110 protein-coding genes, 2 tRNA genes and 1 pseudogene (2 of these 113 only partly in view) are annotated in these 111862 nt (G+C 66.0%); 75 read left to right on the plus strand and 38 right to left on the minus strand.

Going from position 1 to position 111862, the window contains the following annotated elements; genetic code table 11:
- From EV560_RS12115 to EV560_RS12145, 7 genes are all read left to right on the plus strand, one after another.
- A protein-coding gene (locus tag EV560_RS12115) for a type III PLP-dependent enzyme (RefSeq protein ID WP_131855989.1) crosses the window boundary here: on the plus strand, positions 1-880 show its 3' portion. It extends 266 nt beyond the left edge of the window; the window shows 880 of its 1146 coding nt (coding positions 267-1146); its start codon lies off the left edge, out of view; the stop codon is at positions 878-880.
- Positions 881-1110: 230 nt separating this feature from the next.
- Entirely contained in the window at positions 1111-1647 is a 537-nt protein-coding gene (locus tag EV560_RS12120; protein ID WP_131855990.1) for a GNAT family N-acetyltransferase, read from the plus strand.
- Between the two features lie 177 nt (positions 1648-1824).
- Positions 1825-2700: a carbohydrate ABC transporter permease gene (locus tag EV560_RS12125; RefSeq protein ID WP_248312005.1), complete on the plus strand. Its 876-nt coding sequence runs from the start codon at positions 1825-1827 to the stop codon at positions 2698-2700.
- Entirely contained in the window at positions 2697-3533 is an 837-nt protein-coding gene (locus tag EV560_RS12130; protein WP_131855992.1) for a carbohydrate ABC transporter permease, read from the plus strand. The genes EV560_RS12125 and EV560_RS12130 overlap by 4 nt, the downstream gene beginning before the upstream one ends.
- An 8-nt stretch (positions 3534-3541) precedes the next feature.
- Entirely contained in the window at positions 3542-4873 is a 1332-nt protein-coding gene (locus EV560_RS12135; protein ID WP_131855993.1) for an ABC transporter substrate-binding protein, read from the plus strand.
- 130 nt (positions 4874-5003) lie between these two features.
- Positions 5004-5834: a phosphodiesterase gene (locus EV560_RS12140; protein WP_131855994.1), complete on the plus strand. Its 831-nt coding sequence runs from the start codon at positions 5004-5006 to the stop codon at positions 5832-5834.
- A 141-nt stretch (positions 5835-5975) separates the two neighbouring features.
- On the plus strand, positions 5976-7406 hold the full coding sequence (locus tag EV560_RS12145) for a homospermidine synthase (RefSeq protein WP_131855995.1): 1431 nt from the start codon (positions 5976-5978) through the stop codon (positions 7404-7406).
- A gap of 99 nt (positions 7407-7505) precedes the next feature.
- Here the strand turns inward: EV560_RS12145 and EV560_RS12150 are convergent, their stop codons facing one another.
- The 9 genes from EV560_RS12150 to EV560_RS12190 form a co-directional block, all read right to left on the minus strand.
- Positions 7506-9845: a xanthine dehydrogenase family protein molybdopterin-binding subunit gene (locus EV560_RS12150; RefSeq protein WP_248312006.1), complete on the minus strand. Its 2340-nt coding sequence runs from the start codon at positions 9843-9845 to the stop codon at positions 7506-7508.
- Positions 9846-10179: 334 nt separating this feature from the next.
- A complete protein-coding gene (locus tag EV560_RS12155) occupies positions 10180-12336 on the minus strand; it encodes a tetratricopeptide repeat protein (RefSeq protein WP_131855996.1) in 2157 nt (718 codons plus the stop codon).
- Positions 12327-13352, minus strand: coding sequence for a family 8 glycosyl hydrolase (locus tag EV560_RS12160; RefSeq protein WP_131855997.1), 1026 nt, complete (start codon positions 13350-13352; stop codon positions 12327-12329). The genes EV560_RS12155 and EV560_RS12160 overlap by 10 nt, the downstream gene beginning before the upstream one ends.
- On the minus strand, positions 13349-15859 hold the full coding sequence (locus EV560_RS12165; protein WP_131855998.1) for a cellulose biosynthesis cyclic di-GMP-binding regulatory protein BcsB: 2511 nt from the start codon (positions 15857-15859) through the stop codon (positions 13349-13351). Before EV560_RS12165 ends, EV560_RS12160 begins: the two co-directional genes overlap by 4 nt.
- A complete protein-coding gene (gene bcsA, locus EV560_RS12170) occupies positions 15856-18051 on the minus strand; it encodes a UDP-forming cellulose synthase catalytic subunit (RefSeq protein ID WP_131855999.1) in 2196 nt (731 codons plus the stop codon). Before bcsA ends, EV560_RS12165 begins: the two co-directional genes overlap by 4 nt.
- Positions 18052-18078: 27 nt before the next feature.
- Positions 18079-18948: a cellulose biosynthesis protein BcsN gene (gene bcsN / locus EV560_RS12175; RefSeq protein WP_131856000.1), complete on the minus strand. Its 870-nt coding sequence runs from the start codon at positions 18946-18948 to the stop codon at positions 18079-18081.
- A gap of 461 nt (positions 18949-19409) precedes the next feature.
- Entirely contained in the window at positions 19410-19715 is a 306-nt protein-coding gene (locus tag EV560_RS12180; protein ID WP_131856001.1) for a hypothetical protein, read from the minus strand.
- A 191-nt stretch (positions 19716-19906) separates the two neighbouring features.
- Positions 19907-20704 (minus strand): hypothetical protein, encoded by a 798-nt coding sequence (locus EV560_RS12185; protein ID WP_131856002.1) that lies wholly within the window; start codon positions 20702-20704, stop codon positions 19907-19909.
- A gap of 2 nt (positions 20705-20706) precedes the next feature.
- A complete protein-coding gene (locus EV560_RS12190; protein WP_165923429.1) occupies positions 20707-21690 on the minus strand; it encodes a hypothetical protein in 984 nt (327 codons plus the stop codon).
- A 563-nt stretch (positions 21691-22253) separates the two neighbouring features.
- On the opposite strand from EV560_RS12190, the gene EV560_RS12195 reads away from it, so the two are divergent.
- Both EV560_RS12195 and EV560_RS12200 read left to right on the plus strand, forming a co-directional pair.
- Positions 22254-23288, plus strand: coding sequence for an aspartate-semialdehyde dehydrogenase (locus tag EV560_RS12195; protein WP_131856004.1), 1035 nt, complete (start codon positions 22254-22256; stop codon positions 23286-23288).
- Positions 23289-23493: 205 nt separating this feature from the next.
- A complete protein-coding gene (locus EV560_RS12200) occupies positions 23494-24420 on the plus strand; it encodes a DMT family transporter (protein WP_248312007.1) in 927 nt (308 codons plus the stop codon).
- Between the two features lie 24 nt (positions 24421-24444).
- Here EV560_RS12200 and EV560_RS12205 read toward each other — a convergent pair whose 3' ends face one another.
- Positions 24445-25080, minus strand: a complete 636-nt coding sequence (locus tag EV560_RS12205; RefSeq protein WP_131856227.1) for a TetR/AcrR family transcriptional regulator — start codon at positions 25078-25080, stop codon at positions 24445-24447.
- Positions 25081-25251: 171 nt separating this feature from the next.
- Here EV560_RS12205 and EV560_RS12210 point away from each other — a divergent pair, with 171 nt between their 5' ends.
- The 6 genes from EV560_RS12210 (at position 25252) to EV560_RS12235 (ending at position 30612) form a co-directional block, all read left to right on the plus strand.
- A complete protein-coding gene (locus EV560_RS12210) occupies positions 25252-26466 on the plus strand; it encodes an HlyD family secretion protein (RefSeq protein WP_131856006.1) in 1215 nt (404 codons plus the stop codon).
- 205 nt (positions 26467-26671) lie between these two features.
- Positions 26672-28261, plus strand: a complete 1590-nt coding sequence (locus EV560_RS12215; protein WP_207908003.1) for a DHA2 family efflux MFS transporter permease subunit — start codon at positions 26672-26674, stop codon at positions 28259-28261.
- Between the two features lie 274 nt (positions 28262-28535).
- Entirely contained in the window at positions 28536-29069 is a 534-nt protein-coding gene (gene irrA / locus EV560_RS12220) for an iron response transcriptional regulator IrrA (RefSeq protein WP_131856008.1), read from the plus strand.
- Positions 29066-29353, plus strand: coding sequence for a (2Fe-2S)-binding protein (locus EV560_RS12225; RefSeq protein ID WP_207908004.1), 288 nt, complete (start codon positions 29066-29068; stop codon positions 29351-29353). The genes irrA and EV560_RS12225 overlap by 4 nt, the downstream gene beginning before the upstream one ends.
- Before the next feature lie 97 nt (positions 29354-29450).
- Positions 29451-29936, plus strand: coding sequence for a bacterioferritin (gene bfr, locus EV560_RS12230; protein ID WP_131856009.1), 486 nt, complete (start codon positions 29451-29453; stop codon positions 29934-29936).
- Positions 29937-30069: 133 nt separating this feature from the next.
- A complete protein-coding gene (locus tag EV560_RS12235) occupies positions 30070-30612 on the plus strand; it encodes an MOSC domain-containing protein (RefSeq protein ID WP_131856010.1) in 543 nt (180 codons plus the stop codon).
- A gap of 128 nt (positions 30613-30740) precedes the next feature.
- On the opposite strand, the gene EV560_RS36690 is transcribed toward EV560_RS12235, so the two are convergent.
- The 4 genes from EV560_RS36690 to EV560_RS12255 all read right to left on the minus strand — a co-directional run bounded on the left by EV560_RS36690 (position 30741) and on the right by EV560_RS12255 (position 32889).
- Entirely contained in the window at positions 30741-31388 is a 648-nt protein-coding gene (locus EV560_RS36690) for a cold-shock protein (RefSeq protein ID WP_131856011.1), read from the minus strand.
- A gap of 124 nt (positions 31389-31512) precedes the next feature.
- A complete protein-coding gene (locus EV560_RS12245) occupies positions 31513-32214 on the minus strand; it encodes a carbonic anhydrase (RefSeq protein WP_131856228.1) in 702 nt (233 codons plus the stop codon).
- Positions 32215-32277: 63 nt separating this feature from the next.
- Positions 32278-32592: a DUF167 family protein gene (locus EV560_RS12250; protein WP_131856012.1), complete on the minus strand. Its 315-nt coding sequence runs from the start codon at positions 32590-32592 to the stop codon at positions 32278-32280.
- Positions 32593-32598: 6 nt separating this feature from the next.
- Entirely contained in the window at positions 32599-32889 is a 291-nt protein-coding gene (locus tag EV560_RS12255) for a YggT family protein (RefSeq protein WP_131856013.1), read from the minus strand.
- Positions 32890-33028: 139 nt separating this feature from the next.
- On the opposite strand from EV560_RS12255, the gene EV560_RS12260 reads away from it, so the two are divergent.
- Positions 33029-33104 (plus strand) — tRNA-Ala (locus EV560_RS12260).
- 467 nt (positions 33105-33571) lie between these two features.
- Positions 33572-34006, plus strand: a complete 435-nt coding sequence (locus EV560_RS12265) for a pyridoxamine 5'-phosphate oxidase family protein (RefSeq protein WP_131856014.1) — start codon at positions 33572-33574, stop codon at positions 34004-34006.
- Positions 34007-34168: 162 nt separating this feature from the next.
- On the opposite strand, the gene EV560_RS12270 is transcribed toward EV560_RS12265, so the two are convergent.
- From EV560_RS12270 to EV560_RS12280, 3 genes are all read right to left on the minus strand, one after another.
- Positions 34169-36373 carry an amylo-alpha-1,6-glucosidase gene (locus EV560_RS12270; protein WP_131856015.1) on the minus strand — a complete coding sequence of 735 codons (2205 nt, stop codon included), beginning with the start codon at positions 36371-36373 and terminating at the stop codon, positions 34169-34171.
- 15 nt (positions 36374-36388) lie between these two features.
- Positions 36389-37522, minus strand: coding sequence for a glycosyltransferase family 4 protein (locus tag EV560_RS12275; protein ID WP_131856016.1), 1134 nt, complete (start codon positions 37520-37522; stop codon positions 36389-36391).
- 179 nt (positions 37523-37701) lie between these two features.
- Positions 37702-38910, minus strand: a complete 1209-nt coding sequence (locus tag EV560_RS12280) for an MFS transporter (protein ID WP_248312009.1) — start codon at positions 38908-38910, stop codon at positions 37702-37704.
- Positions 38911-39005: 95 nt separating this feature from the next.
- Here EV560_RS12280 and EV560_RS12285 point away from each other — a divergent pair, with 95 nt between their 5' ends.
- Positions 39006-39920 carry a hypothetical protein gene (locus tag EV560_RS12285; protein ID WP_248312010.1) on the plus strand — a complete coding sequence of 305 codons (915 nt, stop codon included), beginning with the start codon at positions 39006-39008 and terminating at the stop codon, positions 39918-39920.
- Between the two features lie 341 nt (positions 39921-40261).
- A complete protein-coding gene (xth, locus tag EV560_RS12290) occupies positions 40262-41068 on the plus strand; it encodes an exodeoxyribonuclease III (RefSeq protein ID WP_131856018.1) in 807 nt (268 codons plus the stop codon).
- A gap of 160 nt (positions 41069-41228) precedes the next feature.
- On the opposite strand, the gene EV560_RS12295 is transcribed toward xth, so the two are convergent.
- On the minus strand, positions 41229-42296 hold the full coding sequence (locus tag EV560_RS12295; protein ID WP_248312011.1) for a YihY/virulence factor BrkB family protein: 1068 nt from the start codon (positions 42294-42296) through the stop codon (positions 41229-41231).
- 304 nt (positions 42297-42600) lie between these two features.
- Between EV560_RS12295 and EV560_RS12300 the strand changes: the two genes are divergently transcribed.
- From EV560_RS12300 to EV560_RS12320, 6 genes are all read left to right on the plus strand, one after another.
- Positions 42601-42882 (plus strand): DUF6894 family protein, encoded by a 282-nt coding sequence (locus EV560_RS12300; RefSeq protein ID WP_131856020.1) that lies wholly within the window; start codon positions 42601-42603, stop codon positions 42880-42882.
- 476 nt (positions 42883-43358) lie between these two features.
- Positions 43359-43613, plus strand: coding sequence for a GlsB/YeaQ/YmgE family stress response membrane protein (locus tag EV560_RS12305; protein WP_131856021.1), 255 nt, complete (start codon positions 43359-43361; stop codon positions 43611-43613).
- Positions 43614-43776: 163 nt separating this feature from the next.
- Complete coding sequence (locus tag EV560_RS12310) at positions 43777-44229, plus strand: YidB family protein (RefSeq protein ID WP_248312012.1); 453 nt, start codon at positions 43777-43779, stop codon at positions 44227-44229.
- 143 nt (positions 44230-44372) lie between these two features.
- The gene (locus tag EV560_RS36695) at positions 44373-44504 is read left to right on the plus strand and encodes a hypothetical protein (RefSeq protein WP_282568853.1); all 132 of its coding nucleotides are present in this window, start codon (positions 44373-44375) and stop codon (positions 44502-44504) included.
- A gap of 197 nt (positions 44505-44701) precedes the next feature.
- The gene (locus EV560_RS12315) at positions 44702-44962 is read left to right on the plus strand and encodes a hypothetical protein (protein WP_131856022.1); all 261 of its coding nucleotides are present in this window, start codon (positions 44702-44704) and stop codon (positions 44960-44962) included.
- Positions 44963-45056: 94 nt separating this feature from the next.
- Positions 45057-45296 carry a hypothetical protein gene (locus EV560_RS12320; RefSeq protein ID WP_131856023.1) on the plus strand — a complete coding sequence of 80 codons (240 nt, stop codon included), beginning with the start codon at positions 45057-45059 and terminating at the stop codon, positions 45294-45296.
- A gap of 464 nt (positions 45297-45760) precedes the next feature.
- On the opposite strand, the gene EV560_RS12325 is transcribed toward EV560_RS12320, so the two are convergent.
- Positions 45761-45952 (minus strand): hypothetical protein, encoded by a 192-nt coding sequence (locus EV560_RS12325; protein ID WP_131856024.1) that lies wholly within the window; start codon positions 45950-45952, stop codon positions 45761-45763.
- 142 nt (positions 45953-46094) lie between these two features.
- On the opposite strand from EV560_RS12325, the gene EV560_RS35750 reads away from it, so the two are divergent.
- Complete coding sequence (locus tag EV560_RS35750) at positions 46095-46265, plus strand: hypothetical protein (protein ID WP_165923430.1); 171 nt, start codon at positions 46095-46097, stop codon at positions 46263-46265.
- Positions 46266-46326: 61 nt separating this feature from the next.
- A complete protein-coding gene (locus EV560_RS12330; RefSeq protein WP_131856025.1) occupies positions 46327-47076 on the plus strand; it encodes a Crp/Fnr family transcriptional regulator in 750 nt (249 codons plus the stop codon).
- 52 nt (positions 47077-47128) lie between these two features.
- On the opposite strand, the gene EV560_RS12335 is transcribed toward EV560_RS12330, so the two are convergent.
- A complete protein-coding gene (locus tag EV560_RS12335) occupies positions 47129-48025 on the minus strand; it encodes a LysR family transcriptional regulator (protein ID WP_131856026.1) in 897 nt (298 codons plus the stop codon).
- A gap of 78 nt (positions 48026-48103) precedes the next feature.
- Between EV560_RS12335 and EV560_RS12340 the strand changes: the two genes are divergently transcribed.
- Both EV560_RS12340 and EV560_RS12345 read left to right on the plus strand, forming a co-directional pair.
- Positions 48104-48511 (plus strand): cupin domain-containing protein, encoded by a 408-nt coding sequence (locus EV560_RS12340; protein ID WP_131856027.1) that lies wholly within the window; start codon positions 48104-48106, stop codon positions 48509-48511.
- Between the two features lie 30 nt (positions 48512-48541).
- The gene (locus EV560_RS12345; protein WP_131856028.1) at positions 48542-48985 is read left to right on the plus strand and encodes a DoxX family protein; all 444 of its coding nucleotides are present in this window, start codon (positions 48542-48544) and stop codon (positions 48983-48985) included.
- 421 nt (positions 48986-49406) lie between these two features.
- On the opposite strand, the gene EV560_RS12350 is transcribed toward EV560_RS12345, so the two are convergent.
- Both EV560_RS12350 and EV560_RS12355 read right to left on the minus strand, forming a co-directional pair.
- On the minus strand, positions 49407-49664 hold the full coding sequence (locus EV560_RS12350) for a hypothetical protein (protein WP_131856029.1): 258 nt from the start codon (positions 49662-49664) through the stop codon (positions 49407-49409).
- Between the two features lie 21 nt (positions 49665-49685).
- Positions 49686-49943, minus strand: a complete 258-nt coding sequence (locus tag EV560_RS12355) for a hypothetical protein (protein ID WP_131856030.1) — start codon at positions 49941-49943, stop codon at positions 49686-49688.
- A gap of 118 nt (positions 49944-50061) precedes the next feature.
- On the opposite strand from EV560_RS12355, the gene EV560_RS12360 reads away from it, so the two are divergent.
- From EV560_RS12360 to EV560_RS12370, 3 genes are all read left to right on the plus strand, one after another.
- The gene (locus EV560_RS12360; RefSeq protein ID WP_248312013.1) at positions 50062-50478 is read left to right on the plus strand and encodes a DUF1236 domain-containing protein; all 417 of its coding nucleotides are present in this window, start codon (positions 50062-50064) and stop codon (positions 50476-50478) included.
- Positions 50479-50600: 122 nt separating this feature from the next.
- Complete coding sequence (locus EV560_RS12365) at positions 50601-50852, plus strand: hypothetical protein (protein ID WP_131856032.1); 252 nt, start codon at positions 50601-50603, stop codon at positions 50850-50852.
- Positions 50853-51117: 265 nt separating this feature from the next.
- Positions 51118-52569, plus strand: coding sequence for an NAD-dependent succinate-semialdehyde dehydrogenase (locus tag EV560_RS12370; RefSeq protein ID WP_131856231.1), 1452 nt, complete (start codon positions 51118-51120; stop codon positions 52567-52569).
- Positions 52570-52661: 92 nt separating this feature from the next.
- Here the strand turns inward: EV560_RS12370 and EV560_RS12375 are convergent, their stop codons facing one another.
- A complete protein-coding gene (locus EV560_RS12375; protein ID WP_131856033.1) occupies positions 52662-54236 on the minus strand; it encodes a winged helix-turn-helix domain-containing protein in 1575 nt (524 codons plus the stop codon).
- Positions 54237-54447: 211 nt separating this feature from the next.
- Here EV560_RS12375 and EV560_RS12380 point away from each other — a divergent pair, with 211 nt between their 5' ends.
- The 3 genes from EV560_RS12380 to EV560_RS12390 are packed head-to-tail and all read left to right on the plus strand — an operon-like array spanning position 54448 to position 56738.
- Positions 54448-55203, plus strand: a complete 756-nt coding sequence (locus EV560_RS12380; protein WP_131856034.1) for an SDR family oxidoreductase — start codon at positions 54448-54450, stop codon at positions 55201-55203.
- 53 nt (positions 55204-55256) lie between these two features.
- Positions 55257-55697, plus strand: a complete 441-nt coding sequence (locus tag EV560_RS12385) for a hypothetical protein (RefSeq protein WP_248312014.1) — start codon at positions 55257-55259, stop codon at positions 55695-55697.
- A 36-nt stretch (positions 55698-55733) separates the two neighbouring features.
- The gene (locus EV560_RS12390) at positions 55734-56738 is read left to right on the plus strand and encodes a bestrophin family protein (RefSeq protein WP_131856035.1); all 1005 of its coding nucleotides are present in this window, start codon (positions 55734-55736) and stop codon (positions 56736-56738) included.
- Positions 56739-56756: 18 nt separating this feature from the next.
- Here EV560_RS12390 and EV560_RS12395 read toward each other — a convergent pair whose 3' ends face one another.
- The 5 genes from EV560_RS12395 to EV560_RS12415 form a co-directional block, all read right to left on the minus strand.
- Positions 56757-57704, minus strand: coding sequence for an ROK family protein (locus tag EV560_RS12395; RefSeq protein ID WP_131856036.1), 948 nt, complete (start codon positions 57702-57704; stop codon positions 56757-56759).
- A complete protein-coding gene (locus EV560_RS12400; protein ID WP_165923431.1) occupies positions 57701-58756 on the minus strand; it encodes an SIS domain-containing protein in 1056 nt (351 codons plus the stop codon). The genes EV560_RS12395 and EV560_RS12400 overlap by 4 nt, the downstream gene beginning before the upstream one ends.
- Before the next feature lie 26 nt (positions 58757-58782).
- Positions 58783-59604 (minus strand): carbohydrate ABC transporter permease, encoded by an 822-nt coding sequence (locus EV560_RS12405; RefSeq protein ID WP_131856038.1) that lies wholly within the window; start codon positions 59602-59604, stop codon positions 58783-58785.
- Positions 59604-60503, minus strand: coding sequence for a carbohydrate ABC transporter permease (locus tag EV560_RS12410; RefSeq protein ID WP_131856039.1), 900 nt, complete (start codon positions 60501-60503; stop codon positions 59604-59606). The genes EV560_RS12405 and EV560_RS12410 overlap by 1 nt, the downstream gene beginning before the upstream one ends.
- 77 nt (positions 60504-60580) lie before the next feature.
- Positions 60581-61843 carry an extracellular solute-binding protein gene (locus tag EV560_RS12415; protein WP_131856040.1) on the minus strand — a complete coding sequence of 421 codons (1263 nt, stop codon included), beginning with the start codon at positions 61841-61843 and terminating at the stop codon, positions 60581-60583.
- 323 nt (positions 61844-62166) lie between these two features.
- Here EV560_RS12415 and EV560_RS12420 point away from each other — a divergent pair, with 323 nt between their 5' ends.
- Positions 62167-63378, plus strand: a complete 1212-nt coding sequence (locus EV560_RS12420; RefSeq protein WP_131856041.1) for an ROK family transcriptional regulator — start codon at positions 62167-62169, stop codon at positions 63376-63378.
- A 25-nt stretch (positions 63379-63403) separates the two neighbouring features.
- Here the strand turns inward: EV560_RS12420 and EV560_RS12425 are convergent, their stop codons facing one another.
- Genes EV560_RS12425 through EV560_RS12435 form a run of 3 tightly spaced genes read right to left on the minus strand, consistent with a single transcriptional unit; the run spans position 63404 to position 64814 of the window.
- Entirely contained in the window at positions 63404-64042 is a 639-nt protein-coding gene (locus EV560_RS12425; RefSeq protein ID WP_131856042.1) for a glutathione S-transferase family protein, read from the minus strand.
- Positions 64039-64479, minus strand: coding sequence for an SRPBCC family protein (locus tag EV560_RS12430; protein WP_131856043.1), 441 nt, complete (start codon positions 64477-64479; stop codon positions 64039-64041). Before EV560_RS12430 ends, EV560_RS12425 begins: the two co-directional genes overlap by 4 nt.
- Positions 64476-64814, minus strand: coding sequence for an ArsR/SmtB family transcription factor (locus tag EV560_RS12435; RefSeq protein ID WP_131856044.1), 339 nt, complete (start codon positions 64812-64814; stop codon positions 64476-64478). Before EV560_RS12435 ends, EV560_RS12430 begins: the two co-directional genes overlap by 4 nt.
- A gap of 123 nt (positions 64815-64937) precedes the next feature.
- Here EV560_RS12435 and EV560_RS12440 point away from each other — a divergent pair, with 123 nt between their 5' ends.
- The 4 genes and pseudogenes from EV560_RS12440 to EV560_RS12455 all read left to right on the plus strand — a co-directional run bounded on the left by EV560_RS12440 (position 64938) and on the right by EV560_RS12455 (position 68058).
- On the plus strand, positions 64938-65462 hold the full coding sequence (locus tag EV560_RS12440; protein ID WP_131856045.1) for a dihydrofolate reductase family protein: 525 nt from the start codon (positions 64938-64940) through the stop codon (positions 65460-65462).
- 102 nt (positions 65463-65564) lie between these two features.
- Positions 65565-65753, plus strand: a pseudogene (locus EV560_RS12445) (L-2-amino-thiazoline-4-carboxylic acid hydrolase); the annotation flags it as partial.
- Between the two features lie 480 nt (positions 65754-66233).
- Positions 66234-66962, plus strand: coding sequence for an outer membrane protein (locus EV560_RS12450; protein WP_131856046.1), 729 nt, complete (start codon positions 66234-66236; stop codon positions 66960-66962).
- A 301-nt stretch (positions 66963-67263) separates the two neighbouring features.
- Positions 67264-68058, plus strand: coding sequence for a hypothetical protein (locus EV560_RS12455; RefSeq protein ID WP_207908005.1), 795 nt, complete (start codon positions 67264-67266; stop codon positions 68056-68058).
- A gap of 94 nt (positions 68059-68152) precedes the next feature.
- Here the strand turns inward: EV560_RS12455 and gcvA are convergent, their stop codons facing one another.
- Complete coding sequence (gcvA, locus tag EV560_RS12460) at positions 68153-69058, minus strand: transcriptional regulator GcvA (protein ID WP_131856047.1); 906 nt, start codon at positions 69056-69058, stop codon at positions 68153-68155.
- 227 nt (positions 69059-69285) lie between these two features.
- Between gcvA and leuC the strand changes: the two genes are divergently transcribed.
- The 22 genes from leuC (at position 69286) to EV560_RS12570 (ending at position 92911) form a co-directional block, all read left to right on the plus strand.
- Positions 69286-70710 (plus strand): 3-isopropylmalate dehydratase large subunit, encoded by a 1425-nt coding sequence (gene leuC / locus EV560_RS12465; protein ID WP_131856048.1) that lies wholly within the window; start codon positions 69286-69288, stop codon positions 70708-70710.
- The gene (gene leuD / locus EV560_RS12470; RefSeq protein WP_131856049.1) at positions 70707-71348 is read left to right on the plus strand and encodes a 3-isopropylmalate dehydratase small subunit; all 642 of its coding nucleotides are present in this window, start codon (positions 70707-70709) and stop codon (positions 71346-71348) included. The genes leuC and leuD overlap by 4 nt, the downstream gene beginning before the upstream one ends.
- A complete protein-coding gene (locus EV560_RS12475) occupies positions 71345-72226 on the plus strand; it encodes an isocitrate lyase/PEP mutase family protein (protein WP_131856050.1) in 882 nt (293 codons plus the stop codon). Before leuD ends, EV560_RS12475 begins: the two co-directional genes overlap by 4 nt.
- A gap of 79 nt (positions 72227-72305) precedes the next feature.
- Positions 72306-73301, plus strand: a complete 996-nt coding sequence (locus EV560_RS12480; RefSeq protein WP_165923432.1) for an ABC transporter substrate-binding protein — start codon at positions 72306-72308, stop codon at positions 73299-73301.
- Positions 73302-73303: 2 nt separating this feature from the next.
- Positions 73304-74116: an ABC transporter ATP-binding protein gene (locus EV560_RS12485; protein WP_131856052.1), complete on the plus strand. Its 813-nt coding sequence runs from the start codon at positions 73304-73306 to the stop codon at positions 74114-74116.
- On the plus strand, positions 74113-74865 hold the full coding sequence (locus EV560_RS12490; RefSeq protein WP_131856053.1) for an ABC transporter permease: 753 nt from the start codon (positions 74113-74115) through the stop codon (positions 74863-74865). Before EV560_RS12485 ends, EV560_RS12490 begins: the two co-directional genes overlap by 4 nt.
- Positions 74862-75611 (plus strand): ABC transporter permease, encoded by a 750-nt coding sequence (locus EV560_RS12495; protein WP_131856054.1) that lies wholly within the window; start codon positions 74862-74864, stop codon positions 75609-75611. The genes EV560_RS12490 and EV560_RS12495 overlap by 4 nt, the downstream gene beginning before the upstream one ends.
- Before the next feature lie 241 nt (positions 75612-75852).
- A complete protein-coding gene (locus tag EV560_RS12500; RefSeq protein WP_131856055.1) occupies positions 75853-77574 on the plus strand; it encodes a gamma-glutamyltransferase family protein in 1722 nt (573 codons plus the stop codon).
- A 37-nt stretch (positions 77575-77611) separates the two neighbouring features.
- Complete coding sequence (locus tag EV560_RS12505; RefSeq protein ID WP_165923433.1) at positions 77612-78676, plus strand: ABC transporter substrate-binding protein; 1065 nt, start codon at positions 77612-77614, stop codon at positions 78674-78676.
- An 11-nt stretch (positions 78677-78687) separates the two neighbouring features.
- Complete coding sequence (locus EV560_RS12510; protein ID WP_131856057.1) at positions 78688-80139, plus strand: hypothetical protein; 1452 nt, start codon at positions 78688-78690, stop codon at positions 80137-80139.
- On the plus strand, positions 80132-81232 hold the full coding sequence (locus EV560_RS12515) for an ABC transporter ATP-binding protein (protein WP_131856058.1): 1101 nt from the start codon (positions 80132-80134) through the stop codon (positions 81230-81232). Before EV560_RS12510 ends, EV560_RS12515 begins: the two co-directional genes overlap by 8 nt.
- On the plus strand, positions 81225-82097 hold the full coding sequence (locus EV560_RS12520) for an ABC transporter permease (RefSeq protein ID WP_165923434.1): 873 nt from the start codon (positions 81225-81227) through the stop codon (positions 82095-82097). The genes EV560_RS12515 and EV560_RS12520 overlap by 8 nt, the downstream gene beginning before the upstream one ends.
- Positions 82098-82883, plus strand: a complete 786-nt coding sequence (locus EV560_RS12525) for an ABC transporter permease (RefSeq protein WP_131856060.1) — start codon at positions 82098-82100, stop codon at positions 82881-82883.
- 365 nt (positions 82884-83248) lie between these two features.
- Positions 83249-83527 carry an STAS domain-containing protein gene (locus EV560_RS12530; RefSeq protein WP_131856061.1) on the plus strand — a complete coding sequence of 93 codons (279 nt, stop codon included), beginning with the start codon at positions 83249-83251 and terminating at the stop codon, positions 83525-83527.
- A 25-nt stretch (positions 83528-83552) separates the two neighbouring features.
- Positions 83553-83918, plus strand: a complete 366-nt coding sequence (locus EV560_RS12535) for a response regulator (RefSeq protein ID WP_131856062.1) — start codon at positions 83553-83555, stop codon at positions 83916-83918.
- Positions 83915-85936, plus strand: coding sequence for a chemotaxis protein CheA (locus EV560_RS12540; protein WP_131856063.1), 2022 nt, complete (start codon positions 83915-83917; stop codon positions 85934-85936). The genes EV560_RS12535 and EV560_RS12540 overlap by 4 nt, the downstream gene beginning before the upstream one ends.
- A complete protein-coding gene (locus EV560_RS12545) occupies positions 85936-86400 on the plus strand; it encodes a chemotaxis protein CheW (RefSeq protein ID WP_131856064.1) in 465 nt (154 codons plus the stop codon). The genes EV560_RS12540 and EV560_RS12545 overlap by 1 nt, the downstream gene beginning before the upstream one ends.
- 52 nt (positions 86401-86452) lie before the next feature.
- The gene (locus EV560_RS12550; RefSeq protein ID WP_131856065.1) at positions 86453-88651 is read left to right on the plus strand and encodes a HAMP domain-containing methyl-accepting chemotaxis protein; all 2199 of its coding nucleotides are present in this window, start codon (positions 86453-86455) and stop codon (positions 88649-88651) included.
- Positions 88652-88733: 82 nt separating this feature from the next.
- The gene (locus EV560_RS12555) at positions 88734-89201 is read left to right on the plus strand and encodes a chemotaxis protein CheW (RefSeq protein WP_131856066.1); all 468 of its coding nucleotides are present in this window, start codon (positions 88734-88736) and stop codon (positions 89199-89201) included.
- 17 nt (positions 89202-89218) lie between these two features.
- The gene (locus EV560_RS12560) at positions 89219-90091 is read left to right on the plus strand and encodes a CheR family methyltransferase (protein ID WP_131856067.1); all 873 of its coding nucleotides are present in this window, start codon (positions 89219-89221) and stop codon (positions 90089-90091) included.
- Entirely contained in the window at positions 90088-91179 is a 1092-nt protein-coding gene (locus EV560_RS12565; protein ID WP_131856068.1) for a protein-glutamate methylesterase/protein-glutamine glutaminase, read from the plus strand. Before EV560_RS12560 ends, EV560_RS12565 begins: the two co-directional genes overlap by 4 nt.
- A gap of 10 nt (positions 91180-91189) precedes the next feature.
- Positions 91190-92911: a hypothetical protein gene (locus EV560_RS12570; RefSeq protein WP_131856069.1), complete on the plus strand. Its 1722-nt coding sequence runs from the start codon at positions 91190-91192 to the stop codon at positions 92909-92911.
- 100 nt (positions 92912-93011) lie between these two features.
- Here the strand turns inward: EV560_RS12570 and EV560_RS12575 are convergent, their stop codons facing one another.
- Positions 93012-94091, minus strand: coding sequence for a LacI family DNA-binding transcriptional regulator (locus EV560_RS12575; protein WP_131856070.1), 1080 nt, complete (start codon positions 94089-94091; stop codon positions 93012-93014).
- A gap of 106 nt (positions 94092-94197) precedes the next feature.
- Here EV560_RS12575 and EV560_RS12580 point away from each other — a divergent pair, with 106 nt between their 5' ends.
- The 5 genes from EV560_RS12580 to EV560_RS12600 all read left to right on the plus strand — a co-directional run bounded on the left by EV560_RS12580 (position 94198) and on the right by EV560_RS12600 (position 100436).
- Positions 94198-95214: a TRAP transporter substrate-binding protein gene (locus EV560_RS12580; RefSeq protein ID WP_131856071.1), complete on the plus strand. Its 1017-nt coding sequence runs from the start codon at positions 94198-94200 to the stop codon at positions 95212-95214.
- A gap of 40 nt (positions 95215-95254) precedes the next feature.
- Positions 95255-97138 (plus strand): TRAP transporter large permease, encoded by a 1884-nt coding sequence (locus tag EV560_RS12585; protein WP_131856072.1) that lies wholly within the window; start codon positions 95255-95257, stop codon positions 97136-97138.
- Positions 97139-97169: 31 nt separating this feature from the next.
- Positions 97170-97709: a VOC family protein gene (locus EV560_RS12590; protein ID WP_131856073.1), complete on the plus strand. Its 540-nt coding sequence runs from the start codon at positions 97170-97172 to the stop codon at positions 97707-97709.
- Between the two features lie 156 nt (positions 97710-97865).
- The gene (locus EV560_RS12595) at positions 97866-99140 is read left to right on the plus strand and encodes a ribulose-bisphosphate carboxylase large subunit family protein (protein ID WP_131856074.1); all 1275 of its coding nucleotides are present in this window, start codon (positions 97866-97868) and stop codon (positions 99138-99140) included.
- A gap of 6 nt (positions 99141-99146) precedes the next feature.
- The gene (locus tag EV560_RS12600) at positions 99147-100436 is read left to right on the plus strand and encodes a four-carbon acid sugar kinase family protein (protein WP_131856075.1); all 1290 of its coding nucleotides are present in this window, start codon (positions 99147-99149) and stop codon (positions 100434-100436) included.
- A 15-nt stretch (positions 100437-100451) separates the two neighbouring features.
- Here the strand turns inward: EV560_RS12600 and EV560_RS12605 are convergent, their stop codons facing one another.
- Complete coding sequence (locus tag EV560_RS12605) at positions 100452-100748, minus strand: hypothetical protein (protein ID WP_131856076.1); 297 nt, start codon at positions 100746-100748, stop codon at positions 100452-100454.
- Positions 100749-101082: 334 nt separating this feature from the next.
- Between EV560_RS12605 and EV560_RS12610 the strand changes: the two genes are divergently transcribed.
- Entirely contained in the window at positions 101083-101352 is a 270-nt protein-coding gene (locus EV560_RS12610) for a hypothetical protein (RefSeq protein WP_131856077.1), read from the plus strand.
- Between the two features lie 7 nt (positions 101353-101359).
- Here EV560_RS12610 and EV560_RS12615 read toward each other — a convergent pair whose 3' ends face one another.
- Entirely contained in the window at positions 101360-103306 is a 1947-nt protein-coding gene (locus EV560_RS12615; RefSeq protein ID WP_131856234.1) for a hybrid sensor histidine kinase/response regulator, read from the minus strand.
- Between the two features lie 420 nt (positions 103307-103726).
- Between EV560_RS12615 and EV560_RS12620 the strand changes: the two genes are divergently transcribed.
- Complete coding sequence (locus tag EV560_RS12620) at positions 103727-104245, plus strand: hypothetical protein (protein WP_131856078.1); 519 nt, start codon at positions 103727-103729, stop codon at positions 104243-104245.
- 21 nt (positions 104246-104266) lie between these two features.
- Here EV560_RS12620 and EV560_RS12625 read toward each other — a convergent pair whose 3' ends face one another.
- Entirely contained in the window at positions 104267-105304 is a 1038-nt protein-coding gene (locus EV560_RS12625; protein ID WP_131856079.1) for a DmpA family aminopeptidase, read from the minus strand.
- A 191-nt stretch (positions 105305-105495) separates the two neighbouring features.
- Here EV560_RS12625 and EV560_RS12630 point away from each other — a divergent pair, with 191 nt between their 5' ends.
- Positions 105496-106287 (plus strand): SDR family NAD(P)-dependent oxidoreductase, encoded by a 792-nt coding sequence (locus tag EV560_RS12630; RefSeq protein WP_131856080.1) that lies wholly within the window; start codon positions 105496-105498, stop codon positions 106285-106287.
- A gap of 91 nt (positions 106288-106378) precedes the next feature.
- Here EV560_RS12630 and EV560_RS12635 read toward each other — a convergent pair.
- Positions 106379-106453: transfer RNA gene (locus EV560_RS12635), tRNA-Gly, on the minus strand.
- A 195-nt stretch (positions 106454-106648) separates the two neighbouring features.
- Here EV560_RS12635 and EV560_RS12640 point away from each other — a divergent pair.
- From EV560_RS12640 to EV560_RS12660, 5 genes are all read left to right on the plus strand, one after another.
- A complete protein-coding gene (locus tag EV560_RS12640) occupies positions 106649-107359 on the plus strand; it encodes a TIGR02117 family protein (RefSeq protein WP_248312029.1) in 711 nt (236 codons plus the stop codon).
- Between the two features lie 23 nt (positions 107360-107382).
- A complete protein-coding gene (locus EV560_RS12645) occupies positions 107383-107922 on the plus strand; it encodes a prolyl-tRNA synthetase associated domain-containing protein (protein ID WP_131856082.1) in 540 nt (179 codons plus the stop codon).
- A 216-nt stretch (positions 107923-108138) separates the two neighbouring features.
- Entirely contained in the window at positions 108139-109038 is a 900-nt protein-coding gene (gene trxA / locus EV560_RS12650; RefSeq protein WP_131856083.1) for a thioredoxin, read from the plus strand.
- A gap of 40 nt (positions 109039-109078) precedes the next feature.
- Positions 109079-109750 carry an LON peptidase substrate-binding domain-containing protein gene (locus EV560_RS12655; RefSeq protein WP_131856084.1) on the plus strand — a complete coding sequence of 224 codons (672 nt, stop codon included), beginning with the start codon at positions 109079-109081 and terminating at the stop codon, positions 109748-109750.
- Positions 109747-111144: an MFS transporter gene (locus EV560_RS12660; RefSeq protein WP_131856085.1), complete on the plus strand. Its 1398-nt coding sequence runs from the start codon at positions 109747-109749 to the stop codon at positions 111142-111144. The genes EV560_RS12655 and EV560_RS12660 overlap by 4 nt, the downstream gene beginning before the upstream one ends.
- Positions 111145-111291: 147 nt before the next feature.
- Here EV560_RS12660 and EV560_RS12665 read toward each other — a convergent pair whose 3' ends face one another.
- On the minus strand, positions 111292-111862 hold the end of the coding sequence (locus tag EV560_RS12665; RefSeq protein WP_131856086.1) for a transketolase-like TK C-terminal-containing protein. It continues 1823 nt past the right edge of the window; the window shows 571 of its 2394 coding nt (coding positions 1824-2394); its start codon lies beyond the right edge, outside the window; the stop codon is at positions 111292-111294.

Here is a 111862-nt window from a genome sequence, read left to right on the forward strand (position 1 = left end):
CAACACGATCAAGAAGGAGCGCGACGTCGCCCGCTCGATGGAGCTCGGCGTGCGCCTCTTCGCGGTCGACTGCATCGCCGAGGTCGAGAAGGTCGCCCGCGCCGCCAAGGCGACCGGTGCCAAGGACGCGCGCATCTTCTGCCGCATCCTCTGCGACGGTGCCGGCGCCGACTGGCCGCTCTCGCGCAAGTTCGGCTGCGTGCCCGAGATGGCCGCGGACGTGCTCGAGCATGGCCATCGCCTCGGCCTGACCGCCTATGGCATCTCGTTCCATGTCGGCTCGCAGCAGGCCAATGTGAAGGCCTGGGATTCGGCGCTGGCCTCGGCCTCGGCCGTGTTCAAGGAATGCGCTGCCCGCGGCATCTCGCTGTCGATGGTCAATCTCGGCGGCGGTTTCCCGGCGCGCTACCTGCGTCCGATCCCGGGCGTCCCGGCCTATGGCGATGCGATCTTCCAGGCGCTGTCGAAGCATTTCGGCAACCGTCTGCCGGAGACGATCATCGAGCCGGGCCGCGGCATGGTCGGCGATGCCGGCCTGATCGAGGCCGAAGTCGTGCTCGTCTCGAAGAAGAGCGAGGATGACCAGGTGCGCTGGGTCTATCTCGACATCGGCAAGTTCAACGGTCTCGCCGAGACCATGGACGAGGCGATCCGCTACCCGATCCGCACCACGCGGGACGGCGACGCGACCGTGCCCTGCATCCTGGCCGGCCCGACCTGCGACTCGGTCGATGTGCTCTACGAGAAGACCCCGTACATGCTGCCCTTCTCGCTCGAGATCGGCGACCGGGTGCTGATCGAGGGCACGGGCGCCTATACGACGACCTACTCGGCCGTCGCCTTCAACGGCTTCCCGCCGCTGAAGCAGTACGTCATCTGACGTAAGAACGGGGGCTTTCCCGCCCCCTGTGTATCGGGTCCGGCGAAGCGCCCTGTCAGGAGTCGGCAGGCCGCCCGGGAAACTGGGCGGAGCGTTCGCGCCTCCAAGAATGGAGGGCGCGGACGTGGCTCCCGCCGGACCCCTCTTCCACACATCCCAGTCGTTTGTGGCCGCGTTCGCGCGGCGCCGGGAAGGTCCATGAGGATGGGCGCTCCGGCCGGAGGTGCGTCATGATCACGATTCGCGACGAAATTGCTGCCGATATCCCGGCCCGTGAAACCTTGCTCGACATTTGCCTGGGCGAGCGCCGCACCGCCAAGTCGAGCGAGCGCCTGCGCGAGGGCCGCCTGCCGGCCGAAGGCCTGGCGTTGATCGCCGAGCGCGACGGCAAGCTCGCGGCGACCGTACGCCTCTGGCCTGTCGAAGCGAACGGTGTGAAGGCGCTGCTGCTCGGCCCGCTCGCGGTCTCCCCCGAGCTGCAGGGCGAGGGCCTGGGCAAGGCGATGATGCGCGAGGCGATCTGGCGCGCCGCCTGCCACGGCCATGGCGCGATCATCCTCGTCGGCGACGCTCCCTACTATTCGCGCTTCGGCTTCTCGACCGAGCCGACCCGGTCGCTCGCCATGCCGGGCCCGGTCGAGCGCGAGCGCTTCCTGGCGCTCGAGCTGCGCGACGGCGCGCTCGATGGCGCCAAGGGCGTGCTGGTCGCGGCCGGCCGTGCCGACGCCACTGCGCCGGCTGCTGCGTCTTTGCGCCGCGCCGCCTGATATTCCGCCAGACGCGCCCGGCCTCGCGCCGGGCGCGTCACCGCTCCGTCATCGACCAGTCACCTAAACGTCGTTCGCTATCGCCATCACCCCCGGCACAGGCAGGGGTTCATGGCGAACGCGGTTCTCACAGGCGAAGCTGAGCTGGCTTCAGACGAGCGGAGGGCACCCTGGCGGGTGAACCGCCAGCTCCTGGTCGCGCTCGGCCTGCTCGCGCCTTCGCTGGTCTTCCTGGCGCTCTTCACCTACTGGCCCGTGCTCCAGGTCCTCTGGCAGGCGGCGCATAATCAGGTCCGTGCCGGCAGCCCGCAGGTCTTCGTCGGCTTCGACAATTTCACTGGCCTCTTCGCCGATTCGGCCTTCCGCAAGGCCTTCGCCAACAACCTGATCTACGCATTCGGCACGGTGATCCCCAGCCTCGTGCTGGCGCTCGGCTTCGCCATGGCGCTGGCGAAATCGAACCGCGTCAATTCGCTGTTCCGCGCCCTGTTCTTCCTGCCGGTGCTGGTGCCGCTGGTCGCGGCCGCCTCGATCTTCCTCTTCATCTTCCTGCCCAATGTCGGCCTGCTCGACTATTATCTCGGCAAGCTGGCGCTGAGCGGCCCGAACTGGCTCGGCGATCCCGATATCGCGCTCTACGCGATCATGGGCCTGACCATCTGGAAGAATGCCGGCTACTACATGCTGTTCTTCCTCGCCGGCCTTCAGGCCGTGCCGGCCGATGCCTATGAGGCGGCGATCCTCGACGGCGCGGGTCCATGGCAGCGCCTGCGCTATGTCACCTTGCCCTATCTGAAGCCGACCATCGGCTTCGTGCTGGTGGTCGGCCTGATCAACGTGGTGACGCAGGTCGACCATGTCTTCGTCCTGACCAAGGGCGGCCCGTCGGATTCGACCAATCTCCTGCTCTTCTACGTCTACCAGCAGGCGGTCGAGAATTACGATCACGGCCGCGCCGCCGCCGGAACGCTGGTGATGCTGGCGCTGCTCTTCGCCATCACCTTCTCGTCGCTGCGCACGCTCGAGCGCTCCTTCGGGGAGCGCGAAGCATGAGCGTCGCCACTCGCGAGATCACCCCGACGCTCGGCTATGGCGCGACGCTGCTGCTCGCCGCGCTCTGGGTCATCCCCTTCGTCTGGATGCTGGTCGCGGCCTTCAATCCGCAGACCTATGGCGGCGCGGCGATGGCCTCGCTGCTGCCCTCCTATGTGCCGACGCTGAACAATTTCGCTGAAGCCTGGGCCTCGGCCGACTTCCCGCGCTACACGCTCAATACCGCGATCATCAGCCTCGGCACGCTCGCGGTGCAGATCGTCACGATCACCTTGGCCGGCTATGCATTCGCCCGGATCGAGTTTCCCGGTCGCACCTTCGTCTTCTATCTCTTCCTGCTCCAGCTCATGCTGGCGCCGGTCGCGCTGATCATCCCCAATCTGGTGACGATCGCCTCGCTCGGGCTCTACGACACGCTGCTCGGCGTGATGGCGCCTTATTTCGCCTCGGCCTTCGGCACCTTCCTGATGCGGCAGGCCTTCAAGGCGATCCCGCGCGAGCTCGAGGACGCCGCGCTGATCGACGGCGCCAGCATCTGGCAGCGCATCGGCTACATCTACCTGCCGCTCGCCAAACCCTCGCTGATCGCCTTCTCGATCATCTCCCTCACCAGCCACTGGAACGAGTTCCTCTGGCCGCTGATGGTGATCAACTCGCCGGACCTGCGTCCGCTCACAGTCGGCCTCGCCACCTTCACCCGCGGCGCCGAGGGCGCGCAGGCCTGGGGCGTCATCGCCGCCGGCACCCTGATGGTCAGCGCGCCGCTGCTGATCGCCTTCGCGCTGTTCCAGCGCAGCTTCGTCAACTCCTTCGTTTCCTCCGGCATCAAATGAGGATTGCCATGACCAGCACACGCCGATCCATCCTCGGCGCCGCGGCCCTCGCCGCCGCCCTCGCCTTCTCGCCCGCCTTCGCGCAGGCCCCGACCGAGATCGAGCTCTTCTTCCCGGTTCCCGTCGACGGCCAGCTCGCCCGCGACATGGCGACCATGATCAAGCAGTTCAACGAGACCCATCCCGCGATCAAGGCGACGCCGGTCTATACCGGCTCCTATGACGAGACCCTGATCAAGACCCGCGCCGCGATGAAGGCCGGCAAGCCGCCCGCGGCCGCGATCATGTCCGCCAACTTCTTGCTCGACCTCAAGATCGAGGGCGAGATCCAGAAGCTCGACGACCTGATCAAGACCGACGGCAAGAGCAACGACGCCTTCATGGGCCAGTTCTTCCCGGCGCTCTACGGCAATGCCGTGATTGATCGCTCGGTCTATGGCGTGCCCTTCCACAACTCGACGCCGATCCTCTACATCAACGCCGAGCACTTCAAGGAAGCCGGCCTCGATCCCGAGAACCCGCCCAGGACCTGGGACGAGTTCGCCGCCGCCGCCAAGAAGCTGACCAAGCGTGAAGGCGACCGCGTCACCCGCTGGGGCGTCGCGATCCCCTCGCAATACGACACCGGCGGCTGGCTCCTGCAGGCGCTGACCTATTCGAATGGCGGCCGCTGGTTCAACCTCGATTACGCCGGCGAGGTCTATTACGACGCGCCCTCGACCCTCGGCGCCCTGACCTTCTGGAACGACCTCGTCGTCAAGCAGAAGGCGCTGCAGCCCGGCGTGCAGCAGGGCGGCGCGGTCACCACCGCCTTCCTGTCCGGCCAGGCCTCGATGATGCTGAACTCGACGGGCTCGCTGACCTTCGTCCGCAACAACGCCAAGTTCCCGTTCAAGGTCGCCTTCGTGCCGAAGAACCTGCAGAATCAGGTTCCGATCGGCGGCGCCTCGCTGGTGATCCCGACCGGTGTCGACGGCGAGCGCAAGAGGGCTGCCTGGACCCTGATCAACTGGATGACCTCGCCGGAGAAGTCCGGCTGGTGGAGCCGCGCCACCGGCTATTTCGCGCCGAACATGCGGGCCTATGACCTGCCGGACATGAGGGCCTTCCTCGAGAAGAACCCCGACGCCAAGGTCGCCGTCGACCAGCTCGCCTATGCCAAGCCCTGGTTCGCCACCTACAAGACCGTCGTCGTCCGCAAGGCGATCGAGGACGAGCTGCAGGCCGTGCTCTCCGGCAAGAAGCAGCCGAAGGAGGCGCTCGTCGCCGCCCAGAAGACCGCCGACGAGGTCATGAAGCCCTATGTCGAGCAGACCGCGCTGAAGCTGCCGACGCAGTAAGGCCCCGGCCTCATCCGTCATGGCCGGGCTTGTCCCGGCCATCCACGTCCCACTGGCATCCGCGTCGCAAGGCGTGGATACCAGGCACAAGCCCGGGCATGACGCTCGCGCCCGTCTACGGATCCCCGCCATGCTCATCGCCCAGATCACCGACCTGCATATCCGTCCGCTCGGCAAGCCGGCCTATCGCGTCTCGGAGACCAATGCGCTGACCGAGCGCGCGCTCGACGCCGTCGCCAATCTGCGCCCGCGCCCCGACGTCGTCGTCGTCACCGGCGACCTGACCGATTGCGGCCTCGCCGAGGAATATACGCTGCTGAAGCAGCTCTTGAGCCGGCTCGGAATTCCCACGCTGCTCCTGCCCGGCAACCATGATCGCAGGGAGACGCTGATCGATGGGCTCGATCTCGGCCCGCACGCCGTGCTCGAAGCCGGCTTCATCCAGTTCGTCGCCGATCTCGGCCCGATGCGCCTGATCGGCCTCGACACTCTGGTTCCCGGCCAGAGCTCCGGTGCGCTCTGCGAGGCCAGGCTCGCCCTTCTCGACAAGGCGCTCGATGGCGCCAACGGCAAGCCGGTCGCGATCTTCATGCATCACCCGCCGTTCAACTGCGGCATCCGCCATATGGACGCGATCCGCCTGCTCGACGGCGCCGAGGAATTCCGCGCCATCGTCGCCCGCCACCCCAACGTCGAACGCATCCTCTGCGGCCATCATCACCGGCCGATCCAGGCGCGCTATGCCGGCACCCTCGCGCAGATCGCGCCGAGCGTGACGCATCAGGTCACGCTCGACATCACCGATGACGGCGCCGCGACCTTCCACATGGAGCCGCCGGCCTATCTGCTGCATCACTACAGCGAGGGCGCCGGGCTCGTCAGCCACATGGCCTATGTCGAGCGCTATCCCGGCCCCTATCCTTTCGTGCTCGATGCCGACTATCCCGGCGCACATGCCTGAAGAGTGAAAGAAATTGACGGCGCCCGCCCTCAGCCATAGAGGCTAGCCGCCAGAAAGCCCTCATCCCGGGGAGCCGCTCAGGCGGCACCCCGGCATGGGGGCTGAACCGTTTCGGAAACGCGTGAAAAAAGGAGCGCGCCCATGACCAGCTGGCCCATGCACGGCAAGATCACCGGTCCGATCGTGATGATCGGTTTCGGCTCCATCGGGCGCGGGACGCTGCCGCTGATCGAGCGCCATTTCGAGTACGATCGCAGCCGCTTCGTCGTGATCGATCCGCATGACAGCAACCGCGCCCTGCTCGACGAGCGCGGCATCCGCTTCATCCAGGAAGGCCTGACCAAGGAGAATTATCGCGCCGTGCTCGAGCCGCTGCTCACCGAGGGCGGTGGCCAGGGCTTCTGCGTCAACCTCTCGGTCGATACCGGCTCGCTCGACATCATGCAGCTCTGCTCGGAGCTCGGCGCGCTTTATATCGACACGGTCAACGAGCCCTGGCTCGGCTTCTATTTCGACCACAGCAAGGGCGCGGCCGAGCGTTCCAACTACGCGCTGCGCGAGATGACGATCGGTGCGAAGCACGCCCGCCCGGCCGGCACCACCACGGCGGTCTCCTGCTGCGGCGCCAATCCCGGCATGGTCTCCTGGTTCGTCAAGCAGGCCCTGCTGAACCTTGCCGCCGATCTCGGTCTGCAGACGCCCGAACCCAAGACCCGCGCCGAATGGGGCGCCTTGATGCAGCAGGTCGGCGTCAAGGGCATCCATATCGCCGAGCGCGACACCCAGCGCGCCAAGCATCCCAAGCCGCGCGACGTCTTCGTCAACACCTGGTCGGTCGAGGGCTTCGTCTCAGAGGGCATGCAGCCGGCCGAGCTCGGCTGGGGCACGCACGAGAACTGGATGCCTGAGAACGGTCGCACCCACGAGGCCGGCTGCCAGGCCGCGATCTACCTGCTCCAGCCCGGCGCCAACACCCGCGTCCGCACCTGGTGCCCGACTCCGGGAGCGCAATACGGCTTCCTCGTCACCCATAACGAGGCGATCTCGATCTCGGATTATTTCACCGTGCGCGACGGCAAAGCCGTCTACCGGCCGACCTGCCACTACGCCTACCACCCGGCCAACGACGCCGTGCTCTCGCTGCACGAGATGTTCGGCAATGGCGGCAATGTCCAGGAGCAGCAGCACATCCTCGAGGAGAACGAGATCGTCGACGGCATCGACGAGCTCGGCGTCCTGCTCTACGGCCACGGCAAGAATGCCTACTGGTACGGCTCGCAGCTCTCGGTCGAGGAGACCCGCCGCATCGCCCCCTACCAGAACGCGACTGGCATGCAGGTGACCTCGGCCGTGCTCGCCGGCATGGTCTGGGCCCTCGAGAACCCGAATGCCGGCATCGTCGAGGCCGACGAGATCGATTTCCGCCGCTGTCTCGAAGTGCAGTTGCCCTATCTCGGCCCGGTCGTCGGTGTCTACACCGACTGGACTCCGCTCGATGGCCGCCCCGGCTTCTTCCCGGAGGACCTCGACACCAGCGATCCCTGGCAGTTCAGGAACATCCTGGTGCGCTGAGAGCGCGCGCGACTCCACGGATCGTCCATTATCGGAAAGGGAGGGTTTGGCGCGGCCAGACCCTCCCTTTCGTTATTTTGATCGATCGCCGGCGCCATCTCAGTCGCGCTGGTGAATCAGCCTCCAGATCGCCTGCGGGGTCGCCGGCATGTCGACATGCCGCACGCCATAGGGTGCGAGCGCATCGACGATCGCGTTCATCACCGAGGGCAGCGAGCCGGCGCAGCCGGCCTCGCCGCAGCCCTTGGCGCCGACCGGATTGGTCGCGGTCGGGATGCCCTGGCTCATGAACGAGAAGAACGGCACATCCGCAGCGCGCGGCATCGCGTAGTCCATGTAGGAGCCGGTCATGAGCTGGCCGGATTCGTCATAGGCCGTCATCTCATAGATCGCCTGGCCGATGCCCTGGACGACGCCGCCATGGAGCTGGCCCTCGACGATCATCGGGTTCACCAGCGTCCCGAAATCATTGACCATGAAGTAGCTGGCGATCTCGATCTGTCCGGTCTCCGGATCGATCTCGACCTCAGCGACATGGCAGCCATTGGGATAGGCCGATGGCGCCGCCTTGAAGACATGGTCGACATCCAGCGTCTGCGGCAGCCCCTCGGGCAGGGCCGGCCCCGTCCGCAGCCTCGCGGCGAGTTCCATGATGCCGATCGAGCGGTCGGTCCCGGCGATGGTGAAGCGGCCCCGCAGGAATTCGATATCGGCGACAGCCGCTTCGAGAAGATGCGCAGCCGCGGCCTTGCCCTTCTCGATGACGCGGTCACCCGCTTCCATGATCGCCGAGCCGCTCGCCATGATCGATTTCGAGCCACCCGTCCCGCCGCCGGCGATCAGCCGATCGCTATCGCCCTGCACGAGACGGATCTTGTCGAAGGGCACGCCGAGCTTGCTCGTCAGCACCTGCGCGAAGGGCGTCCAATGGCCCTGGCCATAATCGAGCGTGCCGGTGACGATGGTGACGCTGCCATCAGCCTCGAAATGCAGGCCGCCCATCTCGTTGCTCGGCGGCCCGGTCACCTCGAGATAGCAACCGATGCCGCGGCCGCGCAGCTTGCCGGCCTTCTGGCTGCCGCGAAGCCGCGTTCTGTAGCCGCCCCAATCGGCAACTTCGAGGGCCTGCGCGAGCAGCGCGGGGAAGTCGCCGCTGTCATATTTCGTGCCGACCGGGGTCGTCCAGGGCAGCTGCTTCGGCGCGATCAGGTTGCGCCGCCTGAGCGCCGCCTTGTCGATCCCCATTTCCGCGGCGGCGGTGTCGATCAGCCGCTCCATGAAGTAGTTCCCTTCCGGACGGCCGGCACCGCGATAGGCCGCGATCGGCACCGTATTGGTAACCACGCATTTGGTCTGCACCTCGACCAGCGGCGTGCGGTACATGCCGACGCTGTTCTTGCCGAGATTCATCGTCGCCATCATCGGCCCGAAGGGCGTGAGATAGCCGCCCATATTGCCGATGCCCGTAAAGCGTGTCGCCAGGAAGGTGCCGCGCGCGTCGAGCGCGAGCTCGGCCTCGAAGACCATGTCGCGACCGTGATAATCCGAAACGAAGCTCTCTGACCGCTGGTCGGTCCATTTCACCGGCTTCTTGAGAACACGCGCCGCATGCAGCAGCACGACATATTCGGGGAACACCGAAGACTTCATGCCGAAGGAGCCGCCGACATGGCCGGTGACCAGGCGCATCCGCTCCTGCTGGACACCCATCGCCGCCGCGAGGTTGTTGCGCATGCCGAAAGCGCCCTGGCTCGCCGCGTGCAGCGTGTAGCGCTTGCTCTTGCGATCGTACGCGCCGACGGCGGAACGCGGCTCCATCGCGTTCACCACGACGCGGTTATTGACGATGCGGAGCCTGGTGACATGGGCGGCGCCGGCAAAGGCGGCCGCGACCTTCCCGGCATCGCCATAGTGGAAGTCGAGGATGACGTTATCGGGAACATCGTCATAGAGCTGTGGCGCGCCGGGAGCGATCGCCTCCTCCCCCGTCGTGACGGCGGGCAGGACCTCGATATCGAGCGCCACGGCCTCGGCGGCGTCGCGCGCCTGAACGGCGGTCCGGGCCACGACGGCCGCCACCGGATCACCGACGAAACGGACCTTGTCGGTCGCCAGCGCCTGGCGGACAGGCTTCTTGATCGGCGTGCCGTCGCGGTTGGGAAAGTCGATCTGGCATTTCAGCAGCCCATAGCCCTGGCCCTCGAGATCGGACGCCGTATAGACCGCGACGACGCCCTTCATGGCTTTGGCGGCTGAGATATCGATGCCGCGGATCACGCCATGCGCATGCGGGCTGCGCACGAAGGCGGCGTAGAGCTGGCCCTCGAGTGACACGTCGTCGGTGTAGCGCCCCTCGCCGCGCACCAGGACCGGGTCCTCATTGCGCGGGACCGGCTGGCCGACACCGAATTTCATGATGGAGAGGTCGTCTGGGGACATGCGCATATTCATGACGAGGTACCGCGATCAAGGCCTGCACTGGTCGGCAGGCAATCACCCTATAGTGCCTCAAAAGGCTGGCGCCCCGCCTTGCGGATGTCGCATGGGCGATATCCTCATGGGGATCAGCGTCTACCGCATTTTCGAGCGAAATAGGCACCGGTTCGCGGAAGGAACGCGATAAATCAAAAGCCTGGAGAATTTTCGCGCTTCGAGGAAACGCGGAAGTTCTCTAGAGCATTTTCGAGCGAAGTGGATACCGGTTCGCGTGAAGAAAATGCGTCAAAACAAGTAGATAGAGAATTTTCGCGGTTCGAAGAAACGCGGAAATGCTCTAGTAGCGATTGATCCGCATCACGTCATCGATCGCCGCCAGGCCTGACTGCGCCTGCGCTGAGCCATTGGCGCGGTAGAGCGCGCGAAACACCTTGCGCGCGTCGCCATACCGCCCGAGGTTGAAGTAGGACCAGCCGCGCAGCATCATCAGGTCCGTGGTCTCAGGCGCGTAGCGTGCGCGCTCCTCCAATGTCACCAGGGCCGCGTTGTAGTTCTTGGCGTCGTAGAGCGCGTAGAAGCGCTCGGACAGAAGAAGTGCCGTCATGTCCTGGCGGCGCGCCGGGGCGATCGGCGCCAGTGTAGCCGAGGCGATGGCGTCTGCGGTGAGCCCCTGCTGCAGCTGCGCATAGACCTTCCCCGCCGCTGCATCCTGGACGACAGCGGCCGAGCCTGTGCGCAAGGCCGCCTCGAACGCTTCGGCCGCCGCGGCCGGGCGCTTGAGATTGAGCAGGCACCACCCTCGCGCCAGGGCGGCCGCGCCGGTGCCGCCGCCACCGCAGGTTCCGCCGGCCACGCGAACACGTGGCGACTGCGCGGCAGCTCGCTCCGGAGCCCTGTCCGCGCTGCGCTCGACCGGCCTTGTCTCCTCTGCTCTCGCAACTGCTTCCCGCCTCGTGAGCGGCAAGGGCTCACGGCTGGCGATCGCCGGCGGCTCGGCGTCAGGACGAGGCGTCTCCGGCCGGGACAACGGAGCCTGGCGGGCGCCAGGCCGGAGAATATCGGCGATGCGCCGCGAGCGCGGCCCCCATTCGGCGACCAGCTCGCGCAATCCTGCCTGGTCGCGCAGACGCTGGCGCGTGAGTGCGAGCCCATAGGCGGCCTGCTCCAGCCCGCGATCCCAGGCGAGCGCGGTCTCGAACCAGGTCTTGGCCGCGGCGGTCTGGCCGGAATTATAGGCGTACCAGCCGAGCCCGCTCGCCCCCGAGGCGTAGCGCTCGGCACTCACCGTCTTGGCGATACGGCCGAGGACAGTCGGGTCGAGACGGGGCGGCGGATCCTGCGCGATCAGGGACGTCGCCGCGTCGAGATAGGCCTTGCGATTGGCGGCCTCGGCCTGCAGCCATTGCGAGCCGAGCTCTTCCGCCTGTTGGTGATCCCTGGCCGCGCTGAGTGCGAGCACGGCGCCCTCTGCCGCCTTGGCCCCACCATTGCGGGCGAGCGACGTCTTGAACCAGGTCGTCGCCTTGGCCGGGTCATTATGCCGGAGCGCATAGAAACCAAGCAGCGTCGCATCGTCAGGCGTGCTCGCAGCTCCGGCAAGCGCCTCGATCCGGGCGATTTCCTCGGGCGTGGCGCTGAGGGAAGGCTCCTCGGCCGCCTTGCCGATATGCCGGCGCGCGAGATCGTCGCGAATGCTGGAGAATTCACCTGAGCGCTCCTGCCCAAGCAGCGCGATCGTCATCTCCTCCGGCAATGCCAGCAGGGCCTTCTGCATCGTCGCCAGCCGGTCGGCCGGGTTGGGGCAGTTGGTGAGGACATAGGAATAGGCGTCGCGGGCGCGATCGGCGCGCTTGGTCTGGACGAATGCATCGGCCACGCGCCAGAGCGCGTCGACATTGGCACATGTCAGCAGCGCCGGCGTCTCGGTGCCGATCCGGATCACCTGCTCCCATTGCCGCGCATTCGAGGCGTTGACGAGCCGCTGCGCCGCCTCGGCCGTGTCGAGCTGCTGGACGAGGTCGGGGGGCGGCTGCCAGTTCGGATCGGCGGTGCTGCGCTGGGCGATCGCCGCTCTCGCCTCGCTGAATTTGCCTTCGCCGAACAGGCTCCACATGCGTGCGAGCTCGGGATCGCCCGTCGACACGGGCGCGGTCAGGTCCGTCGGCGGCTTCCATTCCGGATAGAGCGCGCGCAGCCGCGCCATCTCCGCCTCAAGCCGTCTGGTATCGCCCTGCGTCGCGAAATAGCGCAGGGCGCTTTCATCGACCACGGGAGGCGGCGAGGGCTGCCCTGGCGCGCCGGCAGGCGGGCGTGGCGTCTGGGCCAGCTCGACCTCGGGCTGCGGCTTTTCGGCAGGCGGCTTTCCCTGCGCGAAGGCTGTCCTGACAACCGCCTGGAATTCCGGCGAGACCAATTGCTCATGGCCATAGCGCCCGAGGGCGTAGAACAGGCCGCCCGAAGCTGCGGCAATGAGCAGGACCGCCTTCACATGCATCGTGGATACCTCTCGGTCAGCAGCGAGAGGGCGAGCAAATGCAGCGTCGATGGATAATAGGCCGTCGGCTCGAACGTCTTGAGCTCGGCCGGGATTGCCGTCCCGTCGAGCGCGCAGGCGATGCTCGCGGCCAGAATGCGGTAGCCCGGATCAGGCAATTGCTCCACCGCCCGGCCGCTGCGGACATCGATTGTGGCGGTACCGGAGGACCAGGCGCTGCGGATCGGCGCGAAACGCCCCGGCTCGGCGTGGCCCGCGCGCAGGAGATAGAGCGGAATCCTAATGGCGTTGTAGCTGAATTGCGCCGGAAAGCCCTCGGCTGGCTTGGGCTCCGCCTTGACCGAGAGCCAATCCGCCGGCGGCGTCTTGGTCTTCGCCACTGCATCGAGCAGCTTCAGGCCAGTGGCCTGGACCTGCAGCCAGCTGCCGTCTTCCGTGAGCTGCGCGAGGACGGGAAAGGCCTCGAAGATCCAGTAGGACGGGTTGACCACGGGGCCGTCGGCACGCTCCTTCTCGCCAAAGCCCTGCGCGCCGGGCATCAGCCAGGTCTCACCCTTGCGCTTCAGCAGCCCGACCTTGGCCAGCGAGCGCGCGAGCTGGCGGGCTGCGGCGGTGTAGCTCGGCATGTTCCAGCCGGAGCCAGCGCGGGCCAGCGCATAGGCGATCAGCAGGTCGCCGTCGCTCGCATTGTTGATGTCGGTGATATGGGGCGATGCGCCCGGATCCCAGCGCCAGGCCGCGAGCCCATCGTCGCGGATCAGCAATTCGGTTCGGGTGAAGGCGAGGATGCGGGCGAAGGTGGTCCGGTCGCCGGCGAGATAGGCCAGCAGCAGGCCGTAGCCCTGGCTTTCGCTATGGCTGATATTGCCGTTGGCGTCGTCGACGACGCGGCCATCCGGCATGACGAATTTCTCTCGGTAGAGCTGCCAGGCTTCGGCGGGAACCGTCGCCTGCGCTGGTAGCGCCATCGCAAGAGCCAACATCGCTGCGACGAAGGTTGCCAAAGCTCTGATCATCGCTGTTGTCCCAACCGGCGCAGCACCAGGGAGGTTCCGATGCCGAGACAGATGCAGGCCATCAGCAGGGCCAAGGCATAGACGGCGATATTGCTCGACATCCAGTTCGCCAGGACGAGGCGCATATTGGCCAGGCTGAACGGCCTGGTCATGACGAAGGAGGTCGTGTCCGCGGCCTGGACCTGGAAACCCTGCGAGCCCTGATAGGCGGTGAGCTTTCCGGAGAGCGCGGCCCAATTGCCGGGCATGGTGAGGCGCGCCACCGTGCTTTCGAGCGCAGCCTCATGGCGTACGACGAAGGCGGTCCAGACCTGTCTCGTATCGGGATCGGCGGCCTGCGCCACGATCATGTCGGTTCCCGAGGCCGGCTCATAGAGCGTGGTCGAGGTGATCGGAACGCGCAGCTGCGCGAAGGACAGGTCGAAGGTTCGCTGCAGCCATTGGTCGAGCGACACGAAATACCCGGCGAAGGGCCCGCCCAACGAGCCGCGCCAGCGGTCGCGAAGCTCGTCCGTCGTGCGCGGAGCGGTGTCGGCGGTGGTGGACTGCGGCCGGCCCTGCCGCCCCTGGAAGCCCTTGATGACCGCATCGAACACGGCAGAGCCCTCGCTGTCCGGGCCAACGACGACATCGTCGGATCGTGACGGCCAGGTCGTGCGGACATTTTCGGCGATGCCGACCCGCGGCAGGATGCCGGATGGCAGCTGGCCGGCGGCACCGATCACCAGGGCCGGCTGTCCCGAGACGGCGCTCGGACTGGCCAGGGCATCGATGGCGAGCGGGCGGCTGGCCTGCTGGGCGAGGCGCGCCAGAAGCGTCGCGGCTGCGCCATAGTTCGCAGCATCGTGCCGCCCCAGGATCAGGGCGGTCCGCGGAGCGACCGAATAGGGGAAGGCTGTGCCCGCCGTCGCGGCCAGGTTGGGTCTGAGCCCGATCTTGGCGAAATCGGGAAATGCCAGCGCACTGGTGTCGAACAGGGCGAAGCGGCTCCGTCCGGGCAGGGTCGCGCCAGGGCCGCAGGCGAGGTCCGAATTCGTCAGGGTCACGGCCTCCAGCCAGATCTCGTTGATGCCGGAGCGGAAATTGCGCAGCGGCACCTTGATCGGGAAATGCTGGAACAGGCTGCCGCCGGATTCATTCAACGGGACCGTGGCCGCGACATTGCCGTTGACGAAGACCTCGATATGGCTGTCGCCGGGCCGCACCTCGGCGGAATAGGCACCGTCGAGATAGAGCCTCGCCTCGCCATACGCCCTGGCATAGAAATCTCCGGGAAAGGCGACGACGGCGCGCACGCGCAACCTGCGGCCGGTCGATTCCTGGCTGGGTATGCCGAGCTCGGAAAAAGGCAGGACCTGCTCGTCCGAGATGAAGGGCGCATCGGGCAGGTGCCAGGTCGCCGTATCCATGACCTTGCGGCTGATATTGCTCGGCCGCGCCACGGTATTGGTCAGGTTGGTCTCGACGATGCTCTCGATGTCCTGCCAGCTGTTGCCGGTGATCAGCAATGTCGACGGACCGAGCTTGGAGCTGGAGATGAAGCCGAGGAAGCTGTTCCCTCTCGCTTGCTCGGGCACCTCACCAAGCAGGTCGGGTAGTTCCGCACTGGTCGCCAGCACGATGGTGAGCGTCCCTGGGCGAGCCGGGCCGACAGGGCGCTCGGAGACCTGAACGACCGGCTGGCTGAAGCGGCCGCGCAACGCAATGGCTTGGGCGACGGCGAAGATCGGATTGGCCGCAACGGTTCGGGGCACGCTCGGCGCGATGATCCTGAGCGTCGTCTGGCCGCTCTCGTCGGCGCCGACGGCCGGCAGGTCGTCGATGCTGCGCAGCCGCCGCAACGCAGCCGAAGGCGATTTGAACGAGAGCCCCGTGCCGGCGCCCTCGATCCGCGTCCAGAGCTCATAGGTCGACGCGACGCTGCAATCGGTCCGGTGCCGCTGGACGGCCTCGAAACGGATCGTGTTCTGGCCAGGCCGCAACAATCCCTTGCGAATCGTCGCGGACAGGCGGGCCTGCCGGACGGAGGAGGCGATCGGCGCTTCCAGCGCCCGTTCGCCATTGACGCGCACGGTTAGCCGGGACGCCTCGGGCATGACGACGAGAGCATTCTGATAGGCGACGTTGAGCTCGATATCGGCGCCGGCCTCGTCCTGGGTCAGATAGAACGCCCAGGTCCTGGCATCGGCCTCGCCTTCGAGGCTCACGCGTGCGGCCGGCAGCAAGGGCCTGAACGCGGAACCGGCTGCAGCCTCGCGTGGTGCGGCCGGTATCGGCTTGGCGAGCTCAGGCTTAGGCGGCTCAGGTTTGGGCGGCTGAGCCGGAGCCTGCACCGGCGGCGCGCCGAAAGGCGCGGCCCCGGAGGGACTGGGCTTTGGCGGCGCGATCGTGAATGGCGCGACCGGTTTGGGGGGGTCCTGCGCCGGCGCGGACGAGACCACTGCCGCAGCGGCCGGCAGCGCGACGGCGAACATCCTCAACACCCTGGACAGCGCCTGGCTCGTCATTCCGCGGGCTCCACCTTCGGCGGATTGGGCTGGGCGGGATGGCTGAAGCGGGTTAGCCCGAGGAAATAGGACAGGCCCCGGCTGGTCTGGAAGATCGCGATCCTGAGAAAGCGCAGCGTTCCGTAGATCACGCCCATATTCTGGCGCCGGCGCTCCTGGAAGCGGCGCCAGGTCTCCGAATTGGAGAAAACCAGATCCGCGATCATGCGGCTGTGCAGCGGCTCCGAGACCTCGTAGCGGCAGCCCAGCAGCACGCCCTTGTCGTCGCGCTGGACCCGCATGACCTTGATCGGCAATTCCCCGCGCGGCATGTCGATCGTGGTCTCGAAGGATATCAGCGCCTTGCTACCGACCGGCAGCCTGTCGAAGGCGGAGGACATCATCCTGATGCCGATACCGTCGACGGAGGCGTTCTCCGTCATCATCGGCGCGGTCTTGCCCTCGACCGTGATCTCTCCCGTCCGCTGGACTGCGAAGCGCCGCGCTGCCCGGCCCTCGGGCCGCTCCGAAACGACGCCGAGCGCGCAGCCCGCCATCAGCAGGTTGAGGATATTCCAATAGCCGACGACGAGCGTGGTGTCGGCATTGTAGGGCTGGACGATCGTGCGCCAGTAGGTGGCGATGAGCCCGAGCGTCAGCACGGCGAAGATGATGAAGAAGGGCTTGCCCAGCTCCGAGACGCGACGCGTGTCGAGCGACTCGTTCTTCGCCGTGACCTTGAAGGTCGGCTTGCTCGGATTGAGCATGACCGAGATCAGCGCAGGCAGCAGGTAGACCGACTGGATGAATTCGTAGAGCTCCGAGATCCACGGCCAGCGATAGCGGCCGTAGAGATAGTTCTGCATCATCAGGTTCACGACCATGTAGCTGAGGATGTAGGCGAGGAACTCCGCCCCTGAGGCGGTGAAGATCTCGAGCCCGAAGAACAGGTAGAACAGCGGCGAGATCAGGAAGATCAGCCGCGCGAACGGGAACATCCAGAACAGCGCCGAGGACGTGTAGCAAAGGCGTTGCGGCAGCGAGAGCCCGCGCTTGAACAGCGGCCGCTGGTAGAACAGGATCTGCAGCATCCCCTGCGCCCAGCGCGAGCGCTGGCCGATGAAGCTCGCGAAGGTAGCGGGCTGCAGCCCGGCGATCAGCGGCTTGTCGACATAGATGCTGTTCCAGCCCTTCGCATGCAACGTGATCGCCGTCTCGGCATCCTCGGTGATGCTCCGTCCGGCGAAGCCGCCGGCGGCATCGAGCGCCTCACGCCGGAGCACGGCGGCGGAGCCGCAGAAGAAGGCGGCGTTCCACTTGTCGAGGCCGCGCTGGATGATGCCGTAGAACATCTCGTTCTCGGACGGCATGTGTTTGAATGTCTTGAGGTTGCGCTCCAGCGGATCCGGATTGATGAAGAAATGCGGGGTCTGGACGAGGAAGAGCTTCGGGTCGCGGCCGAAATAGCCAATCGTCTCAGTGAGGAAGTCGCGCGCCGGCGCGTGATCGGCATCGAACACGACGATGAGGTCGCCGGTCGAGTTGGCGAGGCCGTTATTGAGATTGCCCGCCTTGGCGCTGAGATTGCGGGCCCGGGTGAGATAGGTCACGCCGAGCCCGGTGCAGAGCTCCTGCAATTGCGCCCTGCGCTCCCGCGCGGCCTTGGCGGAAAGGTAGTTGTCCGAGGCGCATTTCTCGTCGGTGCCGCCATCGTCCAGCAGATAGACCTGCATGCGCCCGGCCGGATAATCCATCGCCAGGGCGGCCGAAAGCGTGGTGGCGAGCAGTTCCGCATCCTCGTTATAGGACGGCACGAAGACGTCGACGGTCGGTGCGTTCTCCTGGTCGATCGGCGGAGCCTTGCGCGGCGGATGCGGCATCGCGACCACGAACAGGCTCAGGAAGAGCATGCCGATATTGTAGAGCTCGGCGAGATAGAGGATCAGGCCGGGAATGAAATCCTCGATCTGATTGACCGGCGGCAGGGTGCTCGTCGTGCGCCAGTAGAGGTAGCGCAGCACGACTGCCGTCCCGAGGCCGAGCGCGATCAGGCGCCAGACCCCGAGCGGGCGCAGGAACTTCAGCAGGATCATGGCGGAGACGACGATCGTCCCCGCGATCAGATGCGCCTGCAGGCTGATCGGCAAGGTGACGAGAGCGACGACGACGGCCGCAATGATGGCCCAGACGATGACGTAGATCGCTATTCGCATCGATTCATCCAGCGGCGATGGCTGTCCTCATGGGTTGGCCGGCGGCGGAACGGTCGGATACCCTTCAAGACGCCGCTCCGGGGCCAAGGTTTCAGCGGGTTCGACGCGGCTCGGCGCTGGTCGCGGCCTCGCAGCCCTGGCGCGCGCAGCAGCCCGCGGCGGGAGCTCGGACACCCCTCCGGCACCGGGCTGGACGAACGGGTAGATCGGCGCGCCGGCCTTGCCGAGATTGGCCGGCGGTGGTGGCGCATTGCCGATCGGGTTCCAGCCGGAGCGGGCGAGCGAGCCATTGATCGAATAGTCATAGGCGAGGCGCAGGAGCGAGGCCTCCGTCGCGCGAGGATCGCAAACCCTGATCCTGATCGAGACCGCGCCTGATTTGGACCGGAATACGCTGTCGCCGGGCGAGAGCCCCTGCCATGCATAGAGGCAGGCCTCGCCGCCCACGCCATGGCCGAACGCATAGCTGAAGGGCCCGTACTTGTTCTGGACGAAGACCGCGGACGGTGCCATCGCCACGCCCGGCAACCGCTCCTCCATCTCACGCGAGACTGCATAATCCTCGAGCGACGGCACCTTGAGCAGGTTGCCCTCGACGCCCTCGCTGTCGACGACATCGGCGGAGGTGAAGAAGGCGGCATAGATCGCGTTCTCGCCCGGCGTCGCGCCGCGCGTCGCGAGCCTGATCTCCTGTGAGACCGCATTGTCATAAGACCGCTGGGTGACGGCCACGATGGCGGGCCCGCCTGGCGGGGGCAGCACCAGGGAGCGGTCTGGTGGAACGGCTACGGCCCGTGTCGCCACCTCCACCTCCGAACGATCGAGCTTTTGCCCACCACATGCGGCGAGGATCGCGCACAGACCAGCGGTGGCGAGGACGCTGTTCGCTATAGTCATCGTTCGATCAGCCGGTCTCCTAGTCGGCGGCTGGTGCCACCGGTGAAGGATCAATCATCGTAAAACGAGCCGGCGCATTAGTGCGCAACGGCTTTGGGGCATCACTTAAAAGAGGTTAACAAACGCAGACCTTTGAACGGCACGATGGCCTCGGTGCCCCCCGGCCCGTGCACTGTCGATGATTCGCGCGACATGGCCAAGTCGAATGGTGATTTGATTGTGGGCGCAGCAAGCGGAGCGGTCCGATGCGGCAATCGCGCGGGGCGCATTCATGATCGACCCGGTAGCGCGTCTTCGTGGATTCGGCGCGATGGGATCAGAAAAGCAAAAGGGAGGGCTTGGTCGCGCCAAGCCCTCCCTCGATATGAAATCCACAAAAACTCGGCTGAGACCGACCGAGCTATCGGCCGATCCCGCGCCCGCTATGCACGGCCATCAAGCGCCCGTCGAACTGCCTGCCCTCAGCGCGGCAGCTCGATGATGTTGGCGAAGGGGTTGACGCCACCGCCGATGCGGGGCGGCAAGGTCGCGTCGCCATAAAACTCGGCCGTATTGCTATAGACCGGGCTCGCATAGAAGAACTGGCTGGCATAGCGGTTCATCGAATTGACCGGCACGACATTGCCCGGGTCGAGATAGCTGCGCTTCTGCACCGTGACGCGCAGCGGCTGCCGACGCGACTGCGCCGCCTCGGCCAGGGAGACCATGACGGTCGACGCCGCCATCGCGACGGCAATAACGGCTGCAAGACGCTTGAGCGAACGCATGACGGCAACTCCAAAAAGATGCGGCACTACATAGGATATGGGGACGAAAGGACCGAGCAGAAGTATACCCTGGCGCAGTTAACGTTTTTGTTAGCGCATCGGCCCGAAAACTGGATTGCGGCTTTCGGAAAAGCCGATGCGAGAACGGGAAAATGGATCATCGCATCGGATACGGTATCCGGTAAGAGGACCTAGCGCGGCCAGAGCGGAAACGCATCGCCGGCCTGGCCGCCGCGCAGGCGGACCACGCCGCCACTGCGATTGCGGACCGGATCGCGGGTTCCCGGCGGATAGAAGGTCGCGTTGCTGCAAAGCGGCGCAGCCCCGGCCCGCACCGTGAGGTAGGTCAGGGCGGGGGAGATCCGTTCCGTTTTCTGCAGCTGAAGCCGGTCGATCATGCAGGCCACCGGCCCGGCATCTGCGGTCTGCCGGCCGGCAGCGCAATAGAAGCCGCCAAGCGCGAATTCCGCCGTCTCGAACGCGTTGCGGAAGACGATGCAGGTCCGGTACTGCCCGTCATTCTCCCGATAGATCAGATCGCGTCCGGTGAAGCGGCCCCAGCGCGTCGTCATGTCGTAATGCGGCCCGCCAATCATCGGCCGGACGGCGCGGAGTGGCTCGAACTGCCAGAAGACCGGCGAATTCAGGCTGAACGGGCGGCCATCGTCGCTGCGCTCCGCCAGCACCATCGCCGCGAAAGCCTGTCCCGTACCCGGACCACCGAAGAGCCAGCCCTCTTCGCGCCCGCGCGCCGGATGCGTCGTGATCAACGGCGAAGCGCTGACCGACGCGAGCGCGTCGACGCTCCAGGCTATCGCCGGCTTGCCGATCCCGATCGTCGGGATGTGGCGGATCAGCCACCACGCGACGAGCAGGATCAGCAGGAAGACCAGTGTCCCGAGCGCCAGGAACATGAAGCGCGCCGTGCCCATGGCAGCGCGCCCGGTTGCGCTCAGAACCGAGAGAGTCTGCGACGGTGCCTCGGACATGGCTATTGCTTCGGATTGGCCTTGGGTCGCTCGGCGGAAGCACTGCGGGTGCGCAGGGCCGGCGCGGCGCCGTCACCGTCGAGCCAGGAGGTCTTGCGCCCCGTCGCGGACAGGCGCGGCGGCGAGCAGGCCGGCTGGCGCTTCAGTTCCGTGCGGGCGAAGACGGCATGCAAGGTGCGGTCGTCACCCGCGCTGAGCAGATCGACCCGGTCGAGCAGGCAGATCAGCTGCTGCCGGTCGGCTGGCCGGTTGGCCGCGCCGCACCACCAGCCGCTCAGTGAAAGCTGCGCCTCGCTCATGCGGTGCCGGAAGCCGATGCAGGAGCGGCTCGTCTCGCCGTCACCGAGCGTCGTATCGGCGGTCTCGACCAGCCCGAACTTGGTCTCGATCCCGGTCGGCGTGCCGCTGCGCTGGACCGACATGCCGCGCCCGGCCGCCTCGCGAACCAGTGCGATCACGAAGGGTTGCGAGAGCTGCTCCTCCTTCGGATCGAGCAGCATGCGCAGCACCAGATGCGGCTTTGCCTCGGTGAAGCTGCCGAAGGCGAGCACATCCTCGCGCTTGGTTCCGTCCTGGCTGCGGCGCGCCTCATAGGCCGGCGCCTGTCGGTCGAGCTCGGCGGAATCGAGGCCGAACATCGCGATCGGCTTGGCGATCCTGATCCAGCCCTCGTCGCCCAGCACAGGACGCGGCTCCTGGCGGACGTCCCGCACCAGCCGTGATCCGACAGCTGGAATCTCGGTCAAGGTGGCGAGCCGCGGCTCGCTATCGTCGGAGGAGAGCGCGGTGACGAGCGCGGCGCTGAGGCCGATCCCGGTCAGCGCCGCAAGGCCGCGCCAGGCCAGGGCGGCGCTCAGCCCCAGGCTCCAGCGGCTCGGCCCGGAGGCGAGCAAGCGCAGGAGCGTGCGGCAAGCCGCCTCGATGCGATCGGCTGCGCTGATCAGGGCGCCAACGCCATCGAAGGCTCCGAGCCTCGCCTTCGGCATGGCCGCCAATGACGGAGCGCGCTGCGCGACCGCCTCGCAAACCTGCCGCCAGGCAGGCAGTGCCTGCAGACGCTCCCTGAGAAGTGACGTGAACTGACCCGACACGACCGAACCCGACCTGCGCGCGGGCGCTCTTCGAGCCCGCGCTATCCAACCCGGCCGGCAGCCTCTCTCAAGCCCGGTCAGCGCCCGGTTACCAGGCGAAAGTGATCCTGTTTCAGCGTGAATGCCGGGTTAGGGAGCAAGGTTAACGCCGCGCCGCATGGAAGGCCCGACCGAAACGGATTGACTTTTGACGGGCGGAGGTGTTCTCACATCCCGTCGTGCGGTCTATGCGCATGACCGCGAATGCTTGCAGCCCTTGGGATTGGTTGACGTGACCTTCCGTCTGACGACGAAACGCACGACCAAACCGGCGACCGGGACCACCCGGACGCTGCGCTGACGCTTTCGCCTCGGTTCCGGGCCCCTCCCCCCCGGCGGGGGCTAAGTCCGACCCGCCTCGATCGGCGGGCCGGCATTCCCCGGGGAGACAGAACCGGTCACCCAAAAGGATCAAGATCATGAGCTTCAAGGTCGCGGTTGTCGGCGCCACAGGCAATGTGGGCCGCGAAATGCTGGATATCCTGGCCGAGCGCGCCTTCCCCGTAAGCGAGGTCGTCGCGCTCGCCTCCTCCCGCTCGGTCGGCACCGAAGTCTCCTTCGGCGACAAGACGCTGAAGGTGCGCGCGCTCGAGCATTACGATTTCTCTGACACCGATATCTGCCTGATGTCGGCCGGGGGCGAGATCTCCAAGCAGTGGTCGCCGAAGATCGGCCAGCAGGGCTGCGTCGTCATCGACAATTCCTCGGCCTGGCGCATGCATCCCGACGTGCCGCTGGTCGTGCCGGAGGTGAATGCCGCCGCCACCGCCGGTTTCACCAAGATGAACATCATCGCCAACCCGAACTGCTCGACCGCCCAGCTCGTCGTGGCGCTGAAGCCGCTGCATGAGCGCTTCAAGGTCAAGCGCGTCGTCGTCTCGACCTATCAATCGGTCTCCGGCGCCGGCAAGGAGGGCATGGACGAGCTCTTCAACCAGACCCGCGCCGTGTTCTCGGCCGGTGAGGTCGAGACCAAGAAGTTCCCCAAGCGCATCTCCTTCAACCTCATCCCCCACATCGACGTCTTCATGGAGGACGGCTTCACCAAGGAAGAGTGGAAGATGATGGCGGAGACCAAGAAGATCCTCGATCCGAAGATCAAGCTGACCGCGACCTGCGTGCGCGTGCCGGTCTTCATCGGCCATTCCGAGAGCGTCAACATCGAATGCGAGGAGCCGATCACCGCCGACGAGGCGCGCGAGGTGCTGCGCACCGCTCCAGGCGTGCTGGTCATCGATAAGCACGAGCCGGGTGGCTACATCACCCCGCACGAGGCTGCCGGCGAAGACGCGACCTATGTCTCGCGCATCCGCGAGGACAATACCGTCGAGAACGGCCTCGCCTTCTGGTGCGTCTCCGACAACCTGCGCAAGGGCGCGGCGCTGAACACGATCCAGATCGCCGAAGTGCTAGTCAACCGCAAGCTGATCCAGCCGCGCAAGCAGGCAGCCTGAGCCAATAGCCCGGGAATCTCAGGCAATAGCGAAGGCGGGCCGGGCGGCCCGCCTTTTCCTTAACGATTGGTGACTGGCCGGCTCGCGGAGATGCATGGGTCCCGTGTCGCCTTTGCGTGCGGGATTTGGCGCGAACACTGTTAGCGTCACGTCTCCTCACGCATTGCCAGCCCCGTTGACCCTACCGCTCACCCCCGACAGGCCTGTGCCCCTGCTCGCCGCCAAGGCAGAGCCGGTGTCGCTGCGCCATGACGCACCGCTGCGCGGTATCGGCCTCGTCCTGCTCGCGGCGATGTTCTTCTCGTCCTCGGACGTGATCTCGAAATATCTCGCCGCGAGCCTGCCGGCGCTTCAGATCACCTGGATCCGCTACGCCACCTTCGCCGGCCTGATGCTGGCGGTCGTGGCGCATGGCGGCCACGTGCATCTGCGCACCAGGCGGCCGGTCCTGCACATCCTGCGCGGCTGCGGCCTGGTCTGTTCCTCGATCGTCTTCGTCACGGGGCTGCACTACCTGCCGGTCGCCGACGCGACGGCGACCGGCTTCGTCACGCCGCTCTTCGTCACCGCCCTCTCGATTCCGCTGCTTGGCGAGCGCGTCGGCTGGCGGCGCTGGGCGGCGACACTGGTCGGCCTTGCCGGTGTGTTGATCGTGGTCCGGCCAGGCGGCCAAGGCTTCCAGCTCGCCTCGCTGCTGCCGATGGTCTCGGCGTTGAGCTGGGCCTTCGGCCTGATCTTCACCCGCATGATGAGCGGGACCGAGAACCCGATCTCGACCATGACCTATTCGGCGCTGGTCGGCCTCGCCGTGGTCAGCCTGTTCGCACCGTTCTACTGGCAGCCGATGACGGCCGAAGAACTTGTGCTCTGCCTGCTGGTCGGCCTCATCTCGACCACCGGCCACTGGTTCATGATCCTGGCCTTCCGCCATGCCGACGCCTCGGTCCTGGCGCCCTTCACCTATTCGCAGCTGTTCTGGGCTTCGCTCTTCGGCTTCTTCCTGTTCAGCGCCCTGCCGGATGTCTGGACGATCGTCGGCTCGGTCGTCATCGCCTGCTCGGGCCTCTACACCGCCCATCGCGAGCGCATCCGCGCCCGCGAGATCATGGCCGCGAGGACCGGCGCGCGCTGATCTCGTCGGCAGGGGCGGCTGAGCTCAGGAGCCGGACTTGACCGCGTAACGCGCCATGAACATCTCGACGGCGGCCTTGACCACCCGCGCGATCTCTTCTTCCGAGGGTCGCTCGCGCACGGCATTGAACAGCCGCGGCCGCAGCAGGGTCGACTGGCTGAGGTCGAGGAACTGCGAGGCGGCGAGCGCCGTATCGTCGATCGCGAGCTTGCCCGCCCTGACCTGCGCCTCGAGATAGCCGGCAAGGCGCTTCGTACCCTGCAACGGGCCGTTCTCGTAGAACTCGCGACCGAGGTCGGGCATGCGCTCGGCGACACCGATCACGATGCGATGCGCGCTCACCGCGAAATCGCAGGCCAGCAACCGGATCAGCCGCTCGCCGAAGGTCGCAAGCGCATGGGCCGGATCGGGATCATCCTCCAAGGCCTCATAAGCCCCGCGCTTCTGGCTTTCGCGCTCGCGCTCGATCAGGGCGAGGAAAAGGTGCTCCTTGTCCTCGAAATAGACATAGAGCGTGCCCTTCGAGACATTCGCCGCCGCGGCAATCTCGCTCATGCTTGCAATGTCGAAGCCGCGCGAAAGGAAAACTTCATGCGCTCCGTCCAATATCTGGCGGCGCTTCTCCGGGTCGGCCCCGGCAATCCGCCGCCGACGCGGCATCTCGATTGTGTCTGACACCGTGCTCGTTCCATCCGGCAGCGCAGTTCGCGCTGCGCCGCAAAAATAAATCGAACCGATCAGTTCGATTTCGCTTGATATGCATTATTGCCCGCGCTATTTCAACCGAAATCGAACCAGCTGGTTCGAATTATATCAGCGACAGGAATGTCCATGTCTGCCGAAACCCTTTCCGACAAGCCGCAGGGTCAGGCCGGGGAACCGCGCCGCGACCGGTTGAAGCTCGTCGAGACCGTCGCCGAGACGGCCAATCCGCAGCCGCAGGCCCGCCAGACCGGCGAGGCTGCCGCCAAGGCCGAGGCTCCCGCGGCGCAGAAGCCGAAGCGCAACACCGTGCGCAAGCTCGGCCTCACCCTGCTCGCCGGCGTGGCGCTGACGGCCGGCGCCTATTACGGCGTCGACTGGTGGCGCAACGGCCGCTTCATCGTCACCACCGACGATGCCTATGTCGGCGTCGAGATGGCGACGATCTCGGCCAAGCTCTCGGCCAACGTGACCAATGTCGCGGTCGCCCGCAACGAGCAGGTCAAGACGGGACAGCTGCTGGTCGCGCTCGATGATGGCGACCAGCGCATCGCGCTCGAGAGCGCCAAGGCCAAGAGCGCCACGGCCGTCGCGACCCTCTCGCGCATCGACAGCCAGATCGACGCCGGCAGGGCGAGCCTGCTGCAGGCTCAGGCCCAGGCCAATTCGGCCGAGGCCGATCTCGTGCGCGCCGATGCCGATTTCGCGCGCGCCAGCAAGCTCGCGGCCAATTCCTTCGGCTCGCAGGCGACGCTCGACGCCGCCACCGCGACCCGCGACAAGGCCCGCGCCGCGATCGCCAGCACGGCGGCCGGCGTCAGCGCCGCCGAGGCCAATATCAAGGTGCTGCAGGCGCAGCGCGTCGAGGCCGCCCGCCAGCTCGACGAGCTCAAGGTCGCCGAGGACAAGGCCGCGCGCGACCTTTCCTTCACCAAGATCTATGCGCCGATCGATGGGCTCGTCGCCAATACCGGCGTCCAGCTTGGCGACCTCGTCAGCCCCGGCAAGCGGCTGATGTCGATCGTCCCGCTCGACCAGATCTATGTCGATGCGAATTTCAAGGAGACGCAGGTTCGCGAGCTCAAGATCGGCGACAAGGCGACGATCAAGGTCGATGCCTTTGACGGCCACAGCTACACGGGCACGGTCAGCGGCATCGCCGGCGGCACCGGCTCTGTCTTCTCGCTGCTGCCGCCCGATAACGCCACCGGCAACTTCACCAAGATCGTGCAACGCCTGCCGATCCGCATCGCGCTCTCGCCCGAGACGGCCGCCCGCGGCGTGCTGCGGCCAGGCATGTCGGTCGTCGTCTCGATCGACCCGCGCACTGGCGCTAAGCATTAGAGCATTTTCGCGCGAAACGGGTACCGGTTCGCGTGAAGAAAACGCGTTAAACAAAGAGATAGTCCGGATATCTCGGCCCTCATCCTGAGGAGGCGCCCAAGCGCCGTCCCGAAGGATGATCCAGCGCCCCCTTGAGCATCCTTCGAGTCGCGGGCTTGCGCCCGCTCCTCAGGCTGAGGGCTGAGCATCCATCCCCACGGAGGCCATGATGGCCGACACCACCATGAGCGCTGCAGGAGCGCCGCCGGCCTCGGATGCGTTGCCGCTGCGGCGCGTCTTCGCCTTCATCGCCATGGTCTTCGGCATGTTCATGGCGATCCTTGACATCCAGATCGTCTCCGCCTCGCTCGCCGAGATCCAGGCCGGCCTCTCCGCCTCCAGCGACGAGATCGCCTGGGTGCAGACTGCCTATCTGATCGCCGAAGTGATCATGATCCCGCTCTCCGGCTATCTCAGCCGGGCGCTGTCGACCCGCGTCTTCTTCACCATCGCCGCCGCCGGCTTCACGGTCGCCAGCGTGCTCTGCGCAATGTCGTCCTCGATCAACGAGATGATCCTGTGGCGCGCCATCCAGGGCTTCATCGGCGGCGGCATGATCCCCGGCGTCTTCGCCGCGGCCTTCTCGATCTTCCCGGCATCGAAGCGCCCGATCGTCTCGCCGCTGATCGGCCTCGTCGCCACGCTGGCGCCGACCATCGGCCCGACCGTCGGCGGCTATCTCAGCCACGCCTTCTCCTGGCACTGGCTCTTTCTGGTCAATGTCATCCCCGGCATCGGCGTCACCATCGCCGCCTGGATGCTGATCGACTTCGACCAGCCGCAGCGCGGCCTGCTCAGGCGCTTCGACTGGCTCGGCCTCGCCGGCATGGCCGCCTTCCTCGGCAGCATGGAATATGTGCTTGAGGAAGGCACGCGGCTCGACTGGTTCCAGGCGGAAGAGATCATCCTCTTCACCGGCCTGATGATCGCCGGCGCCGTGCTGTTCTTCTGGCGGGCGCTGACGCGCGACGACCCGCTGGTCGATCTCTACGCCTTCAGGAACCGCAACTTCGCCTTCGGTTCGCTGTTCAGCTTCTGCATGGGCATCGGCCTCTACGGCCTGACCTATCTCTATCCGGTCTATCTCGGGCGCATTCGCGGCTATGATGCGCTGATGATCGGCGAGACCATGTTCGTCACTGGCTTGTGCATGTTCTTCACCGCGCCGATCGCCGGGCGGCTCTCGACCAAGCTCGACCCGCGCGTGATGATGATGATCGGCTTCGGCGGCTTCGCGCTCGGCACCTATATCGCCTCCTTCATCACCAAGGACTGGGACTTCTACGAACTCCTGGTCCCGCAGATCCTGCGCGGCTGCTCGCTGATGCTCTGCATGGTGCCGATCAACAACCTCGCCCTCGGCACCTTGCCGCCGGCCCAGCTCAAGAACGCGTCCGGCCTCTACAACCTGACCCGCAATCTCGGCGGCGCGGTCGGCCTCGCCGTGATCAACACCATGCTCAACACCCGCACCGACCTGCATATCGGCCGTCTGCACGAGGCCGTCGCCGCCGGCCGGCAGGTGGCGGAGGAACGCATCACTGCGATGACCGAGATGTTCAGCAATTACGGCGCGGACGCCCAGGCAATGGCGCTCGCCCAGATCAACGTGCTCGCAAAGCGCGAGGCGCTGGTCATGGCTTTCGGCGACGTCTTCCTGGCGCTCACGCTGATCTTCGCCAGCCTGGTCGTGCTTTCGCTGTTCATGCGCAAGCCGCCGGCCGCGGCTCCCGCAGGTGGCGGAGGCGGGCACTAGAACCTGATCGGTGAAGCCGCCTCAAAACGATCGATAGAGTACGCGCCGACCCTCCTCGATTGCATAGCATTCTCTCTGAATCGGCAAGAATGCCGTCGAAAATCTCCGATTTTGCGAGATTCGACGATGCCTTGGCCGACCTGGTGCGAGATGTCGCAGCCGGCTCGCAATTGACTCCGGCGCCGGATTCAGACAAATATGATAGCAATATCAGTAGTTTAGATGTTTTCTAAACTACGAGCCTCTATACGGGGCGCGAGTGGAAGGCATTGCGATGGGCGTTTCGACGGTGAAGGACCTTGGGGTTGCGCGCGCGGCGGCGGATCAGATTCCGTGGCCGCAGAAAAGCCCTGCCTCCTGCCCGATCAGCGCCGTGAAGACCCGGCTGCGCAATGCGGGCCTGCGTCCGACCCGTCAGCGCATGGCGCTCGGCTGGCTGCTCTTCGCCAAGGGCGACCGCCATGTCAGCGCCGAGATGCTCTATGAGGAGGCGCTGCGCGCCCGCGAGCCGCTTTCGCTCGCGACCGTCTACAACACCCTGCGCCAATTCTCCGAGGCCGGCCTGCTGCGCCAGGTCTCGGTCTCCGGCCCCAAGACCTTCTTCGACACCAACGTCTCCGAGCATCACCATTTCTACAATGAGGATGACGAGACCGTCGTCGACATCCCGGGCTCCGAGATTCAGGTCTCCGGCCTGCCGGTTGCGCCCGAGGGCATGATGATCTCCTCGGTCGAGGTCATCGTCCGCCTGCGCCGGGCCGATGGCGAGGAGGTCGTCACCAAGGTTGCGGCGGGCCATCACGCGTGATCGTCTGTTCCTGCAACGTCCTGTCCTGCAGTCAGATCAAGGGGACCATCGCTCCCGATGGTTCCGGACCGCAGACGGCTGGCCAGGCCTATGATTGCCTCGGCTGCAGCCCGGATTGCGGACGCTGCGCCCGCCAGGTGCGTGCCATCCTCGCCGAGGCGCGCGCCGCCTGCGCCAGCCAGTGCCATTCCTGCGCCGACCGCGAGATCGAGTGCGCCGTGCATGTCTCGGTCAACCGGATGATGGACGGACTCGTCATCGCCGACGAGCGCGACGCCGCCTGAGCGGTAAAAAGCGCCAGGCACGCAAACTTGCCCTTCCAATCTGTCGCGGCTCCTTCTACATTAGGATCATTCTAATGTGTGATTTGGGAGAGCGGCCATGAAGGGTGACAAGAAGGTCATCGAATATCTCAACAAGGGGCTGCGCTCCGAGCTCACCGCCATCAACCAGTACTGGCTGCACTATCGCATGCTGGACAACTGGGGCCTGAAGGAGATGGCCAAGACCTGGAAGAAGGAATCGATCGAGGAGATGGTCCATGCCGACCGTTTCGTCGACCGCATCCTTTTCCTCGAAGGCTTCCCGAACCTGCAGACCCTCGACGCTCTGCGCATCGGCGAGAACGTCAAGGAGATCGTCGAGTGCGATCTCAAGGCCGAGCAGGAGGCTCGCGCCCTCTATCAGGAAGCCGCCACCTATTGCCGCGAGGTGCATGACTATCCGTCCGAGGAGCTTTTCCGCGCCCTGATGAAGGATGAGGAAGGCCATATCGACTTCCTCGAGACCCAGCTCGACCTGATCGAGCGCATCGGTCTGGAGCTCTACACCCAGAAGCATGTCGGCCATCTCGAGGAAGATCACTGATCCGCCAGAGCGGCTGAATCATCGAGCCGGACCTGCCTCGCAGGTCCGGCTTTTTCGTATGCGGCGCCTGCGCCGCTCGTCAGTGCCAGCAGCATGTCTCACATAGCCCGCGACTGACCAGACGGAGAGACGCATGGGCCCTCGCGTGACCGCCGTTGCCCTTGATGCTGGCCATGCCTTCAGCAAGCCGCGGCAGGACAGCATTCGCCTCGTCGCCGGACTCGGGGTCGAAGGTGACGCCCATTGCGGCGTCACGGTGAAGCACCGCTCACGCGTCGCCGTCGACCCGACGCAGCCCAACCTGCGCCAGGTTCACCTCATCCACGAGGAACTGCTCGACGAGCTCAACACTTCCGGCTTCGAGCTCGCACCCGGCCAGATGGGCGAGAACGTCACCACGCGCGGCATCGACCTGCTCGGCCTGCCGGTCGGCGCGCGGCTGAAGCTCGGCGGGGATGCCGAGATCGAGATCACCGGCCTGCGCAACCCTTGTGGCCAGATCGAAGCCTTTCGTCCCGGCCTGCTCAAGGCCGTGCTCGGCCGCGGCGCGGATGGCAGCCTGATCCGCAAGGCCGGCATCATGGGCGTCGTGCTGACGGGCGGCGAGATCCGCCCGGGCGACGCAATCACGATCGCCTTGCCGCCGGAACCGCATCGCCAGCTGGATCGCGTCTAGAGCCGCATTTTCTTCACGCGAACCGGTGTCCGCTTCGCTCGAAAATGCTCCAAAACAAAACGCCCCGGCACGCGGCCATCTGGCCGGGCGCCGGGGCGTCCTGGTAGAATGCTGGACCGATGCGGACGTCAGATGAAGCTGACGTTAGCCGCCTCAGGACCTTTCTTGCCCGCGCGGATCGAGAAGCGCACGCGCTGCCCGTCCATCGGCGGCTGCAGGCCGCTGCGGCTCAGCGACGAGACATGCAGGAAGACGTCCGGCCCGCCCTTGTCCGGCGCAATGAAGCCGAAGCCGCGATCGGAATTGAAGAACTTCACGGCACCGTCGAACGGACCTTCCATCGGCCCGCTGTCGCGGCTGCCGAAGCCGCCACGATCGCCGCGGTCGCTATAGCCACCGCCGCCGCCATAGCCGCCGCCACCGCCATATCCGCCGCCGCCGAAATCGTCACGGGGGGGACGCGGCGAGAACGGGCGCGGGCCGCGCTCGCTGCGCGGAGCGGCCGGAGCTGCGGTCGAGGCGTCGATCTCGTGCACGGCCACGACCTGAAGGCCGCGCCGTCCCTCGCCGAGATCGGCGATGATGGTCGCACCGGGCTGCAGATCCTGCGGATCGAGCGGTCCGATGGCCGAAACATGGAGGAAAACGTCGCCCGAACCATCGGCGGGCGACGCGAATCCGAATCCCTTCTCGGGATCGAACCACTTCACCTTGGCTTCGATATTCTCGTGGCTGACGAAGGGCTGGGCGGCAGGAGGCTTACGGCGATCGAACATGGAAGCTTCAAAGTGCAGTGACCGGGAGAACGCAATCTAGCGTAAGCCGACCCCGCCGTCATCGGGGCGGCAGCTATTTTATTGCACCCAAATTCCCCGACCGAAACCGGGGCCGTCACAGCCTCTATTCTACTTCGCTCGCGCGGATCATCTGGACCTTTTTCGGCATCTCGCCGACCGCCGGAATGAACTGCCCTGTCTGCGGATCGAGCAGCATCAGCACCCCGGTTGCAACCGCAAAATAGGCGCCATGCAGGTGAAGCCGGCCCTTTTCCTCAAGAATCTTGATGCAGGGGAAGGTCCTGAGATTTTCCAGGGATTGCTGGATCGAGGCGAGGGCCAGCCGCTCGACATAGCCGTCCAGGCTTTCATGCCGGCCGCGCCCGCCGGTGCGCCGCGCCGCCGGCTCGACCAGGGTGATCCACTTGCCAATGAAGTCGCCCGGCGAGAGCGGCCCCTGTGCATCGTCGGCGAAGGCGCGGATGCCGCCGCAGCGGCCATGGCCGAGCACGACGATATGCTCGACCTTGAGCGCCTGCACGCCGTACTCGAGCGCGGCCGAGGTGCCGTGCAGCTGGTCATCCGGCGAAAAAGTCGGAATCAGGCTGGCCACGTTGCGGATGACGAACATCTCGCCCGGGCTCGCGTCGAAGATCACCTCCGGCGAGACGCGCGAGTCGCAGCAGCCGATCAGCATGATCTTCGGCGTCTGCCCGCTCTCGGCCAGTTCTTCGTAACGGCTCTTCTCGCGGATGAAACGGTCGTCGAGGAAAGCGCGGTAGCCTTCGGTCAGCCGTTCGGGAAAGGGGGGTATCGGCGTGTCCATGATCGCGAGAGGGACACCCAACCGGGCACTCTCGTCAAGTCTCTTCTTGCCGCAGCGCAACAATCACAGTGCCGGCAGCAGCTGCCGCAGGCGCGCCAGCAGGATCTCGCCATCCCCCGAAACCGCGACGATCTTCAGCCGCGCCGTGGCTCCGGCGGCAAGCTCGACATGCGAGCGCGCGACGTTGAGCAGTTTCGCGATCAGCGCGATGAGCGCCGCGTTGGCCTCGCCCTCGCTCGGCGCGGCCCGCACTCTCGCTTTCAGCACCTCTCGGCCGTCAGCCAGCGCCTCGATCCCATCGAGCGCATCGCGACCGCCGCGCGGCGTCAGCCTGATCGCGAGGCGCAGGCCTTCCGGCGTGGTCGTCCACGCCGCCATGCGAGCTCAGAAGACGTTGGGGTAGATATAGCGGACGATCACGCTCTGGATGAAGAAGATCAGCAGCAGCAGGATGATCGGCGAGATGTCGATGCCGCCGAGATTGGGCAGCCGCTCGCGGATCGGCCGCAGCGCCGGCTCGGTCATCCGGTAGAGCATGTCCCAGACGGTGGAGACGAACTGGTTGCGGGTGTTGAGGACGTTGAAGGCGATCAGCCAGCTCAAAACGGCGGAGGCGATCAGGATCCAGACATAGATCTGCAGGGCCAACATCACCACATCCAGAACGGCGCGCATCGACATCCCTCTTGTCGTCAAAGTCCGGTGGCGCGCGACCGCCGGGCCGTCTTTGCCGAACACCCCCGATTTGGAGGCGAAAGCGTTGACGGAAGCGATTGACATTCACGCGACGCAGGGCCTAGAAGGCCAGCGCTTCGGGGCTGTAGCTCAGATGGGAGAGCGCTGCAATCGCACTGCAGAGGTCAGGGGTTCGAATCCCCTCAGCTCCACCAAGTTCTCGGTGGAATTAGAAGCGTAGCCAAATCATACGCTTGTCGGACCGGGTGAGTGGGGTGCGTACCCACTCGTGTATCCGGCTTTGAGCCGGCCGCCCGGCTCTGTTAATCCGCTGATCTTCCGCGGCCATCGGCTTGGCCCCCCTCAATTCTCGAGGCGCCTGATTCGCGGCAATCGCCCGCGAGTTCGCTCATATCGAAACGGCGGCGATCAGCTGTCGTTCAGATTGTTGCAGCGTAGGCATGGTTCGACTCTGCCTGAAACGGGATCGGGCCCTAAACTCCCGCCGGTGATGTCGACCGGCCGATTGGCCGTATGCGCGACGAGGCCGCCAAGAACGAAGCCTGCAGATCATCGCGCCCGACAGATCGGCAAGCTGTCGCTGGGCTGCCCAAGGAACCTGTCTCGGCTTCCGACCGTTCGTTCGCCACAGCACGACGGCGAACCGGCAGGAGGAGCCACAATGGGAAAGTTCAGCCTCGGCGACATCGCTGAGAAGATGAAGGATATCGATTTCTGTATGCTCACGACGGTCACGGAGGGCGGCAAGCTCTCGAGCCGTCCGATGAGCAATAATCGCGATGTCGAGTACGATGGTGACTCGTGGTTTTTCGCCTATGACGACGCTCGTTTCGTGCGCGACATCGAGGCCGCCGATCAGGTCGGACTGACCTTTTCGGGCGATAAGAGTCTGCTCGGCAAACCCGGGGTTTTCATCGGCATAGAGGGAAAAGCCAGCCTCACCCGCGACCGGCTCGCCTTGGAGGAACACTGGGTCGATGATCTCGAGCGATGGTTCCCCCAGGGAATCGAGACACCCGGCATCGTCCTCCTCAAGGTGCACGGATCCCGGATCCATTACTGGGATGGGGAGGAAGAGGGCGAAGTCGCCCTCTAGTTTTGCGGCTACGCGGCCGCTCCATCTGACGTCTCCCGGGTTCGGCCGTGGAGCGCGCCGCTCAGGCTAGAGTATTTCCGCGTTTCCCGCGAAAATTCTCTAGCCCTTTGCTTTAATGGATTTTCTTCACGCGAACCGGAACTCACTTCGCTCGAGAATGCTCTATTTCGAGATCAGAATTCTTGCGCTGCCGTGCCGCGAAAGAACATTGGCGGTGACATCGAAACCGTAGCGATGCAGCCTCACATCGGCCGATGAAGTGCCAAGGCGCAGATTGCGGATCACGACCTCGTCGAGAAATTCCGGCATCACCGGCTCGTGGAACCGGATTTCATCCTGCTCATGATGGAGCTCGAGCCCCAGGCACGCGCCGAGCAGGCCGAAGACCGTGGCCGCCGACCAGGCCTGCGGCGCGCAGGCAACCGGATAAGGCGTCGGTGCCCGATGCGGCCGCCGGTTGAACCCGCAAAACAGCTCCGGCAGGCGTGACATGTCCTGATGCCTGCCGGCGTCGAAGATGGCCGAGAAGACCCGGCTCGCTTCTGCTTTGAGGCCATAGCGGCCAAGCCCCAGGGCGATCAGCGCGTTGTCATGCGGCCATACCGAGCCGTTATGGTAGGACATCGGGTTGTAGCGGGGCTGCCCGGCCGGGAGGGTGCGGATGCCCCAGCCGCTGAAGGCATCGGGCGTGAGCAGGTTCGCCGCGACCCGGGCCGCGCGATCCGGGGCGGCGATGCCGGCAAACAGCGTATGGCCGGCATTGGACGCCGGCACGAGGCAGGGCCGCTTCTCGCCATCGAGCGCCAGCGCATAGGTCCCCAATTCCTCGCTCCAGAATGCGCGCTCGAAATTGCAGCGCAGGCGCTCGGCCTCATCAGCCAAGGCCGAGGCCAGATCGGGCTGACCGAGCCTGCGCGCCATGAAGGAGGCCTGCAGCTTGGCCGCATAGACGTAGGCCTGCACCTCACATAGCGCGATCGGTCCGACCGGGTCCGCGTTGTCGGCATGGAAGATCGCGTCGTGCGAATCCTTCCAGCCCTGGTTGGCCAGCCCGCTCGCACGGGCCCTCGCATATTCGACGAAGCCATCGCCATCGCGGTCGCCATAGTCGTCGATCCAACGCAGCGCCGCGCAGATATTCGGCCATATCGCCCGGATGGTCTCGAGGTCGCCGGTGCGATGAAGGTAATGGCCGGCCAGCATGATGAAGAGCGGAGTGGCATCGATCGTGCCGTAGTAGCGTCCGAAGGGGACCTCGCGCAGCCGCGCCATTTCGCCATGCCGCATCTCGTGCAGGATCTTGCCCGGCTGGGCATCGGCCTCCGGATCCACGGCCTGAGCCTGGGTGGCGGCGAGCGTGCGCAGGACCCCGCGCGCGATCGCGGGATCGATCCAGAGCATCAACAGCGCGGTGATGATGCCGTCCCGGCCGAACGTGGTGTTGAACCACGGGATGCCGGCATAGGGATAGGGGCCGTACTGGCCCCAGGTGAGCAGCGTATAGACGTCCGACGTCGCCCGGCAGAGCATGTCGTTGAACGCCTGGTTCGACGTCGAGACCGTCGCGATCTGCGCGGTCGCCGTGCGGTGCGCGCGCCGCGTATCGCGATAGGCAGCGAAGAAATTCACCGGCGGCAACGCTTTCACGGCGCCGTCGATGCAAGCGATCGTGAGGAATACCGAGCTTTGCTCATACGGCCCGAGCATGACCTCGACCGTCATGCGGTGGGGGTCGAGCGCGATCGGCTCCGGGCTCATCTGAAGCACCGTCTTGCGTTCGATACGATCGAGACCGAGATAGCGGTACTCGACCCGATCGGGACCGGTCACTTCGACCGTGCTCGTGCCGCGCCGCAGGCGCTGCGTGCCCCGCACCTCGAACATGTCGTGGAAGTCGGCCCCGAACAGAATGTCGATGCGCAACCGGCGCGGTACCGGACCGTAGTTCCTGATGCTGATGCGCTCGTAGCAGACCGCCCGCCACAGGAATTTGGTTCGGTGCAGGAAGATCGTGTCTCGCGCCATCCGCTCGTCGCCGAGGCGAAGATCCGGATTGGTGAGCTCGACCGAGAGCGCTGCCTTGTCCTCGTGCACCGACGAGCTCAGCAGCAACGGCCGCTTGCCCTCCACGCGGAGCTCCAGATGCGACAAGAAGCGGGTATCGCGATAATAGAGCCCCTCCGCCGTGTCGCTCAGCGTGCCAAGGTCGCCATGCGCGTCAAGCACGGCGAACGCGTCGCCGTGCTTGAGATTGCGCAGGACGTGATCGGTCAGCGAGGTCCTGGCCTCGATCTCGTATTCGGACCATAGGTTCGGTCCGTTCGGCTCAGGTGTCGGTCGCGCAAACGCGCGGATGTTCTCCGGCATGGCACATATCCTGGTTTAGGCCGAGTGCGGCTGGTTCTCGCCCCCACCTGGCATCAGACCGGCTGCCTCATGGTAGGCCGGCGGCACGACCGTGGACAGAAGCCGTTCCGGCGCGGGCTGGCTGCGACGCTGGTGCAGCAATCTCTCGAAGGTCTCGACGTAATCGGCCGCCATGCGCGAGACCGTGAAGCGCCGTTCGAAGCGATCGCGCACGGCCCTTCGGTCCAGTCGGTCGATCCGTCCGACCGCCTCCACCGCTTCCTCCAGCGAGGATACGATCAGGCCGGAAACGCCGTGGTCGATCACCTCGGGAACGGAGCCCTCGCGCCAGGCGATGACGGGCGTCCCGCTCGCCATGGCCTCGATCATGACGAGGCCAAAGGGCTCCGGCCAGTCGATCGGAAAGAGCAAGGCGGAGGCGCCTGCGAGAAAGTCACCCTTCCTTGCGTCATCGATCTCGCCGATGAAATCGATCAGCGGGTGATCGAGCAACGGCTCGATCGTGGTGGCGAAATAGTCGCGGTCGACGGCATCGACCTTCGCCGCGATCTTCAACGGTATTCCGCTGCGCTTGGCGATCTCGATGGCACGGTCCGGCCGCTTCTCAGGCGCGATACGGCCGAGAAAGGCGAGATAACCGCCGGCACCGCTTCCGAACCTGTAAAGGTCCCTGGGAAGACCGTGGTGGATCGTGGACGCCCAGTTCACGGGAGGCATTGGCAGGCGCTGATGATCGGAAATCGAGACCAGCGGCATGCCCGGGAAGACCTGATGGATTGGATGAAAGTCAGGCAGATCGAGGCGCCCGTGCATTGTTGTGACGCACTTGAAGAAAATCTCCTCGAACATCGGGAACTGCAGCATATCGACGTGGAAATGGATGATGTCGAACTCATCGGCGCGCCGTCGCACCTCGTCCAGCATCACCAGGGTGCTGGCGATGTGATCGCGGATGCCGGAGAGCCGCAGCGCTTGCGGTACGACAGGCACAAGCCTGGCGTTGCTGCGGGAATCGCCGCTCGCGAACAGGGTGACGTCCTGCCCTTGGCGCACGAGCTCTTCCGTGAGCCACGACACCACTCTTTCGGTTCCACCGTAGAGTTTCGGAGGGACTGCCTCCGCCAACGGAGCGACCTGAGCGATCCTCATTTCGACTGTTCCTTCGACTACCAGGTTGTCCCCGTGCCGCTTCGCGAACTCGACAAACGCGGGAGACGGCGCTGGAGTTCAGTGGTGCCTCGCCGCCCAAGGATGATTTCGCAGTCGACCGGTGCAGGTCCGACCGGCGTCGAGCAGATGGAACAGAAAGCCCGATTGCAGCAGCGTGCTCAGCCGGAGATCGCAGCTTGTCCCTGCCCTGCTGCGCGCAGGCGAAGACCTCGCGTCAAGGGCAGGGCAGCGGCGCACAGGCCGGCCATCGCGAAGAAGGCTGCGGCACCGAAGCGTGCGTAGAGCGCGCCTGCCGCGAGCGTCAGCAGCGCCGTCACCGCCGCGGCGACAAATGCGTAGATCGCCTGTCCTGTCGCAGCCAGCCGCGCGGGCACGATCTCGATCATCAGCCGCATGCAGCCGAGATGCAGCAGCGCAAAGGTGAGGCCATGCAGTGGCTGCACCAGCGCGAGCGCAAGCGGATCGGTGCTGAGCGCCATGACGGACCAGCGGAGCACACCCGCCACCGCAGCGATGGCCGCAGCCCCGGCCGGGCCGGCGCGTGCGACCAGGGGCGGCCCGATCAGGAAGAATACGATCACCTCGGCTGCGACCGACAGTGACCAGAGAAAACTCACCATGACCGGGCCGATGCCGGCCGCGTTCCAGCGGATGACGGCAAAAGCGTCATGCATGGCATGGCTGCCGAGGATCAGCGCCGCGACGAGCAGCAATCGCCGAAAGAGCGGGACGTGCAGCAGCGCGATCAAGCCTTTCAACGGCGACGCCTTGTGTTCCGTCACGGCCGCGTGGTCGACCGCCGCGCTGATGGACAGTGAAGCCACAAGAGTCGCGCCGGCGAGCAGCCCGGCATGCAGAAGAATGATCGATGTGAGCCCCACCGCGCTCACGACCTGTCCCGCGATCAGCGTCCCGACGACGAAGGCCGCCGAGCCGGCACCACGCACCCATCCGTATTCGAAGCGGCCCGCCATGGCGGTTGCGTCGCCCTGGCGCGTCGCCAGCGCATCCGCCAGCGTCGTGACCGGCGCCAGCACCGCTGCCTGGCAAAGGCTCGCCAGCAGCAGCGCTGGAAAGCCTCCCGGCAGCAGCAGGCCGAGCGCGGCAGTGCCGGACATGGCGATGCAGACTACGAGAACCGCGCGCCGCGCACCGAGCCGATCCGCCATCCAGCCTGCCAGCGGCCCCGAAACGAGGCGAACCGCCGTCCCTAGCGCCAGCAGCAGGCCAAGTTGCTCAGGCCCGACCCCGCGCTCTTCGAAGAAGAGCGGCCAGAAGGGTGACGCCACGCCGAACGCCGCGTACATGAAGACGTAGAGCAGAACGAAACTCGACAGCGGATGGCGATCGAGGCGAAAGCGACCCACGGTTCCGAACTCCTGAGCCTCGCCGAGCGTCGGCGCACCCCACTTACTCAAGGGCCGACGGCTTGGTTCCGAAGGTCGCGGGCTGAGAAGCGAAGATGGCGCGCGAGGCACAAAGCGGGGCAGCAGGTCTGGAATTGAACGAGCCTCGCCGAAGCGATGATGGCGAGGGTGCGACAGTCGCTTTTCCGTTCGATGCCGTTCTGGTCGAGCGCTTCCGCGAGACATTTCCGCGGGCACGGTGGCAAGATGAGACCGCGTGCTGGTTCGTCCCGGGCAAGACCGCCGACCGACGGATCGCCGCCTGGCTTCGGGACCATATTCCGTCCTCGCTTGCGCTGGCCGACCAGCGTGGGCGAGATGCCTTTGATTTCGAGCCGATCGAGAGCCCCTATCTCGAAGCCGCTGGCGACCTGCTCGTGCGGACGCCGTTCTCCAGGACCGTCATCGAAGAGCTTCGTGCCATTCCCTGGGCCGCGTGGGATCCCGACCTCCGGGTCTGGCATGTGCCATTCCGCTCAGTCGAACGACTGCGCGAGCGCTGGCTGAGCATTGAAGCAGCCGCACGGAGAGCGGAGCCGGCCGCGCGCCGGCGCCGCCAGGACGAGCTCAAGGCCTCGCCGGAATACGACCAGTACCGGCAGCGCGCGGCCGAGCGCCGGCGCAAGCGCTTTCCGGCGCCTTTGTCGGACCTGCCACCATTCGGCCGGGTGGTCATGACGTCTTGGGGCGCCATCGTGCCCATCGGCACGGACGGGGAGCTCGCGCAGCCGGAACCAGCTTCAACGCACTATCCCGGCCTCGCCGCGGACGGTGAGCGGATCTGGATCGACTGGCGCTCCCCCTCGCTCGACGAACTGGTCCGCACCTGGCCGGCACGCACCGAACCTGACGCCCATGACATCGCCCGCGGCTGGTGGCAGCCGAGCCTGCGTGAGCTGCGCGCGGAGCGGCGCAAGGCCCGATCGGCCGAGAAGGCCGCGGCAACCCGCACGGCGAAACGCAGCACCTGATCCGCGCATCGGAACCCGGTTCGGTCGCCACGGTTAAGTTGAGCACGCGGCAAGGAAAATCCTGTTGGCAGCCCTCGTTCACATCGCCGGACTGATTATCGGACATCGCATTGCAAACGGCCGATGTCCCAGCGCCGTTACTATTCCGTCGGGCCTGCTGATTTCGCGGCTGCGGACCCCGCCCCTGTTAACCGCCGTCGTTTGCGGCGCGCGATCATCGACAAACCAATAGCGAGCCCGAGCAAGTCGGACCGCAATGCCATCCATTGGCGTGAGGGATACTCGCACTCCATCGCACCCTCTCCGCCATCACCTGCTGCTTGCCAGGAAAGGGGGCCGGCATGCCCAGGCCACGGTTGCGCCGGAATGGCTTCAGGATTGCGACCTTCAACATCAATAATGTCCGCAAGCGGCTGGGCAATCTGATTGCCTGGCTCGCCGAGACGAGGCCGGATGTCGTCTGCTTGCAGGAGCTGAAGGCGACCGACAAGGATTTCCCCGACGCCGAGCTAGAGGCAGCAGGCTACGGCTCGGTCTGGCATGGTCAGAAGACCTGGAACGGCGTCGCCATTCTCGCGAAGGACGCCGCGCCAATCCTGACAAGGACCGAGCTTCCGGGCGACCCGACCGACCGGCAAGCGCGCTACATCGAGGCAGCGGTGAACGGGATCCTGATCGCGTCGATCTACCTGCCGAATGGAAATCCGCAACCGGGTCCGAAATTCGAGTACAAGCTTGCCTGGTTCGAGCGCTTGCGCGCGCATTCGGCGAGCCTGCTCGCGGCCGATGTGCCGGTTGTCCTGGCGGGCGACTATAATGTCGCCCCCACCGAGCTCGATATTTATCCGACCACGTCATGGGATGACGATGCGCTGATCCAGCCCGAAAGCCGCGCAGCCTATCGCCGCCTCGTCGACCAGGGTTGGAGCGACGCATTGCGAACGCTCAATCCCGACGAGCGCATCTACACATTCTGGCACTACATGCGGCATCGCTGGGAACGCAATGCCGGTCTCCGCCTTGACCACCTGCTGCTCAGCCCCCAACTAGCGCCTCGACTGCAGGCGGCGGGCGTCGATCGTGCCGTGCGCGGGCGAGCCGGAGCCAGCGACCACGCGCCGGCCTGGATCGATCTCACGTCTGGATAGGACCTCGGGCGCCGCTATTCCTCGCGTGAGATGATCGTGCCGTCGGACAACGCGAAGCAGCGCTCATCGATCATTTTGACCGCCTGGCCATCGGGAAATTAGTAGCGGTGCCCGTTCTGCCTTGTTGGAGCGTCGCAGCCACCTGCAATGGCGCGGCGCCTCACGCCTTGTTGTCGGCGGCATCCGCGCCACGAAGGCCGATCGGCTGGGGCGGCCCTTGCGTGGTGTCCCGAAAGGTCTGACGCTCGGCCTCGGAATTCAATTCCGCCCCGACCAGGATAATGGTCGCCGAGAGCCACATCCACATCAGCAGGGCGATAACCGCGCCGAGCGTGCCGTAGGTCTTGTTGTAGTCCTCGAAGCTGGCGACGTACCAGGAGAACAGGACCGATCCGAGCAGCCACGCGATGCCGGCGACGAGTGCGCCGGGACTGACCCATGTCCACTGCGCGTTGTCCCGGCTTGGTCCAAAGCGATAGAGCGCCGAAAGGCCGAGCATCATCACCAGGATCAGCACGGGCCAGCGGCCGAGCCAGAGCAGCCATTCGGTCGCCGCTCCAAGATAGAAGTAATCGAGAACCACAGGGATCGCGGCGATCGCGCCAATCGCCAGGATCGCGAAGAGCAGGATCGCCACGGTGAAGCTGAGCGAGATCAGGTTCAGGCGAACGAAGCTGCGCTTTTCATCCTCGCCATATGCGACGTTGAGCGCATCGAAGATCGCTTTGACCCCCGCATTCGCACTCCACGCCGATAAAGCCAGGCTGAGCAGGAACGCAAATCCGAGCTTTGTCTCGTCCCCGGTCGCAATCCGGCTGATCTGGTCACGAACAACCTCGATGGCGCCGCCAGGCAGCAGGCCTTCGGCAGCCGCGAGCTGATCTGCGACAGTCCCCGGATCGGCGATCAACCCATAGAGCGACACAAAAGCGGTGACGGCGGGAAAAAGCGCGAGCAGGCCATAGAACGTCACGCCCGCGGCGACGGCCAGCACCCGATCTCTGCTGACTTCAGCATAGGTGCGCCAGGCAATATCGCGCCATCCGGCGGCGGGAATTTCGGTCGGCAAGGACGCGCTTGCGCCCGGACGAGCAATCCCGCCCCTGTTCATTCGGCCCCGCTGTCGCGATCGGCCCGTGAGAGTTTCGACATTGGCTGCGATGAATGAGGCCGCCAGCCCGATGACGGCCGCAAGTGTCAGTTCCTTCAAAAGTCCTGGAGTGCGCACGCTGATCGCCTCTTTGAACGAGCGCGGCTATGGCCTTTCCCGACGCTGTTTCATTGGCTTAACCGCGGCCGGCAGGCCAGGTTCCTTGCGGCGACGGCCCTTCCAAGGGTTGCTTCTCCAACCAGGATCCGAGGGGTACTGCGGCAAGATGATCCCGTTGCCCTGGCATATCGGTAAAGCGCCAACGCAAATAAGCTGGCCGCTCACCAGGGCATGTCGCTAACCTGCGATACCAAGGTGACCGTTAGCGCGAAGAGTTCGAGTGACTGTCGGAACCGTCCGCAATGCAGTGAATTGAAGCTTCATGGCGCGCTTTTTCATTGATTCCTCGGATGGCGAGACACCGTTCCTCGATGAGGAGGGTTTGGATCTTCCCGACCCCGAGGCCGCCCGCCGGGCTGCATTGGCGGGCCTTCCTGACATGGCCGCAGACCGTATTCCCAATGGTGATCGTCGTGAGTTCGTCGTCCGCGTCCGCGATCACGACGGACGTTCCCTCTATTGCGCAACGATGGTGCTGACCGGTGGTTGGTGCACGGACGGTCAAGATCCGGCCGAGCACGTTTTTTCGCCCCGCCCTCGCTGAGATCAACCACGGGGAACCATCCAACCCGCGTCAGGGCTTTCCTTTATCACCGGTCAATATTCACAGGCGCCGGTGGCTAGGAGAGACGCGAGCTTCCGCCGGCGAGGTTCGGAATGCCGCATGGCACCCAGGATCGCGCCACCGACGTCCGCGCTCGTGCCCAAGCTTTCCAAGATTTTCCCCCTTTCCGACGAAGCGCGGCAGATCATTCTCGGCTTGCCGGACAGGTTTCCGAGGCCGGCCGCAAGGGCGGCCAGCACCGGCCTTTCATGCCGAAAGACCTGGACAAAGGCCCGTCGCGTCCCCTTTCGCCATATGCGGCCGACCAGTGACCCCGGCCAATAAACCGGGCGCCGCCGCTATCGCCAGCAAGGCAAATGAATTGCCCGCACAGCCCGCGGGAACCTTCTTCGCTTCGCGGTAGTTGTCGGAAGGCTGCCGCGCTTGGACCAGCCGTGAATCGCTGGAGGGGATCCATGGGCTTCATCTGGACAATCATCATCGGCTTCGTCGCAGGCGTTATCGCCAAGTTCGTGATGCCGGGCTCGAACGAGCCTTCGGGCTTCGTCCTGACCACGATTCTCGGCATCATAGGCGCAATCGTAGCCACCTATCTGGGCCAGGCGATGGGTTTCTACAGCCCTGGCGAGGGAGCCGGCTTGATCGGCGCGGTTGTTGGCGCGGTCATTGTGCTCGTCGTGTGGTCAATGATCAGTCGTCGCAGCGCCTAGACCGCGCGCCGCTCTGATCGCGCGGCGATCAGAGCGGACCATGCGTTCTCTATCGATGATTGAGAGGCGGATTCCACCAATCAGGCTGTTAAATCAAAGGGATAGAGAATCTGTGCGATTCGGTGAAACGCGGAAATGCTCTGGTTGAAGAAGGAGATGGGTCATGGGTAGCGACAATGGTTTTCCGTCGATGACGGCCTTGCTTGGGCTTCTGGCGGTCGCGGGCTATCAAAATCGCGACAAGCTCGCCGAATGGTTCGGTGGGATGCAGAAAGGCCAATCGCCACAGGATGCGCCCGCAGGCCTTGATCGCGTCTTGCACGGTTCGCAGACGGCGACTGCCGGTGGCATTGGCGGGCTTCTCGGCAACGGCATCCAGGAGATCATCGACCGCTTCAAGCAGAGCGGCCGTGGCGATGCGGCCGATTCCTGGGTCCGGACCGGGCCCAACCAGAAGATCGAGAGCCAGGACCTGGAGCAGGCCATCGGTCCAGATATCATCGATCGGATCACGGCTCAGACGGGCCTGACGCGTGAGGAAATCGTGGCACGGCTCTCGAGGCAACTCCCTGAGGCCGTGGACAAGTACACCCCCGACGGACGCGTCCCTGTTTAGACGCCGCCGGCAGCCTTCGAAATGCGGCTGGACGCGGTCGAGCGAGGATTGGCCAAGCGAAGGTAAACCATGCCGGGACCCGCCCGCCTCCCGGCGCCGGCAAGGCCGCACTGCTCGCCGCCATGATCGTCGGATTGATGATCATGGCGATATTCGTGGGCTTCAACCTGTATCACGCGGACAGTTTGCGGGAGGAACTGTCCGGTCGCATCGACGAGCGGGATCAGCCCAAGAGCCCGACCGATCTGCAAGCGCCGCGCCCGGAGAGGCAATGACGGCAGATGGACCGGGCGGCGCTCTCGGGATGGCCTCGTCACAATGGGTCAAACCGCTCCGTTCCGCTGGTTACTCACTCCGATTGTGCTTGCTAATTGCGTGACGATAGCGCCTCCTGTCGCGGCAGTTGTCTCCACACCGCGTCTGGAAATGACCGCGTGCGGCGCAGTTCGACGCCGCCAAGCGGAGAGACACTATGAACATCGGCAAAGGTCGGCTGATCCTGCGCGACGGGCGCGGGATTGCGGTCGAATACCAATTCGGCAGCGATTACGACGATAGCCGCACAGGCTATCTTCGCTGCGACACATCCTGCTTCGACCCTGGCGAATTTAGTCACAAGCTGACCCTGCAATGCGAGGATGAAGCGACCGTGGTGCTCGCCGTCGTCCACTACAGCGACCGCTACCTGGCTGTGACGGGCCGGCTCCTGGCGGTGACAGAGGAAGCCGCCTGACCGGCGGCTTCCTCTGTCACCGCGACCGCAATTGTCCCGTCGAATGCGTAGGTGCGGGTCGCCATGCACTGCCCGCCACGCTCGGAGCAGCCGGATGAAGTCAGCCGAGGATCGAGGGCGAAGCCGCCTCATGCTTCGCATGCCTGCATGGCGCGCCGAATTGCGGAAGGCCGCGACCCCGGAGTTCCTTGACGTTTGCGAAGCCTACGAAATCGCCTGGGAGGCGATAACGCTGTTTGGCAAACTGCGACTGCCACGCCGTGTCGAGGAGTTTCGGATTATCGCCGGCGACCTGGAGGGTGAGGCCTTAATTCAAGCGATCCAGACGCCTTGAACAGGGGGCTGCTTGCTACTGTGCCTCCCCCGACAGAACTGAACTAACCGTCGCCAGGCGCCTTCATTGGAATCGGCGCAGCGCCATCGCTCTCGATCGCGAGCTGCGTCAGGGACGGCACCGTCGCGCGGCTCCCCGGCCATGGAGAGCCAGCCACAGACCTAGAGCATTTCCGCGTTTCCTCGAATCGCCGAAACTCTCTATCTATTTGCTTTAACGCATTTTCTTCACGCGAACCGGTGTCCACTTCGCTCGAAAATGCTCTAATGGCTCGCTTCGCCGACCGGTGAACGCCCCCGGCTCTCTGATCTCAATATCGTAAAGGGCGATCGCCTCGGTAAGCATATCGAGCTCGCGCTCTTCGTCGCTGTCGACGGTGCAGCCGAACAGCAACGCTGCGCGATCGCGGTCCTGCGCTCGTCATCGTTCGTTATCGTCACGCAGATCGGTCCCATTCTTTTGCCCTAACCGTGCGGCGAAAGATGGTGCTGGCTCTCCCAGCGCGTGACAGCCGCACGCAGCGCGACGAGCTCGAGATAGCCGGGGCTTCTTATATGCGCATCGGAAAGCTCGCGGGCGCGCTTGACGGCGAGCTGATAGTCCTTCGGCGTCTGGAGGACCACGATCGGGGCCTCTGGTCGGGCTACGTCCCGCATTGCCGTTCCTTCCGATGGAAATTCGGACTCATGAATAGCGCGGTCCGGGCAGGTAACCTGTGTCAATTGATGTGGTTTGCGCGCGAAGCACACGGCATCATGAAGCATGAGTTCAGCGCCATGCCCCGGCCAGATCGCATCCTTGCATCAGCTTTACGCGAGCCTTCGTGCCGCGGTGGACGACGCGACTGAGGCGCTTCGCCTGCTCGAAGCCATGCGGCCTGGGGAGGAGGTGCCGCTGGAACCCTTTCTCGCTGCCGAGCACAAGGTGTCGGCCCTTGCGCGCGAGATTTCAGCAATGCTCGACAGGTAGGACGAGGTGATCGCCCCCATCGGCAAAGGGAACCGGCCACAGACGGTCACGTTCGATTACCATGAACGAAACACGCGACGATCACGTCATCGCCGTCGAAGCCCTGCTCCGCTACTTGCAGTGCCGGGATCGCGTCAGCACCGCCGAGCGTGAGCTCGTCGCTAGCCTGACGATGCGGTTTAAAACGTTCAGGCGGGGCGAAGACCTCGTCAGCGAGAACTCCAGGCCGAATGAAAGCTGCCTGGTTCTCAGCGGCTTTACCGGACGAGAAGTCCTGCTCAAGGACGGCTCGCGCCAGATCACCGCAATTCACATCCCCGGCGATTTCGTCGATCTGCATGCCCTATTGCTGAAGCTCATGGATCATAGCGTGGTCGCGCTGACCGAGGCCCACGCCGCCTATGTCCCGCATGCCGAATTGGTCCGGATATCGGAGGCAGCACCGCATCTCAGCCGGCTCTTTTGGCTTTCCACCGTGGTTGACGGCGCCATTCAGCGGGCCTGGATCGCTTGCATCGGCCGCCGCAAACCCTTGCACCATCTTGGCCACCTGATCTGCGAGCTCAGCATGCGGCTCAACGCGGTCGGCCTCGCGCCCCGCCATTCATTCGACTTTCCGATCACGCAATCACAGCTTGCGGATGTGCTCGGCATGTCGCTCGTTCAGGTGAACCGGACGTTGCAGGCGCTACGTCGCACCGGGCTGATCGATTGGAAGGGCTCGACCATCACGATCCATGACTTCGACGCTCTCGCGGAGCTTTCCGATTTCGACCCGACCTATCTTAATCTGATGAACGAGCCCCGTTAGGCTCCGGTGTGCGCGCTACTTCGCCAGGCAGCCGTCTCCAGCAAGCAACCTGTCATCGGGTCGTTTCGCCATGGAACAACGGCCTCAGGGCATGGAACTCCCGCGCCAGGAAATCCGACAACCTCCGCAGTCGGGCGGTGTGACGGAGCTCGCTATGCGTGAGGAACCAGAGGTCGCTCGATAGCTCGTCGATTGGTGCTCCCAGGCGCACCAGGCGAGGATCGCGATCGGCGAGATAGCAGGGCAGGACGCCAAGGCCGATTCCGCTTGCGACGGCCAGGGCCAGCGTGTGCAAGCTGTTTGCGAAGAGGGTCGCGCGCAGCCAATACCCGCGGTCCTTCAGCCAGCGCGCGGACGCCAGATGGCTGAGCTCCTCGTCCGGAGCCACCCAGGGATGGCGATCAAATCCATTGGCATCGGCGCCCGCCATGGTCGTCGCGCCATAGACGGCCACGGCAATCCGGCACAGCTTCCGTCCGACGAGACTCTCGGGAGGTTCACCACCGGCTCGCAGCGCGGCATCGACCTCTCGCTGGCGCAGATCCGCCATGCCGACGCCCGAGCGTAGATCGAGCCGGATCGCAGGGTAGTCCTGCCGGAAGCGGGCGATCACCGGCATCAGCGGTCCGGCGATCAACGTGTCGACGGTGGCGAAGCGGATCGATCCGGCTGCTTCTGAATCCTCGTTGCCGACCCTGGCTTCCAGCGTGGCGATGTCCTCCTCGATCCGTTCGGCGAGCGCGGCAGCCTCCCTTCCGGCCGGGGTGAGCGACACCCCCGTATTGTCGCGTCTGAAGACCAGCGTCCCCAAACGCTCTTCCATGGCCTTGGCGTGGCGGAAGACTGTCGGCGTGCTCACCCTGAGTTGCGTTGCCGCCCCTGCGAACGAACCCGATCGTGCCACGGCGAGGACGAGGCGAAGGTCATTCCAGTCAAGTCGCTCGGTCATGAAATCCGGCGTTTCATATTTGTTACTACCTGCATTTCATCGTACTCGCTAGCGTCCTCCCGGCAAATGGAGGCGACGATGACAGCCAGGCACATCACATGGACGCGGGATCAGGCGTCCGGGCGAGGTGAGTTCGAGGGTGCCGAGTTCGGCTCGGAGGTGTCGATCATCTTCACCCGGATCGACCGTCCCGGCGAAGGACCGGAACTGCACCGCCATCCCTATTCCGAGACCTTCATCATTCGTCGGGGCACGGTCGTCTTCTCGGACGGGATATCGAGCTTCGAAGCCTCGGCGGGAGCGGTCGTCGTCGTTCCGGCAGGAGTTCCGCATCGGTTCACCAGCAAGAGCGAGCATCTCGAGATGATCGATATCCACGCCAGCGGCAACTTCGTCACCGAGTGGCTGGACCGGCCCACGGAATCCAGTCAGCAGGCCGAGCGAAGTCATGCCGGTCACGATGATTGGCCGCGCCAAAGAGCGTGAGCGCATCCTTGATCTTCAAAGGAGAACAAAATGAACACGCAAGCGACGCTTTGGGCGAGTCGCGCCCTGACATGGCTATTTGCGCTCTTCATGCTGGGTGCGTCCATCTCGCCCAAATTGCTCGGTCTACCGGTTGCCGAAGAGACCATGGCGCAGCTTGGCTGGCCCCCAGGCTATGCCTTCACGATTGGCTTGATGGAACTGGGATGTCTCGCGCTTTATCTCATCCCCCGCACCGGCTTTCTTGGGGCCGTGCTGATGACGGCCCTCCTGGGCGGCGCGATGGCGACGCAGCTCAGGGTCGGAAGCCCGCTCTTCAGCCATGTCCTCTTCGGCATGTACCTGGGGCTTTTCATGTGGGGCGGACTCTGGCTTCGAGACAGGCGCCTGCGAGCGTTCTTCCCCGTCGACCAGGAACCTGTGGCAAAGTCCGAAGCTGAAAAACCCGGCAAGCTGGAAGCGGCCAGACCGTAGTGCACCGGGTCGGCACAGCTTCCCTCAAGGCCAGCGTTCCGCCGGCGCCGCGAATGGCGTGACATGGGGACTCGGAGCGCTGCTGCCTCGTCAGTTGGGGTCGGGGCGCGACTTGCGTACGCCCTCCTGCCGGGCTCTCCAGGCCTTGATCGCCGTTATCAATCCGACCCGAATAGCCTCTTCGACCGAGCCGCGTTTTGCGTGGTCGAGTTGAGCGAGTTGATCCCTTGCCCGGTCATATTCTTCGGGACTCGCAATCGTGAGCTGAGGCGGAGGAGGACGAACGATCATTGCAAGGCCCTGAGGTCTGTTTCCTCAACCAAGCCTTTGGCGCCAGGTTCCTTCGCCCCATCACCTGGCTGATGCCTTCCTGACGCCGGAACGACTCCATGCCGGCCTCATTGCCAGCTCGGTTCCCGAACTACCCTGGCTTATCGGGCTTTATCTTGCTCGGCCCAGCGGCATCGAAGCGCCTGATGGCCGATGCCACGAGCTCGCTGTCCGGCACCTGGGCTTGCCAAAGCTCCGCCAGAATATAGCCGAGCCGATCGTTCTCCGCCTGATAGTTCAGGGCACCGATCGGGGCTCTCGCCTCGATCTCTTGCCAGGCCTTCTGATGAGCCAAAATGATGCGGTCGCGATGGATGCCTGGAATCCTACCTTGCCAGGACATGTTCACCCCGCCGGCCAGCGGTACAGATCATTCGAACGCGCTTCCTATGATGTGAACGACACGGCGCGTGGGCGGCCGGCTCGAGACTGTTTCGACCTGCTCCACGGCCGGATACGGGCTTCCGCCGATACGGATCGCGTTGAGAAGCCTCGCCGGAAGAATCCGGCCGAAACTCGCGCTCGGGTATGACATTCCCTTGATCGGGGAAGCCGAACCGGCCTGAGTCGAGAGCTCACCCGCTACGGTCGCGACGGCGATGGCGCCGCAGAGTGCGAACCATTTCATTGGAATTTCCCCATCTCTCCCCCGAGGCATTCAACCCACGAGATTGGGAGGGAGTTCCGGGAACTGTTTACAAGGATTCTAAGTTTGCTGTCCGTCTGGGGGCAAACTGAAGATCGGATTGATGAGGAAGATCTTGCTTGCAGCTGCCGTCGTGATGACTCCGATGGTGGCGTTCGCCCAGAATCCCGAGGGCGCTCGGGGTGGCGCGGTGAGCGGTGGCACGGCCGGTGCGGTCGGGGGTGCCGTGGTCGGCGGCCCGGTGGGAGCCGTGGTCGGCGGCGTGGGTGGCGCAGTTGCCGGCGCGATCATCGGTGACCAGACCCCGCGCTTCAGGACCTATGTCTCCGAGCATGAGGTGCCCTCGTATCGCTACCGCGAGGAGGTGCGCGTCGGCGCCGTCCTTCCCGAAGCGGGCGTGACCTATCGCGAGGTGCCCGCTGAGTTCGGCACGAAGGGCTATCGCTACACCGTCGTCAACGATCGGACCGTGATCGTGGAGCCGAAGACCCGCAAGATCATCCAGGTGATCGAATAATCCATGCCCGGGCCCTGCGCTCCAGCGCGGGGCCCCCGCCGACGGCGCCGCGCCGACAGGTCATCACCATTGCTGCTTGCGGGGTGATAACCTTGGGTTATCCTCCCCGCGGAGGAGCCGAAATGCCGTTCAGCTTTGCGACACCGGAAGACTTGGGGCTGCTGGAAGAATCGCTCGAACGGGCCTGGGCCATGGTTGTCGAGCGACACGGCCATGATCCGCTGAGCGCCCCGGGCGCGCGCGAGCGGCTTGCCTATATCGTGTCCGCCCTTTGGCGCAGCGGCCTACGCGAAGGCATGGCTGAGCAAGCCTTCGCTCAGTTCGAGGCAACGACGCCGAGCTTGACCCCAACGCAAGCGGCACGGTCTTCCTAGGCGAATGCGAGATCGACTCGCAGGTTTCGTCCGCCAGAAACGACCTCGCCCGGGTACCTCCAAGCCGCTGAAGTCCACATCGATCCGAGCGCACCGACCCGCTCAACAAATCCGCGTCTGCTGATGTCACGTCCCCTGGGCGTTCCCAAACGCGGCTGCGACGAAAAGCGTCCTCGAATACACCCGCCAGAACGGATTGATTCTTCTCGTCAGCCGGATGACAGAAGACTGCCCCTGGCGGCGTGACGATATGAGAGACCTGACCATGCTGAAGCTCAACGACCCCTCGCTGCTGAAATCGCAATGCCATGTCGACGGCGGCTGGATCGGCGACGGCACGGACGCAGTCGACAATCCTGCGACCGGCGAGACCCTGGCAAAAGTGCCGCGCTTCGGCACGGAGGAGACCACCGCGGCGGTCGAGGCGGCCTCGCGCGCCTTCAAGCCTTGGGCGAAGAAGAGCGCCAAGGAGCGCTCGGCGATCCTGCGCAAATGGTTCGAGCTGATCATGGCGAACCAGGAGGACATCGCGCAGATCATGACGGCCGAGCAGGGCAAGCCGCTCAGCGAGGCCCGCGGCGAGGTCGCCTATGCCGCCTCCTTCGTCGAGTTCTACGCCGAGGAAGCCAAGCGCATCTATGGCGAGACCATCCCCTCGCCCTTCCCGAACTCACGCATCATCGTGCAGAAGCAGCCGGTCGGCGTCTGCGCCGCGATCACGCCCTGGAACTTCCCGGCCGCGATGATCACCCGTAAATGCGCGCCTGGCCTCGCCGCCGGCTGCACCTTCGTGGTCAAGCCCGCGCCCGATACCCCGCTCACCGCGCTCGCCCTGATGGAGCTTGCCGTCCGCGCCGGCTTCCCGGCCGGGGTGCTCAATATCGTCACTGGCGATGCGGTCGCAGTCGGCAAGGTCATGACCACGCATCCGGCGGTGCGCTTCGTCGGCTTCACCGGCTCGACCCCGGTCGGCAAGCTGCTGATGCAGCAGGCGGCCTCGACCGTGAAGAAGGTCGGGCTCGAGCTCGGCGGCAATGCCCCCTTCATCGTCTTCGACGATGCCGATCTCGACGCGGCCGTGCAGGGCGCGATCATCGCCAAGTACCGCAACATGGGCCAGACCTGTGTCTGCACCAACCGGCTCTTCGTGCAGGACGGCATCCATGATGATTTCGTCGCCAAGTTCGCCGGCGAGGTCGCGAAGATGAAGGTCGGCAACGGCGCCGAGGTCGGCGTGGTGCAGGGCCCGCTGATCAACGAGCGCGCCATCGAGAAGGTCGAGCGTCATGTCGCGGACGCTGTCGCGAATGGCGCCAAGGTCGTGGTCGGTGGCCATCGCCACGCGCTTGGCCGCACCTTCTTCGAGCCGACCGTGCTCTCGGGCGTCACGACGAAAATGCTGGTGACGAACGAGGAGACCTTTGGCCCGGTCGCGCCGGTCTACCGCTTCTCGACCGAGGAGGAAGTGGTGCGGATGGCGAACGACACGCCCTTCGGCCTTGCCGCCTATTTCTATTCGAAGGATCTCGGCCGCGCCTTCCGCGTCGCCGAGGAGCTCGAATACGGCATGGTCGGCATCAACTCCGCCATTCTCGGCACCGAGGTCGCACCCTTCGGCGGCGTCAAGGAATCCGGGCTCGGCCGCGAGGGCTCGCTGCACGGCATGGATGAGTTCGTCGAGATCAAGTACATGCTCGTCGGCGGGCTCCAGGCCTAGGCAGCCTAGAGCTTGTCAGCGAAGCGGGTACCGGTTCGCGTCGAGAAAATGCGATAAAACAAAAGCCTAATCGCGCCGCCTCGCGGCGCCCCTCACTCCGGGAGGCCTGCCTTGCGCAGGCCGCTCGCGAGGAGCGCGATATCCTCCTCCCGCAGGACCGGGAGCCAAGTCGTGATCTCCGAAATGCGCAGCGAGGGATGGAGCTGGAGCAGATGGTCGCGCGCCCGCTGCGCCTGCTCCATGCGCTGCGCCAGCGCGTGGCTTGCCACGACGATGCAGCCCACGAGCAGAAAGCTCGGCAGGTTCGTGAAGGCCTTCTCCGCCCATGACGAGGCGGCATCGAAGCGCCCGGCGAAGAGATGCGCCGCCGCCATCCCCGCCTGCATGCGATACATCTCCGGATCGAGCGGGCTCAGGCGCATGGCATGGCTGAAATGCGTGATCGCCGCATCTGCCTCGCCGTGCCAGACCCTGAGATAGCCACCCAGGAACCAGGCCGGGGCCAGGCTCGGATTGAGCATGACCGCGCGGTCGAGCAAGGCGATGCTGGCATCGAGATCGCCGGTGAAATGGGAGAGCGCATGCCCGCCCCGCGTCAGCGCGACCGCATCGTCCCGGCCCTGCTCGATGGCCTTGCGCGCGAGCCGGATGCCCTCGGCATCCTCAGCGGGATCGGCCATCCAGCCATTGACCTTGCGCCAGAAATAGCACCAGGCCGCCATCCCGTAGGCCGACGCGAATGCCGGATCGAGCTCGATCGCCCGATAGAACAGCGGTAACGCGGTATCGATCGCCTCCCTGCTGCCCTGCTGGACATGGGCGAGGCCGCGCAGATAGCAGTCATAGGCGGTCAGGCTCGTGGTCGGCGTCCGCTGCGCGCGCTCGATCTCGGCGCGCTCCAGCTGCGGCGCCATCGCGCCGACGACGCTCGCGGCGACCTGGTCCTGCAGCTCGAAAATATCGTCGAGCGTGCCCTCGAAGCGCTCCGCCCAGAGATGGGCGCCGGTGGTCGCATCGACCAGCTGCCCGGTGATGCGCACGCGGTTCGCGGCCTTGCGCACGCTGCCTTCCAGCACGTAGCGGACACCGAGCTCACGCCCGACCTGCTTCACATCCACCGCGCGGCCCTTGTAGGTGAAGCTCGAGTTCCGCGCGACGACGAAGAGCCAGCGGATGCGCGACAGGGCCGTCACGATGTCCTCGACCACGCCATCGGCGAAATAGTCCTGTTCCGGATCGCCGCTCATGTTCTGGAACGGCAGGACGGCGATGGACGGCTTGTCGGGAAGCGGCAGCGCCGCCGGCTCGTCCGGCGTGGCCGGCTCGGCCTCGGTTGAGCGTGCGCCCTCCGCCGGCTGCGTTTCCGTGACCGTCGCGACGAAGCGAAAACCCTTCCGGGCGATCGTCTTGATCAGCCGCTGCTCCTCGCCGCTGTCGCCAATCGCCTTGCGGACCGCGTTGATATGGCTGGTCAGCGTCGATTCCGAGACGATCCGCCCGGCCCAGACCGCCTCCAGCAGGTCGTCCTTGCTGACGACGTGCTCGCGGTTCCGCACCAGATATGCAAGGAGGTCGAAGACCTGCGGCCCGATCGCGATCACCTCGGCTCCGCGCCTCAGCTCGCGCCGGTCGGGATCGAGCACATGACCTTCGAACAGGAACTGCATGGCGGCGCTCCACGACGCCATCACGAGGCGAGTTGGCGGTAGATAGCATGCCATACCGCTTTGGCCAGCGGGCCGGGCCTCGCTTGGACGAACAACCAAGGGAAATTCAAGCTCCGCTCAAGCCCTCCGCAAGGTCTTTCGGCCGGCTAAGGGGCATCCTCCTCTCACCGGATCGCGATCGGCGCGATCCTTTGTCGAGCGGAGCAAGCACATGAAGATCGTGGTCATCGGCGGCACCGGCCTCATCGGCACGAATGTCGTGAACAGGCTTCGCGCATCCGGCCATGACGTCGTCGCCGCTTCCCCGAACACGGGCGTCAACACGATCACCCGCGAGGGATTGGCCGAGGCGCTGTCCAACGCCCAGGTCGTCGTCGACGTGGCCAATTCGCCGTCCTTCGAGGACAAGGCCGTTCTTGAGTTCTTTCAGACCTCCGGGCGCAACCTGCTCGCAGCCGAGGCCGCCGCGGGCGTCGGACATCACGTCGCCCTCTCGGTCGTCGGCACCGGCCGCAATCCCGATAGCGGTTATCTGCGCGCCAAGGATGCTCAGGAGGGCCTGATCAAGGCGTCCGGGATCCCCTATACGATCCTGCAGGCGACGCAGTTCTTCGAGTTCGCCAACGCCATCGTCCAGTCGAGCGCGGATGGCGAGGTCTTCCGCCTGTCGCCGGCGCTGTTCCAGCCCATCGCCTCGAATGACGTCTCGGCCGTGCTCGCCGATCTGGCGGTCGGCGCCCCCGTCAACGGGACCGTCGAGGTCGCCGGGCCGGAATCGATCCCGATGGATGCGTTCGCCCGGCAGTTCCTGGCCTTCAAGGGCGACAAGCATCAGGTGATCGCCGATACGCGCGCCCGCTATTTCGGCGCCGAGCTCAACGACAAGTCGCTGAGGCCGCTCGGTCAACCGCGCCTGGGGCCGACCCGCTTCGAGGACTGGCTCGCTGCCTCCGCGGCGCGCGCCTGAGCGCGCCGCCCGTCCCGGACAGCCACCCGATCCAAACGCGGAAGGGCATGACCATGACCAGCACCACGGACAGCCGGGCCGTCAGCGCGGCCGTCATCGCAATGGTGGCCTTCAACGGAGCCTTCCTCTCACTGAACGGCCTCTTCATGCTCATCAACCCCCTGGCCTGGTATGAGCTCGTGCCTGGGGTGACCGATACCGGCTTCTTCAACCAGCACTTCGTGCGCGATATCGGGATGATCCAGCTCTTCCTCGGCGTGGCCTTCATACTCGGCTTCGTCATCCCCGAGCGTCGCATCGGCCTCTGGGCCGCTGCCACACTCTGGCTGAGCGCCCACGCGCTCTTCCATTTCTGGGAGGTCGCGGTCGGCATCTGCGCTCCATCGGTCATTCCGCGCGATTTCCCGGCGGTGACGATGCCCGCCCTCTTCGGGATCCTGCTCACCCTCTGGGCGATCCGCCGCTCACGCGCGGACAAGCTTGCCGCCGCCTGAGCAGGCCTTGCCTGAGATCGAACGGGGAGAACGGACATGCATGTCGGGCGCTCTTACAAGGCCTATGATTTTCTGAACTGGTCGAAGCGGAACGTGCTTTGGCTTCTGATCGTCAGCACCGCGCCGGTGCTGATCTACATGATGCTGGGACTCAAATGGCTCGTGTTGCCCTGGTCGGTCGTCCTTCTCCTCGGAACAACCGTGGCCCTGGTCGCCGGCTTCAAGAACACCCAGACCTATAGCCGAAGCCTGGAGGCCCAGCAGATCTGGTCCTCGATGGCGGCGAGCAGCCGGGTCTGGGGGATCGTGTGCCGCGACTTCGTCAGCGGCGAGGCGTCGCGCCGGCTCGTCGACCGGCACCTGGCCTGGCTCACCGCGCTTCGCTTCCAGCTGCGCAGCCCCCGGCCCTGGGAGACTGCGAACCAGAAGGAGAATGCCGACTTCCGGAAATTCTATCGCGTCATCGAGCAGGAGACGTCGCTGCGCGACGAGCTGAGGAAATATCTGCCGCCGGCCGACATCGAGACGATGTTGCGCGCCTCGAACCCGGCCGCCGCCGTTCTCACGATGCGAAGCGCCGACATCAAATCGCTGCTGGATAGCGGCGCCATCACACCGCAGGCCTATTCGGAGCTGGCGAAGCTGCTGCGCGATCTCGTCGACCAGCAGACGAAGAGCGAGCGGGTCAAGAATTTCCCCTACCCGAGACAATACGCGATCGTCAGCAGGCTCTTCGTGATCATCTTCTGCGCCCTGCTGCCTTTCGGCCTGATCGGTCAGTTCGCCCAGCTGAACAACGACGTTGCCGGCTTCATGAAAGGACACATGGTCTGGCTGGTCATTCCGCTGAGCGTCCTCGTCGGCTGGATGTACACCTCGCTGGACCAGGTCGGCGACAGCACCTCCAACCCTTTCGAAGGCGGCGCCAACGACGTCCCGATCTCGCAGATCAGCCGCACCATCGAGATCGAGCTCAGGGAACTGCTGGGAGAGGCCGATATTCCCGCAGCGCTGGAGCCGATGAACGGGATCGCCACGTAGTCGGCAAGAGATCCTGCTTCATCGTGATGTCGGCGCCGATCGCGCCGGCGTCTTGCGCCTGGCCTCGGCCGCCAGACCTGCGAAGGCTGTGGCCGCGACACCGAGCAGCCCCGCGGAATTGCCGAGCTCAGCGATGCGGACTTCGGCCCGCGCGGCAAGGAAGGGCCAGGTGAAGGCCGGCAGATGCGACCGGACCCGCCCGGCCAGGGCTTCGCCGGCCGCCGACACGCCGCCACCGAGAATGACGGCGTCGAGGCCGAGCGCATTGATCAGCGTTCCCGCCGCCTGCGCGATCGCGCGGCAGGCGCCATCGATCGCCGCGAGCGCTGCAGGATCGCCCGCCTCGGCACGTTCGAACAGGATGCGGCTCGAGGTCACCACGGCAGTCGACCGGGCGGCGTAGGCGCGCAGGATGCCGGTCGCCGACGCGGCCGCCTCGAGGCCGAGCGGCGCGCCCTGCGCGTCGACCCCGACGATGATCGCGCCGAGCTCCGGCGGCTCGCCCTGCGCGCCGGTCACGGGCGCGCCGTCGAGCACGACGGCCCCGCCGACGCCCGTCCCGAAGGTCATCAGGACGAAGCGCGACACGCTGCGACCGGCGCCGAAATGCAGCTCGCCCAGCGCCGCGGCAACGCCGTCATTCTCGAACCAGACCGGACGTCCCAGGCGCTGCCTCAGTGCCTCCGAGACCGATCCGTCCCGCAGCGCCGGGACGTTGCCGCCGCCATCGACGACGATGCCGCTCTCCGGCAAAGCGTAGCCAGGCATCGCCACCGCAATCGCGTCGGCCGCTCCGCTCGTTGCCGCCATGTCCTCGTAGAGTCCGGCAAGCTGGTCGATCACGCCGGCAAAGGGCAGCTGTCGGTTGAACGGCCGCTCGCCGCGGCTCAGAACACGCCCGCCCTCGGCAACGAGACCGTATTTGATGGCGGTTCCGCCGATATCGATTGCGAAGACGGTCTTCATGTCAGCCGGTCGATCTTGATGCCGAGACGCTTGGAAAGCCCGGGAAACCGCATCAGATGTGGTGGAATTCCCCGTCGCGCCGCCATCGCCTGGGCCAGTCGCTGGATGGGGATGATGGCGGCTATGGCGTCGTATGGCGCCGGCAATGCCGCGGGCCTCATCCAGTCATAGGACGTCGACGCGGATGTGAGGTTCAGGATCACGATGCGCACGCCGAGCCCGGCCATCACCTGCGCCGCATGGGCAGCAAGCGCGCGCTCTGCCTCATCCGCCACGATCATGACGCACAGGCTCTTCGCGGTCAGGCCATGGAAGCGGCCATGCATCGCCTCTTCGGTCGGAAAGGCGGCAGCGGGCACGCCGGTCATCTCCGCGACCTTGAGCGAGGCCTCGAGCGCCGTGCCGAGATGTCGGCCCTCGCCGACAAAAAGCAAGCCGTCGCAATCGTCGAGCTCGGCCGCGAGCGCGAAGGCCGGCGGCGTCGTCTCCGCAATGATCGCCGCGATCTCGGCCTCGCCGATCTCCGCCGGCGCCGCTGAACCACCGAGCGCCGGCGCCAGCGCGAACAGGGCCGCCAGCGAGGCGGTATAGCCCTTGGTTTTCGGCCCGACCGGCTCCGGCCCGATCGGCAGCGCGAGTGTGCTGGCGGCGACCTGGGCGATCGGGCTTTGCGCCTCGGCGGTGATCGTCAGGCAGCGCAGGCCGTTCTGCTGCGCCCGCCGTACCGCGGCGACGGTGGTCTCGCTCGTGCCGGTCTGCGAGAGCGCGATCACCTGCACATCGGTGGACAGAGCCGGCAGGCGCGCCAGGAAGGCGCCGGGATTGAGCACCTCGACGAAGGCCCCTCCAGCCTCGAAGCCCGGCTTGGCGACCATTAGCGCATTGAGCGAGGTGCCGGAGCCGACGAGGACGAGATGCCGGGCCGGACTTAGGCCGAGCGTGCCGATCTGCTCCCGCACCGAACGGCTCGTCTCCGGCACGGCGCTCGCCTGCGCCCTGATGAAGCCGTCGATAACGCTTTCGTCGACAGGATTCTGGCTGGAAGCGTTCATGGGCAGCTCGGTTCGATCGTCATGGCTCATCCCTTCACCGCGCCGATGGTCAGGCCGCGGACGAGATGACGCTGGAAGAACAGCATGAAGAGCAGGATCGGCAGCATGATGCCGATCGCGCCGGCGGCCGAGAGCGACCAGTAGTTCAGGTCCTCGCCGCCATATTCGGCGATCGCCACCGGCAGGGTCTTGGTGTTGCCGCCGGTCAGGATCAGCGCGAACAGGAACTCGTTATAAGCGAGCAGCAGGCTGAACAGCGAGGTCACCACGATGCCGGGCTTGGCCAGCGGCAGGATGACCTTGGTGAAGGTCGTCCAGGCATTGCAGCCGTCGATCGTCGCGGCCTCGTCGAGCTCGCGCGGGATCTCCAGGAAGAAGCTGCGCATCAGCCAGACCGTGAAGGGCTGGTTGATCGCCACCATCGCCGCGATCATCGCCGGATAGGTGTCGATCAGCGACAACGAGCGCGCCACGATGAAGAACGGGATCAGCAGCAGGATGTGCGGGAACATCCTGATGACCAGCAGGCCCATCAGGTAGGAGCGGCTGAGCCGGCTCTCCAGCCGCGACAGGCCGTAGGCCGCGAGCGTGCCGAGCGGCACGGAGATGAAGACCGTGCCGAGCGCGATGATCGCGCTGTTGAGGAAGAACTCGACGAAGCGGCGCTCGGCCCAGATCTCGTAATGGAAGCGGAAGGTCGGCTCGAACAGCAGCCGCGGCGGAATCGAGAAGGCGTCGGCCGGCTGCTTGAGCGAGATCATCACCGCCCAGATGATCGGCGTCAGGCTGAACAGCGTGAACAGCGACAGCAGGAAGACGGTGAGCGGCTGGGCAAGGAGGCGCGCCATCAGAACGCCCCCTTCTCGCGCCGATACATCAGCGAGATGATCATCAGCGTCAGCCCGGTGACGATCAGCATGGTCAGCACGCCCAAGGTCGAGGCGCGGCCGAGATCGAGCTGCTTGAAGGCCATGGCGTAGGTGTACATGGTCAGCGTCTCGGTCGCGGTGCCCGGGCCGCCGCCGGTCAGCACATAGATGCTGTCGAAGGTCCGGAAGGAATCCATCAGCCGGATCGCCAGCACGAACAGGATCTGCGGCCGGAGCGCCGGCAGGATGATGTGCCAGACCAGTCGCGCGCCCGAGGCCCCGTCGATCCGCCCGGCCGCCAGCAGCGACTCGTCGATGCCCTGCAGGCCGGCATAGAGGATCAGCATCACGAAGGGCGTGAATTGCCAGATATCCGCGACGATGATCGTGACGAAGGCCCAGACCGGCGAGCCCAGCCAGTCCGGCGGGAAGATGTCGAAGGAGGCGATCACCGCATCGGCCAGCCCCCAGCGCGCCGCGAAGATCCAGCGCAGGAACAGCGCCGCCACCACCGGCGTGATCAGATAGGGCACGAAGATCAGCGTCGAGAAGATCCGCGCCCCGCGCGTCAGCTTGTAGAGCCCGAGCGCCAGCAGCAGCCCGAGCGCGAATTCGATGGCGAGCGAGCTGGCGACCAGGATCAACGTTGTGCGCAGCGCGGCCCAGACCCGGTCCTGGCCGAGCAATGCGAGATAATTGCCGAAGCCGACGAAATGGGCCTGTGGCTGGCCGACATGATAGTCGAAGAAGCTCAGCCAGAGCGCGTAGGCGACCGGATAGAGTTGCACGCCGAGCACGACCAGCGCGCTCGGCAGCACGAACAGCCACAGGGACCGCTCTCGCGGATAGGCCCGCGCTGATGAAGACGAGGCTGCCATTGTCCTGCCGGGCCGGCCTTTCCAGATGCTGACTGTCAGAGAGCGGCTCGGCCGGGCGAGGGCTGGAGGCTGGGCGCCTACTTGTAGACGCCCCTGCGGGTCAGGAACTCCTCCGCCTCCTTCGCCCCGACATCGAGCGCCTCCTTGACCGGCATCTCGCCGGTGACGGCCTGCAGGATGCGGCGGGTGACGGTCTCGCTGACTTCCTTGAACTCGGCGAATTTCGGGAAGGTCGCGCCCTTCTCCAGCGCCGGTACCAGCACGCTGTAATAGCGGAAGCGCTGGCGCAGCTCCGGATCCTCCAGCACCGAGACGCGCGTCGGGCAGGCCAGGCTCGCGCCCTCGCGCTGGTTGGCCGGCGAGAGCGTCGCGGCGAGCAGGCGGAACAGCGTGTCCTTGTTGCGCGAGGAGAATTTTGAGATCGCGAACGTGTCGGCGACGACGACCTGCCCGCCACGTGGCGGCGGCGCCCAGCTGATCTTGCCGATCACCTTCGACTGGTCCGGCCGGTCCATCGCGGCGGTGCGGGTGAGCCATTGCATGCCCATCGCCGCCGCGCCCTGCTGGAAAAGGATGGTCGACTCGTCATTGCCATTGGCGGTGTAGCCGCGCGGCGCGAAGCGCGTCAGCGACTTCATCGTCTCGATCGCGGCGACGCCCTTCGTGCTGTTGAAGACCGGCTTCTTGTTGGCGTCGAACCAACCGTCGCCGAGCGCATTCAGGTACCAGTGCCCCTCGTTGAGCACGCCGTCGCCCTTCAGCGTCATCACCGTGCCGGCGACCGATGGCGAGTTCAGCGCACCGGCCGCGGCGATATACTCCTCGAAGGAGGTCGGCGGCTTCAGCCCCTTGCCCTCGAACAGATCCTGCCGGTAGGCCATGAGCTGGGTGTTGGTCAGCACAGGCAGACCGTAGACCTTGCCGCCGAACGAGGCCGAGCTCATCGCCGTCTTGGCGAAATCGTCGAGCTTGTACTCGTCCCTGTACTTGGCGATGTATTCGTCGAGCGGCTCGAGCCAGCCATTCTGCGCGAAATTCGCAATGGTCAGGTCGTTGCCGAGCATGATGTCGATCGAGTCGGCGCCCGAGGACAGCGTGATCGTCTGCAATTCCTTCAGCGGCGCGTTCGGCATAAGGTCGGCTGTGACCTTCACATTCGGCAGCGCCGCCTGCAGCTTCTTCACGTAGAATTCCAGCGCGGGATAGCGCTCGCCGACGAAGCGGACATTCATCTCCTGCGCCCGCGCGCCGAAGCCGTAAGTCGTCACAGCGGCGGCTCCGCCTGCCGCCAGGACCGCCCGCCGCGACAGGCCGGTCTTCACTCCCTGATGCTCAGCCATGATCTGATCCCCTCTCGGATATCGGGTGAATTTTGCATCCCCGATTTATTCCATTAAAGTGATTTAATCGGACCCGGGGCTGCTTGGCAAGCTCCGTCTCGGCGCGAGCGCGGCCCTCGGCCCCAGCGGACATCAAAATGCTTATCCGGCATAGTTCCCTTGGGTTAGATGACGGCAACGTCCGTAAGCTGTACTAGCGCATTGGCCCGAAAAACGGATCGCGGCTTTCGGAAAAAGCCGATGTGAAACAACGAGCTAGATCATAGACCCGGATACGGTATCTGGTCCGGTGATCTGGTCGCAGCGGGTGAGGCAGGGATGGGATGAAGCTGCTCGGCGCCAATATGGACCACGCGAAACGGTTCAACCGCCGGGTCGTGCTCGAGACCATCCGCCTGCAAGCGCCGCTTTCGCGCGCCGAGATCACCCGCGCCACCGGCCTGGCGCCGCAGACCATTTCCAACATCATCGCCGAGCTGAGCGAGGCCGGGCTCGTCCGCAACGTCAACCGGCGCAGCGGGGCACGTGGCCAGCCGGCGGTCGAGCTCGACCTCAATCCCGATGGCGGCTTCACCTTCGGCATATCCTTCAGCCATGGCGTGCTGCTCGTCATCCTCACCGACGTCGCCGGCACGGTGCGCGACCGGGTCAAGCTCGAGCTGCCCTCGGGTGCGCCCGAGGCGGTCCTCGACGAGATCGCACGGACGACCGCCGAGATGCTGACCCGGCAGAACGTGGCCCGGCGCCGGGTCTGGGGCGTCGGCCTCGTCATCCCCGCGATCCTGGAGGATGACCGCCTCGTTGCGCTCGGCGAGACCACGCTGCCCGGCTGGAAAGACCTGCCGCTGCGCCAATCACTCCAGAACAAGCTCGAGCTGCCGGTCCTGCTCGAGAATGACGCGACCGCGGCCGCGATCGGCGAGCGGCTCTACGGCGCCGGCAAGTCGCTGACCGATTTCGCTTATATCTATGTCGGCGCGGGCATTGGCGGCGGGCTTTTCCTGCGCGGCCAGCCCTATCGCGGCGGCTATGGCAAGTCCGGCGAGATCGGCCATCTCGTCGTCGACACCGGCGGCCGGCCCTGTCCCTGTGGCAATCGCGGCTGCCTCGAGCGCTATGCCTCGGTCGCGCTGGCGCTAAGGGCGCTCGACGAGGGCCGCGGAGACGCGATCCGCCATGATGATCTCGACCGGATATCGCGCGCCCTCGCCGATGGCGATCCTCGCCTCTCCGTCTGGCTCGACGAAGCGGCAGCGAGCCTGCGCCAGGCCATCGTCATGATCGAGAACATGCTCGATCCGCAGGCGGTCGTGCTCGGCGGCGTCCTGCCCCAGCCGGTGCTCGCCGCGCTGATCAAGCGCATCCTGCCGCTGCCGCGCAGTGTCAGCTCGAACAATGCCGAAATCCCTCGGATCATCGCGGCCGAGATGGGCCCGGATACGCCGGCGCTGGGCGCCGCGACCCTGCCGATCTTCGATGGCATGAGCCCGGAGCTTTCGCTCCTCTTCAAGCAGGACGTTGTCGAGCCGCTTTAGGATCGGTCCTCTTGGAGTACAGGCCCTAGTCCGCCGCTGCGAAATGCGCCATCTGATCGGCATGAGCCTTTACGAAGGCCGGCCGCGCCGTGGCGCGCGCGACATAGTCGCGGCAGGCGGGATAATCGGTCAGGCCCTCGAAGCGATCGACGAGGCGCAGCACATCCGCCATCAGGATGTCGGCAATCGAGAAAGTCCCGGCAAGCCATTCGCGGGCAACAAGGACCGTCTCCATATGCTTCAGACGGGCTTCGAGGAAGCCATCGAAAAAAGCCCGCATTGGCGTTTCGTCAGTGTCCCCCGAGAACTTGAAGAAAGACCAGGGCTGGCTCGCGGCTTCGACCGAAGCCAGCGCCGCGAACAGCCATTCCCTGGCGACGCTGCGATCGCGCGGATCGGCGGGCATCAGCGCGTCGCTGCGCTCGCCCAGATGAAGCAGGATCGCGCCGCTCTCGAAGATCGAGATGTCGCCATCCGTCAGCCAAGGCACCTGGCCAAAGGGCTGGTGCGAGAAATGCTCGGCATTCCGCGCGGTGAATGGCGTGCTCTCGACACGATAGGCCAGCCCGGCCTCTTCCAGCGCCCAGCGCACCCTTATATCGCGCACATGGCCGCGCGGCATCTCGGGGACCCAATCGAAGGTCGTCAGGATCAGGTCGGTCATTCGGCATCTCCAAGGAAAATCGGCAGCTTGTCGAGCAGGCCCGCCCAGCCTTGCTCGTGACTCTTGCGTGCGTCTTCGTCGGGAAGATGCTCGTGGGTCAGCGTCAGCCTCGTGCCGCCCTCGATCGGCTCGAGCAGGAACGTGACCAGGGATTCCCGCTCCGGCATTCCCGGCCATTCCCAGGTGAAGACGAGCTTCTTCTCGGGAATCACCTCCCGATAGATCCCAGTGGGATTGTGCTCCTCGCCGTTCAGCAGACGGAAGACGACGCTGAATCGGCCTCCCGGCCGCACATCCGCCTCGGCTTTCAGCGTCGGCCCTGCGTCGGGGCCCCACCACTGCATCATCTGTTCGGGCTGCGTGATCGCCGCGTAGATCCTGGCCGGGGAGGCCTTGATCCGGCGCACGATGGTCACGCTCGGCAGGGTATCGGTCATTGCTCCTCGTCCTCTTCCACCAGCGCGACGAGCCTGTCGATGCTGACCGTCCACAAACTCTCGTAGCGCCTCAGCCACTCCATCGCCTCCCGCATCGGCCCGGCCGAGAGGCTGACCGAAACCGTGCGCCCGTTCTTGGTCCGCGTGATCAATCCCGCATCCGACAGGACATCGAGATGCTTCATCATCCCCGGAAGCTTCAGCGAAAACGGCCGGGCGAGCTCGCTCACGGAGAGACCGGGCTCGTCCTTCAGCCGCAGCAGGACATAGCGCCGGGTGGGATCGGCGAGCGCCGAGAACGTGCGGTCAATGGCCGATGCTTGATACTTCACCATATGGCAAAGTGTTGCCGAACGAGCCGACCGAGTCAACCGCCGGGCGCAATCTGCACCCCATCTCCCTTCCGCATGATGGCGGCTAAGGATACCCTGGCGAGCCTGGGGCTGGAGAATCTGCGCGTGGCCAAGCTCGTCTTCGGAATGAACCTGTCCCTGGACGGCTATGTCGACCATGAGGAATTTGCGCCCGGTCCCGCGCTCTTCCGTCACTGGATAGAGCATGTGCGCGGCCTGACCGGCAGCGTGTACGGCCGTCGCATGTACGAGATCATGAGCTATTTTGACGAAGACCATCCCGAATGGACCCCGGAGCTGCACGAATTCGCGGCGGCGTGGCGGAACCAGCCGAAATGGGTCGTTTCGCGCTCGCTGAATTCGGTCGGCCCCAACGCCACGCTCATCGCGGATGATGTCGAGGCGGCGATAGGCGGGCTGAAGCGTGAGCTGGCAGGCGAGATTTCGGTTTCCGGACCCGAGTTGGCGCAAAACCTGACCGGCCTCATCGATGAGTATCGGCTTTACTTGCATCCCGTCGTGCTTGGCCGCGGCAAGCCATTCTTCGCCGGTCCCCGGCCGCGGCTCCGCCTCGTGGCCAGCGATCTAATGGACGAGGACACGATGAGATTGACCTACGTTCCCGCCTGATCACGCGGCTCGCCCGGATTTACCGCAGTTCGCAAAGGCGCTGTAGCGGTGGATCGGCAGGCCGGTCCAAAATAGGCTGATCGTGCGGGTTGGAGGCGTGTCATGGCTGACATTCATCCGGTCTACGAGGCGCATCGCGGTTCGATGGAAGCCGCCATGCGCCAGCGCCTCGACCTTGCCGAGGCGGCCTTGCGCGAACGCGCGCAGCTCTCCGATATCGATGCGATCAAGCAGGAGGTGATGGACGAGTTCGAGATCGTGCTCGCCCAGATGCCCTATCTCGGCGGCGCGCGGCGTCCATCTGGAGCGGACACAGACCCCTGCCCGCGGTGCGAGCCACTGCCAATTCCGGTTCGCGCAGATCGGGCCGGAATGGGCCCGCTGGGGTCTGCCCGAGGGCGACCGGAGAATCTGATCGTCCAGGCCTCGTAGAGCGCTAGCGCGCGGCTCCCTGCCCCACGGTGCAACCGTATAGTTCAAGCCGCGAACAGCCGGCGGACATGAATGTCACAGCCAATGATGAACAGTCGAGTTTGGCGTGAGATGGCAAGACTCGTCTCCGTGTTGGCGCGAAACGGCTAGCTGAAAACTGCGATCACCGATGCGGCCGCTCGGAAATATTCGGGCGGGCAGTCTATTCGTGGCCGCAGGAAGAACTCGAAGTGCGGGGCATTTTGGACGCTCAGAACTCTCGCGCCACAGAGGCGGGCGATACCGGCACCGCCGGCGCGCGTAGCTGAAGTTTCACTATTGGAGCATTTGGAGAACAGCATGCGTATAACACTCGTATCCACGGCCGTCCTGGCGACGTTCCTGGCGACGTCGACCTACGCGGCCGACCTGCCGTCCCGTAAGGCCCCTCCTCCCATGGTCTACGCTCCTGCGTTCACCTGGACCGGCTTCTATGTCGGTCTCAATGCCGGCGTGGGCTGGGCGGGCTCGCGGGACGTCGTCGTCTCCGGCCCGACGGCCGCCTCATCCGGTGTCCTGTCCGGCGGCGGCAGCGACGGCACCTTCGTCGGCGGCGGTCAGATCGGCTATAACTGGCAGTCCGGCTCGATCGTCTACGGTCTCGAGACCGACATCCAGTATGTTGCCATGAACGGCGGCGTCTCCTGGGGTCCCTATAGCTGGTGGGCGAGGGGCGAGGATGACGGCGGCTATTTCGGCACCGTCCGCGCCCGCATCGGCTACGCCATCGACCGGACCTTGCTCTACGTCACCGGCGGTCTCGCCTATGGCGGCTTGAACAGCAATCCGCTGACCGGCAACAACACCAGCAATGTCGGCTGGACCATCGGTGGCGGCGTCGAATATGCCATCACCAACAACTGGACGGTGAAGGTCGAAGGTCTCTACGTCGACAACAGCGAGGGACGTAAGAACCGTTTCTTTGTCAACGGCCCGGGCGGCGTGCTTCCCGCCGGAACCTATACTGCGACCACGGATAGCAGCAGCGGCGGCGGCGTCCTTCGCGCCGGCGTGAACTACAAGTTCTGAACGGGAACTTGAGCCTGTGAACAGCCCGGCGCCATGCGCCGGGCTGCCTCCGTTCGTTCCGGCGGGTGCATACGTTCTTTCGAGTAGACGATGATTTAAACCCACTACCGAATTTCAAAAAATCGCGTCACAACCTTTTTTCACTTGTATTCGCCACTCGTGTGTTCTTAATTTTACGTACGGGGCGCGGCCGATCCCAAGCCACGAAGCCTAATTACTGACGGCAGGCGACCTGGACTCCAGACGGGGGCAAGCCATGGCAACACACCGCACGGGCTGCAGACTGGTTGGACTGAGATTCATGCTCGCTGTCGCGGCGGGTTTTTGCAGCACCTTCGCAGCCGCGCAGGAGGAACACGGAAAAAGCGTCGATGATCTGGCCAAGGCGGCGCAAAACCCCGTTGCCGACATGATCAGCCTGCCTTTCCAGAACAACTTCAACTTCAACGTCGGGCCACACAAGCAGCTGCAGAACGTTCTCAATATCCAGCCCGTTGTTCCGATTACGCTGAACTCCGAGTGGAACCTGATTACGCGCTGGATCACGCCGGTGATCGCGCAGCCGTCTTTGACAGTGAATGGCGATAGTGAGTTCGGCTTGGGGGACATCAACCCCAGCTTCTTCTTCTCACCGAAGAAGCCGACGCACGGCATCATCTGGGGCATCGGCCCGACCTTCGTATTCCCGACCGGCACCGACAAGACACTGACTGCCGGCAAATACTCGGCCGGCCCAGCCTTCGTCGCCCTGGCCATCGAAGGTCCCTGGGTGGTCGGTGTCCTCGTGAACAACGTCTGGTCCTTCGCGGGGAAGAGCAATCGCAGCAACGTCAACGCGATGACGCTGCAGCCTTTCGTGAACTACAACCTCCCCGGCGGCTGGTACTTGACGTCGTCTCCAATCATCACCGCCAATTGGACGGCCGGCCAGGGCGACCGCTGGACGGTGCCGATCGGCGGAGGGTTCGGGCGCGTGTTCAAGATCGGCAGTCAGCCGGTCAATGCGCAGCTCGCAGCCTATTATAACGTCGCAAAGCCCACCGGAGCCGCCGACTGGCAGCTCAGAGCCCAGGTTCAGTTCCTGTTCCCGAAGTAATGGGCGACTGGCCGCTCCACAGGATCAATGATCTGGCTCCTGTTGTCGCATCGGCTTTCTCCGAAAACCGCAAACCACTTTTCGGGCCGATGCGCTAAGCCGCAGCCTCCTCCATATGCGCGGTCTCCTGCACGATCCACTGCTCGAACGCCTTGATCAGCGGCGAATCCTGCCGCGAACGCGGATAGGCGAGGTAATAGGCGCTTCCGGTGCGCACCCTCAGCGGCAGCGGCGCCACCAGCCGGCCGGTGCGCAGGTCATCCTCGATGAAGGCGCGCTGCGCCATGACGATGCCGAGCTCGTCGATCGCCGCCTGATAGGCCAGCGCCGAGTTCTCGAATTTCAGCCCGCTATTGCCGTCGATCGTCTTGATCTGAGCGGTGCCGAGCCAGTCCGGCCAGTCCTCGCCGCGATGCATCGAACAGAGCAGCACGAAGCGGGCGAGGTCGGCCGGCTCCTGCGGCGGCGGTGCCGCCTTGAACAGGCCGGGACTGCAGACCGGCATCAGGATCTCGCCGAACAGCTTGCGGCAGATCGCACCGGGAATCGGCTTGGCTCCGGAATGGATGCAGAGATCGACATCGTCGCGATCGAACTCGACCTGCTGGTGAGAGGTGGTGATCTGCACGTCGATATGCCGGTTGAGCGCATGGAACCGCGCCAGCCGCGGCACGAACCAGCGAATCGCGAAGGTCGGCGGCAGCTTGATCCGCAAGGTGTTGTCGATCGAGCGCGTCCGCAGCCGCTGCGTCTGTGCCTCGATCTGGTCGAAGGCCGAGCGTAGCGTCGCGGCATAGGCCGCGCCCTGCGGCGTCGTCTCGATGCCGCGACGCAAACGCAGGCAAAGTCGCACGCCGAGCCAGCTTTCGAGCTGGGTGACGTGGCGGCTGACTGCTCCCTGGGTCACGGAAAGCTCCTGCGCGGCCCGCGTCAGGCTGCCGTTCCGGGCCGTGGCCTCGAACGCCCTGAGCGCGTTCAGCGGTGGAAGTTTGCGAGTCATCTGCTCTGAGTTTTCCTGAGGGATAGCTGCATAAATTGTGCCTTTGCGGCGCCCTTCCCTGAGATTACGCTAACTCAAAATCGGGCCGCAAATGCATATCTTCATTGTGCGTTGCGAAACGACCGCGAGAGAATGCGAGGCGTAGCCAAACGCCCGATCCGGAGGAAAAATCATGCCACGGCTTCCGTGGGCCGCGAATTTGCGTCCGCACATCACCGGGCTTCGTCATGGCCGTTGACGCCACGGCTCCGTCGACCGTCTTCGACAAGATCTGGAACGCGCATCTCGTCGCACGGCTCGACGATGGCCGCGACCTCGTCTTCGTCGACCGCCATGTCCTCCAGGAAACCACCAGCGCCGTCGCCTTTGCCGGGCTGAAGCGCACCGGCCGCGGCGTCCGCCATCCCGAGCTGACGATCGCGACGCAGGACCATATCGTCTCCACCAGCCCCGGCCGCGACGAGGATAGCTATCCCGGCGGCCGCGAGCTGCTCACCCTGATGCGCTCCAATGCCTATGCCGCCCGCATCCGGCATTTCGGTGTCGACGATCCGCGCCAGGGTATCGTCCATGTCATCGCGCCGGAACTCGGCTTCGCGCTGCCCGCCAGCATCCTCGCCTGCGGCGACAGCCATACCTCGACCGTCGGCGGGCTGGGCGCACTCGGCATCGGCGTCGGTACCAGCGAGGTCGAACATGTGCTGGCGACGCAGACGCTCGCCCTGACCCGCCCGCGCAACATGCGCGTGCGCTTTGAAGGCAAAACCGGCCCCGGCATCGTCGCCAAGGACCTGATCCTGCGCGCGATGGGCGAGCTGGGCGTCGCCGGCGGGCGCGGCTGCGCCGTCGAATATGCCGGCTCGGCCATCGAGGCGCTCTCGGTCGAGGCCCGGCTGACGATCTGCAACATGTCGATCGAGCTCGGTGCCCGCCTCGGCCTGATCGCACCGGACGAGAAGACCTTCGCCTATGTGAAGGGTCGCGAATTCGCTCCGTCGGGCGCCGCCTTCGAACGGGCGGTCGAGACCTGGCGCAAGCTGCGCAGTGACGCCGGCGCCGTCTTCGAGCGCGACATCCTGATCGACTGCGCCAGCATCGCGCCGCAGGTCACCTGGGGTACGACGCCCGAGCATGTCGCCGGCGTCAGCGATCATGTGCCGGATCCGGCAGTGCTGTCCGACGCCAAGCGGCGCGACGGCATCGCCCAGGCGCTCAACTATATGGGGCTCGAGCCCGGCATGCCGCTCGCCGGCATCCCGATCGATGTCGCCTTCATCGGCTCCTGCACCAATTCGCGCATCTCCGATCTCGAAGCGGCTGCGCAGGTAGTGAAGGGCCGCCGCATCTCCCCGAATGTCCGCGGGCTCGTCGTGCCCGGCTCAATGTCGGTCAAGCGCGAGGCCGAAGCGCGCGGCCTGCACGAGATCTTCCGCGCCGCCGGCTTCGAATGGCGCGAGGCGGGCTGCTCGATGTGCGTCAGCATCAACGAGGATATCGTCGCGCCCGGCTCGCGCTGCATCGCGACCTCCAACCGCAATTTCGAGAACCGCCAGGGTCCGCGCAGCCGCACCCATCTGGCGAGCCCGGTCATGGTCGCAGCCGCCGCGCTTGCCGGCCATATCACCGATGTCCGGCAGGAGCTCGGGGCATGAGGAAGCCGGTTCGCGAGATCAGCGGCGTCATGGCGGTCATGCCCGTCGCCAACGTCAATACCGATGCGATCATTCCCTCCGTCTGGCTGCGCACGGCGACGGCCGACATGGGCAAGGGCCTGTTCGGCGGCCAGCGCTACGACGACGAGGGCAACGAGAAGCCGGATTTCGTGCTCAACCGTCCGCCGTTCCGCGAGACGAAGATCCTGCTCGCCGACGAGAATTTCGGTTGCGGCAGCTCTCGGGAAGCGGCTGTCTGGGCGCTGGTCGAGTTCGGCATCGGCTGTGTGCTGGCGCCGAGCTTCGCCGATATCTTCTACGAGAACGCCTTCCGGAACAGTCTCGTTGCCGGCGTGATCGATCAGGCGACCTATCAGGCGCTGAAGGCCACCGTCGAGGCGCACGAGGGCAGCCCCGATTTCCGCATCGATCTGGCGAGCGCGAGCGTGGTCACGCCTGCCGGTGAGGTGCACGGCTTCCGCATCCCCGCCTCGCGGGTCGAGGCGCTCATGCGCGGCGATGATGAGATCGCCATGACCTTGCAGCATCAGCCTGCGATCGAGGCGCATTACGCCGCGGCCAAGGCCGGCAGCGACTGGCTCTTCCCCGCGACGCTGCAGCGGAGCGCCGGGTCATGATGCGCAGGAGCATCCGCGATGCGCTCACCCGCGAGACCCCGCTCGTCATGCCGCTCGCCCATGATGCGCTCTCGGCACGGTTGATCGAGCAGGCGGGCTTCCGCGCCTTCGCCATCGGCGGCTCGGCGATGCTCGCCGCCCGCCATGCCTATCCGGATATCGGCCTGATCGGCCTCACGGATATGGTCGAGGGCATTCGCGACATCGCGGCGGCGAGCAGCCTGCCGTTCATGGCCGATGCCGATGACGGCTATGGCGACGTGAAGAGCGTCGCGCGCCTCGTCGCCGCCTATGAGCGGATCGGCGTCGGCGGCTTCCTGGTCGAGGATCAGGACCGCGACCACAAGCAGCAGCGCGCCGACAAGGCGGCCTCCGTGGTCGATGAATCCGTGATCGAGGCCAAGCTGCGCGCCGCCATGCTGGCTCGCCGCAATCCCGAGACCTTCATCGTCGGCCGAACCGACGCCTATGGCCCGCTCGGGCTCGACGCCGCGATGCGCCGGGCCGAGCGTTTCCTCCATATCGGCGCCGACGGCATCTTCATTGCCGGCCTGCGCACCGAGGCCGATTACCGCCGCGTCGGCGCGGCCTTTCGCGGCACCTATTGCTCGGCCGCAATGTTCGAGGGCGGCGACACGCCCTGGTTCACTCCGGCGGAGCTGGGCGAGATGGGCTTCATGCAGGTTTCGTATCCGGCGAGCCTGATCTTCCGGGTCACCGCGGCGATGCGCGACGGGCTGGACGCCCTGCGCAGGCATGCCGAAGGCACCCAGGCCCTGAAGCCCATGGAGAATGGCGCAGCCGTTCGCGCTACACTGGACCAGGCCGTCGATCTTGCGCGCTGGCGCGCGATCGAGACGGCCCAGCGCCCGGCGTGATCAGCAGACCTCCGCCGGCCGGCGGACGGGAATGAAGACGATCCGCGGAAAGAGCGGACTCTGGGAGGAGAGGAAGACCATGACAGCCACGCTGAATCGCATGAAATCGCTCATCGGCCTCGCCGCGCTCGGGCTCGCGCTCGCCGGCCCGGCCAGGGCCGAGGAGATCGTCGTCAGCAATTACGGTGTCTCGGCCAATGGCATGCCCTACGCAGTCGCCCTGGAGAAGGGCTTCTTCAAGGAAGAGGGCGCCAATGTCACCGGCATCCTGACCTCCGCCGGCGGCGGCACGACGCTGCGCAACATGCTCGCGGGCAACGCGCCCTATGCGGAGGTCAACCCGAACGCCGTGATCGCCGCCGTCCAGCAGGGCGCCGACATCAAGATCATCGCCGACACGGTCTCGACGGTCGCCGAGTTCGTCTGGGCCGTGAAACAGGATTCGCCGATCAAGTCGGTCAAGGACCTGAAGGGCAAGAAGTTCGGCTACACCAACCCGCGCTCGACCAGCCAGGCGCTGGCGGTGCTGGTGCTGCAATCGGGCGGGCTCAAGGCCGAAGATGCCGAGATGGTCAAGACCGGCGGCTTCGGCGAGGGCATCGCGGCGCTCGATATCGGCCTCGTCGATATCACGCCGGTTCCGGAGCCGCTCTGGTCGAAATACAAGGACAAGTATCGCCCCATCGCCAGGGCTTCGGAGATGTTGCCGCCGATCGCCAACGTGCTCGGCGTCGCGGCCGGCGCCGGCGCGGCCGGCAAGGACGATTTCATCAAGGCGGTGCTGCGCGCCCGCCGCAAGGCCGTCGCCTACATGATCTCGAACCCGGATGAATCGGGCGACATCATCGCCAAGGTCTACAATATCGAGCCCGAGGTCGCCCGCGCCGCGGTCAAGAACCTGACCACGAGCCGCACCGATGGCATCGAATATTGGGGCGCCGGCCAGATCCATATGGGCGGCCTGCAGAAGGCGGTCGAGGTGCAGAAGATGGTCGGCGCCATCTCGGGCGATGTCGACCTCGCCAAGATGATCGACACCCGCTACCTGCCCGACGATTTGAAGGCCCTGAAGTGAACATGACCCAGATCGCGCAGGTTTCGCTGCGCCAAGTCGACAAGATGTTCAGCCGGGGCGGAAACCCGGCTGACACCGTTCATGCGCTCGGACCGATCGATCTCGAACTGCGCCATGGCGAGTTCTTCGCCGTGGTCGGCCCGTCCGGCTGCGGCAAGTCGACCTTGCTCGAACTGGTCGCCGGTCTGTCGACCGCGACGCGCGGCGAGGTCGCCTTCGAAGGCAAGCCGATCGAGGGCCGCATCCCTGACGGCGTCGGCGTCGTCTTCCAGGAGGACGCCTCCTTTCCCTGGCTGAGCGTGCGCGACAACATCGCCTTCGGCCTGCGCCGGATGAAGCTCCCGCCCGAGGAAAAGGCAAAGCGCATCGAGAAGGCGCTGGCGATGATGGGGCTCGTGCCCTTTGCCGAGAGCTATCCCTCGCAGCTCTCCGGCGGCATGCGCCAGCGCGTCTGCATCGCCCGCACGCTCGTCACCGAGCCGCGTCTCATCCTGCTCGACGAGCCCTTCGGCGCGCTCGACCAGCAGACCCGCCTGCTGATGGGCGACGAGGTGCTCAATCTCTGGCGCAAGACCGGCGCCACCGTCTTCCTGATCACGCATGCGCTCGACGAAGCCGCGATGCTGGCCGACCGCATCGGCGTGATGTCGGCGCGCCCCGGCCGGCTGATCGACATCGTCGAGACCGGCTGGCCGCGCGATCGCGACAGCCGCATCGTCCAGGAGGAGAGCTTTGGCGCGATCACCGCGCGGCTTTGGCGCTCGCTGCGCGAGGAATCGATGAAGTCGATCGGCAAGGCCGGGACCACGATATGAGGAGCCCCCTCCTCTGGCGGCTTCTGGTGCTCGCCGGCTTCATCGGCCTGCTCGAAGCGCTCTGCCTCGGCGGCGTGATCAAGCCGCTGACCATGCAGCCGCCGCACAAGATCGTCACCGATCTCGTCAAGATGCTGTCCTCAGGCTCGCTGAACGGCGCCATCGCCAAGACGCTCGGCAATGCGCTCATCGCCTTCATCATCGCCATGATTCTCGGCGTGACGAGCGCGATCATCATCCATCGCCTGCGCCGGGTGCGCGACACGCTCGAGCCGCTCTTCGCGACCTATTACGCCATCCCGGTCTTCGCCTTCTATCCGCTGCTGATCATCCTGCTCGGCCTCGGCGACGCCCCGCAGATCTTCATCGGCGCCATGCTCGGCATCGTCGCTGTGATCGTGAACACGCTGAACGGGCTCGACCGCGTGCCCAACGTCCTGCTCAAGACGGCGCGGGTCAACCAGATGGGCCCGGTCGAGACGGCGCTGCGCGTCACCTTGCCCTGCGCCTCGCCCTATATCCTCACCGGCGCCAAGCTCGCGGTGGCCTATTCGCTGATCGGCATCATCGGCGCCGAGTTCATCATGTCGAGCGGCGGCATGGGCTACGAGATCAGCTTCGCCTACAACAATTTCGACAATGCCACGATGTACCCGCTGATCCTGCTGATCCTCGTGGTCTCGATCACCATCAACATGGCGATCGCGCGCTGGGAGAAGGCGCTGATGGCGAAGAGGGGCCTGCGATGAACCGGCAATCGGGCTCCATCCTGCGCAATACGCTCACCCTGATTGTCGTCGTCCTTGTCGCCTGGCAGGCGCTCTACTGGATCGTCGGCGACATCGCCCTGCGCTCGCCGCTGCAGACCTTCGCCTTCGCCGGCAAGTTCATGTCGACGCCGCAATTCGCGCAGCATCTCGCCGAGACCAGCAAGGCCTTCGGCCTCGCACTTCTGCTCGCCGTCGCGATCGGGCTGACCATCGGCTTCACGCTCGGCGCCAGCCGCTTCCTCAGCGACGTGTTCGAGCCGATGCTGATCGCGCTCTATTCGATCCCGAAGATCACGCTCTACCCGATCCTGCTGCTCGCCTTCGGGCTCGGCATGTCTTCCAAGGTCGCGTTCGGCACCATCCACGGCGTCATCCCGATCGCGCTCTTCACCATCACGGCGGTACGCAACGTCAAGCGCGTCTATCTCAAGACCGGGCAGGTCATGGGGCTTTCGCCGCTCGACATGATCGCGCGTATCATCTTCCCGGCCGCGCTGCCCGAGATCTTCGCCGGCCTGCGCATCGGCTTCTCGCTGACCCTGATCGGCACGCTTCTGGGCGAGATGTTCGCCTCGCAGCGCGGGCTCGGCTTCCTGCTGATGAGCGCGATCGGCCTGCACAATGTCGACCTGATCATGGCGCTGACCCTGCTCCTCACCGTCTTTGCCGGCACGGCCAGCGTCGTGCTACTGGCGCTCAACCAGCGGCTCTACGCCCGCTCGTGACCGGTCCGCCATTGGCTCGGCGCACTGGTATATCTGTTGATCGAATTTCAGCCGCACCACGCCGTGCGGCTGGCATTAGCCATGGCTTCAATCCTGCGATTGAAGCGTGACAGAACTCATACTCCACCATACCGGCATATGATTTCAGCATTGCGCGGATATTTTCGGCAGGCTCCCACTGGCCACGCCGGCAAACTGGTATAAGATATATTAGATGCAACGGCTGACCGGGAGGACGCCGATGAACCTCGTCCAGAGGCGCGCTGACGGCAGCAACGGCCGGATTCATACCGGCGACCGGCACATGATCTCGGCCGGCCATGCCGCTGCGGCGCAGGCAGGCTTCCTCATCCTCGAGGCCGGCGGCAATGCCGTCGATGCCGGTGTGGCTGCGGGGCTCGTGCTCGGCGTCGTCCAGAACGACATCGTCAATGTCGCCGGCGTCGCACCGATCATGTTCCGCTCGGGCGAGACCGGCGAAGTCGTCACCATCGACGGGCTCGGCACCTGGCCGGCCGCGGCCTCCGCCGCCTATTTCCGCGACGCCCATGGCGGCGCGATCCCGCCCGGCCTGCGCCGTACCGTCATTCCCGCCGCGCCGGCATCCTGGATGGAGGCGCTCACGCGCTACGGCACGATGAGCTTTGGCGAGGTCGCGGCGAGCGCCATCCGGCTCGCCAGCGAAGGCTTCCCGGTCCATCCGACCATGGCCGATTTCGTGGCGAAATCGGCGGCCGACTACCTGCAATTCCCGCAGAACGCGGCGCTTTATCTTCCCGGCGGCAAACCGGTCGCGATCGGCAGCATTTTCCGGCAGCCCGAGCTCGCCACGACGCTCGCCTACATGGCCGCGCAGGAGCGGGCGGCCTCCGGAACGCGCGAGGCCGGGCTCAAGGCCGCCCGTGACGCCTTCTATCGCGGCGACATCGCCCGCACGATCGCCGCCTATCATGCCGCCAACGATGGCTGGCTGAGCTATGACGACCTCGCCACCTACAAAGTCAGGTTGGAGCAGCCTGTCGTCACCCGCTGGCGCGGCGCCGAGATCTATAATTGCGGGCCCTGGTGCCAGGGGCCGGTGCTGGCGCAGGTCCTCGCCATCCTCGGCGACGAGGACCTCGCCGCGCTCGGGCATAATTCGCCGGCTTATATCCATCTCGTCACCGAGGCGCTGAAGCTTGCCTTCGCCGATCGCGAGGCGACCTATGGTGATCCGCGCTTCATCGACGTGCCGCTGAACCGGCTGCTCTCGCAGGAATATGGCGCCAGCCAGCGCGCCCGGATCGACCTGAAGCGCGCCATACCCGGCATGCCCGCTCCGGGCATCGGCGATGGCCCGCGCCAGTCCGTCCTGGCCGAGGGCGCGGTGCCGCCTTCGCCCGACACCTCCTATGTCGCCGTCGTCGACCGCTGGGGCAACGCCTTCTCGGCGACGCCGAGCGACACGTCCAACGATACGCCGCTCGTCCCCGGCCTCGGCATCTGCCCGTCCTCGCGCGGCTCGCAATCGTTCACCATCGCGGGTCATCCCAGCGAGGTCGCGCCGGGCAAGCGCCCGCGCCTGACGCCGAACCCGGCGCTCGCGGTCTTCGACGACGAGACGGTGATGCCCTTCGGCTCGCCCGGCGGCGACGTCCAGACCCAGTCCATGCTGCAGGTCCTGTTCAACCTGCGCCTCTTCGACATGGACCTGGTCAGCGCCATCGAGGCGCCGCGCTTTGCCACCTACAGCTTCCCGAGCAGCTTCGAGCCGCATGAGATGTTCCCGGACCGGCTGATGCTGGAGGCGCGCATCCCGGCCGGGACTCGCGAGGAGCTGAATGCGCTTGGCCACGATGCGCAGGCCTGGCCGGACTTCACCTTCCAGTGCGGCGGCGTCTGTGCCGTACTCCACCACGAGCCGACTGGCCTGAAGATCGCGGCGGCCGATCCGCGCCGCAATGCCGGCATTGCTGGCTGGTAAGCTGCCTCACCGAAGACACCACAAAGGGGAGAGTGTCATGGATAGACGTCAATTGCTGCTCGGCACCGGCGCACTCGCGGCCGGCGGCCTCGTCCACCCGTTCAGCGGCAAGGCGCTGGCGCAGGGCAAGCCCTCGCAGATGGTGCTGATGACCTGGGGCGGGCTCTGGGGCGACTGCATGAAGGAGAGCGCCGACACCGCCTTCGAGAAGGCGACCGGCGTCAAGATCATCCAGGATCGCGGCTCCAGCCCCGGCGAGCGCATCACCAAGATCAAGGTCAGCGTCGCCGACCAGAAATTCGATATCGTCCAGTTGCATGACGGCATCGTGCCGCTCGCGGTCAGCCAGGGTGCGCTGGAGCCGATCAACAAGGCTTCGCCCCGCCTGACCAACCTGAAGAACGTGCCGGAGCGCTTCGTCCAGAGCCACTGGATCGCGATGATCTATTCGCCGCTCGGCATCATCTACAACACCAAGCTGGTCAAGAACCCGCCGAAATCCTTCGCCGACCTGTGGCGGCCGGAATTCAAGAACCAGATCGTCCTGCCCGAGATCACCCACTCGATCGGCCCCTATATCATCCCGATCGGTTCGATCGCGGCCGGCAAGGGCCCGAACGATGCCGAGGCCGGTTTCGAGATGCTGAAGAAGATCAACGCGCTTCAGCCGATCTGGGCCAAGGACACCGACACGATCATGAATGCGTTGCGCAACGAGGAGGCCGCTATCGGCCTGCTCTACAAGTCGCAGTCCTTCACCGTGAAGGGCTGGAACACACCGGTCGAATGGGTCTTCCCGAGCGAGGGCGCGATTCTCTACTCGTCCGGCACCGGCATCGCCAAGGGCACCAAGAACCTCGAGCTCGCCGAGGAATACCTGAACCTGACGCTCGACCCGAAGGTGCAGACGGTCGCCGCCCAGAAGTTCAACTATCCCGGCACCAATACCGGCACCGAGGCGATCCTGCCGCCCGACCTCCAGGCGCGCGTGAAGGCCTCGCCGGAGGAGATGGGCAAGCTGATCGATCTCGATCACGCCACGCTCGCCGCCAAGCGGGCCGAATGGACCGATCGCTGGAACCGCATCATCTCGGCCGGCTGAGTTCGTTGCGGATGCAGAGTTACCGACTCGGCTGGTACGGGAATGGCGACCGCCTTGATGTGGCGGTCGCTGCCAACCGGCTCACCGCCTGTGGTTTCGACGTGCGCCGGCTCGACGAGCCGGCGGGCGAGCTGGAGGCTGGTGATTATCTCGTCGCGCTACCCGAGGCGCTCGCAGAGGCGCTGGTGCCCCTCGGCCTGCGCCTCGAGCCCTGCGAAGCCGACATCGCCACGCAGGCCCGGCCGATCGCGCCGGTGCGGACGCTCGTGCTCGCCGGACGCGCCTCGGCCTATCCTTATTACGGCTACTACGCGCTGGCGCTGGCCCGGCTCGGCCTCGCCTATCGCCCCGTCTCCGGCGGCGAGATCGCCGAGGGCGCGCTCGATGGCGAGAACCTGCTCGTCCTGCCCGGCGGCTTCTCGAACTGGAGCCTCGACGCCAAGGAGGAGACCGAAGGCGCCGACATGGCGGTGCGCGGCTTCTTCAAGGACGGCGGCGCGGCGGTCGTCTCCTGCGGCGGCGCCTATTATCTCGCCAAGGGCCGGCCGACCTGGCTCGGCCTCGCCGATGCCCGCCCCCGGATCACGCAGGACTACCTGCGCACCGGCGTCGGCGTCACGACCTGCCGGCTCGCTGAGGGGCAGCTGCGGCTCGGCCTGCCACCTACCCTCGAAATTCCCTATTTCCATGGTCCCGTCTTTGACGAGATCGGGGGCAACTGCCTGCCGCTCGCGACATTCCGGGATCTCAACGCCACCGGCCATCTCTTCATCGACAATCCGCTGACGCCCGAGACCTTCGCGGCGCATATGGAAGGCCGCATCGCGGTGCTCCAGGCAGAGGGGCCGCGCGGCCGTGCCGTGCTGTTCTCGCCCCATCCCGAGATGGGCGACCTTCTGGTCAAGTACATGGCGCTCGAAGGCTACATGCTGCGCTACCTGCCGATCCGCGGCGAGCAGGTGATGCGCGAGACGCTCGACGCCTACCGGCCGGACGAATCCCGCTCCTTCCTGATGATCCTCAACGCGGTCGAGGCCATGGCGGCCGGCGCCCGCGCCGCCCTGCCGGACGCGACAGCGCAGGAACAGGCGCTCGCGCCCACGGCAGGCGCAAAGCTGCACGAGCTGATCGAGGCCTGGCACGAGCGCGCGAAGGCACTCGCCCCGACCTCCGGCGGCATCGGCGAACTCGAGCGCTATCTGCTGCGCGGTTTTCAGAAACGGCTGCCGCTCGCCGGCGACGCCCTCTCCACCCTCCTGCCGAAGCTCGCCGCCTCCCGCCATGACGGCCCGCGCCTCGCCGCCTCCTTCGCCGCGCTGGCCGAGCACGCCGTCGCGGCCTGGGCCACCCCGCCAAAGCGCCGCCCCGCCGAGCTCCTGCTCGAGCTCGAACTCGCCCTGCTCCTGATCGAAGCCTGGCGCCGCCAGAGCGACCTCCACCTCACGATTGAAGCGCATGTCTGATTCAGGTTCCGCCGCCCTCTCCGATGTCCGCTTCGAGCGCGTCACCAAGCGTTACGGCAAGGCCGTCGCGGTCAAGGCGCTCTCGCTCGCCATTCCGCGCGGCTCCTTCTTCTCGCTGCTCGGCCCGTCCGGCTGCGGCAAGACCACGACCCTGCGCCTGATCGCCGGCTTCGAGACCCCGGACGAGGGCGACGTCTTCATCCGCGACACCCGCGTCACCGAGACCGCGCCCTATCGCCGCGATTTCGCGATGGTCTTCCAGAATTTCGCACTCTTTCCGCATCTGACGGTGGCCGACAATGTCGCCTTCGGCCTGCGCATGAGCGGGGTCGCGCGCGAGGAGCGGGCCAAGGCCGTCGAAGCGGCGCTCGCCATGGTCAAGCTCACGGGCTTCGCCGAGCGCTATCCCAAGCAGCTTTCCGGCGGCCAGCAGCAGCGTGTCGCGATCGCGCGAGCCATCGTGATGAAGCCCGCCGTGCTCCTGCTCGACGAGCCGCTCGGCGCGCTCGACAAGAACCTGCGCGAGTCCATGCAGGTCGAGCTGCGCTCGCTCCAGCGAGAACTCGGGCTGACCACGGTCTTCGTCACGCATGATCAGGAGGAGGCCCTGACCATGTCGGACTCGATCGCAGTGATGCGCGACGGCGTGATCGAACAGCTCGGCGCCCCGCGCGAAATCTACGAGCGCCCGGCGACGGAATTCGTCGCGACCTTCCTCGGCGCCAGCAACCTGATCGACGCGACGGTGGTCGAGAGTGGTAACGGCTCTTCGCAGGTCGAGGCCACCTTCGGCCGCTTCACCCTGGCCGGCAGCCATCCCGCCGGCGAGCGCCTGCGCCTCGCCATCCGCCCGGAGCGGGTGCTCCTCAAGCCGGGCCGCGATTCCGGCGCGTTGCCGGCTATCGTGCGCGATGTCGTCTATCGCGGCATGAGCGCCCATGTCTTCCTGGAGAGCGGCGGCCTGCCCCTGCTCGCCTTCGTCCAGAATGCCGCGAGCGCCGCGATCGACTGGTCGCCAGGCCAGGAGGTCGGCATCGTCCTGCCAGCGGAAAGCCTCGTGCGGCTCAATGGCGGAGCGCAGGCCCATGGCTAGCGGCAGCTTCCGCCTGACGCGACGCTGGGCGGCCTTCGCGCTGGTCGCGCCGCCACTGCTCGTCTTCCTCGTCTTCTTCGTCGTGCCGCTCGTCTCGCTGTTCTGGGTCAGCTTCCACGCGCCCTCGCAGAGCGAGCTCTACGGGCCGGAGCTGACACTGGAGCATTACGCGACCATCCTGACCGACCCGTTCTACCACACCATCATCCTGCGCACGCTCAGCACCGGGGCGGTCATCCTCGCGCTCTGCCTCGTACTCGGCTACGCCACGGCCTATGTGCTGGCGCCGCTGCCGCCGCGAAAGCGCCTGCTGCTGCTGCTCCTGCTGGTCGTGCCGCTGATGGTCAGCAATGTCGTGCGCGCCTATGGCTGGATCGCCATCCTCGGCCGGCAGGGCCTGGTCAACGCCGTGCTGCGCGACACCGGGCTGATCGAGCGGCCGCTGCTGCTGCTCAACTCCTTCGAGGCCGTCTCCTTCGGCCTGATGACGATCATGCTGCCCTATATGGTGATCTCGGTCGCCAACGCGCTCGCCTCGATCGATGCGCAGTACAAGGAAGCGGCGCAGTCGCTGCGTGCCGACCCCGTCCGCACCTTCATCCATGTCACCTGGCCGCTTTCGAGTCCCGGCGTCGCCTCCGGCATGCTGCTGGTCTTCCTGCTGACGCTCTCGGCCTATGTCACCATTACCCTGCTCGGCGGGCCGCGCATGAAGCTGCTCGTCAGCCTGGTCTTCGATTCCGTCGGCTCCTTCCGCTGGCCGCTGGCGGCCGCGATCTCCTTCGCCCTCCTGGTGATGGCACTGATCGTCTCCGGCCTGATCATGGCGCTGCTCAGGCCGCAGCGCGTGCAGGGGCGCGGCTAGATGCACATCATCCTCCTCCTGCTCGCCGGCCTGACCTATCTGCTCGTGCTCGGGCCGATCCTGATCGTGCTCGTCACCGCCTTCACCCCGACGGATTTCTTCGTCTTCCCGCCGCCCGGCTTCTCGCTGCGCTGGTTCGAGCTGTTCTTCAACACGGAGAGCCTGCGCGGCGCCTTCACCCGCAGCATCCAGATCGCCATCGTCTCCTCGCTGGTCGCAACCTTGCTCGGCACCATGGCCGCGCTCTTCGTCGCCCGGCGCAAGGGCTGGACAGCGAGCCTGCTGCAGACGCTCTTCCTGGCGCCACTGATCTTCCCGGCCATCGTCTTCGGCCTGTCGCTGCTGCTCTTCTTCAAGCTGATCGGCGGCATGCCCGAGTTCCTTGGCCTCGTCATCGCCCATGCCATTCTCGGCATGCCCTTCGTCATCCGCGCCGTCAGCTCGAGCCTGCTCGCGGTCGATCCGGTGCTGGAGGAGGCGAGCCAGAGCCTGAAGGCCGGCCCATTCCGCACCTTCGGCCTCGTCACCTTCCCGCTGATCTGGCCGGGCATCCTCTCCGGCGGCCTCTTCGCCTTCATCCTCTCCTTCGGCGAGCTCAACACCGCGCTCTTCCTGACCGGGCCGGGCGTGACCACCCTGCCGATCGAGATCTTCAGCTACCTCCAGTTCCAGGGCGGCCAGCTCGTCATCGCCGCGGCCTCGGCCGTGCAGGTCGGCATGATCGCCATCGTCGTGCTGGTGATGGAGCGCCTCGTCGGGCTCGGCCGGGTCGTGCGCTCGAAATAGGCGGGCGCTCCGGCGCCTGCCATGTGCCCGGGCTTGACCCGGGCATATCCGCCTCATCCGGTCCCCGAGCGTCTCGGGCAGATCCGGCCCGCTCGGCAGCAGCAGGCCAGCCCCGCTCAACCTCCGCTGGCGATGCTGCACGGCATGGTACCCGCGCGCTCCCCGATTCCATTCCCGCCCGCGAGCCTGCGCCAGGCGCTGCGGCCACAGCGATTCCGCGCGAATTGCGGCGAGATGACGCAACCGCAAGATGTCCCAATCTGAATCAACCCGTAGCGTTCTATTAAGATTTATATCGTATTAAGCGAAAGTAAGAACTAATTAAATCACCTTTTACCGCTTGTTAAGAGCTATGGCGACCGCAGATGAATGAAAGAAATTCGATCATTCTGCCAGTAGATTGTCGGATCAGCGCCAGCCGCGCTCAGTATGACGCCCTGCGCAGTGCCTTCTCCGGCAATCCCGACATCACGATCGATGCCTCGCAGGTCCAGCAGGTCGACATCACCTGCCTGCAACTTCTGGCCTCGGCCCGGAAGACTGCGCACGCCCGGCAGAAACATCTGCAGATCACTGCGATCTCCCAGCCGCTGAATGACGCGCTGGCGCGGGCCGGACTGCAGCTCTCCTCCATCAATCCCTAGACCATGCCAGCTTGAAGGAGCAGCCATGGCCAATGTGCTGACTGTCGACGACTCGCCCAGTATTCGCCAGATGATCAAGCTGGTGCTGGCGCCCGAGGGCCATCATGTCGTCGAGGCCGCCGACGGCTCGGCCGGGCTCGCGGTCGCCAAGACCCAGAAATTCGACCTGGTCATCACCGATCTCAACATGCCCGTGATGAACGGCATGGAGATGATCAAGGCGATGCGCGCCCTGCCGAGCTTCGTCGGCGTTCCCATCGTCTTCCTCACCACCGAATCCGACGATGGCGTGAAGCAGCAGGCCAAGGCTGCCGGCGCCACCGGCTGGATCACCAAGCCGTTCAAGCCCGAGCAGCTTCTTGCCGTCGTCGCCAAGCTGGTGCGCGCCTGATGGAACTCGATCCCGCCGAGACCTTTCGCCAGGAGGCGGCCGAGCTGCTCGACAGCCTCGAAGTCGCGCTGCTCGATCTGAGCCAGACGCCGCAGGATCGCGAGCTGATCGACACCGCCTTCCGCGCCCTGCACACGATCAAGGGCTCGGGCGCCATGTTCGGCTTCGAGCAGGTCGCCGCCTTCACCCATGATTTCGAGACCGCCTTCGACCTGATCCGCAAGGGCGAGATCGAGGCCAACCGCGACATCGTCTCGGTCGCGCTCGCGGCCAAGGACTATATCCGCGCCCTGATCGAAGACCCGGACAGCACCGACGCCATCATCGGCGATGCGATCCTCGACGATCTCAGACGCTTCGTCAGCGTCCCGGAAGCGCCGGGCGTGGCGGGCGGCGATGCGCCGCTCCCGGCCGCCTCCACGCGCCAGGCCGGCTGGCGCATCGGCATCGCCTTCGAGCCCGACATCCTGCGCAACGGCACCAACCCGCTGGCGCTGCTCGACGACCTGCGCGCGCTCGGCCCCTGCGAGATCATCGGCAATCTCGACAACGTCCCGGAGCTCGACGCGCTCGACCCCGAGACCTGCCTTGTCAGCTGGGACGTGACCCTGGCCAGCGATTGCACGATCGACGCGATCGAGGACGTCTTCATGTTCGTCCGCGACGAGATGAAGCTGACGATCACGCCGATCGCGGCTGCTTCCGCCGAGAGCGGGCAGCAAGATGCGCCTCAGGCAGAGATCGCCATCCCAGCCCCCTTGCTTGCCGCCACGCCTTCACGGCCGGCCCCCGCTCCCGAACCCGTCGCCGAAAAGATCGAACTCAGCCGCCGTAGCGAGGAGAAGACCTCGACTGTGCGTGTCCAGGCCGAGCGTCTGGACGAGCTGATGGACCGGGTCGGCGAGCTCGTCATCGCCCAGGCGCGGCTATCCCAGCTCGCCCATTCCGGTACGGATGTCGCGATCAAGGCCATCGCCGAGGAGATCGAGCGCCTCGCCTCGGGCCTGCGCGACTCGACCATGGGCGTGCGCATGGTCCCGATGGGCACGCTCTTCGGCCGTTTCCGCCGCCTCGTCCACGATCTCTCGCGCGACCTCGCCAAGCCGGTCGAGTTCGTCACGGCGGGCGAGGATACCGAGCTCGACAAGACCATGATCGAGCGCCTCGCCGATCCGCTGGTGCATCTCATCCGCAACGCCATCGACCACGGCATCGAGCATCCCGAGCAGCGCGCCGACACGCCGAAGGAGGCGACCGGCCGCATCGAGCTTGCCGCCCGTTATGTCGGCGCGCAGGTGCTGGTCACCGTCACCGACGATGGCGCCGGCCTCGACGCCGCCCGCATCCGCGCCAAGGCCGAAGAGCAGGGCCTGCTCCAGCCCGGCGCGGCGATGAGCGACCAGGACATCTACCAGTTCCTGTTCCACCCGGGCTTCTCGACCGCGAAGACGATCTCGACCCTGTCGGGCCGCGGCGTCGGCATGGACGTGGTCAAGCGCACCATCGAGTCGCTGCGCGGCTCGATCGAGCTTTCGACCAGGCCGGGCCAGGGCACCACGGTGACGCTGCGCCTGCCGCTGACGCTCGCCATCATCGAGGGCCTTCTCACCCGCGTCGGCGACGGCCGCTACATCATCCCGCTTTCGGCCGTGGAGGAATGCGTCGAGCTCACCGCAGCGGACGATGCGCGCGCCCGCGGCCGCAACTTCCTGAGCGTGCGCGGCGACCTCGTGCCCTTCCTGCGGCTGCGTGACCTCTTCGACGCCCAGGGCGAGCCCGACCAGCACCAGAAGATCATCATCACCTCGAAGGGCGATACCCGCGTCGGCCTCGTCGTCGACCAGATCATCGGCAGCCACCAGACGGTGATCAAGTCGCTGTCGAAGCTGCATGCGGACGTCACCATGTTCTCCGGCGCGACCATCCTCGGCGATGGCTCGGCAGCGCTGATCCTCGACGTCGCCCAGCTCGTCACGCTCGGCCAGGCCAAGGCCGAGAGCGAGAAGGAGGCCGCCTGATGGACGCCGTTCAGACCAACGCGATACCCGACGACGGCGCCCTGCAGGTCGTGATGGTCGGGCTCGGCAGCGAGATCTTTGCGCTCGAGGCCGGGCTCGTGCGCGAGATCATCGATCCCGTGCCGACCACGCGGGTCGCCGGCGCACGCGCCTTCCTGCCTTCGCTGATCAATGTGCGCGGCAATGTCGTGCCGCTTGCCGACATGCGCGTGCGCTTCGGCATGCCGCATCGCGACGACACGGCCGATACCCGCATCGTCGTCATCGATATCGCGATCGACGGCGACCCGGTCACGGTCGGGATCATCGCCGACAAGGTCTACGAAGTCACCGAGATCTCCAGAGCCAAGATCCAGCAGACTCCACGCCTGGGCATGCACTGGAAGCCAGAGTTCATCCACTTCATCACCAAGTGGAACGACGAATTCGTCATTGTTCCGAACATGGAACAGATCCTGAATTGATGCGGCCGCCATTCGGCTTGCCGCAGATCCCGCGTTGTGTTTGGGGGCTAGTATGAGACTTACGATCAAAGCCAAGCTTGCTGGCGCATTCGGCGTCATCATTGCCTTGTCCATGGCCGCCGGCGGCCTCGCCTATTCCAGCCTGTCGGAGATGACACAGACGCAGACGCGCATCATCGAGCAGTCGAAGCGCGTGAACTCCGCCTCCGACCTCGTCCGCAATGTCGTCGTCGAGATCCGCGCCGAGAAGAACGCGATCATCGCCACCGAGCAGGCCGAGATCGAGCGCTTCATCGGCGATGCGCTGCGCGTCCGCGGCGAGACCGAGAAGCTCTATGGCGAGCTGCACTCGCTGGCCAGCGCCGACGGCAAGGCCCTGCTCGAAAAGGCATCCGCCCATAACAAGCAGTTCCTGGCGGCGCAGGACAAGGTCTTCGCCAATGCCCGCCTGAACTCCAGCGCCCGCGCCGCCCATCTCTGGAACAGCGAGACTCAGCCGCTGATCCAGGCCGTCACGGCCGCGACCGCCGGCGTCACCGCCGAGATCACCAAGCCCTCCGCCTCGGCCGAGCTGCTGCGCGCCGGCATGGAATTCGGCGACGCCCGGCTCGACTGGCTGCGCCTCACCCGCTCCGTCGCCCTGCTGATCGGCGCGACGACGGTCGCCGAGGTCGACAGCATCCAGAAGACCGTCGACACGCAGATCAACACCTTCCGCGCCTCGCTGGCTAAGACCTCGGCCAGGCTGGGCGAATTCGGCATCTCCACCGCCGCCATGGTCGCCGCCTACGACAAGGGCCTCGACTCGATCCAGCGCGTCGCCCGCATCGCCGCCGAGGCCGGCAGTATCAAGGCCGCCGATCTTTCCTCGACCGAGGTGCGCGCCGCCGCCCAGACGACGATCGACGCCTACGAGGCCTATTCCAAGCTCGCCGACGAGCAGATGATGAAGATGAGCCGCGATGCCGCCGAGGACGCGGCCATGGCCAAGACCATGCTGATCGCCATCGTGCTCGGCTCGCTGCTGATCGCCATCGCCGCCGCCACCTGGATCGCGCTCAACATCAGCCGCGGCATCTCCAGCGCCGTTGGCCTCGCCAACGCCGTCGCGATCGGCGATCTCAGCAAGACCATCGAGGTCAAGAGCAAGGACGAGATCGGCGATCTCGTCGGGGCGCTGACCGCGATGACGACCAATCTCAACGCCACCGCTGCCGTCGCCGACGCGATCGCCAATGGCGACCTCACCATCGACGCCAAGCGCCTCTCCGACAAGGACCGGCTCGGCATCGCGCTGGAGAACATGCTCGAGAAGCTGCGCACCATCGTCGCCCAGGCGACGAGCGCCGCCCAGAACGTCTCGGCCGGCAGCCAGGAGCTCTCGGCCAGCGCCGAGCAGCTCTCGCAGGGCTCGACCGAGCAGGCCGCTTCGACCGAGGAAGCCTCCTCCTCGATGGAGGAGATGGCGGCCAACGTGAAGCAGAACGCCGAGAACGCCAGCCAGACCGAGAAGATCGCGTCCCAGTCGGCCAAGGATGCCGAGGCCAGCGGCGTCGCCGTCGGCCGCGCCGTCGAGGCCATGCAGACCATCGCCGCCAAGATCAACATCGTCCAGGAGATCGCCCGCCAGACCGACCTGCTCGCCCTCAACGCGGCGGTCGAGGCGGCTCGCGCCGGCGAGCACGGCAAGGGCTTCGCGGTCGTCGCCTCCGAGGTGCGCAAGCTCGCCGAGCGCAGCCAGGCGGCGGCGGCCGAGATCGGCACCCTCTCGGTCGATACGGTCAAGGTCGCGCAGGAAGCCGGCGCCATGCTCGGCAAGCTGGTGCCCGACATCAAGAAGACCGCCGAGCTGGTCGAGGAGATCACCGCCGCCTGCCGCGAGCAGGATGTCGGCTCCTCGCAGATCAACCAGGCGATCCAGCAGCTCGACAAGGTGACCCAGCAGAACGCCGCCGCCTCCGAACAGGTCTCGGCGACCTCCGAGGAGCTCGCCACCCAGGCCGAGCAGCTCCAGGCCACGATCGCCTTCTTCAAGCTCGATACGGCCTCGAACCAGAACCTGCGCCAGGCTCCGATCGACGGCGCCGTCAAGCAGCTGCGCGCCAAGGCGAGCACCATGGCCGCCGCCAGCCAGCCCAAGCGCGCCGCGATCCTGAAGCCCTCGCGTCCGGCCAAGGTCGCCAATGGCGGCTTCGCCTTCGACCTCGACGAGGGTGAGGACCAGCACGACGCCGATTTCCGTCGCGCCTGATCAAACCATCCCCAGCCTCGCCTCAATGGCGGGGCTGGGCCCTCTTGCCGGACTGCCCTCTCCGCACCGAACGGAGGCCGCCATGGCCGACACCGCCCAGTACTTGACGCTCGGGATCGATCGCGAGCTCTTCGGCATCGATATCCGCCATGTCCGCGAGATCCTCGACATGCGCCCGGTCGCGCATCTGCCGCATGCGCCTGCCTTCCTGCTCGGCATGATCGATGTCCGCGGCGCCGGCTATCCGATCGTCGACCTGCGCACCAAGCTCGGTCTGCCCCGCATCCAGCCGACCGAGGCGACCCGCATCATCATCCTCGACGTGCCAATGAACGGCCGCACCCAGGGCGTCGGCTTCGTCGCCGACCGGGTCTTCGAGGTCACCGGGCTCGACGACGACACGACCGAGCCGGCTCCCGATGTCGGAGGCCGCTGGCAGTCGAACTACATCGCCGGCATCGGCCGCAAGGGCGAAGCCTTCATCGTCATCTTCGATCTCGAGCGCCTGATGGCCTCCGACGAGCCCTTGCTTGCGGCCAACGCCGCCTGACGAACCGGATCAAGCGAATGTCCGACCCGCTCGGCCACCTCAGTGACCGCCATTTCAAGTCCATCGCCGAAGTCATCGAGGGCCGCGTCGGCATCCGCCTGCCGCTGACCAAGCGCACCATGGTCGAGGGCCGCCTGCGCAAGCGCGTCCGCGCGCTCGGCCTGCGTGATCTCAACGATTATGCCGCCCATCTCTTCGAGCGCGACCATCTCCAGGACGAGCTGATCCATCTGATCGACTGCGTCACCACCAACAAGACCGACTTCTTCCGCGAGCCCAGCCATTTCGACTTCCTGCGCAATGTCGCCGTGCCCTCGCTGCTTGCCGCCCATCGCCGCAGCCCGGCGCCGCTGAAGATCTGGAGCGCCGCCTGCTCGACCGGGCCCGAGGTCTACACGCTCGCCATGGTGCTGCAGGACCTGGTCGCTGCCGGCGCGCCGATGCGCTTCTCGATCCTCGGCACCGACATCTCGACCGAGGCGCTGCAGGAGGCCCGCACCGCGATCTATCCGCGCGCCGTGGTCGACCCGGTGCCGGCCGGCATGAAGCACCGCTATGTCATGTTCGCCCGTGACCCGGCGCGCGATGTCGCCCGCATCGCGCCGGAGCTGCGCCGTACCACCCAGTTCGCGCGGCTCAACCTGATGGACGAGCAATATCCGTTCGACCGCGACGTCGACGTGATCTTCTGCCGGAACGTGCTGATCTATTTCGACAAGCCGACGCAGCAGCAGGTGATCTCGCGCCTCATCTCGCATCTGCGCCCGGGCGGCTACCTGCTGCTCGGCCATTCCGAGTCGATGGCCGGCAGCGGCATTCCGGGCCTCCGGCAGGTGCTGCCGACCATTTTCCAGGCCGACCCGGCCAAGCTGGCGAGGTCCGCCGCATGACCAAGCGCCCCCTCCGCGTCCTGATCGTCGACGACTCGGCCTCCGTCCGCCAGGTCCTGACCGCGATCCTCAACGACGACCCCGATATCGAGGTCATGGGCGCCGCCTCCGACGCCTACTCGGCCGCGCGCAAGCTCCAGGTCGAGCTGCCCGACGTCATGATCCTCGATATCGAGATGCCCGGCATGGACGGGTTGACCTTCCTGCGCAAGATCATGGCGCAGCGGCCCATCCCTGTCGTCATCTGCTCGACGCTGACCGAGGCCGGCTCGCGCGCCCTGTTCGATGCGCTGGAGGCCGGTGCCTTCGACATCGTTCCGAAGCCGCGCGTCGACACCCGCAACGCCCTCATGGAATCCGCCGATCGCCTGCGCCAATGCGTCAAGGCGGCGGCGAGCGCCCGCCTGCGCAAACGCGAGCCGCGCGTGCCGGTCGAGAAGAAGCTGACGGCCGACGTGATCATGCCGCCGCCGGTCACGACCCGCGTCAGGCCGACGACCGAGCGCATCGTCTGCATCGGCATCTCCACCGGCGGCACCGAGACCCTGCGAGAAGTCCTCGAAGTATTGCCGGTGCACAGCCCCGGCATCGTCATCGTCCAGCACATGCCGGAAAAATTCACCGCCGCCTTCGCAAGCCGGCTCGACCGCATCTGTGCGCTCGAGATCAAGGAGGCCGCCGATGGCGACGATGTCGTCAGCGGTCGCGTGCTGATCGCGCCCGGCAACCGCCATATGCTGCTGCAGCGGACCGGCACCCGCTACCATGTCGCGATCAAGGACGGCCCGCCGGTCTCGCGCCATCGCCCCTCGGTCGACGTGCTCTTTCGCTCCGCCGCGCAATATGCCGGCGCCAATGCGCTCGGCATCATCATGACCGGCATGGGCGACGATGGCGCCCGCGGCCTGCTCGAGATGCGCAAGGCCGGCGCCCGCACCCTGGCGCAGGACGAGGACAGCAGCGTCGTCTTCGGCATGCCCAAGGAAGCGATCGAGCGCGGGGCGGCCGAGAAGATCGTCTCGCTCGGGCGTGTGCCGCAGGAGATCATGGCCTGGGCCCATCACGCCGAGCCGGCCAGAAGCGCGTAAGGATCGGACCATGAGCACCTCCAACGACATGCTGAACCGGCTCACGGATTCCCTGTCCGACAGCGCCCGCCAGATCGACCAGACCTTCGCCGGTGTCGGTGACCGTCTCGGCCGCGGCCTTTCCATCTTCGACACGCTCAACCAGAGCCTGACCGCGCTCTCGGGCGAGTTGGCCGGCAGCGACATGGAGGCGGCCCGCGCAGCGCTGCTTGGCCTCGCGACCGACCTGCGTGCGCTCAGCGAGGGCCTGCCGCACGAGACCCGCACCTTGCAGGATATCGCCACCCACAGCAGCGACGCCTCGCAGGCGCTCGAACGCCTGCTGGAGCATATGCGGCTGATCGCGATCCTCGCTCGCAGCGCTCGGATCGAGGCTGTCTCGGTCCAGTCCAACCAGCGCGACTTCGGCGATTTCACCAATGAGATCGTGGCGCTGACCGACCAGGCCAAGCGCACCGTCGAGAATTGCGCCCGCGACCATGGCCATCTCGCCGAGCAGCTCGACTCCGCGCTGATCCGCCAGCGCGCCTTCGAAAGCCAGTATGGCGGCGCGTTGCTGAACCTCTCCGGCAAGCTCGAGCACTCGCTCGACCATCTCGCCGAGCGCGGCCACAGGAGCGCGGCGCTCACCGGAGATGCCGCCGCCCATTCGCGCAAGATCGCGACGGCGGTCGGGGGCGCGATCATCGCCCTTCAATCCGGCGACGGCATCAGGCAGCGGCTTGAGCATTCGCTGGCGGCGCTGAAGCTCACCGTCGGATTGACGGCGCCTGGCAGCCTCCATTCCGAGGCCGACCGGACGGCGCTCGCCGCCGTGCTGCGCGCGCTGCAGGCGGCGCAGCTGCGCGAGACCGCCGCGACCCTGAAGGCCGATATCGGACCGATCGACGCGACGCTCCAGGTCCTGGCCGATGATACCGGGACGATGCTCGATCTCGGCCGCTCGCTCTATGGCGGCGAGGACGCATCCTCCGCCTCCTTCCTCGAAGAGCTGGAAGCCGAGCTGGCCAAGGCCGCCGATCTCATCCGCAAATGCGATGCGGCCCGCACTGTCGTCGACCAGGTCACGGTCACGCTCGCCGGCCTGCTCGACCAGTTCGAGCGTACTGTCGCGGCCCTCTCGAACACCGTGCGCGACATCGTCCTGATCGGCATGAACGCCGGCCTGCGCGCCGCGCGGCTCGGCTCCGAAGGGCGCGGCCTCGTCGTCATCGCCCAGGAACTCAAGACCGCCGCCAACGCGATCGCGCTCGATGCCGACAAGCTGACGCCGGCCTTCAGCGCCATGCAACAGGTCTCCTCCGGCCTGAAGCAGCGTGACGGCCGTGGCTCGGCCGAGCTGACGGCGCTCGCCGGAACCATGAAGCGCTCGCTCGAGCAGATGCGCCAGAGCGGCGCCCGCCTCGGCACGACCCTCAGCCAGCTCGCGCGCGACGGCGCCGAGTTCGGCGGCATCATCCACGAGGCCCGGCTTATGTTCTCCAATGCCGCCGCGACCGGCGACGTCATTGCCGGGGCCGCCGGCATGCTCGATCAGCCGGTGCCGCGAAATCTGCTGGCGCAGGCCGATGGCGCCGTCCTTGCGAATGCGCTGCGCGAGCAGGTCTGGCCGACCTATACGATGGCGGCGGAGCGGACGATCCACGCCGCAGTGCTGCGCAATTGCGGAATTGCGGACGAACCGGCGCCGGCCGCAGCCGCAGCGGACGCGCTCGACGATATCCTGTTCTGACCCGTCCTTGCTTCTCCCCCCATCCCGGGCTTGCCCGAGATGGGCAATCCCGAGTACCAAACTCGGCAGCAGCCGACTTTGACGGGGGAGAAGGAGCCGCTTACGGCAAATTCTCCCGCAGGATGATCTCCGTCCGTGGCCGTTCGACGCCCTGCGCTGCCGGCCGCCCGGCTCGCAGATTGGCGAAGATCGAGACGCAATCCATCAGCGTCGCCTGCGGATTCTGGGTGATCACGGCGTCCATCGCGCCCTCGACCAAGAGCGCCCGCGTCTCGGCTGTCAGCCCATGGCCGACGAAGACGACCTCGTTCTGCCGCCCCGCCTCCTTCAGCGCCCGCGCGATGCCTTCCGGCCCGCCGCCGATATTGTAGATGCCGGCGAGGTCGGGATGCTGTGCCAGGAGCATCTTGGTCTGGCGATAGTTCCGCGCCTCCTCGTCATGGCCCTCGCGCAGGCCGACCACCTCGATCGCCGGGAACAGCTCCTGGAACAGGTGCAGGAAGCCCATCTCGCGCTCCTCATGGGCGCGGTAGCTCAGGCTCCCGGCGATCATCGCGACCTTAGCCGGCTTCGATCCGATGAAACGGGCGATGATGTAACCCGCCGTGCGTCCGGCCGAGCGGTTGTCGAGCCCGACATAGGCGACGCGCCTGGTATTGGCGACGTCTGAGATCAGCGTCACGGCCGGCACGCCGCGCTCGGCCAGCCAGTCGACCGCCTCACGCACCATCGGGTGCTCCAGCGCCATGAAGGCGACGCCGTCGACATCGCGCCCGCTCTTGCGCAGGTGCTGGGCCAGCAATTCCGGCTTGAAGCTCTCGATATAGTCCACCCGTGCCCGCATGTTGAACGAGGCGAGCTGGTCCTGCGCGCCGGCGATCTGCCGGCCCAGCATCGACAGGAAGCGATTGCTGCCGGCCGGCAGCAGGAAGGCGAGGCGCAGCGGCTTCAGCGCGCCCGCCGGCAGGCCGGGATCGAGCACATAGCCGAGCTCGGCCGCCGCCTTCAGCACGCGCTGGACCGTGACCGCCCTGACGCCCGGTCGCTGGTTCAGCACCCGGTCGACGGTCGCGGTGGAGACGCCCGCCAGCCGCGCGACATCCTCCACCCGCGCCATCTGGCGCCGCCGCGGCAACTCCTCGGCAGCGTCAGGCGCTTGCGAGACTTCATCGAAATCCATCAAAAACCATCACGAAATGAGTTTGACGTCCATCATCCATGGTTCCTATCGTTTAGGCAAGAAGACCGCTTTCAATCAGATCGCCGGGCGATCCAGGGAGGAGACCATGACGAATTTGACGCGCCGCACGGTGCTGCGCACGCTTGCCACGACCTCTGCCATTCCGCTGATCGGAATGCCGCATGTCGCGCGCGCCGCCGAGATCGAGCTGAAATACGGCAATAACCTGCCGCTCAGCCACCCGCTCAACATCCGCGCCCAGGAAGCGGCGGAGCGGGTCGCGAAGGAGACCAATGGCAAGGTCGAGATCAAGATCTTCCCGAACAACCAGCTCGGCGGCGATACGGACATGCTGAGCCAGGTCCGCAATGGCGGCATTACCTTCTTCACGCCCTCGGCGCTGGTCATCGCCACGCTCGTCCCGGTCGCCGCGATCAACGCCGTCGGCTTCGCCTTCGCCGATTACGACCAGGTCTGGAAGGCGATGGACGGCAAGCTCGGCGCCCATGTCCGCGACGCCATCTCGAAGGTGAACCTCTATGCCTTCGAGAAGATGTGGGACAACGGCTTCCGCCAAATGACCACCAGCGGCAAGGCGATCGAATCCGCCAAGGAGATGGCTGGCCTGAAGATCCGCGTGCCGGTTTCGCCGCTCTCGATCTCGATGTTCAAGGCGCTCGACGCCGCCCCGGCCAGCCTGCAGTTCTCCGAGGTCTACTCGGCCTTGCAGACCAAGGTGGTCGATGCGCAGGAGAACCCTCTGCCGATCATCCAGGTCGCCAAGCTCTACGAGGTGCAGAAGAGCTGCGCGATCTCGAACCACATCTGGGACGGCTTCTGGTTCATCGCCAATGGCCGCGCCTGGCGTGGGCTGCCGGCCGACGTGCAGAAGATCGTCGCCGACGCCATCAACGATGCCGGCATGAAGCAGCGCGGCGACATCAAGGCGCTGAACGAGACCGTGCAGGCCGACCTGCAATCGAAGGGTCTCGCCTTCAACAAGACCAACCCGGACTCGTTCCGCGCCAAGCTGCGCGATGCCGGCTTCTACAAGGAATGGCAGGAGCGCTTCGGCGCCGAGGCCTGGGGTCTGCTAGAAGGGGCGGTCGGCAAGCTCGCCTGAGCTTAAGGCCGCGCACGACAGTAGACCGAAGGACATCACCATGGACCATGCCGCAGCCATGCCAGCGCAGGCAGCCTTGCCTGCGACAGGAATCGCCCGTCTTGCGGACCGTTTCGACCGCGCCATCGGTGGCGTTGTCGAGGTCGTGGCGGCGCTGCTCGTCCTGGTCGAGATCATCATCCTCGGAGCGGGCGTCACCGCCCGCTACGTCTTCCACGCCCCGCTGGTCTGGTCGGACGAGCTCGCGTCGATCCTCTTCCTCTGGCTCTCGATGCTCGGCGCTGTCGTCGCGCTCCGCCGCGGCGAGCATATGCGCATGACCGGCCTCGTCAGCCGCGTCGGCCCGCAGACGCGGATGCTGCTGGAGGCGGTCGCGATCACCGCCTCGATCGCCTTCCTCCTGATGATCCTCCCGCATGCCATCGAATATGCCGAGGAGGAGATGTTCATCGTCACCCCGGCACTCGAGATCACCAATGCCTGGCGCGCGGCGGCGATCCCGATCGGCATCTGCCTGATGCTGCTCGCCGCCAGCTTTCGCCTCCTGCGCTTCGGCTCGCTCAGGCCGGTCGTGCTGGCGATCGGCCTCACCGCCCTGCTCGTCGGCCTGTTCTGGCTCGCCGGCCCGGTGCTGAAGCCGCTCGGCAAGCTCAACCTCGTGATCTTCTTCGTCGGCGTCGTCGCGCTCAACGTCTTCTCCGGCGTGCCGATCGCCTTCTCCTTCGCGCTCGCCACCTTCGGCTATCTCTCGCTGACGACGTCGACGCCGATGCTGGTGATGGTCGGCCGGCTCGACGAGGGCATGAGCCATCTGATCCTGCTGGCGGTGCCGCTCTTCATCTTCCTGGGCGCGCTGATCGAGATGACCGGCATGGCCAAGGCGATGATCCAGTTCCTCGCCTCGATGCTCGGCCATGTCCGCGGCGGCCTCTCCTATGTGCTGGTCGGTGCGATGTACCTGGTCTCAGGCATTTCCGGCTCGAAGATCGCCGACATGGCCGCGATCGCGCCGGTGCTCTTCCCGGAGATGCAAAAGCGCGGCGCCAAGCCGGGCGACCTCGTCGCCCTGCTCTCGGCCACCGGCGCGCAGACCGAGACGATCCCGCCCTCGATCGTCCTGATCACCATCGGCTCGGTCACCGGCGTCTCGATCGCGGCGCTCTTCACCGGCGGCATGCTGCCGGCGCTCGTGCTCGGCGCAGCGCTCTGCTTCGTCGTCTGGTGGCGCTATCGCGGTGAGGATCTGAGCCAGGTCGTGCGCCATTCCAAGCGCGAGATCGGCAAGCTCGCGCTGATCGCCCTGCCTGCCATCGCCCTGCCCTTCGTCATTCGTGCCGCCGTGGTCGAGGGCGTTGCCACCGCCACCGAAGTCTCGACCATCGGCATCGCCTATTCGGTCGTCGCCGGGCTGCTGCTTTACCGCCAGTTCGACTGGCGCCGGCTGCCGAAGATGTTGATCGATACGGCGTCGCTGACCGGCGCGATCATCTTCATCGTCGGCTGCGCCACCGCCATGGCCTGGGGCCTGACACAGTCCGGCTTCTCGCAGGACCTTGCCCGGATCATGGCCGCAGTGCCCGGTGGCACCTGGGGCTTCCTCGGCATCTCCATCGTCGCCTTCATCATCCTCGGCAGCGTGCTCGAGGGCATTCCGGCGATCGTGCTGTTCGGCCCGCTGCTCTTCCCGATCGCCAAGCAGGTCGGCGTGCACGAGGTCCATTACGCGATGGTCGTGGTCTTCGCGATGGGCATCGGCCTCTTCGCCCCGCCCTTCGGCGTCGGCTATTACGGCGCCTGCGCGATCAGCAAGATCAATCCCGACGAAGGCCTGAAATACATCTGGGGCTACATGCTCGCCCTGCTGATCGGCCTCGTCGTCGTCGCCTTCGTGCCGTGGATCTCCATCGGCTTCCTCAGAAACTGACCTCTACCCCCATAGCGAGAAAGCATTCGCCATGAGCCGCTTCTTCGGCGAGATTCGCCAGGCTGGATATGTCGTCCCCGATATCGAGGCGGCTATGGATTACTGGAGCCGCGTGCTCGGCGTCGGGCCGTTCTTCTACAATCCGAAGGTCCCGATCGAAAACTATCGCTACAAGGGCGAGGCCTACGAGCCGCATAATTCGGTGGCGCTGGCCAATTCCGGGCCGCTCCAGGTCGAGCTGATCCAGTGCCGCAACGCCGTGCCGTCCATGTACAAGGACTTCACCGATGCCGGCCATACCGGCCTGCAGCATGTCGCCTACTGGACCTCGGACTACGACGCCGATCTCGAGCGCCTGACCAGGCAGGGCTTCAAATCGGTGATGAGCGGCGAGGTCGGCGAGCGCGGCCGCTTCGTCTATTTCGACACGCATTACCATCCGGGCACGGTGATCGAGCTGTCCGAGGTCGCCGGCCCCAAGGGCGAGATGTTCCGCCTGATCCGCGAGGCGGCCGAGACCTGGGACGGCAAGGACCCGGTGCGTCCGTTCCCGGATCTGAGCAAGCTCTGAGCGGATGCCTTTCCGTCATTGCGAGCACCCGGGTCTTGCCTTCGGCAAGCCCGAGTGCAGGCTCCGCGAAACGATCAAGGGGCCTCACGTACTCCTCCGGATTGCTTCGTCGGCGGCTCCTCGCAATGACGGCGAGCCGAACCCTGGAATTCTGAGATGACCGGCGAGCGTTTTGAAGCGACCTACCTCATCGAGACTCCCCTCGATCCGGCAAAGGTCGCGGAGGTGATGGCGGGCGAACAGTCTAGCGGCACCTTCACCCGCGTCGCCGGCGAGACCGACGAGTTGCGCGAGCGCACGCGCGCTACCGTCACCGAAGTGACCGCGCTCGAGACCGTCGACGAGCCGAGCCTGCCCAATGCCTGGCTGGCGCGCAAAGGCGTCAAAGGCCCGTGGCGCCGGGCGCGCGTCGCGATTTCCTTCCCGGTCGACAATGTCGGCGCGAATCTGCCGACGCTGGCCTCGATCGTCGCCGGCAATCTCTACGATCTCGGCGAGGTCACGGGCCTGAGGCTCGACACGATCACGCTGCCCTGGTCGTTCCGGAAGCGTTTCCCGCTGCCGAGCCAGGGTATCGCCGGCACGCGCAAGCTGACCGGCACTGCCAAGGGCCCGCTCGTCGGCTCGATCATCAAGCCGAATGTCGGCTTGAGCAGCGCCGAGACCGCCGCGCTCGTGGCCAAGCTCTGCGAGGCCGGGCTCGATTTCATCAAGGATGACGAGATCTCGGCCAACCCGGTGCATGCGCCGCTGGCGCAGCGGGTTCCCGCCGTGATGGATGTCGTGCGCCGTCATCAGGACAAGACCGGCAAGGCGGTGATGATCGCCTTCAACATCACCGATGAGACCGACGCGATGCGCCGCCATGCCGATCTCGTCGCGCACGAGGGCGGTACCTGCGTGATGGCGAGCCTGAACTGGTGCGGTTTCTCGGCCGTCGAGACCCTGCGCCGCTCGACCGATCTCGCCCTGCACGGCCATCGCAACGGCTATGGCGCCTTCTCGCGCCACCCGCTGCTCGGCATCTCATTCCAGGCGTATCAGGTCCTCTGGCGCCTCGCCGGCGTCGACCACATGCATGTCCACGGCCTGCAGGGAAAATTCGCGCAGGAGGACGAGGAGGTCGTCTCCTCCGCCCGGGACTGCGTCACGCCGCTGACCGATGGCGCCGATGATCGCGTCATGCCGGCCTTCTCCTCCGGGCAATGGGCCGGTACCGCGCAGCCGACCTGGGATGCGATCGGCCATGCCGATCTTCTGTTCATGGCGGGCGGCGGCATTCTCGCCCATCCCGGCGGCCCGGCGGCCGGCGTCGCCAGCATCCGCCAGGCCTGGAATGCGGTCGCATCCGGCACGGCGCTCGAACAGGCCGCCGCAGAGCATCCTGAGCTGCGCCAGGCGCTCGACTTTTTCGGCAAGCCCTCGAGCTAGCCGGCAATGCAGGGTTCCACGCCACGCTATGGCTGGTATGGCGACGATTTCACCGGCGCCACCGACACTTTGGCGACGCTCGCCGAACGGGGTTTCCGCGCGCTGCTTTTCCTGGGAATCCCGAGCCAAGCGCAACTGAAGGCCGCCGGCTCACTCGACGCGATCGGCATTGCCGGCGCGACCCGTGCCATGGCGCCGGTGGCGATGGCGACTGAACTTGCCGAGGCCGGCCGCTTCTTCGCCGGGCTAGGCCTCGACATCCTGCACTATAAGTGCTGCTCGACTTTCGACAGCGCGCCGCATGTCGGCAGCCTCGGCGCCGCGGCGCGCACGCTGCGCCCGTTTTTCCCGAACCCGCTCCTGCCAATCGTTGGCGGCCAGCCCAATCTCGGCCGCTACTGCCTGTTCGGCAATCTTTTCGCCTCGGCCGGAGCCGGCGGCGATGTCCATCGCATCGATCGACACCCGACGATGAGCATCCATCCGGTCACGCCGATGGCAGAGGCCGATCTGCGCAGGCATCTGGCCGCGCAGGGATTGGAGCGGATCACGCTGGTCGACTACCGCGCCTACGAACAGGCCGAGCCCGCCGCGCGTCTCGCGGAGCATTTCGCCACGCAGCCCGACGCCGTTCTCTTCGACGTCTCCCGGCAATCCGATCTTTCCGCGATCGGCGCGGCGCTCTGGCGACATGTCGCGAACGGACCGATGCTGGCGATCGGGCCGAGCAGCGTCGCGCAGGCGCTCGCGACGGGCTGGCCGAAGTCGGAACATGGCGGTGATGCAGTTTCTGCTGCAGGCGGGCGTCCGGACGGGCCGGTCCTCGCCCTGGTCGGCAGCCTGTCGCCGGTGACGCGGGCGCAGGTCGAGGCCGCGACCGACTTCCTGCGCATCGATATCGATGTCGGAAAACTGCGCGGCGAGCCCGCCTATGCCGAGGCGCTGAGGGCCGAGACGCACAAGCACCTGAGCGAGCGCAATGTCATGCTCGTCACGGAGCGACCGGCTCAATCGGCGGGAGCGACGGAAAGCGTCGCGCTCGCAACCGGTGCGCTGTTGCGTGCGATCGTCAGCGAAACCTCGCTCGCGCGCCTCGTCGTCTGCGGCGGAGATACGTCGAGCCTGGCGATCAAGGCGCTCGACCTCTGGGGCCTGTCCTATCGCGCGCCGATGGTGCCCGGCGCGCCGCTCTGCCGTGCCCATAGTGATGATATCGGCCTCGATGGCATCGACATCATCCTCAAGGGCGGCCAGATGGGCCCGCCGGATTTCTTCGCGCTCGCAGCCGCTATCTGAGTTGCAACATGCGCGCTACGGCGCGCATTCGACGCCGGCACGCTCGACAAGCTCTTCAGCATGATTGCCGTTATGGCTGATCGTGCCGACGAAAGTTGCGCCACGCGCGCTGTAATGGGTGATCAGCAGGTCGACGGTCAGCCCGTCGGCGCAGACCAGCCTGAGCCGTTCGGGCGACAAGGTGGGATCGATCTGCTCGAGCTCGCCCAGGAGCTTGCCATGGCAGAGCCCGTCCGCGGCAGGCGGCGTCAGCTCGTATGTCAGCGGAATATGGGTCCCACTGCGCAATACGATTTTCCCGTTATGGGTCATCGTCTTGTCCTTTGACTAGTCGGGCCGGTCGAAAGTCGGGCGAGGCAGATTCTTGTCGTTCGGAGATTTTCGCCCAAACGTCGGCGACCGACCCAAACCGCGCTGCTTCTCCAAAGCGGCGCATCATACACAGAGCGAAACTAGCCCATTGAACGGCCGTTCACGAGCGTTTTCGAAGTGGGTCAGCGGCTCTTCCGGCCCCCTTGCCGCATTTGACGGACACGACCAAGAGTGATGAAAATGGAACGAGTGAGCAGCTGGCGCATTATAGTGCAATGAGCCGTCGACACTGAATGAGTAAGTGTGGTCGATGGATAGCGGAGATGATGAAAGGATGAGCGAAAAAACCTCCAAGGGCCGCGATCTCACGCGCGGCGAGCGCCTCCAGATCATGCTCAGCGAGGATGAGCTCCTGGCGCTCGATGATTTCCGGTTTTCGAACCGGATGCCGAGCCGCGCCGCTTCGGTACGCGAATTGCTGCGCCGCGGCCTGATCTCGGAAGGTTATTCGATCACGCCCGGAGCCAAGTCCGGCGACTACGGCGTGATCGGCCAGGATTCAGGGACGCCCAACGGCAAGGACGACGCCCAGGACGGGACCTGACCCGCCCTCAAATCCGCGCGCGCCTGCTGGCTTCGGCAATGACCCGCGCCAGATCACCTTGCCAGAACGGCTTCGCCAGCCGCAGCAGCGCCGGATCGGCGCCGCCCGGAAGCTCGGCATAGCCGGTTGCAAGGACGACCGGCAGACCCGGCCATTCCTGCTTGATGACCTCGAAGAGCTGGGCCCCGGTCATCTGCGGCATCGCATGGTCGGTGATGACCAGATCGAAACCCGACCCCTGCCGCAAGGCTTCGAGCGCCTGCTTGCCCGAGGAGGCCTCGACGACCTCATGGCCGAGATCCTCCAGCAGCGCCGCCGTGTTCATCAGCACGAGCGCATCGTCATCGACCGCCAGGATGCGCAGGGCAGAGGTCTTGTCTGGCTCCGCCTCCAGCGCCGACCGAGGCGCGGGGGCCGAGGCGGCTTCGGCAGCGGGTTCGGCGATCGGCAGCCAGATCTCCGCGGTCGTGCCCTGGCCGGGCTGGCTCCTGAGCCCGAGCCAACCGCCCGATTGCTCGGCCATGCCATGCACCATGGAGAGGCCGAGGCCAGTGCCCTTGCCGACACCCTTGGTGGTGAAGAACGGCTCGCGCGCCCGCGCCAGCGTGCGCTCGTCCATGCCTTCGCCATTATCCGTGATAGCGAGGCAGAGATAGCGCCCGGAAGGCAGCCCCAGCCGGCCGGCCACGGCGAAATCCTGCTCGCGGGCCGCGATGATGATGGCGCCGCCACCTGGCATCGCATCGCGTGCATTGGTGGCAAGGTTGAGCAGCGCCAGCTCGAGCTGGTTGGGGTCGGCATGAACAGCCGCGAGTTTCAGCGGGAAGCGGGTCTCAATCTCGACCAGCGGGCCGAGCGAGCGCTGCAGCAGGTCGGTCATTCCCGCGACCAGCGCAGTGACGTCGATCGATTTCGGGCTCAATTCCTGCCGGCGTGCGAAAGCGAGCATGCGCTGGGTCAGCGAGATGCCACGCTCGGCGCCCTGGATCGCATGGTCCACCAGCCCGGTCAGCTTCGGATCGGCCGAGACATGCTTGCTCAGCAATTCCAGGCTGCCCATCACCGCCGTCAGCAAGTTGTTGAAGTCATGCGCGATGCCGCCCGTGAGCTGACCGATCGATTCGATCTTCTGCGTCTGGAACAGTGCTTCGCGCGCCTCTTCGAGGGCCCGCTCCGCCTGCCTGCGCTCGCTCATGTCGCGCGTGATCTTGGCGAAGCCGATGATCCTGCCATCATCGTCATGGATCGCGTCAAGGACTATACTCGCCCAGAAGCGGCTGCCATCCTTGCGGACGCGCCAGCCCTCCTTCTCGAACTTGCCTTCGCGCCGCGCGGTCTCGAGCGCGCGCCCGGGCTCGCCCGCGGCGCGATCCTCCTCGCTATAGAAGGCGGAGAAATGGCGGCCGATGATCTCCTCCGGCCGGTAGCCCTTGATCCGCTGCGCCCCGAGATTCCAGCTCGTCACGATGCCCTCGAGGTCGAGCATGTAGATTGCGTAATCGGCGACGCCCTGGACCAGCAGCCTGAACTGCTCCTCGCTCCGGCGTAGCGCCTGCTCGGCCGCCCTGCGTTCCGTCAGGTCGCGCGTGATCTTGGCGTAGCCGATGATCTCACCGGCCGGACCGTAGATCGGATCGATGATCGCGTTTGCCCAGAAAGTGCGGCCATCCTTGCGGACGCGCCAGCCCTCGCTCTCGTAACGGCCTTCGCGCGCAGCGGTTTCCAGCGCATGTTGCGGCAGGCCCCTGCGGCGATCCTCCTCCGTGTAGAAGCGCGAGAAATGCTGGCCGAGAATCTCGTCGGCCTCATAGCCTTTGAAACGCCGCGCGCCAGTGCCCCAGCTGGTGACCACGCCCTCTGCGTCGAGCATGTAGATGGCATAATCGGTCACTGCCTCGACCAGAAGGCGATAGCGCTCATCGCTGACCGGCTGGCTCGGCTTCGCCGCGTTCATGCTGCCCGCTTCCTCCGCCGTTTCCGAACCGGCATCGCCGCCTTCGGCGTCCGCGACCACGGCAAAAGCCCCGGCCCGGTCGAGCGCGTCGACATCGCGCGCCGTGGCCAGGCCAGTTTCGTTGTCAATCATTCTTCCCCCCGGAACTCCCGTGCGGCAGGTCTCACCACCGTGCCCGCCGTGCGACCATCGGTACAGAACGCACCAGGACCGTTTCGGTTTCGTCGCCGCTCGCAGATGGTTGCGGACCGAGGAACAAGACGATCCGCAGGCTGTTGATAGCCCAGTGACTGGAGCATTTTCGTGCGAAGTGGACACCGGTCCGCGTGAAGAAAATGCGTCCACACAAGGACATAATGCTCTAGCGAAGGAGCTGCGTCATGACACGCACCATCACCCGCTCTTACGACACGCGCGAGGATGCCGAGACCGCCGTCACCCGGCTCGAGGCTGCTTGGCCTCCCGCCCGAAGATATCAGCCTTGTCGGGCGCCAACCCGACACGCTGGAGGAGGATGCCACCTCGGGCGCTGAAGTCGGCGGCGTGGTCGGCGGCGGCGCCGGGCTTCTGGCTGGCTTGGCTGCCTTGCCGGTTCCCGGAGTGGGACCGGTCCTGGCCGCCGGCTGGCTGCTCGGCAGCACCGCGGTCGCCGCCACCGCCGGCGCCGCGGCCGGCAGCCTGATCGGCGCCCTGACCGGCGCCGGCCTCAGCGAGAGCGACGCGCATTACTATGCCGAGACCATCAGGCGCGGCGGCTCGATCGTCACGGTGCGCGCGACCGATTCGCATGGCGCAGCCATCGAGAAGATCCTGGATGGAGCGGGCCCGATCGACGCCAGCGCCCGCCGCGCCGAATACGAACGCGGCGGCTGGACGCATTTCGACGAGCGCGCCGGCGTCTATCGCAGCCCAAGCGATCTGTCGGCGGTCGTTTCCTAGACAGACCCCGCTCTGACGCTCTCAATCGGCGCGGCGTAGTGCATCGGCTAGCGAGGGGCGCCAATGCCCGTCGCGTCCGGTCGTCGCCGGCGCCGCGAGCATGGCGTTGAGCACCGCTTCCTGCGTGGCCTCGGCCGCCGCCCTGAAGGGAAGATCGATCCGGTTCTCGTTCAGTGCCGCCAGCGGGACGAGATCGGCCTTCTCGTCATGTGCGATGCGGCCAGCGGTGGTGAAGGCCAGCGCGATATCGCCGCTGCCATTGCCCCAGAACGCGCCGAGCCAAGCCAGGCCGGCGCCGCAGCGCCGCGCCACCCGGGTCAATTGCCGCGTCTCCATCGGGATATCGGTCGCGAGCACGATGATGACCGAGCCTCTTTCGGTGCCAGGCTCCTTGCCGCGAGGTGGCGCGGGCCGGCTTCCGTCAGGCAGCACGAGATCGCCGGGGCGACCGAAATTGGCGAGCACCAGAACGCCCAGCGTGTAGCTGCGCCCATCCAGCGTGAGCAGGCGCGAGGCGCTGCCGATCCCGCCCTTGAAGCCGAAGGCGCTCATGCCGGCCCCCGCTCCGACCGCCCCTTCCGCCACCGGCCCATCGCTGGCGGCGTCGAGCGCCGCGAAGGCATCGGCCTCGCTCAACGTGCGGGCACGGATATCGGAAAGCCAGCCGTCATTGCATTCGAGCACGAGCGGATTGACCGTCCCGGTCTTCCGGCCGATCTCCGGATTGGCGGCCAGAGCCCGCGTCACCAGGGCATTGAACCCGGTGCCGACCGAAAGCGTGTTGCCGAGCAGGATCGGTGTTTCGATCTGGCCGAGCTCTGCCAGCTGCATCAGCCCGGCGCTCTTGCCGAAGCCGTTGATCACCTCGACACCGCCACGCAGCTTCTCGCGGAACAGGTCGCCCTCATGCGGCAGGATCGCGGTGAAGCCGGTCAGGACATCGCCCTCTCGGATCGTCCTGTGGCCGACGCGCAGGCCGGCGACATCGGTGATGGCATTGAGCGGGCCGGGCGGCAGCGTGCCGCAGACCAGGCCGAAATCACGGGCGCGAGCGAGCATGGGACCGTCACGTGCGAGCTGGAGGCATGCGACGCTCAATCTCATCTCTGCGCCGGCCTGTCACCCCAGCAGGGCGAGGCTGCGTCCTGTCCCGCTTCCGCTCGCGTCGCGATTCGTGCAACCATCGCTCCCGCCGGCCGTGAGTGACAGCACCGCCGCATTCGCGTCGCCGTTAAAGCCGAGGTGCGCAGATGATCATCGATCTCCAGGGCAAGACCGCTCTCGTTACGGGCTCGACCGAGGGCATCGGTTTCGGCATCGCCCGCAGCCTCGCCAAGGCCGGCGCCGGCGTGTTCCTCAACGGCCGAACCGGAAACAAGGTCGATGCCGCCGTCGACAGGCTGAATGGCGAGCTCGGCGGCAAGCGCGTCAAGGCTGCCGCAGCAGATGTCGCGACCGCCGCCGGCTGCGCCAGCCTTCTGCAGCTGGTGCCGAAGGTCGACATCCTCGTGAACAATGCCGGCATCTTCCAGCCGATCGATTTCTTCGAGGCCTCCGACGAGGTCTGGGACCGGCATTGGCAGGTGAATGTCATGTCGGCCGTGCGGCTGTCGCGCGCTTATCTACCGGGAATGATCGAGGCCGGCTGGGGCCGCGTGATTTTCATCGGATCGGAATCGGGCTTCAACATCCCCGTCGAGATGATCCATTACGGCGTCAGCAAGACGGCCGATATCGCTGTCTCTCGCGGCTTGGCCAAGCGCGTGGCCGGCACCGGCGTCACCGTCAATTCGATCCTGCCCGGCCCGACCCTGTCCGAAGGCGTCGCCGAGATGCTGAAGGACGAAACCGCGCGGACGGGCAAACCCCTCCACGAGGTCGCGGCAGATTTCGTGAAGCAGCAGCGCCCGGGCTCATTGATCGGCCGCGCCGCGACAGTCGACGAGGTCGCCAACATGGTCGTCTACATCGCCTCGCCGCTGGCGAGCGCGACGACCGGCGCGGCACTTCGCGTCGATGGCGGAATCATCGACACGCTCTAGCCCCGCGCTTCAAGTGCGCACGGCACCGCGGGCTCGGAGGTCGAGCCCGGCGTCGTGCCGAAATCACTCTATTTTGGTTGGGAAAGATGTCTGGAGCGGGCGAAGGGATTCGAACCCTCGACCCCAACCTTGGCAAGGTTGTGCTCTACCCCTGAGCTACACCCGCATCCGAGACATGCGCGCCGTGGCGCGAGGCCGGCTTATTGCCCCAAAGCGCAGAGAAGCGCAAGCGCCTTGTCGCGGGATTTTCACAGGTCCGCGGGATTTTTTATCGAAGGGCCGCCGCGCTCGACTTCCTGGCGCGGCTCGGACATCGTCAAGCCATGCGGCGACGCCAACAACGAGCGGTCTCACGTTGGACATGGTGATCGGTTCGGGCCTGCGATGGTTTGGGCGCGGCCTGCGCTCCACGATTCTCGCCGTCGCATCGATGCTCGCCGCATCCGGTCTGGCGATTCTCGCCGGTGCGCTGCCCCTGCAGTCCGGCCGGGCCGGACCGGACGAGTCCGCAGTCACGGTCTTCGTCATGACCAATGGCTTCCACACGGATATCGTGGTGCCGACGGTCGGAGCAGCGAAGGACTGGCGACCGGTGCTCGCGACCTCCCCGATCACCCGGCATTCGCTCGACGCACCCTGGATCGCCTTCGGCTGGGGCTCGCAGACCGCCTATACCCAGCTCGGAACGTTTGCGGACCTCTCGGCCGGGCTGATGCTCAAGGCCATCGCCTTCGACCGCTCGGTCGTCCATCTCCAGCCACTGGTCGCGATTCGCGCCGGCGATGGCATCCGCCGCTTCACCCTGAGCGAGGTCGGCTACCGTGCGCTCGTCGCGCATGTCGAGAGCAGCCTGCAGCCGGGCGAGGCCGGCGAACCGGTCGTCCTGCCCGATCTCACGCATGGCACCGGCGATGCCTTCCTGCGCGGGCGCGACCGTTTCTGGCTCCTGCGCAGCTGCAATGTCTGGGTCGGCGAAGCGCTGCGCAAGGCCGGTCTGCCGGTCGGGCTCTGGACGCCGCTCGCGCAATCGCTCATGTGGTCGCTCGGCCCCGGTGATGTGCCGGCGCACTGACCAGGACCTTCCGAGCGGCCGCCATGACTCTTGCCCTGCCGATTGAGATCCCGACGCCGGCCGAGCCCGCCGACCTGATCGCCGCGCTCGAGGCGCTCGGCATCGCGATCACTCGCATCGACCACGAAGCCGTCTTCACGGTGGCCGAATCAAAGGAGCTGCGCGGCACGATCCATGGCCACCACACCAAGAACCTGTTCCTGAAGGACAAGAAGGGCCGGCTCTTCCTGGTCTCGGCGCTGGAGAGCACGCGGATCGACCTGAAGCGCCTGCACGAGACGCTCGGCGCCAGCGGCCGCCTCTCCTTCGGCTCGGCCGATTTGCTGATCGAGACGCTCGGCGTCACGCCCGGCTCGGTCACGGCCTTCGCCGTGATTAACGACCGTGCCGGCGCGGTGACGATGGTGCTCGACCACAAGCTGATGAGCGGCGAGCCGATGAATTTCCATCCGCTGGTCAACACCGCGACGCTCGGAATCGCGCGTGACGACATGCTGAAATTCCTGCGCGCCACCGGCCACGACCCGCTGATCATCGCTCTGCCGGCGCCGCCGGACATGTGATTCCGCCCCGAAACCAGACGCCCGCGCCAGGCGGAACGCGGCTTTCCGACAACTCATGCGCGAACGATGGACAGAACGGCCGGACCTCCCCATCTATGGGGCGCGCATCGGGCAGCCATGCGCGCCGGTTTCAGATGCGCGGACAGTGACCTGGAAGGTGGAACCTGCTATCCGCCGGGTCGCGTTCCGGCTTGTTGACGAGATGAAGGACGACCCATGCTGGTCAATGGCGATGCGGCCGAGCAATCCGGCCTGATCAAGGACACGACGACCCAGGGCTTCCGGCAGGATGTCGTCGCCGAATCGATGAACCAGCCGGTCCTGGTCGATTTCTGGGCGCCATGGTGCGGCCCCTGCAAGCAGCTCACCCCTATCATCGAGAAGGTGGTCAAGGAGGCGGGCGGCAAGGTCAAGCTCGTCAAGATGAATATCGATGAGCACCCGGCGATTCCCGGCCAGCTCGGCATCCAGTCGATTCCCGCCGTGATCGCCTTCCAGCGCGGCCAGCCGATCGACGGCTTCATGGGCGCCCTTCCCGAGAGCCAGGTGAAGAGCTTCATCGAGAAGCTGGTCGGCCCGATGGGCCCGGCCGCGACCGAGGAACTGATCCTCGCGGCACAGGAGGCGACCGAGGCCGGCGACGCCGCCGGGGCCAGCGAGCTCTACGCCAATGTGCTCCAGCTCGAGCCGGAGAATGTGAGCGCGCTCGCCGGCCTCGCCCGGCTGCATCTCGATGTCGGCGACCTCGAAGGTGCCAAGGGCATCCTCGCAAGCGCGCCGGAGGCCAAGGCCGCGGACCCGGCGCTGGCCACCGTCCGTGCCGCGATCGAGCTCGCCGAGCAGGCTGCCTCGCTCGGCGACACGGCGGAGCTCGAAGCCAAGGTTGCCGCGAACCCGAAGGATCACCAAGCCCGATTCGACCTGGCGCTCGCCCTCAATGCGCACGACAGGCGCGAGGAGGCGGTCGACCACCTCATCGCCATCATCAAGGCCGACCGTGCCTGGAACGATGACGGCGCCCGCAAGCAGCTCCTGCAGCTCTTCGAGGCCTGGGGACCGATGGACGAGAACAGCGTCGCCGGGCGGCGCAAGCTCTCGACGCTCCTGTTTTCGTAGAGCCTGGCTCTAGAGTCCTTGTGAAGGGAGCGCAGCGCCGATGGCCATGAACGCCGTCTACAACGGAGCCGAGGATTGCCCGCAGGTGATCCCGGTCTTTCCGCTGATCGGCGCCCTGCTGCTGCCGCGCGGACAGATGCCGCTCAACATCTTCGAGCCGCGCTATCTCGCCATGATCGACGATGCCCTGCGTACCCATCGCACCATCGGCATGATCCAGCCCGAGCCGGAGAACGGCCGGCCGTCGGCGACGCCGGGCCTGCTCCAGGTCGGCTGCCTCGGCCGCATCACCCAGTTCGCCGAGACCGGCGATGACCGCTACATCCTGACGCTGACCGGCATCGCCCGCTTCCGCGTCGCCGACGAGCTCTCGGTCACGACGGCCTATCGCCAGGCTCGTGTCTCCTACGATGATTTCGCCATCGATTTCACCGCCCGCGCCGGCGAGGACGAGGTCGATCGCGACGGGCTGCTCAAGGCCTTGCGCGCCTTCGCCAAGGCCAATGACCTCAAGATCGACTGGAAGGGCGTCAACGAGGCGCCGAACGAGGCGCTGGTCAATGCGCTCTCGATGATGTGCCCGTTCGGCCCGCGCGAGAAGCAGGCGCTGCTCGAGGCGCCCAGCCTGAGGAGCCGCGCCGAGGTGCTCGTCGCCATCACCGAGATCGAACTCGCGCGGGGCGGCGGCGACCCCGAGACGACGCTGCAGTGAATTCCGTTCCAGCTTCCGGCGCCACGGCACCCGTGACCTATCCGCCGCGCCGCGCCGTCACCGCCTGGCTCTTCTTCGACTGGGCGGCACAGCCCTTTTTCACGCTGGTCACGACCTTCGTCTTCGCACCCTTCTTCGCCGCCGCGCTTGCATCCGACCCGGCGGAGGGCCAGGCGCTCTGGGGCTATGCGACTGGCCTCGCCGGCCTCTGCATTGCGCTTCTTTCACCACTGATCGGCGGCATCGCCGACCGTACGGGCCCGCGCAAGCCCTGGATCGCGGCCTTCGGCGCGCTGCTGGTCGTCGGCTCGGCCTTGCTCTGGTTCGCCAGGCCCGGCTCGCCCATCGCCGTGCCGATCGCCCTGATCGGCTTCATGATCGGCACGATCGGCGCCGAATTCGCGACGATCTTCAACAATGCGATGATGACGCGGCTCGTCCCGCCCGAGCGCCTTGGCTGGCTCTCCGGCACCGGCTGGGCGACCGGCTATTTCGGCGGGCTGATCTCGCTCGCTCTGACCCTCGCTTTGCTCGCGGCCGATCCGCATACCGGCAAGACGCTGGCCGGACTCTCGCCGATCCTTGGCCTCGACGCCGCCACGCGCGAGGGCGACCGTTTCTCCGGCCCGCTGACCGCGCTCTGGTTCGTCATCTTCGTCACGCCGATGTTCCTGCTGACGCCGGACGCGCCGAAGACGGGCCTCAGCCTCAAGACCGCCGCCCAAGGCGGGCTTGCCCGCCTGCGCGCCACGATCGCCGAATTGCCGCACCTGCCGGCGCTCGGCCGCTTCCTGCTCGCCAACATGATCTACCAGGACGGGCTCGTCGCGCTCTTCGCCTTCGGCGGCATCTATGGCGCCGGCGTCTTCGGCTGGCAGACGATCGAGCTCGGGATCTTCGGCATCCTGCTGACCATCACCGGCACGCTCGGCGCCATCCTCGGCGGACGCCTCGACGACCGTATCGGCGGCAAGCCGGTCGTGCTCGGCGCGATCATCTGCCTGCTTTTCGCCTGCATCGGCATTCTCTCGCTGGCGGCCGACCACGTGCTCTTCATCATCCCCGCCGCACCACCGGCACCGGGGGACGGGCTCTTCGCCTCACTGCCGGAACGGGTCTATCTCGGCCTGGGCCTGCTGATCGGCCTCGTCGCCGGCCCGCTCCAGGCCTCCTCGCGCAGCCTGATGGCGCGGCTCGCGCCGGCAGGGCGGCATGGCGAGTTCTTCGGGCTCTTCGCCCTGTCGGGCAAGGTGACGTCGTTCATGGGCCCGACCTCCGTCGCCCTGGCGACAAGCGTCTTCGACAGCCAGCAGGCGGGGTTGGCGGTGCTGATCCTGTTCTTCCTGGTCGGCGGCTGGCTGTTGTCAGGCGTGCAGGTCAAGCGAGGCGTGTAGAGCGTCATCCCGCACGCGCTGCAGCCTATAATGCTGCTGCGCAGATGCGGGACCGTCCCCAGAAAAGGGCGCCTTCTCGTCGCGCGGTCCCGTGTCTGCGCAGCGGCACTGCGTTGCCGCAGCGCGCACGGGGATGACCCCCTCGATCTACGGCAGCGCCTTCAAATAGCGCACCGGCCGTCCCGGCGCTGCCGCCTGGGCCGCATGCACGATCGCATTCGCGTCGATGCCGAAATGGCGGTAGAGGTCCGCCACCGTGCCGGTCTGGCCGAAATGCTCGACGCCGAGCGCCTTCTGGCGATGCCCATGGACGCTGCCGAGCCAGGCGAGCGTCGCCGGATGGCCGTCCAGTACCGAGACGATGCCGCAATCCCGGGAGAGCGGCGCCAGCAACCGCTCGATATGGCTCATCGCCCGATGGTTGCCGCGCTGGCGCGCCCGCTCGGCCGCCTGCCAGCCGGCATTGAGCCGGTCGGCCGAGGTGATCGCGAGCAGGCCGACATCGCGCCGGTCCTCACCGAGCAGGCCGACGGCCTCGATCGCCTCGGGCGCGACCGCGCCGGTATAGGCGACGACGACCGTCGCGTTCGGTCCCGGCTTGCGCAGCCAATAGGCGCCGTCGATGATGTCGCGCTCGAGCTCCGGTGTCATTTGCCGCTGCGGCTGCTCGACCTGCCGGGTCGAGAGGCGCAGGTAGACCGAGCCACCGGTCTCGTCG

Origin of the sequence: Allobosea sp. BK604 (genome assembly GCF_004341515.1) — a bacterium.
In the GTDB taxonomy this organism is placed as follows: Bacteria; Pseudomonadota; Alphaproteobacteria; order Rhizobiales; family Beijerinckiaceae; genus Allobosea.

Excerpts from the sequence above, each read along its gene's own strand:
- EV560_RS12120 (WP_131855990.1), top strand. The coding sequence starts at position 1,111 with ATGATCACGATTCGCGACGAAATTGCTGCCGATATCCCGGCCCGTGAA.
- EV560_RS12130 (WP_131855992.1), top strand. The coding sequence starts at position 2,697 with ATGAGCGTCGCCACTCGCGAGATCACCCCGACGCTCGGCTATGGCGCG.
- EV560_RS12135 (WP_131855993.1), top strand. The coding sequence starts at position 3,542 with ATGACCAGCACACGCCGATCCATCCTCGGCGCCGCGGCCCTCGCCGCC.
- EV560_RS12140 (WP_131855994.1), top strand. The coding sequence starts at position 5,004 with ATGCTCATCGCCCAGATCACCGACCTGCATATCCGTCCGCTCGGCAAG.
- EV560_RS12145 (WP_131855995.1), top strand. The coding sequence starts at position 5,976 with ATGACCAGCTGGCCCATGCACGGCAAGATCACCGGTCCGATCGTGATG.
- EV560_RS12150 (WP_248312006.1), bottom strand. The coding sequence starts at position 9,845 with ATGTCCCCAGACGACCTCTCCATCATGAAATTCGGTGTCGGCCAGCCG.
- EV560_RS12155 (WP_131855996.1), bottom strand. The coding sequence starts at position 12,336 with ATGCATGTGAAGGCGGTCCTGCTCATTGCCGCAGCTTCGGGCGGCCTG.
- EV560_RS12160 (WP_131855997.1), bottom strand. The coding sequence starts at position 13,352 with ATGATCAGAGCTTTGGCAACCTTCGTCGCAGCGATGTTGGCTCTTGCG.
- EV560_RS12165 (WP_131855998.1), bottom strand. The coding sequence starts at position 15,859 with ATGACGAGCCAGGCGCTGTCCAGGGTGTTGAGGATGTTCGCCGTCGCG.
- bcsA (WP_131855999.1), bottom strand. The coding sequence starts at position 18,051 with ATGCGAATAGCGATCTACGTCATCGTCTGGGCCATCATTGCGGCCGTC.
- bcsN (WP_131856000.1), bottom strand. The coding sequence starts at position 18,948 with ATGACTATAGCGAACAGCGTCCTCGCCACCGCTGGTCTGTGCGCGATC.
- EV560_RS12180 (WP_131856001.1), bottom strand. The coding sequence starts at position 19,715 with ATGCGTTCGCTCAAGCGTCTTGCAGCCGTTATTGCCGTCGCGATGGCG.
- EV560_RS12185 (WP_131856002.1), bottom strand. The coding sequence starts at position 20,704 with ATGTCCGAGGCACCGTCGCAGACTCTCTCGGTTCTGAGCGCAACCGGG.
- EV560_RS12190 (WP_165923429.1), bottom strand. The coding sequence starts at position 21,690 with ATGCCGAAGGCGAGGCTCGGAGCCTTCGATGGCGTTGGCGCCCTGATC.
- EV560_RS12195 (WP_131856004.1), top strand. The coding sequence starts at position 22,254 with ATGAGCTTCAAGGTCGCGGTTGTCGGCGCCACAGGCAATGTGGGCCGC.
- EV560_RS12205 (WP_131856227.1), bottom strand. The coding sequence starts at position 25,080 with ATGCCGCGTCGGCGGCGGATTGCCGGGGCCGACCCGGAGAAGCGCCGC.
- EV560_RS12210 (WP_131856006.1), top strand. The coding sequence starts at position 25,252 with ATGTCTGCCGAAACCCTTTCCGACAAGCCGCAGGGTCAGGCCGGGGAA.
- EV560_RS12215 (WP_207908003.1), top strand. The coding sequence starts at position 26,672 with ATGATGGCCGACACCACCATGAGCGCTGCAGGAGCGCCGCCGGCCTCG.
- irrA (WP_131856008.1), top strand. The coding sequence starts at position 28,536 with ATGGGCGTTTCGACGGTGAAGGACCTTGGGGTTGCGCGCGCGGCGGCG.
- bfr (WP_131856009.1), top strand. The coding sequence starts at position 29,451 with ATGAAGGGTGACAAGAAGGTCATCGAATATCTCAACAAGGGGCTGCGC.
- EV560_RS12235 (WP_131856010.1), top strand. The coding sequence starts at position 30,070 with ATGGGCCCTCGCGTGACCGCCGTTGCCCTTGATGCTGGCCATGCCTTC.
- EV560_RS36690 (WP_131856011.1), bottom strand. The coding sequence starts at position 31,388 with ATGTTCGATCGCCGTAAGCCTCCTGCCGCCCAGCCCTTCGTCAGCCAC.
- EV560_RS12245 (WP_131856228.1), bottom strand. The coding sequence starts at position 32,214 with ATGGACACGCCGATACCCCCCTTTCCCGAACGGCTGACCGAAGGCTAC.
- EV560_RS12250 (WP_131856012.1), bottom strand. The coding sequence starts at position 32,592 with ATGGCGGCGTGGACGACCACGCCGGAAGGCCTGCGCCTCGCGATCAGG.
- EV560_RS12255 (WP_131856013.1), bottom strand. The coding sequence starts at position 32,889 with ATGCGCGCCGTTCTGGATGTGGTGATGTTGGCCCTGCAGATCTATGTC.
- EV560_RS12265 (WP_131856014.1), top strand. The coding sequence starts at position 33,572 with ATGGGAAAGTTCAGCCTCGGCGACATCGCTGAGAAGATGAAGGATATC.
- EV560_RS12270 (WP_131856015.1), bottom strand. The coding sequence starts at position 36,373 with ATGCCGGAGAACATCCGCGCGTTTGCGCGACCGACACCTGAGCCGAAC.
- EV560_RS12275 (WP_131856016.1), bottom strand. The coding sequence starts at position 37,522 with ATGAGGATCGCTCAGGTCGCTCCGTTGGCGGAGGCAGTCCCTCCGAAA.
- EV560_RS12285 (WP_248312010.1), top strand. The coding sequence starts at position 39,006 with ATGGCGCGCGAGGCACAAAGCGGGGCAGCAGGTCTGGAATTGAACGAG.
- xth (WP_131856018.1), top strand. The coding sequence starts at position 40,262 with ATGCCCAGGCCACGGTTGCGCCGGAATGGCTTCAGGATTGCGACCTTC.
- EV560_RS12300 (WP_131856020.1), top strand. The coding sequence starts at position 42,601 with ATGGCGCGCTTTTTCATTGATTCCTCGGATGGCGAGACACCGTTCCTC.
- EV560_RS12305 (WP_131856021.1), top strand. The coding sequence starts at position 43,359 with ATGGGCTTCATCTGGACAATCATCATCGGCTTCGTCGCAGGCGTTATC.
- EV560_RS12310 (WP_248312012.1), top strand. The coding sequence starts at position 43,777 with ATGGGTAGCGACAATGGTTTTCCGTCGATGACGGCCTTGCTTGGGCTT.
- EV560_RS36695 (WP_282568853.1), top strand. The coding sequence starts at position 44,373 with ATGGCGATATTCGTGGGCTTCAACCTGTATCACGCGGACAGTTTGCGG.
- EV560_RS12315 (WP_131856022.1), top strand. The coding sequence starts at position 44,702 with ATGAACATCGGCAAAGGTCGGCTGATCCTGCGCGACGGGCGCGGGATT.
- EV560_RS12320 (WP_131856023.1), top strand. The coding sequence starts at position 45,057 with ATGAAGTCAGCCGAGGATCGAGGGCGAAGCCGCCTCATGCTTCGCATG.
- EV560_RS12325 (WP_131856024.1), bottom strand. The coding sequence starts at position 45,952 with ATGCGGGACGTAGCCCGACCAGAGGCCCCGATCGTGGTCCTCCAGACG.
- EV560_RS12330 (WP_131856025.1), top strand. The coding sequence starts at position 46,327 with ATGAACGAAACACGCGACGATCACGTCATCGCCGTCGAAGCCCTGCTC.
- EV560_RS12335 (WP_131856026.1), bottom strand. The coding sequence starts at position 48,025 with ATGACCGAGCGACTTGACTGGAATGACCTTCGCCTCGTCCTCGCCGTG.
- EV560_RS12340 (WP_131856027.1), top strand. The coding sequence starts at position 48,104 with ATGACAGCCAGGCACATCACATGGACGCGGGATCAGGCGTCCGGGCGA.
- EV560_RS12345 (WP_131856028.1), top strand. The coding sequence starts at position 48,542 with ATGAACACGCAAGCGACGCTTTGGGCGAGTCGCGCCCTGACATGGCTA.
- EV560_RS12355 (WP_131856030.1), bottom strand. The coding sequence starts at position 49,943 with ATGAAATGGTTCGCACTCTGCGGCGCCATCGCCGTCGCGACCGTAGCG.
- EV560_RS12365 (WP_131856032.1), top strand. The coding sequence starts at position 50,601 with ATGCCGTTCAGCTTTGCGACACCGGAAGACTTGGGGCTGCTGGAAGAA.
- EV560_RS12370 (WP_131856231.1), top strand. The coding sequence starts at position 51,118 with ATGCTGAAGCTCAACGACCCCTCGCTGCTGAAATCGCAATGCCATGTC.
- EV560_RS12375 (WP_131856033.1), bottom strand. The coding sequence starts at position 54,236 with ATGCAGTTCCTGTTCGAAGGTCATGTGCTCGATCCCGACCGGCGCGAG.
- EV560_RS12380 (WP_131856034.1), top strand. The coding sequence starts at position 54,448 with ATGAAGATCGTGGTCATCGGCGGCACCGGCCTCATCGGCACGAATGTC.
- EV560_RS12385 (WP_248312014.1), top strand. The coding sequence starts at position 55,257 with ATGACCAGCACCACGGACAGCCGGGCCGTCAGCGCGGCCGTCATCGCA.
- EV560_RS12390 (WP_131856035.1), top strand. The coding sequence starts at position 55,734 with ATGCATGTCGGGCGCTCTTACAAGGCCTATGATTTTCTGAACTGGTCG.
- EV560_RS12395 (WP_131856036.1), bottom strand. The coding sequence starts at position 57,704 with ATGAAGACCGTCTTCGCAATCGATATCGGCGGAACCGCCATCAAATAC.
- EV560_RS12400 (WP_165923431.1), bottom strand. The coding sequence starts at position 58,756 with ATGAACGCTTCCAGCCAGAATCCTGTCGACGAAAGCGTTATCGACGGC.
- EV560_RS12405 (WP_131856038.1), bottom strand. The coding sequence starts at position 59,604 with ATGGCGCGCCTCCTTGCCCAGCCGCTCACCGTCTTCCTGCTGTCGCTG.
- EV560_RS12410 (WP_131856039.1), bottom strand. The coding sequence starts at position 60,503 with ATGGCAGCCTCGTCTTCATCAGCGCGGGCCTATCCGCGAGAGCGGTCC.
- EV560_RS12415 (WP_131856040.1), bottom strand. The coding sequence starts at position 61,843 with ATGGCTGAGCATCAGGGAGTGAAGACCGGCCTGTCGCGGCGGGCGGTC.
- EV560_RS12420 (WP_131856041.1), top strand. The coding sequence starts at position 62,167 with ATGAAGCTGCTCGGCGCCAATATGGACCACGCGAAACGGTTCAACCGC.
- EV560_RS12425 (WP_131856042.1), bottom strand. The coding sequence starts at position 64,042 with ATGACCGACCTGATCCTGACGACCTTCGATTGGGTCCCCGAGATGCCG.
- EV560_RS12430 (WP_131856043.1), bottom strand. The coding sequence starts at position 64,479 with ATGACCGATACCCTGCCGAGCGTGACCATCGTGCGCCGGATCAAGGCC.
- EV560_RS12435 (WP_131856044.1), bottom strand. The coding sequence starts at position 64,814 with ATGGTGAAGTATCAAGCATCGGCCATTGACCGCACGTTCTCGGCGCTC.
- EV560_RS12450 (WP_131856046.1), top strand. The coding sequence starts at position 66,234 with ATGCGTATAACACTCGTATCCACGGCCGTCCTGGCGACGTTCCTGGCG.
- EV560_RS12455 (WP_207908005.1), top strand. The coding sequence starts at position 67,264 with ATGCTCGCTGTCGCGGCGGGTTTTTGCAGCACCTTCGCAGCCGCGCAG.
- gcvA (WP_131856047.1), bottom strand. The coding sequence starts at position 69,058 with ATGACTCGCAAACTTCCACCGCTGAACGCGCTCAGGGCGTTCGAGGCC.
- leuC (WP_131856048.1), top strand. The coding sequence starts at position 69,286 with ATGGCCGTTGACGCCACGGCTCCGTCGACCGTCTTCGACAAGATCTGG.
- leuD (WP_131856049.1), top strand. The coding sequence starts at position 70,707 with ATGAGGAAGCCGGTTCGCGAGATCAGCGGCGTCATGGCGGTCATGCCC.
- EV560_RS12475 (WP_131856050.1), top strand. The coding sequence starts at position 71,345 with ATGATGCGCAGGAGCATCCGCGATGCGCTCACCCGCGAGACCCCGCTC.
- EV560_RS12480 (WP_165923432.1), top strand. The coding sequence starts at position 72,306 with ATGACAGCCACGCTGAATCGCATGAAATCGCTCATCGGCCTCGCCGCG.
- EV560_RS12485 (WP_131856052.1), top strand. The coding sequence starts at position 73,304 with ATGACCCAGATCGCGCAGGTTTCGCTGCGCCAAGTCGACAAGATGTTC.
- EV560_RS12490 (WP_131856053.1), top strand. The coding sequence starts at position 74,113 with ATGAGGAGCCCCCTCCTCTGGCGGCTTCTGGTGCTCGCCGGCTTCATC.
- EV560_RS12495 (WP_131856054.1), top strand. The coding sequence starts at position 74,862 with ATGAACCGGCAATCGGGCTCCATCCTGCGCAATACGCTCACCCTGATT.
- EV560_RS12500 (WP_131856055.1), top strand. The coding sequence starts at position 75,853 with ATGAACCTCGTCCAGAGGCGCGCTGACGGCAGCAACGGCCGGATTCAT.
- EV560_RS12505 (WP_165923433.1), top strand. The coding sequence starts at position 77,612 with ATGGATAGACGTCAATTGCTGCTCGGCACCGGCGCACTCGCGGCCGGC.
- EV560_RS12510 (WP_131856057.1), top strand. The coding sequence starts at position 78,688 with ATGCAGAGTTACCGACTCGGCTGGTACGGGAATGGCGACCGCCTTGAT.
- EV560_RS12515 (WP_131856058.1), top strand. The coding sequence starts at position 80,132 with ATGTCTGATTCAGGTTCCGCCGCCCTCTCCGATGTCCGCTTCGAGCGC.
- EV560_RS12520 (WP_165923434.1), top strand. The coding sequence starts at position 81,225 with ATGGCTAGCGGCAGCTTCCGCCTGACGCGACGCTGGGCGGCCTTCGCG.
- EV560_RS12525 (WP_131856060.1), top strand. The coding sequence starts at position 82,098 with ATGCACATCATCCTCCTCCTGCTCGCCGGCCTGACCTATCTGCTCGTG.
- EV560_RS12530 (WP_131856061.1), top strand. The coding sequence starts at position 83,249 with ATGAATGAAAGAAATTCGATCATTCTGCCAGTAGATTGTCGGATCAGC.
- EV560_RS12535 (WP_131856062.1), top strand. The coding sequence starts at position 83,553 with ATGGCCAATGTGCTGACTGTCGACGACTCGCCCAGTATTCGCCAGATG.
- EV560_RS12545 (WP_131856064.1), top strand. The coding sequence starts at position 85,936 with ATGGACGCCGTTCAGACCAACGCGATACCCGACGACGGCGCCCTGCAG.
- EV560_RS12550 (WP_131856065.1), top strand. The coding sequence starts at position 86,453 with ATGAGACTTACGATCAAAGCCAAGCTTGCTGGCGCATTCGGCGTCATC.
- EV560_RS12555 (WP_131856066.1), top strand. The coding sequence starts at position 88,734 with ATGGCCGACACCGCCCAGTACTTGACGCTCGGGATCGATCGCGAGCTC.
- EV560_RS12560 (WP_131856067.1), top strand. The coding sequence starts at position 89,219 with ATGTCCGACCCGCTCGGCCACCTCAGTGACCGCCATTTCAAGTCCATC.
- EV560_RS12565 (WP_131856068.1), top strand. The coding sequence starts at position 90,088 with ATGACCAAGCGCCCCCTCCGCGTCCTGATCGTCGACGACTCGGCCTCC.
- EV560_RS12570 (WP_131856069.1), top strand. The coding sequence starts at position 91,190 with ATGAGCACCTCCAACGACATGCTGAACCGGCTCACGGATTCCCTGTCC.
- EV560_RS12575 (WP_131856070.1), bottom strand. The coding sequence starts at position 94,091 with ATGGATTTCGATGAAGTCTCGCAAGCGCCTGACGCTGCCGAGGAGTTG.
- EV560_RS12580 (WP_131856071.1), top strand. The coding sequence starts at position 94,198 with ATGACGAATTTGACGCGCCGCACGGTGCTGCGCACGCTTGCCACGACC.
- EV560_RS12585 (WP_131856072.1), top strand. The coding sequence starts at position 95,255 with ATGGACCATGCCGCAGCCATGCCAGCGCAGGCAGCCTTGCCTGCGACA.
- EV560_RS12590 (WP_131856073.1), top strand. The coding sequence starts at position 97,170 with ATGAGCCGCTTCTTCGGCGAGATTCGCCAGGCTGGATATGTCGTCCCC.
- EV560_RS12595 (WP_131856074.1), top strand. The coding sequence starts at position 97,866 with ATGACCGGCGAGCGTTTTGAAGCGACCTACCTCATCGAGACTCCCCTC.
- EV560_RS12600 (WP_131856075.1), top strand. The coding sequence starts at position 99,147 with ATGCAGGGTTCCACGCCACGCTATGGCTGGTATGGCGACGATTTCACC.
- EV560_RS12605 (WP_131856076.1), bottom strand. The coding sequence starts at position 100,748 with ATGACCCATAACGGGAAAATCGTATTGCGCAGTGGGACCCATATTCCG.
- EV560_RS12610 (WP_131856077.1), top strand. The coding sequence starts at position 101,083 with ATGAGCGAAAAAACCTCCAAGGGCCGCGATCTCACGCGCGGCGAGCGC.
- EV560_RS12615 (WP_131856234.1), bottom strand. The coding sequence starts at position 103,306 with ATGAACGCGGCGAAGCCGAGCCAGCCGGTCAGCGATGAGCGCTATCGC.
- EV560_RS12620 (WP_131856078.1), top strand. The coding sequence starts at position 103,727 with ATGCCGAGACCGCCGTCACCCGGCTCGAGGCTGCTTGGCCTCCCGCCC.
- EV560_RS12625 (WP_131856079.1), bottom strand. The coding sequence starts at position 105,304 with ATGCTCGCTCGCGCCCGTGATTTCGGCCTGGTCTGCGGCACGCTGCCG.
- EV560_RS12630 (WP_131856080.1), top strand. The coding sequence starts at position 105,496 with ATGATCATCGATCTCCAGGGCAAGACCGCTCTCGTTACGGGCTCGACC.
- EV560_RS12640 (WP_248312029.1), top strand. The coding sequence starts at position 106,649 with ATGGTGATCGGTTCGGGCCTGCGATGGTTTGGGCGCGGCCTGCGCTCC.
- EV560_RS12645 (WP_131856082.1), top strand. The coding sequence starts at position 107,383 with ATGACTCTTGCCCTGCCGATTGAGATCCCGACGCCGGCCGAGCCCGCC.
- trxA (WP_131856083.1), top strand. The coding sequence starts at position 108,139 with ATGCTGGTCAATGGCGATGCGGCCGAGCAATCCGGCCTGATCAAGGAC.
- EV560_RS12655 (WP_131856084.1), top strand. The coding sequence starts at position 109,079 with ATGGCCATGAACGCCGTCTACAACGGAGCCGAGGATTGCCCGCAGGTG.